The organism is Maribacter polysaccharolyticus, from assembly GCF_028882255.1.
In the GTDB taxonomy this organism is placed as follows: domain Bacteria; phylum Bacteroidota; class Bacteroidia; order Flavobacteriales; family Flavobacteriaceae; genus Maribacter_A; species Maribacter_A polysaccharolyticus.
Window position 1 is genome coordinate 527674 of record NZ_JARBUY010000001.1, and the last position, 115343, is coordinate 643016.

103 protein-coding genes and 1 riboswitch (2 of these 104 only partly in view) are annotated in these 115343 nt (G+C 42.4%); of the genes, 54 read left to right on the top strand and 49 right to left on the bottom strand.

All coding sequences use genetic code 11. From position 1 onward, the window contains the following. The 3 genes in view from ligA to PHU20_RS02365 are tightly spaced (at most 27 nt apart) and all read right to left on the bottom strand, a layout consistent with a single transcriptional unit that may run on beyond the window. On the bottom strand, positions 1 to 999 hold the 5' end (the start) of the coding sequence (gene ligA, locus PHU20_RS02355; RefSeq protein WP_274823735.1) for an NAD-dependent DNA ligase LigA. The gene continues 999 nt to the left of window position 1, outside the view; the window shows 999 of its 1998 coding nt (coding positions 1-999); the start codon lies at positions 997 to 999; its stop codon lies beyond the left edge, outside the window. A 27-nt stretch (positions 1000 to 1026) separates the two neighbouring features. Then, positions 1027 to 1893 carry a peptide chain release factor N(5)-glutamine methyltransferase gene (prmC, locus tag PHU20_RS02360; protein ID WP_274823736.1) on the bottom strand — a complete coding sequence of 289 codons (867 nt, stop codon included), beginning with the start codon at positions 1891 to 1893 and terminating at the stop codon, positions 1027 to 1029. Between the two features lie 3 nt (positions 1894 to 1896). After that, positions 1897 to 2382: a GNAT family N-acetyltransferase gene (locus PHU20_RS02365; RefSeq protein WP_274823737.1), complete on the bottom strand. Its 486-nt coding sequence runs from the start codon at positions 2380 to 2382 to the stop codon at positions 1897 to 1899. 74 nt (positions 2383 to 2456) lie between these two features. Between PHU20_RS02365 and PHU20_RS02370 the strand changes: the two genes are divergently transcribed. The 5 genes from PHU20_RS02370 to PHU20_RS02390 are packed head-to-tail and all read left to right on the top strand — an operon-like array spanning position 2457 to position 6044. Continuing rightward, positions 2457 to 2918 carry a hypothetical protein gene (locus tag PHU20_RS02370; protein WP_274823738.1) on the top strand — a complete coding sequence of 154 codons (462 nt, stop codon included), beginning with the start codon at positions 2457 to 2459 and terminating at the stop codon, positions 2916 to 2918. Beyond that, a complete protein-coding gene (gene ribD / locus PHU20_RS02375; protein ID WP_274823739.1) occupies positions 2919 to 3971 on the top strand; it encodes a bifunctional diaminohydroxyphosphoribosylaminopyrimidine deaminase/5-amino-6-(5-phosphoribosylamino)uracil reductase RibD in 1053 nt (350 codons plus the stop codon). Next, positions 3964 to 4566: an HAD family hydrolase gene (locus tag PHU20_RS02380; protein WP_274823740.1), complete on the top strand. Its 603-nt coding sequence runs from the start codon at positions 3964 to 3966 to the stop codon at positions 4564 to 4566. The genes ribD and PHU20_RS02380 overlap by 8 nt, the downstream gene beginning before the upstream one ends. After that, the gene (locus PHU20_RS02385) at positions 4567 to 5430 is read left to right on the top strand and encodes an EamA family transporter (RefSeq protein ID WP_274823741.1); all 864 of its coding nucleotides are present in this window, start codon (positions 4567 to 4569) and stop codon (positions 5428 to 5430) included. It abuts the gene before it with no gap. Further along, complete coding sequence (locus PHU20_RS02390; protein ID WP_274823742.1) at positions 5430 to 6044, top strand: IMPACT family protein; 615 nt, start codon at positions 5430 to 5432, stop codon at positions 6042 to 6044. Before PHU20_RS02385 ends, PHU20_RS02390 begins: the two co-directional genes overlap by 1 nt. Here the strand turns inward: PHU20_RS02390 and PHU20_RS02395 are convergent. Continuing rightward, a complete protein-coding gene (locus PHU20_RS02395; protein ID WP_274823743.1) occupies positions 6041 to 6439 on the bottom strand; it encodes an acyl-CoA thioesterase in 399 nt (132 codons plus the stop codon). The two genes, PHU20_RS02390 and PHU20_RS02395, sit on opposite strands and share 4 nt — an antisense overlap. A 205-nt stretch (positions 6440 to 6644) precedes the next feature. Between PHU20_RS02395 and dnaA the strand changes: the two genes are divergently transcribed. From dnaA to PHU20_RS02410, 3 genes are read left to right on the top strand one after another with little or no spacing between them, the layout of a single operon-like run. Further along, positions 6645 to 8069 carry a chromosomal replication initiator protein DnaA gene (gene dnaA / locus PHU20_RS02400; RefSeq protein ID WP_274823744.1) on the top strand — a complete coding sequence of 475 codons (1425 nt, stop codon included), beginning with the start codon at positions 6645 to 6647 and terminating at the stop codon, positions 8067 to 8069. A 17-nt stretch (positions 8070 to 8086) separates the two neighbouring features. Continuing rightward, positions 8087 to 8542, top strand: coding sequence for a low molecular weight protein-tyrosine-phosphatase (locus PHU20_RS02405; protein WP_274823745.1), 456 nt, complete (start codon positions 8087 to 8089; stop codon positions 8540 to 8542). A 5-nt stretch (positions 8543 to 8547) separates the two neighbouring features. Further along, on the top strand, positions 8548 to 9270 hold the full coding sequence (locus PHU20_RS02410; protein WP_274823746.1) for an SAM-dependent methyltransferase: 723 nt from the start codon (positions 8548 to 8550) through the stop codon (positions 9268 to 9270). A gap of 55 nt (positions 9271 to 9325) precedes the next feature. On the opposite strand, the gene PHU20_RS02415 is transcribed toward PHU20_RS02410, so the two are convergent. The 4 genes from PHU20_RS02415 to dapF all read right to left on the bottom strand — a co-directional run bounded on the left by PHU20_RS02415 (position 9326) and on the right by dapF (position 12450). Beyond that, positions 9326 to 9955 carry a hypothetical protein gene (locus PHU20_RS02415; protein WP_274823747.1) on the bottom strand — a complete coding sequence of 210 codons (630 nt, stop codon included), beginning with the start codon at positions 9953 to 9955 and terminating at the stop codon, positions 9326 to 9328. A gap of 148 nt (positions 9956 to 10103) precedes the next feature. Next, the gene (mltG, locus tag PHU20_RS02420) at positions 10104 to 11147 is read right to left on the bottom strand and encodes an endolytic transglycosylase MltG (protein ID WP_274823748.1); all 1044 of its coding nucleotides are present in this window, start codon (positions 11145 to 11147) and stop codon (positions 10104 to 10106) included. After that, positions 11147 to 11668 carry a GNAT family N-acetyltransferase gene (locus PHU20_RS02425; protein WP_274823749.1) on the bottom strand — a complete coding sequence of 174 codons (522 nt, stop codon included), beginning with the start codon at positions 11666 to 11668 and terminating at the stop codon, positions 11147 to 11149. Before PHU20_RS02425 ends, mltG begins: the two co-directional genes overlap by 1 nt. Beyond that, complete coding sequence (dapF, locus tag PHU20_RS02430) at positions 11662 to 12450, bottom strand: diaminopimelate epimerase (RefSeq protein WP_274823750.1); 789 nt, start codon at positions 12448 to 12450, stop codon at positions 11662 to 11664. The genes PHU20_RS02425 and dapF overlap by 7 nt, the downstream gene beginning before the upstream one ends. A gap of 131 nt (positions 12451 to 12581) precedes the next feature. Between dapF and PHU20_RS02435 the strand changes: the two genes are divergently transcribed. From PHU20_RS02435 to PHU20_RS02475, 9 genes are all read left to right on the top strand, one after another. Beyond that, the gene (locus PHU20_RS02435) at positions 12582 to 13976 is read left to right on the top strand and encodes a S1C family serine protease (protein WP_274823751.1); all 1395 of its coding nucleotides are present in this window, start codon (positions 12582 to 12584) and stop codon (positions 13974 to 13976) included. A gap of 127 nt (positions 13977 to 14103) precedes the next feature. Continuing rightward, complete coding sequence (locus PHU20_RS02440; protein ID WP_274823752.1) at positions 14104 to 15552, top strand: glyceraldehyde-3-phosphate dehydrogenase; 1449 nt, start codon at positions 14104 to 14106, stop codon at positions 15550 to 15552. Positions 15553 to 15699: 147 nt separating this feature from the next. Beyond that, entirely contained in the window at positions 15700 to 16326 is a 627-nt protein-coding gene (locus tag PHU20_RS02445; protein WP_274823753.1) for a tRNA (guanine-N1)-methyltransferase, read from the top strand. 222 nt (positions 16327 to 16548) lie between these two features. Then, a complete protein-coding gene (gene trmD, locus PHU20_RS02450; protein WP_274823754.1) occupies positions 16549 to 17232 on the top strand; it encodes a tRNA (guanosine(37)-N1)-methyltransferase TrmD in 684 nt (227 codons plus the stop codon). 320 nt (positions 17233 to 17552) lie between these two features. Then, a complete protein-coding gene (gene rplS, locus PHU20_RS02455) occupies positions 17553 to 17903 on the top strand; it encodes a 50S ribosomal protein L19 (protein WP_274823755.1) in 351 nt (116 codons plus the stop codon). Between the two features lie 691 nt (positions 17904 to 18594). Further along, positions 18595 to 20814 (top strand): NADP-dependent isocitrate dehydrogenase, encoded by a 2220-nt coding sequence (locus tag PHU20_RS02460; protein ID WP_274823756.1) that lies wholly within the window; start codon positions 18595 to 18597, stop codon positions 20812 to 20814. A gap of 117 nt (positions 20815 to 20931) precedes the next feature. Further along, complete coding sequence (locus PHU20_RS02465; protein ID WP_274824452.1) at positions 20932 to 23301, top strand: TonB-dependent receptor; 2370 nt, start codon at positions 20932 to 20934, stop codon at positions 23299 to 23301. Positions 23302 to 23304: 3 nt separating this feature from the next. Then, positions 23305 to 24111 (top strand): DUF4249 family protein, encoded by an 807-nt coding sequence (locus PHU20_RS02470; protein ID WP_274823757.1) that lies wholly within the window; start codon positions 23305 to 23307, stop codon positions 24109 to 24111. Between the two features lie 67 nt (positions 24112 to 24178). Further along, positions 24179 to 24415 carry a DUF6095 family protein gene (locus PHU20_RS02475; protein WP_274823758.1) on the top strand — a complete coding sequence of 79 codons (237 nt, stop codon included), beginning with the start codon at positions 24179 to 24181 and terminating at the stop codon, positions 24413 to 24415. Between the two features lie 24 nt (positions 24416 to 24439). Here the strand turns inward: PHU20_RS02475 and PHU20_RS02480 are convergent, their stop codons facing one another. Next, positions 24440 to 25126 carry a DUF4294 domain-containing protein gene (locus PHU20_RS02480; protein ID WP_274823759.1) on the bottom strand — a complete coding sequence of 229 codons (687 nt, stop codon included), beginning with the start codon at positions 25124 to 25126 and terminating at the stop codon, positions 24440 to 24442. A 103-nt stretch (positions 25127 to 25229) separates the two neighbouring features. On the opposite strand from PHU20_RS02480, the gene PHU20_RS02485 reads away from it, so the two are divergent. Beyond that, positions 25230 to 26318: a M42 family metallopeptidase gene (locus PHU20_RS02485; RefSeq protein WP_274823760.1), complete on the top strand. Its 1089-nt coding sequence runs from the start codon at positions 25230 to 25232 to the stop codon at positions 26316 to 26318. 54 nt (positions 26319 to 26372) lie between these two features. Further along, positions 26373 to 26921: an NUDIX hydrolase gene (locus PHU20_RS02490; protein ID WP_274823761.1), complete on the top strand. Its 549-nt coding sequence runs from the start codon at positions 26373 to 26375 to the stop codon at positions 26919 to 26921. Here the strand turns inward: PHU20_RS02490 and hisS are convergent. The 7 genes from hisS to rpsF all read right to left on the bottom strand — a co-directional run bounded on the left by hisS (position 26916) and on the right by rpsF (position 35786). After that, complete coding sequence (hisS, locus tag PHU20_RS02495) at positions 26916 to 28292, bottom strand: histidine--tRNA ligase (RefSeq protein ID WP_274823762.1); 1377 nt, start codon at positions 28290 to 28292, stop codon at positions 26916 to 26918. The genes PHU20_RS02490 and hisS overlap by 6 nt on opposite strands. 60 nt (positions 28293 to 28352) lie before the next feature. Further along, a complete protein-coding gene (locus tag PHU20_RS02500) occupies positions 28353 to 28829 on the bottom strand; it encodes a DUF6495 family protein (protein ID WP_274823763.1) in 477 nt (158 codons plus the stop codon). Positions 28830 to 29010: 181 nt separating this feature from the next. After that, on the bottom strand, positions 29011 to 31164 hold the full coding sequence (yccS, locus tag PHU20_RS02505) for a YccS family putative transporter (RefSeq protein ID WP_274823764.1): 2154 nt from the start codon (positions 31162 to 31164) through the stop codon (positions 29011 to 29013). 232 nt (positions 31165 to 31396) lie between these two features. Further along, the gene (locus PHU20_RS02510) at positions 31397 to 34591 is read right to left on the bottom strand and encodes a TonB-dependent receptor (RefSeq protein ID WP_274823765.1); all 3195 of its coding nucleotides are present in this window, start codon (positions 34589 to 34591) and stop codon (positions 31397 to 31399) included. A gap of 92 nt (positions 34592 to 34683) precedes the next feature. Further along, the gene (gene rplI, locus PHU20_RS02515; RefSeq protein ID WP_274823766.1) at positions 34684 to 35133 is read right to left on the bottom strand and encodes a 50S ribosomal protein L9; all 450 of its coding nucleotides are present in this window, start codon (positions 35131 to 35133) and stop codon (positions 34684 to 34686) included. A gap of 12 nt (positions 35134 to 35145) precedes the next feature. Then, complete coding sequence (rpsR, locus tag PHU20_RS02520) at positions 35146 to 35442, bottom strand: 30S ribosomal protein S18 (RefSeq protein WP_013307341.1); 297 nt, start codon at positions 35440 to 35442, stop codon at positions 35146 to 35148. A 5-nt stretch (positions 35443 to 35447) separates the two neighbouring features. Continuing rightward, a complete protein-coding gene (rpsF, locus tag PHU20_RS02525; RefSeq protein WP_274823767.1) occupies positions 35448 to 35786 on the bottom strand; it encodes a 30S ribosomal protein S6 in 339 nt (112 codons plus the stop codon). A gap of 232 nt (positions 35787 to 36018) precedes the next feature. Here rpsF and PHU20_RS02530 point away from each other — a divergent pair, with 232 nt between their 5' ends. After that, entirely contained in the window at positions 36019 to 36711 is a 693-nt protein-coding gene (locus PHU20_RS02530; RefSeq protein WP_274823768.1) for a LytR/AlgR family response regulator transcription factor, read from the top strand. An 18-nt stretch (positions 36712 to 36729) separates the two neighbouring features. Here the strand turns inward: PHU20_RS02530 and priA are convergent, their stop codons facing one another. From priA to nadC, 4 genes are read right to left on the bottom strand one after another with little or no spacing between them, the layout of a single operon-like run. Next, positions 36730 to 39186: a replication restart helicase PriA gene (priA, locus tag PHU20_RS02535; protein WP_274823769.1), complete on the bottom strand. Its 2457-nt coding sequence runs from the start codon at positions 39184 to 39186 to the stop codon at positions 36730 to 36732. A gap of 12 nt (positions 39187 to 39198) precedes the next feature. Then, positions 39199 to 39639 carry a DUF2147 domain-containing protein gene (locus tag PHU20_RS02540; RefSeq protein WP_274823770.1) on the bottom strand — a complete coding sequence of 147 codons (441 nt, stop codon included), beginning with the start codon at positions 39637 to 39639 and terminating at the stop codon, positions 39199 to 39201. Next, positions 39623 to 40603, bottom strand: coding sequence for a YihY/virulence factor BrkB family protein (locus tag PHU20_RS02545; protein ID WP_274823771.1), 981 nt, complete (start codon positions 40601 to 40603; stop codon positions 39623 to 39625). The genes PHU20_RS02540 and PHU20_RS02545 overlap by 17 nt, the downstream gene beginning before the upstream one ends. Continuing rightward, a complete protein-coding gene (gene nadC / locus PHU20_RS02550) occupies positions 40604 to 41461 on the bottom strand; it encodes a carboxylating nicotinate-nucleotide diphosphorylase (RefSeq protein ID WP_274823772.1) in 858 nt (285 codons plus the stop codon). A gap of 82 nt (positions 41462 to 41543) precedes the next feature. Here nadC and rlmH point away from each other — a divergent pair, with 82 nt between their 5' ends. Further along, positions 41544 to 42017, top strand: coding sequence for a 23S rRNA (pseudouridine(1915)-N(3))-methyltransferase RlmH (gene rlmH, locus PHU20_RS02555; RefSeq protein ID WP_274823773.1), 474 nt, complete (start codon positions 41544 to 41546; stop codon positions 42015 to 42017). Between the two features lie 54 nt (positions 42018 to 42071). Here the strand turns inward: rlmH and serA are convergent, their stop codons facing one another. From serA to PHU20_RS02575, 4 genes are all read right to left on the bottom strand, one after another. After that, positions 42072 to 43967, bottom strand: coding sequence for a phosphoglycerate dehydrogenase (gene serA, locus PHU20_RS02560; RefSeq protein ID WP_274823774.1), 1896 nt, complete (start codon positions 43965 to 43967; stop codon positions 42072 to 42074). A 392-nt stretch (positions 43968 to 44359) separates the two neighbouring features. Next, positions 44360 to 45061, bottom strand: coding sequence for a DUF3307 domain-containing protein (locus PHU20_RS02565; protein WP_274823775.1), 702 nt, complete (start codon positions 45059 to 45061; stop codon positions 44360 to 44362). Beyond that, positions 45061 to 45672 (bottom strand): SatD family protein, encoded by a 612-nt coding sequence (locus PHU20_RS02570; protein ID WP_274823776.1) that lies wholly within the window; start codon positions 45670 to 45672, stop codon positions 45061 to 45063. The genes PHU20_RS02565 and PHU20_RS02570 overlap by 1 nt, the downstream gene beginning before the upstream one ends. Before the next feature lie 88 nt (positions 45673 to 45760). Then, positions 45761 to 46375 (bottom strand): methyltransferase family protein, encoded by a 615-nt coding sequence (locus PHU20_RS02575; protein WP_338040868.1) that lies wholly within the window; start codon positions 46373 to 46375, stop codon positions 45761 to 45763. Between PHU20_RS02575 and PHU20_RS02580 the strand changes: the two genes are divergently transcribed. From PHU20_RS02580 to PHU20_RS02595, 4 genes are all read left to right on the top strand, one after another. Further along, positions 46374 to 46967 carry a non-canonical purine NTP diphosphatase gene (locus tag PHU20_RS02580; RefSeq protein WP_274823777.1) on the top strand — a complete coding sequence of 198 codons (594 nt, stop codon included), beginning with the start codon at positions 46374 to 46376 and terminating at the stop codon, positions 46965 to 46967. The two genes, PHU20_RS02575 and PHU20_RS02580, sit on opposite strands and share 2 nt — an antisense overlap. Before the next feature lie 279 nt (positions 46968 to 47246). Further along, on the top strand, positions 47247 to 49043 hold the full coding sequence (locus PHU20_RS02585; RefSeq protein ID WP_274823778.1) for a DEAD/DEAH box helicase: 1797 nt from the start codon (positions 47247 to 47249) through the stop codon (positions 49041 to 49043). Between the two features lie 75 nt (positions 49044 to 49118). Beyond that, positions 49119 to 49892 (top strand): carboxypeptidase-like regulatory domain-containing protein, encoded by a 774-nt coding sequence (locus PHU20_RS02590; protein WP_274823779.1) that lies wholly within the window; start codon positions 49119 to 49121, stop codon positions 49890 to 49892. Positions 49893 to 49941: 49 nt separating this feature from the next. Then, positions 49942 to 51636 carry an alpha-amylase family glycosyl hydrolase gene (locus PHU20_RS02595; protein WP_274823780.1) on the top strand — a complete coding sequence of 565 codons (1695 nt, stop codon included), beginning with the start codon at positions 49942 to 49944 and terminating at the stop codon, positions 51634 to 51636. A 118-nt stretch (positions 51637 to 51754) separates the two neighbouring features. On the opposite strand, the gene PHU20_RS02600 is transcribed toward PHU20_RS02595, so the two are convergent. The 3 genes from PHU20_RS02600 to PHU20_RS02610 are packed head-to-tail and all read right to left on the bottom strand — an operon-like array spanning position 51755 to position 53364. After that, positions 51755 to 52132, bottom strand: coding sequence for a VOC family protein (locus PHU20_RS02600; protein ID WP_274823781.1), 378 nt, complete (start codon positions 52130 to 52132; stop codon positions 51755 to 51757). Positions 52133 to 52134: 2 nt separating this feature from the next. Beyond that, positions 52135 to 52665 (bottom strand): SRPBCC family protein, encoded by a 531-nt coding sequence (locus tag PHU20_RS02605; protein WP_274823782.1) that lies wholly within the window; start codon positions 52663 to 52665, stop codon positions 52135 to 52137. A gap of 42 nt (positions 52666 to 52707) precedes the next feature. Continuing rightward, entirely contained in the window at positions 52708 to 53364 is a 657-nt protein-coding gene (locus PHU20_RS02610) for a TrmH family RNA methyltransferase (protein ID WP_274823783.1), read from the bottom strand. 34 nt (positions 53365 to 53398) lie between these two features. Between PHU20_RS02610 and PHU20_RS02615 the strand changes: the two genes are divergently transcribed. Further along, positions 53399 to 54091: an SIR2 family NAD-dependent protein deacylase gene (locus PHU20_RS02615; protein ID WP_274823784.1), complete on the top strand. Its 693-nt coding sequence runs from the start codon at positions 53399 to 53401 to the stop codon at positions 54089 to 54091. Here PHU20_RS02615 and PHU20_RS02620 read toward each other — a convergent pair. Then, the gene (locus PHU20_RS02620; protein ID WP_274823785.1) at positions 54054 to 54527 is read right to left on the bottom strand and encodes a heme-binding domain-containing protein; all 474 of its coding nucleotides are present in this window, start codon (positions 54525 to 54527) and stop codon (positions 54054 to 54056) included. The genes PHU20_RS02615 and PHU20_RS02620 overlap by 38 nt on opposite strands. A 32-nt stretch (positions 54528 to 54559) precedes the next feature. Between PHU20_RS02620 and PHU20_RS02625 the strand changes: the two genes are divergently transcribed. Together PHU20_RS02625 and purB are read left to right on the top strand one after the other, a co-directional pair. After that, the gene (locus tag PHU20_RS02625) at positions 54560 to 55129 is read left to right on the top strand and encodes an adenylosuccinate lyase (protein WP_274823786.1); all 570 of its coding nucleotides are present in this window, start codon (positions 54560 to 54562) and stop codon (positions 55127 to 55129) included. A gap of 97 nt (positions 55130 to 55226) precedes the next feature. Then, positions 55227 to 56570: an adenylosuccinate lyase gene (purB, locus tag PHU20_RS02630; RefSeq protein WP_274823787.1), complete on the top strand. Its 1344-nt coding sequence runs from the start codon at positions 55227 to 55229 to the stop codon at positions 56568 to 56570. An 82-nt stretch (positions 56571 to 56652) separates the two neighbouring features. Here purB and PHU20_RS02635 read toward each other — a convergent pair whose 3' ends face one another. The 6 genes from PHU20_RS02635 to PHU20_RS02660 form a co-directional block, all read right to left on the bottom strand. Continuing rightward, positions 56653 to 57468, bottom strand: coding sequence for a mechanosensitive ion channel family protein (locus PHU20_RS02635; protein ID WP_274823788.1), 816 nt, complete (start codon positions 57466 to 57468; stop codon positions 56653 to 56655). A gap of 286 nt (positions 57469 to 57754) precedes the next feature. Then, complete coding sequence (locus PHU20_RS02640; protein WP_274823789.1) at positions 57755 to 58294, bottom strand: DUF4252 domain-containing protein; 540 nt, start codon at positions 58292 to 58294, stop codon at positions 57755 to 57757. A 75-nt stretch (positions 58295 to 58369) separates the two neighbouring features. After that, positions 58370 to 58918: a DUF4252 domain-containing protein gene (locus PHU20_RS02645; RefSeq protein ID WP_274823790.1), complete on the bottom strand. Its 549-nt coding sequence runs from the start codon at positions 58916 to 58918 to the stop codon at positions 58370 to 58372. Between the two features lie 98 nt (positions 58919 to 59016). After that, a complete protein-coding gene (locus tag PHU20_RS02650) occupies positions 59017 to 59562 on the bottom strand; it encodes a DUF4252 domain-containing protein (protein ID WP_274824454.1) in 546 nt (181 codons plus the stop codon). 11 nt (positions 59563 to 59573) lie between these two features. Beyond that, on the bottom strand, positions 59574 to 59993 hold the full coding sequence (locus tag PHU20_RS02655) for a hypothetical protein (RefSeq protein WP_274823791.1): 420 nt from the start codon (positions 59991 to 59993) through the stop codon (positions 59574 to 59576). After that, complete coding sequence (locus PHU20_RS02660) at positions 59980 to 60489, bottom strand: RNA polymerase sigma factor (RefSeq protein ID WP_274823792.1); 510 nt, start codon at positions 60487 to 60489, stop codon at positions 59980 to 59982. Before PHU20_RS02660 ends, PHU20_RS02655 begins: the two co-directional genes overlap by 14 nt. A gap of 335 nt (positions 60490 to 60824) precedes the next feature. Here PHU20_RS02660 and PHU20_RS02665 point away from each other — a divergent pair, with 335 nt between their 5' ends. Continuing rightward, on the top strand, positions 60825 to 62315 hold the full coding sequence (locus tag PHU20_RS02665) for a S41 family peptidase (protein WP_274823793.1): 1491 nt from the start codon (positions 60825 to 60827) through the stop codon (positions 62313 to 62315). A 77-nt stretch (positions 62316 to 62392) separates the two neighbouring features. On the opposite strand, the gene PHU20_RS02670 is transcribed toward PHU20_RS02665, so the two are convergent. Then, positions 62393 to 63805: a Calx-beta domain-containing protein gene (locus PHU20_RS02670; protein WP_274823794.1), complete on the bottom strand. Its 1413-nt coding sequence runs from the start codon at positions 63803 to 63805 to the stop codon at positions 62393 to 62395. Positions 63806 to 63810: 5 nt separating this feature from the next. Beyond that, positions 63811 to 65637: a TonB-dependent receptor plug domain-containing protein gene (locus tag PHU20_RS02675; RefSeq protein WP_274823795.1), complete on the bottom strand. Its 1827-nt coding sequence runs from the start codon at positions 65635 to 65637 to the stop codon at positions 63811 to 63813. 34 nt (positions 65638 to 65671) lie between these two features. After that, a riboswitch (cobalamin riboswitch) is annotated at positions 65672 to 65895 on the bottom strand. Between the two features lie 233 nt (positions 65896 to 66128). Between PHU20_RS02675 and PHU20_RS02680 the strand changes: the two genes are divergently transcribed. The 7 genes from PHU20_RS02680 to gndA all read left to right on the top strand — a co-directional run bounded on the left by PHU20_RS02680 (position 66129) and on the right by gndA (position 72877). Next, on the top strand, positions 66129 to 67277 hold the full coding sequence (locus tag PHU20_RS02680; protein ID WP_274823796.1) for an ABC transporter substrate-binding protein: 1149 nt from the start codon (positions 66129 to 66131) through the stop codon (positions 67275 to 67277). Further along, positions 67278 to 68309, top strand: a complete 1032-nt coding sequence (locus PHU20_RS02685; RefSeq protein WP_274823797.1) for a FecCD family ABC transporter permease — start codon at positions 67278 to 67280, stop codon at positions 68307 to 68309. A 7-nt stretch (positions 68310 to 68316) separates the two neighbouring features. Continuing rightward, positions 68317 to 69114 (top strand): ABC transporter ATP-binding protein, encoded by a 798-nt coding sequence (locus tag PHU20_RS02690; protein ID WP_274823798.1) that lies wholly within the window; start codon positions 68317 to 68319, stop codon positions 69112 to 69114. Positions 69115 to 69178: 64 nt separating this feature from the next. After that, positions 69179 to 70525 (top strand): DNA recombination protein RmuC, encoded by a 1347-nt coding sequence (locus tag PHU20_RS02695; protein WP_274823799.1) that lies wholly within the window; start codon positions 69179 to 69181, stop codon positions 70523 to 70525. Continuing rightward, the gene (locus PHU20_RS02700; protein ID WP_274823800.1) at positions 70522 to 70887 is read left to right on the top strand and encodes a 6-phosphogluconate dehydrogenase; all 366 of its coding nucleotides are present in this window, start codon (positions 70522 to 70524) and stop codon (positions 70885 to 70887) included. The genes PHU20_RS02695 and PHU20_RS02700 overlap by 4 nt, the downstream gene beginning before the upstream one ends. Before the next feature lie 18 nt (positions 70888 to 70905). Then, positions 70906 to 71454 carry an acyl-CoA thioesterase gene (locus PHU20_RS02705; protein WP_274823801.1) on the top strand — a complete coding sequence of 183 codons (549 nt, stop codon included), beginning with the start codon at positions 70906 to 70908 and terminating at the stop codon, positions 71452 to 71454. 10 nt (positions 71455 to 71464) lie between these two features. Beyond that, positions 71465 to 72877, top strand: a complete 1413-nt coding sequence (gene gndA / locus PHU20_RS02710) for an NADP-dependent phosphogluconate dehydrogenase (RefSeq protein ID WP_274823802.1) — start codon at positions 71465 to 71467, stop codon at positions 72875 to 72877. A gap of 100 nt (positions 72878 to 72977) precedes the next feature. Here the strand turns inward: gndA and carB are convergent, their stop codons facing one another. Both carB and rpmH read right to left on the bottom strand, forming a co-directional pair. Continuing rightward, positions 72978 to 75830, bottom strand: a complete 2853-nt coding sequence (carB, locus tag PHU20_RS02715; RefSeq protein ID WP_274823803.1) for a carbamoyl-phosphate synthase large subunit — start codon at positions 75828 to 75830, stop codon at positions 72978 to 72980. Positions 75831 to 75922: 92 nt separating this feature from the next. After that, positions 75923 to 76081 carry a 50S ribosomal protein L34 gene (rpmH, locus tag PHU20_RS02720; RefSeq protein ID WP_089887732.1) on the bottom strand — a complete coding sequence of 53 codons (159 nt, stop codon included), beginning with the start codon at positions 76079 to 76081 and terminating at the stop codon, positions 75923 to 75925. 226 nt (positions 76082 to 76307) lie between these two features. On the opposite strand from rpmH, the gene PHU20_RS02725 reads away from it, so the two are divergent. Continuing rightward, positions 76308 to 76823 (top strand): DUF2892 domain-containing protein, encoded by a 516-nt coding sequence (locus PHU20_RS02725; protein ID WP_274823804.1) that lies wholly within the window; start codon positions 76308 to 76310, stop codon positions 76821 to 76823. A 1-nt stretch (position 76824) separates the two neighbouring features. On the opposite strand, the gene cls is transcribed toward PHU20_RS02725, so the two are convergent. The 3 genes from cls to PHU20_RS02740 all read right to left on the bottom strand — a co-directional run bounded on the left by cls (position 76825) and on the right by PHU20_RS02740 (position 80118). Then, positions 76825 to 78288, bottom strand: coding sequence for a cardiolipin synthase (cls, locus tag PHU20_RS02730; protein ID WP_274823805.1), 1464 nt, complete (start codon positions 78286 to 78288; stop codon positions 76825 to 76827). A gap of 2 nt (positions 78289 to 78290) precedes the next feature. Next, positions 78291 to 79250, bottom strand: a complete 960-nt coding sequence (locus tag PHU20_RS02735; RefSeq protein WP_274823806.1) for a lytic transglycosylase domain-containing protein — start codon at positions 79248 to 79250, stop codon at positions 78291 to 78293. Between the two features lie 205 nt (positions 79251 to 79455). Beyond that, complete coding sequence (locus PHU20_RS02740) at positions 79456 to 80118, bottom strand: alpha/beta hydrolase family protein (protein WP_274823807.1); 663 nt, start codon at positions 80116 to 80118, stop codon at positions 79456 to 79458. A 174-nt stretch (positions 80119 to 80292) separates the two neighbouring features. Between PHU20_RS02740 and PHU20_RS02745 the strand changes: the two genes are divergently transcribed. Then, positions 80293 to 80586 carry a GNAT family N-acetyltransferase gene (locus tag PHU20_RS02745; protein WP_274823808.1) on the top strand — a complete coding sequence of 98 codons (294 nt, stop codon included), beginning with the start codon at positions 80293 to 80295 and terminating at the stop codon, positions 80584 to 80586. 63 nt (positions 80587 to 80649) lie between these two features. On the opposite strand, the gene mtaB is transcribed toward PHU20_RS02745, so the two are convergent. The 3 genes from mtaB to PHU20_RS02760 all read right to left on the bottom strand — a co-directional run bounded on the left by mtaB (position 80650) and on the right by PHU20_RS02760 (position 83640). Beyond that, positions 80650 to 81975 (bottom strand): tRNA (N(6)-L-threonylcarbamoyladenosine(37)-C(2))-methylthiotransferase MtaB, encoded by a 1326-nt coding sequence (gene mtaB / locus PHU20_RS02750; protein ID WP_274823809.1) that lies wholly within the window; start codon positions 81973 to 81975, stop codon positions 80650 to 80652. 130 nt (positions 81976 to 82105) lie between these two features. Continuing rightward, positions 82106 to 83284, bottom strand: coding sequence for a GlmU family protein (locus PHU20_RS02755; protein ID WP_274823810.1), 1179 nt, complete (start codon positions 83282 to 83284; stop codon positions 82106 to 82108). A gap of 83 nt (positions 83285 to 83367) precedes the next feature. After that, a complete protein-coding gene (locus PHU20_RS02760; RefSeq protein ID WP_154369606.1) occupies positions 83368 to 83640 on the bottom strand; it encodes a type B 50S ribosomal protein L31 in 273 nt (90 codons plus the stop codon). Between the two features lie 183 nt (positions 83641 to 83823). On the opposite strand from PHU20_RS02760, the gene PHU20_RS02765 reads away from it, so the two are divergent. The 7 genes from PHU20_RS02765 (at position 83824) to PHU20_RS02795 (ending at position 90597) form a co-directional block, all read left to right on the top strand. Further along, the gene (locus PHU20_RS02765) at positions 83824 to 84345 is read left to right on the top strand and encodes a DUF4199 domain-containing protein (protein ID WP_274823811.1); all 522 of its coding nucleotides are present in this window, start codon (positions 83824 to 83826) and stop codon (positions 84343 to 84345) included. Between the two features lie 92 nt (positions 84346 to 84437). Continuing rightward, positions 84438 to 85412, top strand: a complete 975-nt coding sequence (locus PHU20_RS02770) for a glycosyltransferase family 2 protein (protein WP_274823812.1) — start codon at positions 84438 to 84440, stop codon at positions 85410 to 85412. 30 nt (positions 85413 to 85442) lie between these two features. Then, positions 85443 to 87152, top strand: a complete 1710-nt coding sequence (locus tag PHU20_RS02775) for a phospho-sugar mutase (protein WP_274823813.1) — start codon at positions 85443 to 85445, stop codon at positions 87150 to 87152. Then, positions 87152 to 88972, top strand: coding sequence for an ABC transporter ATP-binding protein (locus tag PHU20_RS02780; RefSeq protein WP_274823814.1), 1821 nt, complete (start codon positions 87152 to 87154; stop codon positions 88970 to 88972). Before PHU20_RS02775 ends, PHU20_RS02780 begins: the two co-directional genes overlap by 1 nt. A 70-nt stretch (positions 88973 to 89042) precedes the next feature. Then, entirely contained in the window at positions 89043 to 89585 is a 543-nt protein-coding gene (locus tag PHU20_RS02785) for an RNA polymerase sigma factor (RefSeq protein ID WP_274823815.1), read from the top strand. Between the two features lie 33 nt (positions 89586 to 89618). Then, positions 89619 to 90149, top strand: coding sequence for a hypothetical protein (locus PHU20_RS02790; RefSeq protein ID WP_274823816.1), 531 nt, complete (start codon positions 89619 to 89621; stop codon positions 90147 to 90149). Continuing rightward, positions 90139 to 90597: a hypothetical protein gene (locus PHU20_RS02795; RefSeq protein WP_274823817.1), complete on the top strand. Its 459-nt coding sequence runs from the start codon at positions 90139 to 90141 to the stop codon at positions 90595 to 90597. The genes PHU20_RS02790 and PHU20_RS02795 overlap by 11 nt, the downstream gene beginning before the upstream one ends. 53 nt (positions 90598 to 90650) lie before the next feature. On the opposite strand, the gene PHU20_RS02800 is transcribed toward PHU20_RS02795, so the two are convergent. Beyond that, complete coding sequence (locus tag PHU20_RS02800; RefSeq protein WP_274823818.1) at positions 90651 to 91679, bottom strand: WD40/YVTN/BNR-like repeat-containing protein; 1029 nt, start codon at positions 91677 to 91679, stop codon at positions 90651 to 90653. Positions 91680 to 91750: 71 nt separating this feature from the next. On the opposite strand from PHU20_RS02800, the gene PHU20_RS02805 reads away from it, so the two are divergent. Beyond that, positions 91751 to 92965, top strand: a complete 1215-nt coding sequence (locus tag PHU20_RS02805; protein ID WP_274823819.1) for an RsmB/NOP family class I SAM-dependent RNA methyltransferase — start codon at positions 91751 to 91753, stop codon at positions 92963 to 92965. A 104-nt stretch (positions 92966 to 93069) separates the two neighbouring features. On the opposite strand, the gene PHU20_RS02810 is transcribed toward PHU20_RS02805, so the two are convergent. After that, positions 93070 to 94662 carry a zinc-binding metallopeptidase family protein gene (locus PHU20_RS02810; RefSeq protein ID WP_274823820.1) on the bottom strand — a complete coding sequence of 531 codons (1593 nt, stop codon included), beginning with the start codon at positions 94660 to 94662 and terminating at the stop codon, positions 93070 to 93072. Between the two features lie 281 nt (positions 94663 to 94943). Here PHU20_RS02810 and purL point away from each other — a divergent pair, with 281 nt between their 5' ends. Then, the gene (purL, locus tag PHU20_RS02815) at positions 94944 to 98603 is read left to right on the top strand and encodes a phosphoribosylformylglycinamidine synthase (protein ID WP_274823821.1); all 3660 of its coding nucleotides are present in this window, start codon (positions 94944 to 94946) and stop codon (positions 98601 to 98603) included. A 100-nt stretch (positions 98604 to 98703) separates the two neighbouring features. Here purL and PHU20_RS02820 read toward each other — a convergent pair whose 3' ends face one another. Further along, complete coding sequence (locus tag PHU20_RS02820; protein ID WP_274823822.1) at positions 98704 to 99819, bottom strand: glycoside hydrolase family protein; 1116 nt, start codon at positions 99817 to 99819, stop codon at positions 98704 to 98706. Between the two features lie 277 nt (positions 99820 to 100096). Between PHU20_RS02820 and PHU20_RS02825 the strand changes: the two genes are divergently transcribed. The 6 genes from PHU20_RS02825 to PHU20_RS02850 all read left to right on the top strand — a co-directional run bounded on the left by PHU20_RS02825 (position 100097) and on the right by PHU20_RS02850 (position 109595). Then, positions 100097 to 101866 (top strand): AMP-dependent synthetase/ligase, encoded by a 1770-nt coding sequence (locus tag PHU20_RS02825; RefSeq protein WP_274823823.1) that lies wholly within the window; start codon positions 100097 to 100099, stop codon positions 101864 to 101866. Positions 101867 to 101994: 128 nt separating this feature from the next. Beyond that, entirely contained in the window at positions 101995 to 102435 is a 441-nt protein-coding gene (locus PHU20_RS02830) for a MarR family winged helix-turn-helix transcriptional regulator (protein ID WP_274823824.1), read from the top strand. 26 nt (positions 102436 to 102461) lie between these two features. Beyond that, positions 102462 to 104867, top strand: a complete 2406-nt coding sequence (locus tag PHU20_RS02835) for a 3-hydroxyacyl-CoA dehydrogenase/enoyl-CoA hydratase family protein (protein WP_274823825.1) — start codon at positions 102462 to 102464, stop codon at positions 104865 to 104867. A gap of 94 nt (positions 104868 to 104961) precedes the next feature. Beyond that, positions 104962 to 106152 (top strand): acetyl-CoA C-acyltransferase, encoded by a 1191-nt coding sequence (locus PHU20_RS02840; protein ID WP_274823826.1) that lies wholly within the window; start codon positions 104962 to 104964, stop codon positions 106150 to 106152. Positions 106153 to 106174: 22 nt separating this feature from the next. Continuing rightward, a complete protein-coding gene (locus PHU20_RS02845; protein ID WP_274823827.1) occupies positions 106175 to 107986 on the top strand; it encodes an acyl-CoA dehydrogenase family protein in 1812 nt (603 codons plus the stop codon). 208 nt (positions 107987 to 108194) lie between these two features. Then, a complete protein-coding gene (locus PHU20_RS02850) occupies positions 108195 to 109595 on the top strand; it encodes a S8 family serine peptidase (RefSeq protein WP_274823828.1) in 1401 nt (466 codons plus the stop codon). 84 nt (positions 109596 to 109679) lie between these two features. On the opposite strand, the gene PHU20_RS02855 is transcribed toward PHU20_RS02850, so the two are convergent. Further along, on the bottom strand, positions 109680 to 111698 hold the full coding sequence (locus tag PHU20_RS02855; protein WP_274823829.1) for a dipeptidyl-peptidase 3 family protein: 2019 nt from the start codon (positions 111696 to 111698) through the stop codon (positions 109680 to 109682). A 202-nt stretch (positions 111699 to 111900) separates the two neighbouring features. On the opposite strand from PHU20_RS02855, the gene PHU20_RS02860 reads away from it, so the two are divergent. Continuing rightward, positions 111901 to 114477: a glycoside hydrolase family 3 C-terminal domain-containing protein gene (locus PHU20_RS02860; protein ID WP_274823830.1), complete on the top strand. Its 2577-nt coding sequence runs from the start codon at positions 111901 to 111903 to the stop codon at positions 114475 to 114477. A gap of 155 nt (positions 114478 to 114632) precedes the next feature. Here PHU20_RS02860 and PHU20_RS02865 read toward each other — a convergent pair whose 3' ends face one another. Next, positions 114633 to 115343 carry the 3' end of a glycoside hydrolase family 15 protein gene (locus PHU20_RS02865; protein WP_274823831.1) on the bottom strand. Its footprint extends 1092 nt past the window's final position, so the window shows 711 of its 1803 coding nt (coding positions 1093-1803); its start codon lies beyond the right edge, outside the window; its stop codon occupies positions 114633 to 114635.

Below are 115343 nucleotides of genomic sequence, written 5' to 3' on the forward strand. Positions count from 1 at the left end.
GGTAATCGCCCCGGTTCGTCCTACCTGATAGGTAATCTCCCTTAAAATAGTCGATACCTGCTCTGCTTTGAATTTATAGGCCATGGCCCATCGCGGTGATTTGGCCGTATACCCCAACTCCTCCTGATGCTGGATACTATTTACCTTTACCACGACACCGTCGGTCTCATAGGGCAGACTATGCCTTTGAACATCCCAGAAATCGATAAAAGCCATAACCTCATCGGTGCTTTTGCACAATTTGGCCACTGAGGGCACTTTAAAACCCCATTCCCTCGCCTTTTCCAGCATTTGATACTGGGAAGATATTCCGGTGTCCGGCCCCACAATGCCATAGAGAAGACAATCCAAAGGACGTTGGGCCACCATGGCACTGTCCTGTAATTTTAAGCTGCCCGAGGCGGTATTCCTTGGGTTCATATATGGGTCTTCCCCTGCTGCAACGCGGTCTTCGTTCATTTTTGCAAAGCCATCCAATGGTAAGATGATTTCCCCTCGAATATCGAATTTCGGGGGGTAATCCCCTTTTAATTGCAAGGGAATGGAACGAATGGTCTTTATATTCGTGGTTACATCATCGCCCTGAAATCCATCTCCCCGGGTAACGGCCCTGACCAACCTCCCCGCTTCATAAGTCAGACTGATCGAAGCCCCGTCATATTTTAGCTCACAGGTAAATGCTACCTCGGCGTCCCCCAAAATGCGTTGAATACGTTTCTCCCAATCCTCCAAATCCTCTTTGGAATACGAGTTGTCCAAAGAATACATACGGTGTTCGTGAACAACGGTATTGAAACTCTTGGTTATGTCTCCCCCTACACGCAATGTTGGTGAGGTCGGGTCATAATACTCAGGATGCCCGGCCTCCAATTCCCTAAGCTCCTTCAGTTTCATATCGAACTCATAATCCGATATGACGGGATTATCCAACACATAATAATTATGGTTATGCTCCCTAAGCTCTTGGCGCAGTGCCTCTATTTTTTCCTTAATATCCATTTATTATCGATCTTTTTCAAACCATTTTCACCATACCGGTGATTCAACTTTCAGAATCCCTTTCAACATTCTATCATTGCCAAAGATATCTTTTCTGAGTTCCACTTCCTCAAAATCACCGTCCAAAAGCGCTTTGGTCTCCGAACCTAGGTATTGGTTTATTTCAAGATATAAAAATCCGCCTTTTTTCAGATTGCCTTTGGCAAATTCGATGATCCGCCTATAAAAAACCAAAGGGTCATCATCGGGTACGAACAGGGCCAGTCCGGGCTCATTATCCAATACGTTAGGCTTCATGCCATCCTTTTCCAACATCCTGACATAGGGCGGATTAGATACGATAATATCGAATGGTTCTTGAAGTGATTCCGTTTGGAAGATATCACCCTGGACAAATTTAACGTCAACCTCATTTTTCCTTGCATTCCATTGGGCGACCTCCAAAGCTTTTTCAGAAACATCCAACGCAAAAACATTGGCGATTTCCAGGGCTTTTGCCAAGAATATGGCAATACACCCACTTCCTGTACCGATATCCAGGATGTTGAATGCGGTTTGCCGGTTTTTATGTCCCTCGATGATCCAACGAACCAACTCCTCGGTTTCCGGCCTTGGAATCAGTACCGCTTCATTGACCCTGAAATCCAAATCCATAAAATGAACCGAACCCAAAATATACTGAATGGGTTTTTCCAATCGCAATTGGGCCAACACTTCAAAAAGGGGTTGCTCCTCCGCTTTGGTAACCCTTAGATCGGGCTGTAAGGCCAATACAAAACGTTCTAACCCCAGGTAATGACCGATCGTAAGATAAAAAAAGCTATCGACCTCCTCTTTCGGATATATGGCATCGAGCTCTTTATGATAAATAGTCTTGATTTCCTTTAACAACATAGATCAAAGTTGCTTCAACATCCAAACCGGACAGGAAAAATGACCGGTATCCCCCATTGGGGCATCAATATATTCAAATCCCGATTTTATATACAGCTTCTGGGCATCCTTCATATAGGGCATGGTCTCCAAATAACACTTTTCAAAACCGAACTGCCTTGCTCGGTCCAGACAGACCCCCATCATGGCCGAACCCAATCCCCGACCTCTGGCTTCCCCTAAAAAATACATTTTTTGAAGTTCACACACATTCCCCTCATAATTGGCCAATTGGGCCACCCCGGCACTTCCTATCAAACGCCCTTTGTCCTCCACCACGAAATAAGTAGCCTTGGGTCGGTCATAATTTTCGAACATCCGGTCCAAAGCCTTATCGGCGTAGGCCGTGCCAACCTTTGGCACCCCCATCTCCAACAGCACCTTTCGAATCATCAAAGCTATTTCTTCATTGTCTTTTGGTTCAATTTCCCGTATTATCGCTGTTTCCATGAATTATCGGTTCAATCTTTTTTATTGTTCTATTTTAGCGGAGTGAAGATACATGAAATATAAATTTATAGAGAATGAAAAAAGTATTTTTCATATTGATCCTTACCTTACTTACCCAACGCTGTACCTTTAACAAAAAACCGGAATTCACGGGGATAGCAAACGTATGGGTCGAGGAAGTGAGTTCAACTACCCTCACCCTAAAGGGCAATGCCCATTTTAAGAACGACAATGATCTGGGAGGCACTTTGCTTACGGATGAAATCAAGGTCTATATTGATGGGATATACTTGGCGACCGTATCTTCTGAGGCCTTTAAAGTACCGGTAAAGGACAATTTTGTTGTACCTTTGACAGTTCGTTTTCCACTATCGGAATTATTTAAGGAAAAAAAGGGCAATATATTCGGCGCCATTTTAAATCAAGTACTGAATAAGAAAGTAAATGTTGATTTTAAAGGGAAGATAACGTATAAGCTTGCCGGTTTCTCCTATGATTACGTGGTGGACCATAGTCAAGAAATAACGATTAAGTAAATGTCTATTGCCCCAATTTTCATGAAAAGGGCCATTCAATTGGCAAAAAACGGCCTTGGCGTTACCGCACCGAATCCCATGGTCGGTGCCGTGCTGGTAAAAGACAATATAATTATAGGTGAGGGCTACACCAGCCCATATGGGGGACCCCATGCCGAGGTCAACGCCATTAATTCGGTTTCAGACAAATCCCTTTTATCCAAATCAACCTTATATGTAACCTTGGAACCCTGTTCCCATTATGGAAAAACCCCTCCCTGTGCGGATTTAATCGTAAAACACAAGATTCCCAATGTGGTTATCGGCACGATGGACCCCCATGGGAAGGTTAAGGGCAATGGTATTTCACGGTTAAAAAAATCGGGTTGCAATGTCACTGTTGGGTTATTGGAGGAGGACTGCTTAGAACACCATAGGCGCTTTATGGCATTTCATCAAAAACAGCGCCCATACATCATCTTAAAATGGGCTGAGACAAAAAACGGATGCATTGCCCCGCTACCTCCTAAGCGTGATGAAGAACCCCAACCGTATTGGATTTCGAACAAGTACTCCAGACAATTGGTACATAAATGGCGTAGTGAGGAACAAGCCATATTAGTAGGTACCCATACCGTACTCGAAGACAACCCAAAACTAAATGTTCGCGATTGGTCCGGAAAGTCGCCTGTTCGGGTGGTTTTAGATCGGAATTTAAGCATCCCGCCAAGCTTTCACATATTCGACAAAAGTGTAAAGACCATTATCCTCACTGCGGTCAACGACACTTCAAAATGGATGGGACACATTGAATATGAACCTATCGATTTCGCGAAAAAGGTCCCCGAACAAATTTGCCGTGTTTTACACGACCGCAACATCATAAGTGTTTTGGTCGAAGGCGGGGCCCAAACACTAACAGGATTCATCAAAGCGGATTTATGGGATGAGGCAAGGGTATTCACCGGTCAAAGTACTTTTGAAAAAGGGCTTAAAGCCCCTGAATTCCATGGCAGAAGTACGGCCACCATTAATTTAGGTTCTGACCTTTTAAACATATATAGGAATGATTAAGAATATCATTTTCGATTTTGGGGATGTTTTTATAAACTTGGACAAGGAGATCGTATTTCGTGAAATGCAAAAATACGGAAGCCTCGAACTAACCCCTAAGCTACTGGAAACAAGCTATAACTATGAAATCGGGGCAATTACCTCCGAGACCTTTATCAAAGCGTTGAAAGAAACTTTTCCCAGTGCTTCAACAGAAGAGATCATTGCCGTATGGAATGGCATGATATTGGATTTTCCCGATTACAGACTGGAGTTCATAGAACAATTGGCGAAGGAAAATACACATCGGCTATTTTTATTGAGCAACACCAATTCCCTGCATATTTCAAAGGTCAAGGAAAACATGGGTGGGCAAAAGTACAATCGCTTTAAAAATTGTTTTGAGCAATTTTATCTTTCACATGAAATTGAGATGCGCAAACCCCACAACTCAATCTATGAGTTTGTGCTTAGGGAAAACAAACTGACCGCCCCCGAAACCCTTTTTATAGACGACACTGCTGAAAACACCGATGCCGCCAAAGCTCTGGGTATAGAAACGTGGAACCTAAAGGTCGGAAAAGAGGATATTACCCAATTAAAATCGAGAATTTAGATGTTAGATCTTGCCCTGAGTGTCCTTTGCTCCAGTTTGATCTTTGTGATCTTCAAACTTTATGAAATTTACAAGATCGAAACCATATATGCCATTATCGCCAATTATGTGGTCGCCTGCTCGGTAGGATTGTTCTTTTATTCGGGAGAGGTGAAACCGATGGAAATCGCAGAAAAACCTTGGTTTCTTGGAACCCTTCTCCTAGGTGTCCTTTTCATTGTCGTTTTCAATTTAATGGCAAAGACCTCCCAAGCGGTCGGAGTTTCCGTGGCATCCGTGGCCACTAAAATGTCGTTGGTGATCCCTGTTGTTTTTGGCGTACTTGTGTACAAGGAAAGCCTCGGCTTTTTAAAGATCCTCGGCATTGTTTTAGCCTTGGGGGCCGTATATTTTACGTCAATCAAAAAAAAGGAAATCGATATCAAAAGAGCTTCCTTGATTTTACCCTTATTGGTATTCTTGGGGTCTGGAATTATCGATACCAGTATCAAATACGTGCAGGAAACACAGATAAAGGAGGAAGAATTTCCGCTTTTTTCGGCCACCGTTTTTGCAGCTGCCGCATTTGCCGGGTTTTTCCTGATACTTTTCAAGGCGATCAAAAACCCTTTAAGGATGAACCTTAAAAATGTCTTGGGCGGAATTGCCTTAGGTGTCCCCAACTATTTTTCAATTTTTTATTTGTTACGGGCATTACAGAATCCCACTTTGAACAGTGCATCGGTCTTTACGATCAATAATGTGGCCATAGTCATGCTATCCACCCTTTTAGGGATCATCCTGTTCAAAGAACAAATCAGCATGAAAAACTGGGGTGGAATCGTATTGGCCATAATAAGTATCCTATTGGTAGCCGTATTCTAATGGAAAACACTGATCGTTATAAAACCTTATCCGGTCCTTCCGAGGAAATCCTCTTTAAAGAAAAAAAGAGCAAGTTTTTTGGCTATGCGTATCCGATTGAATCCGAGGATGAGGTTAAACCATTGATCGAAAGGCTAAAGAAACAACACCATACGGCCAACCATGTCTGTTATGCCTGGCAATTGGGCACCAGTGAACCCAGGTATCGGGCCAATGACGACGGCGAACCCAACAACTCGGCCGGTATGCCCATTTACGGACAAATACAGTCCTTCGAAGTAACAAACGTCTTGGTTGCCGTAGCCCGTATTTTCGGAGGCACCAAATTAGGGGTTGGGGGATTGATCACCGCCTATAGAACCGCTGCACAAATGGCCCTTGAGGAATCCCCTATTGTTGAACGGATCGAAAAGGCCCATTTTACGATCCATTTCGGTTACGAAACCATGGATAGGGTCATGCGTATCATCAAACAACACCATCTCGAAATCGTTGCCCAAAAACTTGAAATGGAATGTGATTTACATATTACCGCACCCAAAAGTCAAGCTGAAAAAACCATGCGATTATTCGAAGAATACCATACGGTATCGATCAGGCAAAAAAGGGGTTAATATCCAAACTTTCGAAGGATATCCTCAGGGCACCGCATCGGTTTGTTTTTTTTCGCATCCATAAAGGCAAGGACCGTATTCGCATCAGCCAAAAATTCGCCTTCCCCATTGTAAATTTCATAATCGAATTCGATACGTACCATCGGTTTTTTACTTAGGCGTGTACGCACTACCAAAAGATCATCATAATAAGCCGATTTTTTATAATTCACGGAAACGGAAACTACCGGAAGAATCACCCCACCATCTTCCATCGCTTTATAGGAAACCCCAAAGGAGCGTAACCACTCTATTCTCCCCATCTCCAAGTATTGTGGATAATTCCCGTGATGAACCACTCCCATTTGATCCGTTTCACAGTACCGAACCCTAAAAGAAATTTCATTATAATCCATAATAATCCAACTAAAAATTATATATTTATAAGCATGCATTTTGCGAACCTAACATGCGAAAAAAAAAGGGTAAATTCAATACCATTTCATTTTTTTTTTATAATTTTTGTTCACATATTTGCGGCATCTGATTCACACTTGCATTCCTAATAAAGCCAGTGCTGTTTATACTTAAAAACTAACCATTAACAAGAGAATTTTTACAATGAGTGTTACTGCTAATTCCGTATGGAACAATTGTTTGGCTTTTATCCAAGATAATATCCAACCGCAGGCATTCAAAACATGGTTTGAGCCCATTAAACCCGTCAAGCTTTCTGACAATGCCTTGAGCATTCAAGTACCCAGTAAATTTTTCTACGAATGGTTGGAAGAGCACTATGTGAAACTCTTAAAAGTTGCCTTAACGAAAGAGTTGGGGGAAACGGCCAAGTTGGTTTACATCATACGTATGGAAAACACCTACGGCAATCGTGAACCGTTTACCGAAAAAATACCGAGTTCAAACCGGGGAAATATGGGTCCCCAAGAAATGGACGTACCCATTAAATCGAAAAACCCTGAACTTCGGAACCCATTTGTCATTCCAGGTATTCGCAATATCAAAATAGAATCCCAATTAAATCCAAGTTACAATTTCGACAATTTCCTTGAAGGCGATTCCAATCGCTTGGCGCGATCTGCCGGTATGGCGGTAGCCAACAAACCTGGGGGCACCTCATTCAACCCTTTGTTGGTTTTCGGTGGGGTCGGACTGGGAAAAACCCACTTGGCCCATGCCATAGGGGTGGAAATCAAGGACAAATATCCCGATCGGACCGTATTGTATATCTCTGCGGAGAAATTCACCCAGCAGTACATCGAATCCGTAAAGAAAAATACCCGTAACGATTTTATACATTTTTATCAATTGATTGATGTGTTGATCATCGATGATGTTCAATTCCTATCCGGAAAGTCAGGTACACAAGACGTTTTTTTCCATATTTTCAACCATTTACACCAAAATGGCAAACAGGTGATCCTGACCTCTGACAAGGCTCCTGTAGATATGCAGGATATCGAACAACGCTTGTTGTCAAGATTCAAATGGGGCTTGTCGGCGGAATTACAAAGTCCCGATTACGAAACCAGGATTTCCATCTTAAAGAACAAACTGTATCGTGACGGGGTTGAAATGCCGGAAGATATCATAAACTACGTCGCCAAACATATCAAAACCAATATCCGAGAGTTGGAAGGTGCGATCATTTCATTGATTGCCCAATCTTCATTCAATAAGAAAGAAGTGACCATAGAGTTGGCCCAGCAAGTAGTCGAGAAGTTTGTCAAGAACACCAAACGGGAGGTTTCCATCGATTATATCCAAAAAGTAGTATCGGATTATTTTGAAATGGATGTGGCTACCCTACAATCCAAGACAAGAAAAAGACATATTGTACAAGCCAGGCAATTGGCCATGTTCTTTGCTAAAAAATTCACCAAGGCTTCATTGGCCAGCATTGGCTCCCAAATAGGAAAAAGAGACCATGCAACGGTATTGCACGCGTGTAAAACGGTGGACAATCTCGCCGAAACCGATAAGCAGTTCAGGAAGTATATTGAGGATTTAACGAAGAAACTTTCATAATTTCATAACATAATTTGATGGCAACAAAGGTTTTAATGGTCTGCCTTGGAAACATCTGTAGGTCCCCATTGGCCGAAGGAATCCTCCAAAGCAAGGTTACTAACGATACGATTTATGTAGATTCCGCCGGAACCGGGGGGTATCATATCGGAAGCAAACCCGACCGCCGTAGTATTGCAGTTGCCCAAAAACACAACATAGACATCACCCAGCAGCGTTGTCGCCAATTCACGGTCGATGATTTTGAGGAATTTGATATCATTTACGTCATGGACAAGAGCAATTATCAAAATGTCATAGCGCTTGCCCGAAACCAACAAGACAGGGATAAAGTCAGGCTGTTGCTCGATGAGATCGGCACCAGCCCCAATGAGGTTCCCGACCCCTATTATGATGACAATGGCTTTGAACACGTATTCAACCTTATCGATGCCGCCTGCACGATCATCGCGGACCAACTGAAAAATAAGTAACCCCCATGGAAAGCAACAACATCCAAAAAGGAAAACTTTATTTGATCCCTACCACCTTAGGCGAAAACGAGCCTTTGGAGGTATTGCCCATCTCAATAAAAAGGGTTATCGAAGCGGTAGACCATTATATTGTTGAAAACGAAAAATCGGCCAGACGTTTCATCAAAAAAATTTCACCTAGAAAATCACAGCCGGGATTGCACATTGAGGTCCTAAACAAATATACGGAAGCGGAAAGCATTCCTTCATTTTTAACCCCTTGCGAGGAAGGCCTGAATGTGGGGATACTATCCGAAGCCGGTTGTCCCGGCATTGCAGACCCCGGGGCCGATGTGGTGCGAATTGCCCATCAAAAGAACATACAAGTGGTTCCATTGGTTGGACCTTCATCCATTCTTTTGGCCCTGATGGCAAGTGGTTTTAACGGTCAGAATTTTGCCTTCAACGGCTATCTGCCCATTGACGCTTCGGAACGCAAAAAAGCCATAAAATCCTTAGAGCGAAAATCGATAGACCTACGGCAGTCACAGATTTTCATTGAAACCCCTTATCGCAACGATAAGTTGTTCAAGGAACTCACCAAGACCCTCGCCGACCATACCCAACTTTGTATCGCTTGCGATATCACCTTACCCACAGAATTCATACGCACACAAAGTGTTTCCGAATGGCAAAAAACCAGCATGGACCTCAATAAAAGACCTGCTATCTTTATTATTCAGGGATAAAAATAAACCCCGACGTTACCGTCAGGGCCTACCATTTTCATATGCATATAAAATCTTACACTTTTGGGTTACGTTTGGGCAATACCAAAGAAAGGTCGTACCCTGAGAACTTCTTCAAATAACCGACAATACATGACCCGTAAGCATCCTTAAAATTGATTTTCCCATAAGAACGCAAATATTTCATTACATTTCCGGGTCCTGCCAAATGAGCCGCAGCCAACATTCCGGATTCGGTAATCACAACGCCTTGGATTTTTTTACCAACGTATTTCTTGATATCCCGTCGCATAATCCATTTATTGCGGGCTAAATTGGTTTCAAATGCCTTTTCCTGCAATTTAGGATCGTTAAGGAATACTGCCGGGTTGTAAACACCCATTAATTCCAAGGTGCCCATACCGAACTGGTACTTACCCAAATACCCTAAAGTATTCGTTGCAAAATAATCGCCCGACGATTCTTTAAACGCCAGAGCTTCTTTAAAACCAAAGAACGTACTTCCTAAAAAAGGTGGAGTAGCCGAGGTGGGTGCCAAAACAGTTTCGTTTTTGGGAAACAAAACTTCAGTAGGTTTATCGACCTTTAAAGTTTTAGGAACTGTCGTCTCAAACGAGAAGTCACCAAAACTTACAAAAATCAACAGCATGATAAGAGAACTAAAAAAGACTATACATCTTCTCATATCTCTGTTTTCTTAAGACTTACAACCAAAAAATAGGTTTGCTTAAATTTCACTTCGCAAAGATATGGGGTTTAATACGATATGATCGGAAGGCTTTGTTAAAAATCCCGTTTATTAGTTAACAAGTCCTTAAAATTCGATTAACTACCTATCTATTAATGTTTTGACTTTCGATCCATCGGACATACTGGGCTTTATTTCGGTTATGTTGCGCCAGTGTTTTGGCAAATTTATGGTATCCGAAGTTCTCGACATTGGCAACAAAATAATAATAATCATGTTTCTCAGGGTTCAAAACAGCCTCTATTGCGGAAATATCGGGCATGGTAATCGGTCCCGGTGGAATACCTGGATATTTATAGGTATTATAAGGTGAATCGATTTCCAGATCTTTATATAAAACCCGTTTTATGACCGTATCGAAGTTTCCGGTATGTTTTTTTAATGCAAAGATGACCGTTGGGTCGGCCTGCAATTTTATATTCCTACGCAACCTGTTCAAATACACCCCTGCAACTCTTGGGCGCTCATCCACTTTAGCGGTCTCTTTATGTACGATCGAAGCCAAGGAAACGACTTCATTCACAGATAACCCCAAGGTTTTGGCCTTCGCTTTTCGTTCATCGCTCCAAAACCGGTTATATTCCTTCAACATCCTTTCCCTGAATTTTTCCGCAGAAGTATTCCAGAAAAACTCATAACTATTCGGAATGTACATGGCTATTTTGGTGTCGGGACTGAAACCATTGGCATCGTAAAACCCTTGATCATTCAATACCGACAATAAGGCTAGACTATCGGGCTCTATCTGGGACGAAATCCTTCCGGCCAAATCGGCCAATGTTTCCTGATTATTGAACGATACTTTTACAGGAATGTTCCTACTCCTCAATGAATTTACGATATCATTGTTGCTCATTCCTTTTTTGATCGCATATTTACCCCCCTTGATATTCGAGGTATACCCTTTGCGTTCGGCGATATGGACAAAAGACTTCGTATTGACCAACAAAGGATCAAGAAGCCCTAGTACATCTTCGATGGTAGCTCCAGTGGGGATGTACACATATGCCTCTTCATTGTTGAACTTTGTATTGGGGGAAAAAACCGCATCATACACCTTATAGGCAAAAACACCCCCTATAAGGAGCCCTAAGAGCACCACTAACAATAAAATTTTTCTAATATACATTAGGTATTGATCTTTTGTAACAATATTTCATTCTTAAATTCCCCATTGGATAAAATCCAATCCTTTTTTAAACCAACTTCAACAAACCCCATTTTTTTGAACAAGTGGAGACTCGCCAAATTCCCTTCCATCACATTGGCATACAATTGCCTTAGGCCTAAAATCCGAAAGACATAATCACATAAAAGCGAGATGGCCTCGGCCCCTATGCCCTTATTCCGTTCGTTATGCTCCAAAACCACGATCCCCACTCCTGCCCTTTTATTCTGGGGATCAAAATCGAATAGATCGATCAATCCTAAGACCTTATCCCCTTTTGCAATACACAACCGCAATTGCTTCACATCGTAAATATCCCTATGGGCATTCTCTAAATAAAGCTTTAGCACATGCCTGGAGTACGGGGTTGTCGTTCCACTGACTTCCCAGAGATCGCTATTGTTCTCCAATTCATATAGAAAATCAAGATCAGTGGGTTCCAAGGCCCTTAAATGAATATTTTCCCCTTGTAGGTTTACCATTGGATTTCCCCCTTAAAAACCTGTGTAGCCGGCCCCTTTAAATATACATTCGAATATCCTGTGGTATCCACCGTAAACCTTACTTGCAAATTCCCGCCTTGGGTTTCAATATCCACCACATTGGCAGACACTTTACCGGCTTTATGCATTGCGATGGCCGTGGCAGTCACCCCTGTCCCGCAGGAAAGGGTTTCATCCTCGACCCCCCTTTCGTAGGTTCTTACGGCAAATGCCCCATTTCCAATCGATTCGACAAAGTTGATATTACTTCCCTTTTCCCCATAGAGCCCATATCGCAATCTTGATCCTTCTTTAAAAACATCCAGGTTTTGAAGTTCGTTGACCAACTGAACATGATGGGGAGACCCGGTATCCAAAAAATAAGCATTTGGTTTTGTCTTTATTTCCGTAACATCACCCATTTTAAGCTCTACGATTCCCGCTTCGACGGTTGCGGAATGCTCCCCGTCGACGGCATTGAATTTCGCTTCAGAAGCAATTACCCCCAAAAAGTTCGCAAAAGCCACCAAACAGCGCCCTCCGTTGCCACACATCGAACCTTCATTACCATCGGCATTGTAATACACCATCTTAAAATCCAACGTAGGATCGTTCTCCAATAATATAAGTCCGTCAGCACCTATCCCAAACCTTCTATGGCATAAGTGGGCAACGAATTCGGTATCCGATTTGGGAAAGATATCATTACGGTTATCGACCATGACAAAATCATTTCCCGTTCCTTGGTACTTATAAAAAATAAGTGACTTTTTTGTTTCCATGCCCCAAATATAGGGTAATTTTAAGGGTTAATTAGCAGTTAAATTGTAGTTAAACTACAAAAAACGAATCTTTATTTCTTTTAATTTTACACTGATAATATAATTCTGGATCATTAAAAACAATGTTACGTATGAAGAAAATAGGGAGTTCTTTGGTTATTGCACTTTTTGCAGGAGCTGTTACACTCGGCGCTTACAAACTATTTTTTGAAAGGACAAATTATGCGGTTGTCGCCGATGACAATCCAGCATCCATAATCAATTCCAGCTATTCACCGACATCGGCAAAAGGCGCAGGCATCAATGAAGTTGATTTTACCTCGGCTGCCGAGACCACGGTAAACGCGGTAGTGCATGTCAAAAACGTTACCATCAGTAGAGGACCCTCGAACCTCATGGAATTCTTTTACGGGTATGAAGGCAACCAAAAAGCCCAAATCGGGACAGGTTCAGGTGTGATCATATCCCCTGACGGACATATAGTGACCAACAATCACGTTATCAAAGGGGCCAGTCAATTACAGGTTACATTGAACAACAATAAAACCTATGAGGCAGAATTGGTGGGTACCGACCCCAATTCCGACATTGCCCTATTGAAAATAGATGCCAAAAGACCATTGCCCTATCTTGCTTTTGGGGATTCTGACAATGTAAAGGTCGGGGAATGGGTATTGGCCGTAGGTAATCCTTTCAATCTAACCTCTACCGTTACTGCCGGTATCGTCAGTGCGAAGGCGCGTGCCCTTATGAGTAACGATCAATCGTTCATACAGACCGATGCTGCCGTAAATCCCGGAAACAGTGGCGGGGCGTTGGTCAATACCAATGGGGACCTCATAGGCATTAATACGGCGATTTCATCACAAACAGGGTCTTATGTGGGTTATTCATTCGCCGTGCCCAGCAATATTGCCAAAAAGGTAATAGACGATATTATGGAATTCGGAAGTGTCCAGAAAGGGGTTTTGGGCATTAAAACCGTCTCTGTCAACACCCCTTATGCCATTGAAAAAGGCATCAATGAGATTGACGGGGTATATATAGAAGGAATTGAGGAAGAATCAGGAGCCGATGAAGCCGACTTAAAAGCAGGGGACATCATCAAGGCCGTAGATGAAATAGAAGTGCACAAATTCGCCGATCTGACCGGCTATCTATCCACCAAAAGACCTGGTGACGTACTTGACGTTACCATTGATAGGGATGGGGAACAACTTGTGTTTCCGGTTACCGTTAAGGAGCGACAATCCTTATTTGTCCCTGTCATGGGCCTTGAAGTGAAAAACCTGACCGAAAAAGACCAGAAAACCTTCAAAACCAAAAAAGGAGTGAAAATCATAGGTGTACCCGAAACTTATCGCGGATATGGGTTAGACGGGAAGGTACTTCTCTCGGTAGATGATGAGGAAATCAACGATATTCAAGAGGCCAAGACCCTTTTCGGCCGTATTTCGAGATATGGAAAAACGAGTATTACCATGATCAACGAAAAAGGGGAAAGGGAACGGCTTATCTTCCAATAGCCTCAAGAAAACCTAAAAATGAAAACACCCTGACTTTAATCAGGGTGTTTTTTTACATACTAAGTACACCTACTATAACGTTTGAAATATATATTTTTGATATAACTAGAACTCAACTTATCAATTTATGTCACAGACAAAATCATACGAACAAGAATTGGCCTTCCAGGCCGATCGTAGAAAAGCCACCACCGAATTCATAAAGATCACCAGTGACTTATGGTACGACAAAGCCATTGAAGTGGTGTTGTTCAAAAATCAGATTATAGACCGGAGCGTAAGCGACATCATCCATTTGCACGAGTATGCCGGGGAATTTGTCCAAAAACCGATTTCCATTTTCGATTCGATCGAAATTCTTAGGGCCATCAAGGAAATAAAACTCCCTCCGGCAAAATTGGATATTGGAAAATTAACCTATGAATACCATTCCGAAGAAAATACCCATAACGATATCAAAACCTTTGTCTTCGACAAATTGAAAAGCGCCCAAAGTGCCAAAGAGATAGAACCCAAAGATGTCGTCCTTTATGGTTTTGGACGTATAGGGCGGTTATTGGCCCGTGAATTGATGGCGAAAACCGGTAAGGGCAACCAACTCCGATTAAGGGCCATTGTAACCCGCGGCAGTATTACCGAAGAAATACTGGAAAAGAGGGCGAATTTACTGCGAACCGATTCCGTTCACGGTCGGTTTTTGGGAACAGTGGATACCGATGTGGCAAACAGTGCCCTGATCATAAACGGTACCACGGTGCATGTGATCAGCGCCAATACTCCCGAGGATATAGATTATAGTGGATTGGGTATAAACAATGCACTTTTGATCGACAACTCCGGGGCATATCGAAACCAAGAGCAATTGTCACGTCATTTAAAATCGAAGGGCATTTCAAAAGTATTACTTACGGCTCCCGGAATCGGGTTGCCCAACATTGTGCATGGGGTAAACCATCTGGAATACGACCCCGACAGTACCGATATCTTTTCAGCCGCATCATGTACCACCAATGCCATCACACCCATCCTTAAGGTGGTCGAAGATTCGCTCGGCATCAAAAAAGGGCATTTGGAGACCATTCATGCTTATACGAACGACCAAAATCTTGTAGACAACATGCACAAGAAATACCGGAGAGGCAGGGCTGCAGCTTTGAATATGGTCATCACGGAAACAGGGGCAGGCAAAGCCGTGGCCAAAGCGCTACCCTCCTTGGAAGGGAAATTGACCTCCAACGCCATTCGTGTCCCCGTGCCCAATGGTTCATTGGCCATCTTGAATTTGGATATCAAGAACAGCACCTCTTTGGACGCCTTAAATACCATTTTAAAGAAATATGCCCTGGAAGGAGACCTTGTAGAACAGATCAAATATTCCCTAAGCAAGGAAATGGTTTCTACCGATATTATCGGCACATCGGCCCCTGCGATTTATGACAGCAAGGCGACCATTGTGTCCGATAATGGTAAAAATATCATCCTCTATATATGGTATGACAATGAATATGGATATTCGCATCAGGTAATTAGACTGGCCAAGTACATTGCCAAAGTGCGGAGGTTTACTTATTATTAAACCCATGGGCCGGTAAGACACAATCAATATTGAACTTAACCGTTCATTGGGTACGGGTAGGATGTGATCGATTTTTTTTCTTAATTGATAATATTGAAGTACTTTAGTCCCCTCTAAATCATTTACTATAACTAGAACCATTTAAAAATGAAAGGTTTACTAAAAACACTATTTATCGTATTTACTTTGTTCGCATTGAACCTACAAGATGCCCAAGGACAAACGACTACGACCGAGGAATTGTCATTGGACAAAGGTACCATTGACACCCAATTCGAATACATCTACCAGAAATCGGGTAATTACAGGGCCGATGGCAAGCGCTATGAGGTGGTACGCACTGTATCCCTTGATAAATTGCGCGAGAATGTGCTTGATTCGCTAATTGCCTCTAGTAAAAAGGCAGCGGAGTTAAATGCCACGATTTCCGGTCATGAAGCGACGATTTCCGCCTTGAACAAAAAACTGGAGGAAACGACCAATAACCTGGCTGCGGTAACCGAGGAGAAAGACAGCATGTCCTTTTTGGGCATCCTCGTTTCCAAAGGCACTTATAATGCCATACTTTGGACCATTATTGGAGGCTTGTTGTTGTTTTTCCTACTTTTTGTATACAAATTCAGAAGGAGCAACACCCTTACGCAAGAGGCCAAAACAGCACTTTCGGAACTGGAGACCGAATATGAGGACCACAGACGAAGGGCCTTGGAAAGGGAACAAAAAATTAGCAGGCAGCTGCAAGATGAGATAAACAAACACAAGAAATCAAAATAACAAAAGCTCCTCACGGAGCTTTTTTTTGCCCCTAATCGGGATGAAATCCAACCGGTCCTTCCAAACCTGCCCGTAAAATCCCATTTGACCCATAAAGCCCAAGAACTTTACCATGGAAAGGGCATTGATGGACCCTAACAAAAATATACGGAAAATCGAACGGCATGGGATTGATTGTTTTCATTACTTTTGGACCGTAAAAAAATAGAACCATCAGCTGCCATGCGCATAGACATCATAACCGTATTACCCGAACTATTGAAAAGTCCGTTTGAGGCTTCCATCTTAAAACGAGCAATAGAGAAGGGATTGGTAGAAGTACATTTCCATAATTTAAGGGACTATACCGATAAAAGTTACAACCAAGTCGATGATTATCAATTTGGCGGTGGGGCAGGAATGGTATTGATGATAGAACCTATAGACAAATGTATCTCCACCCTAAAAGCCGAACGGGCGTATGACGAGATCATTTATATGACGCCCGATGGGGAAACCTTAAATCAGAAAATGGCCAATTCACTATCGTTGGTAGAAAACATCATCATTCTATGCGGCCATTACAAAGGTGTTGACCAAAGGGTTCGGGATGCGTTTATCACCAAGGAAATATCAGTGGGGGATTATGTCCTTTCGGGTGGCGAATTGGCAGCGGCCATTGTATGTGATGCCGTTATTCGTTTAATCCCGGGCGTACTCAGCAATGAAACCTCTGCCTTGACCGATACCTTTCAAGATAATTTACTTGCCCCCCCTGTATATACCAGGCCTTCGGAATATAAGGGCCTGAAAGTACCTGATGTTCTTTTGAGCGGGAATTTCCCCAAAATAGAAGAATGGCGAGAGACCGAAGCCTACAAAAGGACCAAAGCACTGCGCCCCGACCTTTTAAAGGACCACGAATAACCGTATATCCACAAATTTACGATTCCTTATGCCCTACATAAGTTTCGGAATTGATATCCATAATGGCTAATGGTATGGGATAGGCATTAATAGACGGTTTTCAGATAGCCCCAAGATGTCTTTTAGAAACCCATGCTTTTAAAAAAGGATTTTGAAAAAAATCAACCTTGGATTTCAATACAGTGAAAATGATGGGGTTTATATGAAAAACAGAAATAATTTCTTGTAGGTTTTAATTAATAGCGTATTTTTGCACCCTGTTAAACTAACCTCTGACGAAAATCGTGCATGTTAGTGTAATGTAATTGTAAATTATAACAATGGAATCATTAATCAACTTCGTACAAAACGAGTTCATTTCTAAAAAAGAATTTCCTGAATTCTCTGCCGGGGATACCATCACCGTGTATTATGAGATCAAGGAAGGTGAAAAAACACGTACCCAGTTCTTTAAGGGGGTCGTAATCCAAAGAAGAGGTACTGGTGCAACAGAAACCTTTACCATACGTAAAATGTCCGGTACTATCGGTGTTGAGCGTATATTCCCAATCAATTTGCCAGCGTTGCAAAAAATTGAGGTAAACAAAAAAGGTAAAGTTCGTAGAGCTAGAATATACTACTTTAGAGGTCTTACCGGTAAGAAAGCAAGAATCAAGGAGATTCGTTCTTAAGACGGTATTACACCAAAATAAAAAGCACCCCAATCCATGGGGTGCTTTTTTTATGAACAATTGTTAACAACCCTAGTTAATAAGGTGTTGATTTTTAATCCTTTGAATACCCGAAATTTCTCCTTACATTTATTTCATGGTTTAAGAAAAACCCTAAAAAGGTAACGTATTGGACCATTATAAAGTTTACGTTCTTTATATCATTGTTCAACCTACTAAGGCTAATAAGAATAGAATCCGTTCTATAAATTCATACTTAGTCGGACGGACATTAACAAGTGGCTTAGGTCATGAAGTGATATGTTCGTGTTCTTATAGGAATATAAAACCAAGGTTTTGTGTTTGAAATGAGGATATCTGAACAATGGGAAGTAATACTTAGGGGTTAGTTGTTAATTGTAAAATTAGTGACGATCACGTATTACAAACGTTGAAATGGTTTGGGGGATGGCAATCAATGGTTGCGGTTCTGATGTGAATTCAGAATATATATCTCGCAAATTATTTCAAAAAAGCCATATCAATTGTACGTGTACAGTGATATGGCTTTTGTCTTTCATATACCCTATGGCGGTAAAACCCGTTTCCCTCACAAAAAGAAGATTATTCTTTACAAATATTCTCCGCTCCAAAAACTTGTGGCGACCATAAAATTGTATATTTACTGCACTAAAATTAAATCTTTCTTTAAATGCCAAAAATTTTTTATACCAAAACCGATGAGGCACCTGCCTTAGCTACACAATCTTTCTTACCCATAGTACAAGCCTTTACCAAGACCTCTGGCATAATTGTTGAAACAAAGGATATTTCCCTGGCCGCAAGAATACTTGCTTCATTTCCCGAATTTTTATCCGAGGCACAACAACAGAACGACGACTTGGAATCTCTGGGGGAACTGGCGAAAAATCCAGAAGCGAACATCATAAAATTACCGAATATTAGTGCTTCCATCCCTCAGTTGAACGAGGCCATCGAAGAACTTCAAAGTAAAGGCTATGCCTTACCCGATTATCCACACTCCCCAAAGGATGCTGCGGAAAAAGACATAAAACAGCGCTATGACAAAATCAAAGGTAGCGCCGTAAACCCGGTCCTCCGTGAAGGAAATTCCGATCGTAGGGCCCCCAAAGCGGTTAAGAATTACGCAAAACAAAACCCACATTCAATGGGTCCGTGGACCAAGGATTCCGCCACCCATGTGGCAACCATGGATCAGGGTGACTTTAAATCCAACGAAAAATCGGTAACCCTACCTACTGCCACCCACATAAAGGTTGAACTTAAGGCTAAAGACGGTACCACTACCCTACTCAAAGAAGATATGCCGCTTTTGGAGGGTGAAATCATCGATGCCACGGTAATGGACAAAAAGGCCTTGGTTGCCTTTTTGACCGAACAGGTCGAGGATGCCAAGAAGAAAGGCGTTTTATTCTCCATACACTTGAAGGCCACAATGATGAAAGTCTCTGACCCCATCATTTTCGGCCATGCCTTAAAGGTCTTTTTCAAGGATGTGTTTTCGAAACATGCCGCTACGTTCGCCGAAATTGGGGTAAATGCAAATAATGGATTGGAAAGCCTATTGGACAAACTGGATAAACTTCCTGCCGATAAAAAAGCCGAGATTGAAAAGGATATTAAAAATACCATAAACCAAGGTCCCGATTTGGCCATGGTCAATTCCGACAAAGGTATTACCAACCTTCATGTCCCCAGTGACGTCATCATTGATGCCTCAATGCCTGCAATGATCCGAAATTCCGGTCAAATGTGGAATGCCCAAGGCAATGCACAAGACACAAAAGCTGTAATCCCCGATAGTAGCTATGCGGGTATTTATTCAGCCACCATTGATTTTTGCAAGGAAAACGGAGCCTTTGACCCCACTACGATGGGTACCGTTCCCAACGTGGGACTTATGGCCCAAAAAGCGGAGGAATATGGTTCCCACGATAAAACCTTTGAAATCGAAAATGACGGAATAGTAAGTATCATAGACCTGCATACAGGGGAAACCTTGATAGCGCACTCCGTTGAAAAAGGTGATATTTGGAGAATGTGCCAAGTTAAGGACGCCCCGATCCAAGATTGGATCAAATTAGCGGTTTCCAGGGCACGTGCCTCTGAAATACCTGCTATTTTCTGGCTGGATAATGAAAGGGCCCATGATCGGGAATTGATGAAAAAGGTGGAGACCTATTTACCGAACCATGATACCACCGGTTTGGATATCAAGATCCTTTCCCCGATTGAAGCCACAAAATATACCCTTGAGCGTATCAAGGAAGGAAAAGATACCATTTCGGTAACCGGAAACGTATTGCGCGATTTCTTAACGGATCTTTTTCCAATCCTGGAAGTTGGAACAAGCGCAAAAATGCTTTCCATCGTTCCTTTAATGAATGGAGGTGGACTATTTGAAACTGGGGCCGGAGGTTCTGCACCTAAGCATGTTGAGCAATTCTTGGAAGAAGGACATTTACGTTGGGATTCCTTGGGTGAATTCTTGGCATTAGGGGTTTCATTGGATTTTTATGGCGAAAAGAACACCAATGCCGGCGCAAGGATTTTAGGGGATACCTTGGACAAAGCAACCGAAAAATTCCTTTTGAACGACAAATCCCCCTCACGAAAGGTAATGGAATTGGATACTCGGGGGAGTCATTTCTATTTGGCCATGTATTGGGCCGAAGCATTGGCTACCCAAGACAAGGATGCTGCTTTAAAAAGCACTTTTTCCAAGGTTTACGAGGAAATGAAGGATCAAGAACCCCAGATAGTCAAAGAATTACTAAATTGTCAAGGCAGTCCCCAGAACATCGGAGGCTATTATTTGCCCGATCCAGTGCTCGTTGCAAACGCCATGAGACCCAGTAATACATTGAATACCATCCTGGATCGTATTTGATCGAGTACCTCATCATAGCATAGAAAACCCTTGGTACCTACCAAGGGTTTTTTTGTTCCAACAACTGTCAATGCGTCTATATTCTTTTTATTTTTACTAAAATCCGCATCGATGAACATGAAGCTGTTTTGTTTCAACTCCTTATTCTTCCTTTATTCCTGTTTTCTTTTTTCCCAACAGAAGTATACACTTAGTGGAACCGTATCCGAAGCGGCAAGTAACGAAACGATGATCGGTGTCACTATCGCCATTCCCGAATTGAATACCGGGGTAACCACGAACGAATATGGCTTCTATTCGATTACCCTACCTGCTGGGACCTATGAAATACATGTGGGTTATCTGGGTTTTCAAGACCAAATCCAAAATATCGAATTAACCGAAAACAGCAAGTTGAACTTTTTAATGGAGGAAGAGGCCGAACAATTGGAGGAAGTCGTGGTAACCGATACCGGTGACAAAATGGATATTCGAAAACCACAGATGAGCGTGAATACCATGTCTGTAGCTACGATCAAGAAAATACCCGTAATCTTAGGGGAGGCCGACGTCATCAAATCCATCTTACTACTCCCTGGGGTCACCAATGCTGGTGAAGGTTCTTCCGGTTTTAATGTAAGAGGTGGGGCCGCTGACCAAAATCTCATCCTCCTCGATGAGGCGACAATTTTCAACTCTTCCCATCTCTTTGGGCTCTTCTCGGTATTCAATCCCGATGCCATAAAGGATATCAAATTATACAAGGGGGGCATTCCCGCCCGCTATGGAGGTCGCCTATCCTCGGTCCTCGACATCTTTCAGAAAGAGGGCAACAGTAAAACTTTCAAAGCAAATGGGGGCATCGGCCTTATTGCAAGCCGACTTCTTCTCGAGGGCCCTTTAAAAAAGGACAAATCGGCCTACCTTATCGGGGGAAGATCTTCTTATGCCCATCTTTTCCTACCCCTCTTCGATATAGACAATACAGCCTATTTTTATGACCTGAATACCAAAATAAACTTCAAACTAAACGAAAACAACAACATTTTTTTATCCGGTTATTTCGGAAGGGACGTTTTCAGTATCAGCGATAGCTTTATAAATACTTATGGCAACGCAGTCGGTAATTTTCGCTGGAACCATTTATTCTCGAATAAATTGTTTTCAAATCTTTCGTTGATCTATTCCGATTACTATTATGGCCTTAAATTGGATTTTGTGGGCTTTAATTGGAATTCCGGGATTCAAAATTTCAATGTGAAATACGACTTGAAACATTACATGAACGATCATCTCCGAATCAATTACGGACTTAACAATATCTATTACCGCTTTAACCCCGGTAAGATAGCACCGAGTAATTCCAATTCCGGTATCGTCGAGGACCAACTGATCCAAAAATACGCCAACGAATTTGCGGCCTATGTGGATATCGAACATCAAATAACCCCAAAGCTCAGTCTCGGTTATGGTTTACGGTTCAGTTACTTCAATCGCTTGGGGCAAGATGAGTTGAACGTATATGAAAACGACAATCCGGTCGTTTACAATACTACCCTTCAGATATACCAAGAAGCGGAACCCACAGCCGTTATATACCCTGAACGAAGTGAAAGCCTGGCCAAGTTCACCAACTTCGAACCCAGAATCGGTTTATCGTATCTAATAAACCAAAATAGCTCCATTAAGGCCAGTTATACCAGATTGGCGCAATATCTGCATCTCATATCCAATACCAGTTCGCCTACCCCCTTGGATGTATGGGCACCCAGTGGTCCATTTATAGAACCGCAGTTGTTGGACCAATACGCTGCGGGCTATTTCCAAAATATAAAAGACGGTGATTATTCCATGGAGACCGAATTTTTTTATAAGGACATTCAAAATCGTATCGATTATATTGACGGTGCCAACCTTATTGCCAACGATGCCATAGAACAGGTAATCCTCAACGGGGAGGCAAGGGCATACGGTTTGGAATTCCTTTTTCGCAAGAATTCGGGGGATTTTCAGGGTTGGTTCGCTTATACCCTTTCCAAATCGGAGCAAAGGACCCCAGGAAGAAACACATCGGAATCAGGAATCAATAACGGGAAGTGGTACAACACCCCTTATGATAAAACACATGATTTTTCAATATTCGGCAACTACGACCTTAATGATACTTGGAGCTTTAATGCCAATTTTGTTTTCCAAACCGGCCAACCCACCAATTACCCTATTGGACAGTATGAATTTCAAGGGTTGACCGTACCTTATTACGGACAAAGGAATCAAGAACGGCTCCCTAGTTATCATCGTCTCGACCTCTCGGCAAGTCTTACCCCAGCAAAAAACAAGAATAGAAAAATACAGGGCGAATGGGTGTTTAGTCTTTACAATGTATATAACAGACGTAATGCCGCTTCAATATCGTTCACTAGAAATCAAGATACCTATGTAAATGAGGCGGTACGCACTTCGATATTCGGAATCGTCCCCGCCGTAACCTATAATTTTAAATTTTAGGCCATGAAAAAATACCTGCTCATATTACCCCTTTTATTATTCTCCCTTGGTTGTGAGGATGTTATAGAGGTTGATGTGCCCGAAGACGCCCCCCGCTTGTCCATAGACGCATTGATACGCATTGACACCGACCTTATGGTAACCCGGATCGAAGTCAAGGCTACCGAGACCACTTCGTTTTTCGAGGAAATAGGACCGGTGGTATTGGATCGTATTCAACTTATGAACACCACCACCAATACCGCAACAGACTTAGAGGAACAATCGGTAAATTCGGGGATTTACGTCACTAACTGGCAAACAACGGATTTGACCCAAGGAGAACTACAATTGAATATCCTGTATAATGGCGAGCTGTACGAAGCGAATACCTCCTTTGTACCGACCGTTCCCTTCGACAATGTGGAACAGGGAGACGGTTCATTGTTCTCGGAGGATGAAACCGAAATAATCGTTACCTATACCGATGTGGCCGATCGTGATGATTATTATCTTTTCGATTTTGATTTTTATGAATACCTCGTTTCCGAAGACAGCTTCTACCAAGGACAATCGTTTCAATTTTCCTATTTCTATGAAGAAGGGCTGGAAGCCGGAAGGGAATTGAACATCAGTATTCTTGGTGTGGATGTGGAATTTTATAATTACATGAACCAATTGATCGTTCAAAGTGGCGGGGACCAAGGACCTTTTCAAACCCCGGCAGCTACGGTTAGGGGCAATATAATCAATCTATCAAATCCGGATAATTTGGCTTTCGGGTATTTTGCCTTATGTCAAGAATATCGGGAAACCGTGATCATCGAATAAACATTACCTTCCATATCCAAAATTATACGGGAGAATCGGTACTTTTACCGTTCAAGAATCAATCCTCATGAAAACCGATAAAGACCTATTAGTCAAAGGTGTCAAACACTTTATTTATACTGTCATTTTAATGTTCACCGCCCCCATTGTCTTATGGCAGGCTTTTAAAAACCAGGGACACTTCCTCTATATTCCGGTTTTGATATTTGGAATTTTACTGGCCATAGCAGCAATAGCCATGGGTTTTTACAGTATTCATCTTGTTATGGAAGCCTTGTTCAACAGACCCAAAAAAGACACTTGATTTTCGGTATTTTGAATCGAAAGGTTATTTATTTTTGGAATTCGCCTGTCCCCACTTGTTCTCAAGGGCCATAAAATCGAAATCCAAGGCCGACTTCTGCCGTTTCAATTTACCCGCCGCAAATGCCCGTTGCAAAATATCCTCGATCAGGTAATCCTCTTCGACCAGTTCGGGATCATACACTTCCTTTAAACTTATTTTGAACATATTCGCCGTGGTATTATACCAAAAGGCACGCCAACCACTTCTCAATTCCTTGACAAGTCCAAAGGCGGTCTCCCCGGTCTGCCTATGGATCAGTTTAACCAGGATCTGTCCTTCGGTACGGGTCAATTTCTTAAGTTCATCGGAAAACTCACCTTCAATATACTTTTGCACTTTCTTCGTATATTTCTTGCGTTTTCTCGTTTTTTCTATTTTCGCAAGCCTGTCATTCAGTTCCTGCAAGCGTTCCGAAGCCAATTGGGCATACGGAAATACCTTAAGGGTCTTTCGCCTTAGAATATAATACCTTAGTTTATCCTTATACGATTTGAATTTCAATTTACTGAACACATAGACCTCTTCAAGGGGAATGGAACCGTAGACGATGGAATCCCCTTCGATCATGATCATTTTTCCGGTAACCGAATCCAAAGGTTGCTCTTCCACCTGTCCGGAAACAAGCAGGGTAAAAAGACCAAAAACCAAAAACAACACTCTATTTACCATAATAACGATAAAAGCAAAAGCCTTGCCAAAATTAACGATTATTAACCATGGTTATTACTAATTCAGAGTGAATATTGTTAAGTTTGTATACAAAACTATTAATATGGCCACAAAGAAGATTCTCAATAAAAAATCGATGGATTTTTTAGAAAACTACCTGAATAACGCAGCTCCGACAGGCTACGAATGGGAAGGTCAAAAAATTTGGATGCAATATCTAAAACCTTACGTAGACACCTTTATAACCGACACCTATGGATCTGCCGTTGGGGTAATTAATCCGGATGCCGAATTCAAAGTAGTCATAGAAGGGCATTCTGACGAAATTTCATGGTATGTCAACTATATTACCGATAATGGACTTTTATATGTGATACGTAACGGTGGTAGTGATCACCAAATCGCCCCTTCCAAATGGGTCAATATCCACACAAAAAAAGGCATCGTAAAAGGCGTTTTTGGCTGGCCTGCGATCCACACCAGGGACAAAGCAAAGGAAGAACCCCCTAAATTGGACAATATCTTTATCGATATAGGGGCAAAGGACAAGAAAGAAGTCGAGAAAATGGGGGTCCATGTGGGATGTGTCATTACCTATCCCGATGAATTCCAAGTGCTCAACAAAAACAAGTTCGTATGCCGGGCCATTGACAATAGGGTCGGTGGATTTATGGTTGCCGAAGTGGCCCGTTTGCTACATGAAAACAAAAAGGAATTGCCGTTCGGCCTGTACATTACCAATTCCGTACAGGAGGAAATAGGGTTGCGGGGTGCCGAAATGATCACCCAAACCATTAAACCGAACGTAGCCATCATTACGGATGTATGTCACGATACGACCACACCCATGATCGAGAAAAAGACCGAAGGCCATACCGAGATAGGTGCGGGACCGGTGATATCCTACGCCCCTGCCGTACAGAATAAATTAAGGGAACGAATCATTGAAACCGCGGAGGCCCATAAAATACCCTTCCAACGTATGGCGGCTTCCAGATCCACGGGTACGGATACGGATGCCTTTGCCTATAGCAACGGCGGTGTTGCCTCTGCCTTGATTTCATTGCCCTTACGGTATATGCACACTACGGTTGAAACCGTGCACAAAGATGACGTAGAGAATGTTATACGTTTGATTTACGAAACCGTACTGAACATAAAGGACGGGGAGACGTTCAGTTATTTTGATTGATGATCCCTTCACAACGGATTTTTACACATGTATAATAGCAAACAATAATCAATTATGGATGAATTGGTCGACATCTTGGACGAAAAAGGAAATTTCACCGGAAAGACGGCCATGAAATCCGAAGCACATAAACATGGACTGTTCCACCCGACAGTCCATGTTTGGTTTTATACCCAAAACGCACAGGTATTACTGCAACAAAGAGGTAAGGACAAGGATACCCATCCCCTACTTTGGGATGTATCTGTGGCCGGACATGTGGGTGCAGGGGAAAATCTTGAAACTTCCGCTATACGTGAGGTTGCTGAGGAAATAGGTTTGACCATTACTAAAGACGACCTTCATCACATCGGGGTATTCAAATCGGTTCAAAAGCACCATGATGAATTGATCGATTGCGAGTTCCACCACGCCTATCTGTGCGAATTGAAAGTGCCTTTATCCCAGTTGCAAAAACAAGACTCCGAAGTCGAGGCATTGGAACTCACTTCCCTTATAAGATTTTCTGAGGAAACCTGGGGATTGGCCAATCCGGGTAAATATGTTCCGCATGGCACGGACTATTATAAAACAGTCATTAAAGCCATTAAAAAAAGCTTATAGCGTTTTTACAAAACCGTCTATATCGGACAATGCAAACGTTCGTTGCTCCCCACTTGCCATTTCCTTCACCACAAAAGTCTTGGTGTCCATTTCATTTTCACCGATCAATATCACGTAGGGCACCTTTCGGTTATTGGCATATTTCATCTGTTTCTGCATTTTGGCCTTACTTGGGTATACATCGGAAGACACCCCACGATTTCGCAATTGGGTCACTAAAGTTAAGGCTGTCATAGCTTCCTTATCCCCAAAATTGATACAAAGAACATCTAAAGATCTATCCAAGGTCTCAGGAAATAGGCCCAGTTCCTCAAGGACCAAATAAATACGGTCCAATCCGAATGAAATACCCACGCCACTCACATTTTTAAGCCCAAAGATACCCGTAAGGTCGTCATAACGTCCTCCGCCTCCTATAGAGCCCATTTTTACACCCTTTGGCGCCCCAACCTCAAAGATGGCCCCTGTATAGTAGTTAAGCCCTCTAGCCAGCGTTACATCGATTTTAAGGGCTGCGGATTTCAATTCCAAATTCGCAATGGCATCGATAATAAATTCAAGCTCTTCAACCCCCTTGCTACCCTCTTCCGAATCGGCCAGTAATTCCTTGAGCGAATTCAATTGTTCGGTATTATCCCCGGAAAGTTCGAAAAGTGGAGCGGCTTTAGCTATTGCCGTTTCAGAAATACCTTTGGCCAACATTTCTTTTTGTACCCCTTCTACCCCTATCTTATCCAATTTATCCAAGGCCACGGTAAAATCGACCAATAAATGACCCGCACCGATAACTTCGGCTATACCGGCAAGTATCTTGCGATTGTTCAGCTTTATGGTCACCCCTTCCATTTTCAAATCGGAAAAAACAGCATCGTACAACTGTATCAATTCAACTTCCTGCAACAGGGAATCCGAACCCACTACATCGGCATCGCACTGGTAAAACTCCCTGAAACGCCCCTTTTGAGGTCGGTCGGCACGCCAAACCGGCTGAATTTGATAGCGCTTAAAAGGAAAATCAATTTCATTTTGATGCATGACCACATAACGGGCGAATGGCACGGTCAAATCATAGCGCAAGGCTTTTTCCGATATTTTTTGCGTTAAGGTCTTCGAGTCTTTAGCACCGTAAGTGTCCTCATCCACCTTACTTAAAAAATCCCCTGAGTTTAAAATCTTAAAAATCAAACGATCCCCTTCATCCCCATATTTACCCATCAGGGTTTCCGAATTTTCGAAAGACGGGGTTTCAATAGGCTGAAAACCAAAAGTTTTGAAATGTTTTTTTATTACTCCGAAGATATAATCGCGTTTTGCGATTTCGGAAGGTGAAAAATCCCTGGTCCCTTTTGGTATATTTGGTTTTTGTGCCATGTAATCGGTTTGTATTGTAAATATATGTTATTGTGGATTGCCGCTCTTTTCGGTAAGACTTTAATTCACCTCGATCATGTTGTTGAACCATTGGTATAAATCCCCTTTGGTGATTACGGCCCCTTGTTGGATCAAGTTGAACTTATCGAGGTTCTTATCTTCCCCATAGGCTTTGGACGCTGTAAGGTATTCCACAAAATCGGATTGCCAATTTTTTTTGAACCAACCAAAACCTACTTTCGTAGTAAGATCGATATCCGGATTCATCACCTTCACGGAAATCAATTTCATTTCCTTATCCGTCAATTCGAACAAATGCATTTGCAAGGCCGAAACGTTCTCTAAATAGGTAACCTTATTTAGGACCCCTTCCCAGATCAAATCACTGAAAACATCCAATTCCTCCTCGGCCACTTCCGGTTTGTTCGCCTTTATATGTTCCCATTCCTCCGCAGTTATGGATTGTGTCGCCAAAAAATTTATGAATTCTTGATGCAGCTCTTCCAATTGCTGCTTTGTCAATCTAGTGTATTTCATGCTGCAAAAATAAAAAGCCCTGACGATTCTGTCAGGGCTTTTAAGATTATTTTCGGTATTCTTTGAAAAATGTATCCCAAACCGGATCGGACTGGCCTTATGGGAAGGATGACTCCCCTCAAAAACATTGGCTTTCCCAAATGCGGCTAGGTAATATTGCCCAATGGCCTTCAACGCATTGTCAACTTTTACCCATGGGCGACGTAAGCCGGAAAAGTCTCGCTTGTTCCAGTATTTGAAGGGTCACCAGGGTAATATTATACAATAGTACATATTGCATTTGTGTGGTATACTTATTCGTGCTTAGCAGTTGTGTGCTAATAGCATTCAGCTTTTTTTCAATAGGTTCCAAAACACTGTCATTTTGCGCTGTCAACCAGTTAAAGGCATCTTCCAATGTATTTAAAATATCATTTTCGTGAACTAGAATTTGTAAGGTTTCATCTTTGTTGTCCGTTCTGTGGGCCCCTAGGGCCGATAAATAGGACAACAATGCATGGTTCAGGTAGGTCAAGGTAAAGGCCGTTTTGTTGAGTTGTTGCTGTTTTTGGGGATCGAACTGCATATTTTGCCACACCTTTACCAAGGCATTATCGGCGCGATGTGCCTCCCTTCGGGCTATTCTATATTTTAGATCATCGGTCGTCGGGTTTTGATATTCATCTAAAATCACTTTAAAATAGGCCGTGTTTTTATTGATTACCTCACTCAATAACCCCGGTAATTTCTTGTATTGCCACTCTGGCCATAAAAACCGGACAACAATAAACGAAATAAATGCCCCTATGAGCGTGTCTATCAATCGAGGGGCCATTACCTCCACCCCTTTATTGGAAATAATATTAAAGGCACACAACACGAAAATAGTAATGAAAACCACCCCTACCGAGTAACGGCGCTTCATCCAAATCAAAAACAGGTAAGCAGAAGTGATCAACAATAGGATCTGCCCCGAAAAAGAGAACAACCGAATGATCGACACCCCGATTACCACCCCCATCAAGGTTCCTATTGTACGTTCCAACAAACGTTTCCTGGTTTCACTAAAACTGGGTTGCAATACGAATAATATGGTCAGGACGATCCATTCCCCTTTTTCGATATTGAAATACTCGTAGACCGCAAACCCGATCAAAAAGGAAACACTCAATCGCAGGGCATGGCGTAATCTAGGATGATTGATATGCAATTGAGATCTTAATCGTTCAAAATAGGTGCGCGAATCCTTTTCTAATTTAGGTAAGGATTCCATATCATGGATTTCATCAATATGCTCTAAGGTTTCATGACACTGGGTAATATTCGCAATCAATAACCGCAATGGAAGGGAGCCTTTTTGTTTATTGGCCTGTAAAAACCCGTTGATCGTATCAACCAACCAGCCCAATGCCATGGGATGTTTGTAAGGGTCACCCGTAAGTAGGCTTTCAGCAAAATTTTTGGTAGCAAAAGCCAACTCATGCAATAATTGCCGAATACCACCGATCAATTCACCGTTTGCCGGATTGGCGGTCAATAAATCGTACCGTTCATGACTGGATGTAGCACGTTCATGCAATCCCTGCAAAACCATGAAATAATGTAAATAGGGTTGTAGCTGCCTTTGATTCTTTTGGGCCTCGCCATAACTGTTCAATACTTCCTTACAGGTATCCAACGATTCAACGATTTGGATATTCAGCAAAGCAAGATCCGTTCGTATCTCATTTTCCGTTTGGGCATCACTAGGGAAAAGTCCGGCCTTTTTATCAAAATAATCCGAAAGGGCATAAAACCCTCTCGCCAATTGTTCATTTAAAAGACTATACGGCTTTAAAAGCAATACAACGTAGGAAAATGCACCGTATATGAACGCACCTAAAGTCAATAGTATAGGCTGTATATACCAATTGGGACTGATTTGTGCGCCGATCATCGTATAAACCCCTATGAGCAGGGCGCCAAAAGTCACCCCTCTATATCGTTCACCAATACCTCCCAATAAAATAAAAACAACGGTTGAAAACGACAGCCCCAGACCTAATAAAATCGGGTAGGGTTGTAATAATTCGACCGAAAAACTCGAAATGGCAAAACTAATGGTTTTTAAAGCCATCGACTTCAAACGTCCTTTAGGATGATCCTCCGTTTCGGAAAGAACCCCAGCAAGTGCCCCAAGCCCCAAGGTTACCCCATAAAAAGGCAATCCTAAAACCACCATGGAAATAACAAGGGTACCAATGACCAAAGTTCCTTTAAATGCCAATAGCCTGTTCGGATTCTTTAAAAACAGATCCCTATGGTATTTATACCAGGATATTCGTTTAAGGCGATGGTAAAGTTGCTTTATTGTCATGGCTAATCGTGCCTTTGGAATTAAAACTACAAAAGTAAACAATAGCAATGGCTTAGTCCGTATATTCGCTCCTTATCGACCCATTTACATAAAAGCACAGGCACTCCATATCGGACATAATTCAGTAAGCCTCCCAAAAATAACCTAACCGGGTCCAATTTTTTGGTACACCTTACCAAAAAACAAAGCCCTGACGAAATTGTCAGGGCTCTTAAATCCTTTTTGGTATGCCTTAAAAAATATAACGCAATCCTACCTGAGCTTGCCACCGCGACAAAAGACTGGCATCATAGCCAAAAGTATCGGTCAATTCAGAATTAAAGGTATAGGTAGGGACATTGGTATCCGAATCCACTGAAACACTCAGAGGGTTAAGGTTATTGGCTTCTTGGATGACCCCCCAATCGGAATTCAATAAATTCCCGAAATTCAAGATATCCAAACTTAACTGGATCGTATGGGTCTTACCTCCTGCAACCTTGAAATTATAATCTTGAAGAACCTTAATATCCCATTTTCCCCTCCAAGGGGCCAAAGCACCATAACGTTCCATATACTCCCCCCTATGGTCACTTAAATAATCATCTTGCTGAATATAGGCCTCAAAAGCAGCTGCTTGTCCATCGCCCGTAAATTGCATTTGCTGAACTTCCGAAGCGGTCGGGATATACAGAAGGTCATTATTCTGGAAAGAGCTATCGCTGTTTATGTTACCGGCATAGGTGTAGTTGAACCTACCCCCTTGAGCATACTCAAAGAAGGTAGAGATGGTAGTTGCCCATTTATTATCGGTACCATACGTGAATTGCTTTGAACCTACCCCGATAAAACGATGCGTATCCCCATATTTTGAGTAACCCAACACATCGGCATTGGCATCCCCTAAATTAGGGTTAAAATCGAAGGCATCCCCAGTGATTTCCGCCTCGATGGAGTTTACATCCTTGGCATTCAAATAACTATAGGCCAACATGGTGTAAATACCGTTATCAAATGTTTTTTGTCCTTTGAGGGACAGGTTCCAAATACGGCCTTTATCGGAATTGGTAAACACATAGGCACTAGTCGCCCCTCCAAAGGCATTGGTAGAGACATCGCTTGAAAGATACACCGGCCTGTTGTCACCAGGGGCATTCAAAGTACCTGATGGATCACTATAAGCCCAGTTTTGAACATGTGGGGCATTCAAATCCTTGGTATAGGAAATATCGGCTGTTAAAACAAGCCCGTTATCAAAGGCTTTATCTGCCCCAATGTTGGTACGCCATACCTGAGGCCATTTAAAATCGGGATCCACTGCCTGATAGTAAAAGAAGTCCACGCCTTGTACTTGGTTACCCAACCACACGAAAGGAAACCGTCCGGTGAACAACCCTGATCCACCTCGTAATTGCAGGGTATTATCACCATTTACATCCCAATTGAATCCCACTCTTGGGGAGACCAACCAATCATTACTTGGCAATTGCTCGGAATCGATGGTCGTACTCTCGCCCGTATTGGGGTTATAATATACGTTATCGGGTTGATACGTCCCCTTACGTTCTATATTCTCCCTTATTTTATCCTTGGTATCAAAATATAAGGGTTTATCAAAACGGACTCCATAAGTCAGTTTAAAGTCATCATTGGCACTCCATTCATCCTGAAGGTAAAAAGACAATTGCCCCACATTGGTTTCCGCCAAGGTCCAAGCTCCCGGAGTACCATCTTCATATTGGTTGTTATTCGCATAGATCGCTTCCGCATCCTGGATCATCCCATCGATCATACCTCCCGGCTGGGCAAATGACAGAAACTCAGCAACCGAAGCAAAATTTCTATCATCACTGGAATCATTAGGGGTACCATTTACGTCAAAACCAAAAGTTCCTCCATAATATCCGAGATTGAATGAATTATCGAACTGGAATTTTTCAAAGGCAAAACCAATCGTATAGGTGTGGTTTCCTTTGAATATATTCATGTTATTGGTAATCTGGAATACTTTTTGATCCAACCTGTTATGAATGGAAAATGGCTCATGGCCTGCAACAATATAGCTGGAACCGGCACCATCTTGGATAATGATACTAGGGGCCGGGGTCGAAAGGGGATCCCTAAAATCATCGAAATGGGAATATCCTACTTGTAATTTGTTGGTTACTTCGTCAGACAAGGTGGAATTCAATTCCAATTGAAAGGAATTTAATTTATTATTGATCTCGTAACCCGATTTTTCAAACTGCAACGTTGAAAAACTTGGCCCCCTAATCCCAATTGCGGTGGGGTGTGCCGGTTTTTCCTTGGCCGCGTTCAGGAAATTATAGATAACCGCCAATCTGTTTTTATCATTGATGTTCCAATCCAACTTAAAAATACCTTTGGTCGACTCCGACCCAAATGTAAATCCTTCGTACGCCCCGGTATCATAACCCAATGCGGCCAACGCCGATTGTACGGAAATCAAATCACTTTGCAACACCCTCGATTCATTGATGGCTCCTGAACCGGTGTTGGGAATCCACCCATCGGTACCCAGATCATCACGTTCTTCTTTCTCAAAGTTGGCAAAGAAGAACAATTTATCCTTTACGATTGGACCACCAATACTAAAACCATACTGACTTTGGTTTAAGTCGGGTTTTGTAACGTCCTCTCCTTTTATTTTACCACCGGTCAAACCTTCGTTTCTGGTAAACCCATAAACCGTACCATGAAACTCATTGGTACCGCTCTTCGTTACGGCATTTACGGATGCCCCGGTAAATCCCGATTGGGTAACATCATAGGGAGCCGTGGATACTTGGATTTGCTCAATGGCATCCAATGAAATAGGCTGTGAATCCGTTTGTCCACCTGGGGTTGGGGAATCCAAACCAAATGGATTATTGAAAATGGCCCCATCCAAAGAAAAGTTATTGAATTGATCGTTTCGACCTCCGAATGAATTACCACTTGCCGTCGGTTCCAAACGTGTAAAATCCTGTGCGGAACGGGAAATGGTAGGTAAACGGGTCAATTCCCTCCGTCCCACACTGGTCTCCGCGCCCGTACGACCATCACTAAAGGTCCCACTTTGGTCCGATACGACGATCACTTCTTCCAACGCTTGGCTATCGGTTACCATAGCTGCATCCAAATCGAATGTCTGTCCTAGGGTTAAATACACCCCATCTTGTTCTTGGGTCTTAAAACCGATATAGGATACCGTCACCGTATAAGGACCTCCAACCCTTAGGTTCAATAGATTGTAACGCCCATCTTCATTGGAAATGGCTCCATAAGTAGTACCCGTGGGGGTATGTACGGCGACTATATTAGCGCCCAATAATGGTAAGTTTTGATCATCGACCACTTTACCCCTGATATTCGAGGTTGTGACCTGTGCCATTGCCGCAAAGGTAGCGAACAACAACACCATACTGAGTTGTAGTTTTTTGAACATCTATTTTTGTTTGAGTTAGTTACCGCCAAAAATAGGACAAAAAAAAAGAGCTATGCAGGCATAGCTCTTAAAAGTTATTAACGTTGACCGTCTTACTTATCGGCAACAACTTCAAAAGGAAAATCGACTACAACGTCCCTATGAAGTCTGATAAAGGCATTGGCAGGACCTGTTCTTTTAACAGTACCACCTTGAATATTGATAAATTTCTTATCAATCTCATGACCTTCTTTTTCCAAAGCAGCAGCTAAATCGATAGAAGTTACCGATCCAAATAGTTTGTCACCTGCTCCCGCTTTTGCTTTTATCTTGAGTTCTAAAGATTTTAAAGCCTCTGCCACTTTGTTCGCAGCATCGACGACTTTCTTTTCTTTATGTGCTCTTTGTCTCAAATTTTCCGCCAATACCTTTTTAGCCGAAGGGGTAGCCAATGTAGCCAAACCTTGGGGTATTAGGAAATTTCTTCCGTAACCGTTCTTAACACTTACCAAATCGTCTTTAAAACCTAAGTTTTGTACGTCTTCCTTTAATATAAGTTCCATGGTTCGTTTCTTTTATTTTAATAAATCACCAACATAGGGCATAAGTGCCAAATGACGCGCTCTTTTTACGGCCTGGGCCACTTTTCTTTGATATTTCAATGAAGTACCGGTCAATCTTCTTGGAAGAAGTTTTCCTTGTTCATTGACCAATTTCATCAAGAAATCAGCATCTTTATAGTCAATGTATTTAATACCTGACTTTTTGAAACGACAATATTTCTTTTTTGTGTTGGTTTCAATATTCAATGGGGTCAAATACCTGATTTCCCCATCTTTCTTTCCTTTTGCCTGTTGTTCTATAGATGCCATAGTACTTACGCTTTAGATTTTAATCTTGTTCTTCTTTTCTCAGCCCATTCAATGGCATGCTTGTCCAACTTTACAGTCAAGAAGCGCATTACACGCTCGTCTCTTCTGAATTCCTGCTCATAAGGTGCAACCACCTCACCTGCAGCCGTGAATTCGAATAAATGGTAAAAACCACTTTTCTTGTTTTGGATTGGATAGGCCAATTTCTTAAGCCCCCAATTTTCTTTTGATACCATTTTGGCACCATTCTTAATTAAGAAATCCTCGAATTTCTTAACTGTTTCCTCTATCTGAACATCTGATAGAACGGGATTTAAAATGAAAACAGTTTCGTAATTGTTCATAAATATTTTGTTTTAAGGAGCGCAAAAATAAGAATATTTGGGAGTTATCACAAGAAAACGAAAAAATCTTCGTTATATAAAGGATAATCATAAAAATTGAACTAAACCAAATCTAATGGAATGATCATTGCAAATTACACAGTTTTCAATACAATGTTTACAACTTTAATTGCAGTTCAGCGTGTAATTTCAGTAATTTGTCGATGATTCAACCCCACAAATCAACCCATTTATGAAATTAAGAAGTATTATTGTTGATGATTCATCAATGCAGCGGATGGCGGTCGCAAAATTGGTCAACAACCATCCTAACCTCGCTATGGTTGCTGAATACAGCAATGCGATCGAGGCGAAGAACGGTATTAAGAACCATGAAATCGATTTGATCTTCCTTGATGTCGAGATGCCGATTATCAATGGATTCGACCTACTCGAATCCCTTGAAAACAGTCCACAAGTAATCCTGATTACCGGAAAACCGGATTATGCCCTTAAAGCATTTGACTACGACGTAACCGATTATTTGCACAAACCCATTACAATGGCCCGTTTCGATGCCTCTGTTAAAAGGGCGTTAGCGAAATACGAACAATTGAACAGGGTGCTCGAAGATGAAGAGCATATTTTCGTAAAAAGCAACCTGAAGAAAAGAAAAGTTATCCTTAATGATATTAAATGGATAGAAGCCTTAGGTGATTACATTAAATTGGTCACCGATGAAGCCAATATCGTGATTTTATCAACAATGAAATCTTTCGAAAAGCAACTGCCTGAAGATAAATTTCTTAGAATTCACAAATCCTACATTGTGAACCTTGAAAAGGTTGAGAAATTCAATAGTAAAAATGTTGAAGTAAGCGGAAGATCCATACCCTTAAGTAGAAACAAAAAGGCCGAATTGGCCGAAGCACTTAGTAACGTCTAAGCTTGTGCGCTGTAATTCCTAAATGTGGTCTACATTGTAGATTACACGCACACTTCTGAACTGCGAAACGGCATTAAAGGAATTTTCGATTCTTTTAATGCTGTTTTTCATTTGTGGCAATGACTGCCTTAACGGGATTTTTATGATCACATTCTTTATGTACTGATTGCGTATCCGCGCCACAGGAGGGTACTCCGGACCCAATATCCCTGTCACAAAAACATTGCGTAAAGCTTTCGCAAACCATTCGGCCGCATCGTTCAAAGTATTGTAATTTTTATGCTTAAACGTAATTTTGATTATCCTGTTCTTAGGTGGATATAAAAATTGTTCCCGTTCGTAAAGCTGTTCTTGGTACATTCCCACATAATCATTGGTTGAGACCTGCTTCAATATTTGGTGGTACGGATTATAGCTTTGAATGATGACCTTACCGCGTTTTTTGGTCCGCCCTGCCCTACCGGCCACCTGGGTCAACAATTGGAAACTACGCTCATGGGCCCTATAATCAGGAAAGTTCAACAAGGAATCCGCATTCATGATGCCTACCAAGTTCACATTCCTGAAATCCAATCCTTTGGTCAACATTTGGGTGCCCACAAGCACATCCAACTCTTGCTGCTCAAATGCGGTTATGATTTTCTCATACCCATATTTTCCCCTAGTGGTATCCAAATCCATTCTCCCCACCTTGGCCTTGGGAAAGAGGTTTTTAAGTTCTTGCTCAACTTGCTCGGTACCAAAACCTTTGGTATCCAAAGTAGGACTCCCACAGGCTTCACATTTCTCGGGCAAAGCAAGATGGTGACCACAGTAATGACACCGTAATTGTTTTCTATGTTGATGATACGTCAAACTTACATCGCAGTTGGGACATTGGGGCGAGTGCCCACACGTGGTACACTCCACAATAGGGGCAAAACCCCTACGGTTTTGAAAAAGGATCGCTTGTTCTCCATTTTCCAAGGTTTCGGCTATTTCTTCCAATAGTCGTTCTGAAAAATGGCCTTTCATTTTTCGCTTTCGAGTTTGCTCTTTTAAATCAACCAGTTCCATTTCGGGCATTAACACATTCCCGAAGCGACGATCGATACCCGCATACCCATATTTTCCGTTTTGGGCATTATAATAACTTTCAATGCTAGGGGTTGCGGAACCCAAAACGGTATTCGCCCTGTGTAATTTAGCCAAGACAATGGCCGCATCCCTGGCATGGTACCTTGGTGCCGGATCAAACTGCTTAAAAGAACCTTCATGCTCTTCGTCTATGATGATCAATCCTAGGTCTGAATACGGCAAGAACAGGGAGGAACGGGCACCAATGACAATTTGGGCCTTCGGCTTTTTAGCCAAAACATTGTTCCAAACCTCTACTCTTTCATGTATACTGTATTTGGAATGGTATACTGCGATCTTTTCCCCAAAATAATCCTGCAACCTTGAGATCAATTGTGTGGTCAGGGCTATTTCCGGCAATAAGTACAGCGCCTGTTTGCCCGAGTTTATACATTCTTCGATAAGCTTCACATAAACCTCGGTCTTTCCGGAAGAGGTGACCCCGTGCAACAGGGACACTTTATTGGCCGTAAAACTTTTTTGAATATCCGCCAACGCCTTTTCTTGATACGCATTCAAGGTTTTTAAATCAAAATTACCCCCGAGGCCATCATAAGTCACCCTGTCGATTTGAATGCGATATTCTTCTAGAATACCCTTATCGACCAAAGCTTTGATCACCGCTTTCGACCCCCCACTGTACTGCTCCAAGTCGGTGATTTTTACAGGCTTCCTATCCCGTGCCTCCAACTGGAAAAGTGACAAAACGACCTGGCTCTGTTTCGGGGCCCTGGTCAAGGACTCCAACAATTCCTCCAACTTCGCTTCGGACCGGTATGCCTCCCCTAATTTTACAAAGCGTACCAATTTCGGTTTATACTGCTCGTAGATCTCGTCTTTGAGAAGGATGACCTGTTTTTCTATCAGCCTATTCAAAATGGGAAGTACGTTCTTCCGATCAACGATGGCACCCACCTCATCTACCCGTAACATGGATTGATGCTGCAGCGCTTCATAAACCAAAAATTCATCGTCCTCTAGTTTATCCCCATCAATTTCCCCCTGCTCGTTCTTTAAGATCAAGGTTTCACTCTCCAATAAAAAAGCACTGGGCAAGGCACTTCGGAACACCTCTCCAAGCGTACACATATAATAATCGGCGATCCATCGCCAATGTTGCAATTGCAAAGTATTTACCACTGGGGCATCATCCAATATCCTATGTATTTCCTTGGCTTCATAAACCTCCGGAGCCGTAGTGTGGATTTCATAAACCAAGGCGGTGTATATTTTTGACTTCCCGAATGGGACCGCCACACGCATGCCAGGTTCTAAATGATTGGACTCAATTTCGGAAATACGGTAGGTAAATAGTTTTTCCAGCGGTATCGGCAATATTACATTGATAAAATGTTGCATAAACCCCGCCTTTTAACTTTCGACACGCAACCATGTTTGCGTTCTATAAATAAACGCCAAATACCCCCTGACCTTAAGTTCATCCTCATTGTCGGGATTCAGCCAAATTTTGCATCGAAACGTCATGGCCTGTTGTGGGTCGAATAGCTTTTTCCCTTTCCACTCCCCAGTATGCTGTTTTTTGGCGGCCTCTATGATCATCATGCCCAAAATAGGCTGGTCTTTGAGCTCCCCATCACATTTGGAACACACGGCGTCTTCCTTCCCCTCTTCCAAAATTTCGACCACGTGCCCATACATGAGTCCGTCTTTCTTATAAATATCAATAATCGCCTTAGGCTTTCCCGTACGGTCATCAATGGTCTTCCACTTCCCGAAAATACTTTGTGATTTTACGGTAATGGTGAACATGACCAATATTCCCAATAGCAACAGCCTACTTCTTTTTATCATCTATATTGATATTTTTACGCAATGAGTTTAGGGATGCGTTAAGTTCGAACCCGAGCAACAATATATTGGAATTTAACCAAATGAACACCATAAGGATCAATAATCCCCCCAATGCCCCGTACAATTCGTTATAACGTGCAAACTTTTCAACATAAACCCCAAAGAGATAGGAAGTCAACACGAAGAGTATGGTCGTCATTAACGCCCCGATAGAAAAGAATTTCGCGTGTTTCCCCTCCGCAGTGCCAAAATAGTACAAAATCGCCGTGGTGAAGTACGACAATATCATAAAAAAGAGGATTTTACCGATTTGGGCGCCAACAATGTCATTTTCACTGAGGTCGTAACCTCTTGTCTTTGCCGCCCACTCACTGAGGTAATCCAAAATATAGAATTCAAAATAAACATAAATGGCCGCCCCTAGGATCAAGAGTATGGAAAGTATCAGACCTACCATGAGCGCATAGGCATATTGCCGAATGAAAGTTCGTGTCAATTTCACATGATATGAATTTTCGAATCCCCCAAAAATCGCATTTACGCCATTTGCCATTAAAAATATGGATATAAAAAATGCCGAGGACAGGACCCCCCCACTCCTTTGGTCTTTTATCTGTTGGTATATTTCCCCAAAATACTCACTGGTCGCCGATGGCAGAAAGGACTCTAGGAACAATAGGAATTGGGCATCAAAATTTTCATTTCCCACACTCACATATGGAATGATAAAGGGCACTAGGGTCACTAGGAATATCAAAAGTGGAAAGAGCGCCATAAAGAGACTAAAGGCAATGGAACTCGCCCTGGAGGACAAAGCACCTTCCAAAATGCCCAGAACATACATTTCGATCAGATCATAGAGGGAAAGTCCTTCAAAGGCCGGTAGTTTCACCTTTTTCAAAAGCACTACGAACCAATTGATTATAGGTATGTTATTAAGTTTATCCTCTATCTCTGCCGACATTTACACCGCTTTAAGGCTTAGGTCCATATTATGTACAGAATGTGTCAAAGCCCCCGAGGAGATATAATCCACCCCACATTCGGCATATTCCCTGATGGTTTGCTCATTGATCCCTCCGGAAGATTCCGTTTGACATTGATTGCCGATCATGGCCACGGCCTTTCGGGTATCGGGATAATTGAAATTATCGATCAAGATGCGATGGACTCCTTTGGTTTTTAGGATTTCCGTTATCTCCTCCAAATTTCTTGCCTCCACGATAATTTTCAAGTCCCTCTGGGTTTCCTTTAGGTACTCTTGTGTTTTTTGGATCGCTTTGGTAACCCCTCCTGCAAAATCGATATGATTGTCCTTTAGCATGATCATATCGTAAAGGGCGAATCTATGGTTCTCACCCCCTCCTATTTTTACCGCCCATTTTTCAAGCGCCCTTATCCCTGGGGTCGTTTTTCTGGTATCCAGGATTTTCGTACCGGTACCCTTTAACAATTCTACATAGGTATTGGTTTTGGTTGCAATGGCACTCATACGCTGCATGGCATTCAAAACCAAACGCTCGGCCTTTAGGATACTTTGTGACCTCCCGGTAACATAAAAAGCAATATCCCCATGGGATACCTTGCTCCCATCCCCAATAAGGGTTTCCACTTCCATTTCATCGTCAATATAGGCAAATACCTGCTTCGCAAATTCAATTCCGGCAATAATCCCCTCGTCCTTCACCAGGAGTTTTGCCTTACCCATTGCGGAAGCGGGAATACATGCCAAAGAACTATGGTCCCCATCACCCACATCTTCCCGTATGGCATTGGAAATTATCAAATCTACCTCGTGTTGAAATTGTGCTTGTGAAATCATTGAAAAAAATGGTTTGTGCTAATTTACTAAAAACAATATCCAATATGGAAATCCTATAACTTGAAAGTTTTAAATTTGAGGCATGACCATAAAACTTATTGCCATTGGCAAAACAGACAGCGCACCATTAAAGCAGCTCATTGCGGATTATGAAAATAGGCTTGGCCATTATATCAAATTTGAGTTGGATATTATTCCCGACATCAAAAATGTAAAAAACCTTTCCGAAGTCCAACAAAAAGAAAAAGAAGGCGAACTGATCCTGAAAAAACTGATCGCTACGGATGTTCTTGTTCTTCTGGATGAAAATGGCAAACAATACGATTCCGTGGGATTCTCGAACTACCTACAGAAAAAAATGAATTCAGGAATGAAACAATTGGTTTTGGCCATCGGTGGCCCTTACGGCTTTAGCGATGCGGTATATGCGAAATCACAAGGAAAAATAAGTCTATCCAAAATGACTTTTTCCCACCAGATGGTACGTCTTTTTGTTGTTGAACAACTCTATAGGGCCTTTACCATATTAAGGAATGAGCCCTACCATCATAGATAAACCCTTGTTTCAACCAACGAACTTGATAACCGACGAAATCGAAATCGTTCGCTTTTAATAAAGCACCCTGAATTTGATCGTATTCTCTATTTTACGTAAAGCTTTTATAACTTCCTTATTGTATTCCTTGTCTAAATCAGTGATCACATAACCCAATTCGGAATCCGTTGACAGATACTGCCCATTAATGTTCAATTCGTACTCGGCCAGCACCTTATTGATCTTGGCCATGATACCGGGTACGTTTTTGTGTATGTGCAAGAAGCGATGTGCATTGGTCTGCTTGGGCAACCTGATATTCGGGAAGTTCACCGCATCTACCGTATTACCGGAATTGATATACTCCATGATCTTGTTGGGCACAAAATCGGCAATATTGCGTTGTGCTTCCTCGGTACTTCCCCCAACATGAGGGGTAAGTATTACATTGGGCAGGCCTTGAAGCTGGGTACTGAATTCCCCATTAGCCCTTGGTTCATGGGGATACACGTCTATGGCCGCCCCACCAAGTTTTCCACTTTCCAAAGCTTTGGACAAGGCTTCTATATCAACCACAAACCCCCTTGATAGGTTGACCAACATCGCCCCATCTTTCATTTGGTTCAGCTCCCGCTCGCCAATAAAGTTCTTATTAGCCTTGTTGTCATCAATATGCAGGGAAACCACATCCGAAATGTTCAACAAATTTTCCAGCGTATCACATTTTACCGCATTCCCAATGGCGAGTTTGTCGTCGACATCATAATAGTAAACGCGCATACCTATGGCCTCTGCCAATACCGATAATTGCTTTCCAATATTACCATAACCGACGATACCAAGGTTCTTGCCCCGGACTTCCTTTGAATTTTCGGCGGTCTTGTTCCACTGTCCGCCATGTATTTCCGTACTTCTTGGGAAAACATACCGCATTAGCATGATAATCTCCCCAATGGCCAATTCGACCACCGAACGGGTATTGCTATAAGGTGCGTTGAATACGACAACCCCTTTACGTTTACAATAATCCAAATCGATTTGTGTGGTTCCGATACAAAAAGCCCCAACAACCAACAACTTATTGGCTGCATCCAAGACTTTCTGGGTCACTTGTGTCTTTGAGCGTATGCCTAAAACATGAACCCCTTTAATGCGTTCTATAAGTTCTTCCTCGGACAAACTGGTCTTTACCAATTCAACCGAAAAACCATCTTCCGAAAGATTATGGAACGCTGCCGAGTGTACATTTTCCAAAAGAAGGATCTTAATCCTATTTTTTGGATAAGAGATATTACGGGGCAAATCGTTGACAAAAAGGAATTCGTCCAAATTCGGGGCCACATGATCCGCTTTTTCAGCCGCTTTTTGTCTATGTACATTTTCAGTATATGCGAAAAACTTATCGGCAATGCCCGCCTCACGCATGACATAATCACTATAACCGTCCCCGATCACCTGTACTTCACCTTCCAAATCGAGGTTTTTAAGGCATTCTATTTTCCCATTATGGGTGGCTAGGACATTTTCCTCGTCAAACCCTATGATCTTTCCTTCTTCATCGAATTCAAAAGTATTGGCAAAAACCCTTTCCGAAGGAATATTGTATTCTTTTACGATAGGATCGATGAATTCTTTGAACCCACAGGAAATGACATAAATATCATCTGAGAATTTTTCAAAAAATTCCTTGTTCGATTCGATGGACTTCGAAATCTTTTTCCGCAACTCCCTTACCAAACCATCCAGATCGTCTTTATGGGCCTCCAAGAGTTTAATACGTTGCTCCAGGGATTCGGTAAATGAGATATCCCCATCAATACCCAAATTGGTTATTCTTTGGATTTCACCGATTATCTCCTCGCGGTTCGATTTACCCTTAAGGGTCATCTCTGCCAAAACATCCAAGGCCTCAACCCTAGTCAAGGTACTATCAAAATCAAAAACGTATTTACGTGCCACTTCGGTTATCATATTTAGTTTATTGCATGCCTCTCTTAGAGCGCCTAATAATTGGGGTGTTCTACCCCTTCTTAAATCAAGCGATAAAATTAAAAATTTATTCTGTAGCCTTTATAGGAATTTGAAGGAATCTTATTAAAAGTTATCCCTATAACCAAATGCCGTTATTTTGATAAAAAAAACCTTACCATTTTCAAAATGAGGACACTTTTCCAAATCCGCTTATCAATTTCCAGGAAGTGGATCCATCTTTATGATAGCCTTTATTACAACCATTTAAGTATCTGCCCTGCCATGCCGCAATTCCGTGGAATGTAAATCGAAAAAATGTGTACCCTTACGGGAACAATGACAAATTAGGGGAAAATTCCATCCGTTTTTCCTGCTTCCGGAAAAATAGGCCGTTATGGTTTAAAAGCGATATAGACAATACCCGTAATAATCGCCAAGCCAAAACTCAGTAAGGTACCGATCAATATGTATTCTGTGAGCTTTCGATTGTTTCTTTCCTTGAGGTCATTGAACCTAAAAACGGATTTTGCGGTAATCAATAGACCGATTGCCTCCCATCGCCCCAATATTATGAAGACCAGCACGAAGAGCCTTTCGATAATACCGATATACTTCCCTGCATTGGGCAAGGATTTATGATCTATTTCTATTTTACGCGACATTCCTTCCAACAGCATCCCCATGATGATCGCAGCAGGATAACCCACGAAAATTACAGCCGTTACCAAAGGCCAATCCACCAGTTGCAATAACCCCATAGTATGCCCGTACAGGTTTTCGTGATATACACAAACATACAATACGATAACATGCAATACCTGATCGATAAAAAAAGGAACGGCCTTGTTTTTGAATAACGGATTTGCATATAACTTGGCCAAATCCACCATATAATGCGATACGGTGATGACCACAATGATCCTCCAATAGCTTAAATCCCACACTAACAATAACATGAGTACGGCATGAAGCAGTATGTGCAGATAGAGGTATCTTGATGTTATCCTATTCGATTCCTTATGAATCACCCAACGTTGGGGCTGTACTAAAAAATCACCTATTAAATGGGCCAATAAAAGTTTCGTGAACAGCATTATTCCTGAATGGTATTAATAGTGGTTGTATAATAGGCCAACAATTCCTGTACCAAATCCAATCGCGCCCTTTTCGCCCTTTGGCTTACCGCGGATTGTTTTATATGCAATTGTTCGGCCAAGTTCTGCTGTGATGCGTCGGGGTTGCCCAGTGCCAGATACACCATTTCCGCCGAAACCGTACTCCAATCATCCATAAAATCGGAAGCCAATTTCAACATAAGGTTCAGGGTTCTGTTATATGTGCTATCGGCCGTGGTGATCATTAAGTTCACCTTTTCCACTTTTAATGCCTCCAAGGTAATTCCCGATCGTTGGTATGCCGTACCGTTTGATTCACTGACACCGGCACCCACAAACGATTCGCTACCCACTCCCATACCCATGCGAATATCGAGTCCTTTGATTGTTTTCATCATGGCCTTGATCCGTATTGCGGCAAATAAGGCCACTGCCACCGGCAACCGTAGTTGAATCTCATCCCCTCGGTATATTTCCCATGTTTTTGGCGTATCTCCCCATTGGGATAAACAGGTCTTGAGCTTGGTCATCCATTCCGTTGGATCATATCCTTTGGAATTGATAATGTCCCCCGTAATTATTGCTATCATAGTTATGATCTAAAATGCTAATATCAATTAAATATAAGCTAAAATATTAATATTGTTCAATATAAGCCAATTAAATAATAAATAAACATTAAAACCACCGCCTTACTTGGGTACAATACTGGCGAAACTCCTTTCCGAAAATACGGGTCAGAGCCTCTTCTTCCGGTATGATCTGAAACTTGTTCATATATCCCACAAAACCCGCCACCAATAAGGTATTGAAGGCATTCCCCAGCCAAAGTCCCCAAGCCAACAAAAGCATTAAAAGTGCCAAATACATCGGGTTTCTAGAAAACCCATAGATGCCGTTGGTCACCAATTTGGTCGTCTTTGAAGGTGTTCTAGGGTCTATGGTTGTTTTTAAAATCAAAAACTGCACTACGGTAACTATGCCCACCAGTATACCTGACCCCACCAAAACCCAGATTAAAAACCCCTTTCCGAAAAACTCAAAATCGCCAAAAGGCAGAAATACGGACAACACATACATTAGTAATGAAAATACCATGAAAACAAGGACCGGAGGTAGTTTTAACTTCATATGGGATAATATAATGGATAATAAAATTACTATTTTTGGGCGAGCTGATCCCATATCGGGATTTTTTCCTTTCCATAAACCCATGTCGATAAAGATGGATTCCTGAAAATAAAACCTACTTTGGAGTACATCCAAATTCGAAAAAACAAACCGTACTATCATGAAATTGGTTTTTGCCACACACAATCAAAATAAAGTCAAAGAGGTACAAGCTTTACTTCCTCCGACCATATCACTATTATCCTTATCCGATATCGGATGCAACCAAGAAATACCGGAAACCGGCGAAACACTTGAAGAGAATGCCATTCTAAAGGCTGATTTTGTCACCCATAAGTTTGGCTATCCATGTTTTGCCGATGATACGGGCTTATTGGTCAATGCCTTGGACGGGGCCCCCGGGGTTTATTCCGCCCGCTATGCAGGGGAACAAAGAAATTCAGAGGACAACATGAACAAGCTACTGTCCGAATTAGCATCAAAAAAAGACAGGACCGCTCGATTCGAAACCGTTATCGCCCTCAACCTCAATAACCAACAACACATTTTCAAGGGTATTGTCGAGGGGGAGATCACGACCGAAAAGAAAGGAAAAAAAGGTTTTGGATATGACCCCATCTTTAAACCTGATGCCTATGTGGAAACCTTCGCAGAATTACCTTTGGAGGTTAAAAACAAAATCAGCCATCGTGGTAGGGCCATTCATCAGCTGTTAACATACTTGAAAAATTATGGGAACGACCTTGGGAACTAACGCTACAAGCGTTATTCGTTTCATGCACTGGATCGCCATCAATCTTCAAAAGGGCTTGGTTTCCCATGTGGGAGTCTTGATTCCACGAGGCTTTCACTGTCAATTTATTGTTAATTATCGGCCCAATCACCCCATAATGGATTGATATAAATAAATAACAGTACCTTTGCGCCTTTAATAATTGCCGCCGGTATGGCAGGTGTTGCGCTGAGTCTAATAGGTTACATACGATAATCGCTCTATACAACACACATATTTGCGATTAAGTAACATTATATTATGACAAAATTTGAAGCATTGGGACTACAACAGTCCCTATTGGATGCTGTCACCGATTTAGGGTTCGAAAGCCCTTCTGAAGTACAGGAAAAAGCAATTCCCATCTTATTGGAAAACGAAACCGATTTGGTTGCCTTGGCACAAACCGGTACGGGTAAAACCGCAGCTTTCGGTTTTCCACTTATCCAAAAAATCCAAAGTGAAAGCAGGACGACACAAGGTCTGATCCTTTCCCCAACCCGGGAACTTTGTTTACAGATTACAAACGAGTTGAAATTATACGCCAAGTATGAGAAAAACATCAATGTAGTCGCGATTTATGGCGGGGCCAGTATTACCGAACAGGCCAAACAGGTCAAAAGAGGGGCACAAATAGTGGTTGCCACTCCGGGAAGAATGAAAGACATGATCGGGCGTCGTTTGGTAGACATCTCAAAAATAGATTATTGTATTTTGGATGAAGCCGACGAAATGTTGAACATGGGCTTCTTTGAAGATATTAAGGATATCCTATCGAACACCCCAAAAGAAAAATCAACTTGGTTGTTTTCGGCCACTATGCCCAAGGAGGTCTCGGTCATTGCCAAGAAATTCATGCATAGTCCACAGGAAATTACCGTTGGTGATAAAAATTCGGGGGCTTCGACGGTACAACATGAATATTATATCGTTGGAGGAAGAGATCGTTACCCTGCCCTAAAAAGATTGGCAGACACGAATCCTGATATATTTTCCGTGATTTTCTGCAGAACCAAACGCGACACCCAAAAAGTTGCTGAAAAGCTGATCGAGGATGGCTATAATGCCGGGGCCCTGCACGGCGACCTTAGTCAAAACCAAAGGGATTTGGTCATGAATTCCTTCCGTAAAAAACAAATACAGATGTTGGTCGCCACCGATGTGGCTGCCCGTGGTATCGATGTGGATGACATTACCCATGTGATCAACTACCAATTGCCCGATGAAATAGAAACCTATACCCACCGAAGCGGACGAACCGGACGTGCAGGGAAATCAGGGATTTCAATGATCATCGTAACCCGTAGCGAGTTACGGAAAATCAAAGCGATAGAAAACAAGATAAAGCAAAAATTCATTCAAAAAACCATACCCACAGGCATGGAAATTTGTGAAATCCAGCTCTATCATTTAGCCAATAAGATCAAGGAAACCGAAATCAACGAGGAGGTCGAAAGTTATTTACCTGCCATCAATGATGTTTTGAAAGGGGTCGATCGCGAGGATCTTATAAGAAAAATAGTCTCTGTGGAATTTACCCGATTCTATAATTACTATAACAAAACCAAAGATTTGAACCTTGCCGATTCAGGTGATAGTGGCGATAGACGAAAAGACCGTGGCGGACAAGTACCTTCCAGTGGTTCTGTACGTTACTTTATAAATATAGGGGAAAAAGACGGGTATGACTGGATGTCGTTAAAAGACTTTATCCGGGATACGGTAGACCTGGACAAAGACGATGTTTTCAAAGTGGATGTAAAAGATAGTTTTTCATTCTTCAACACAGACGCTGAGGTCACTGAAAAAATATTGGCCACCTTTACCGAATTCAAAGTAGATGGTCGCTTTGTTAATGTTGAAGTTTCCAAAAATCCCGGTGGCGGCGGTGGCCGAGGCGGAAGGGACAGGAAAAAGAGCGGAGGTCGCGACCGTAGTCGCTCCGGAAATAGCCGAGATCGCAATTCCTCGGGCAAGGGAAGGGACAGAAAATCTTCCGGTGGCAACTCCACCTTTTCCGGTAAACGAAGAAGCAAACGCAAAAGCGATTTCTTTTAGTTAATTGTATATTAAAAAACAGGTTCTTGATCTTTTTTTCTTTGATTAGTACCCAATTATTCGGATTTTAGACCAATGATAAAATATATTGCCGTCACCTTTCTATTGATTGGTTTTATGGGCTTTGCCCAAGAAACGGAACCTGAGGCACAAACCTTCAATGCAATCATTGTTAATGCCCAGACGGACAAACCGTTGGAAAGTGTCCATGTCGTAAATTTGAACAAAGTATTGGGTACTATCACCAATCAGCAGGGGGAGTTTTCAATAACCGCCTCGGTGAACGATACCTTATACTTTTCCTATCTTGGTTTCAAATCACAGAAAATTCGGGTCACCAATGACATGTTCAAGTTCAAGGATACCAAAATATCACTTACCGAGTTGGCCTATGCCCTTGAAGAGGTTATCGTACGCCCCTATTCGCTTACGGGCTATCTGGAAATAGATGTTAAGAACATGCCCATAAACAATGCCTATCAATACAGTATTTCAGGATTGAATGTCGGGTATGAAGCAGGAAAGAAAAACCCCAATGCCGCCACGCGTGTGCTTGGGGCTATTTTGAATCCTGCCGATTTGTTGCGCAACTTGTTTGGAAAAAAACCTAATCAGATGCGAAAATTAAGACAGGTTAAAGAAGATGACGCCATTCGCGATCTTCTTGCCTCTAAATTTGATCGGGAAACCTTGACCGAGCTGTTACAAATTGAAAAAGTGGATATCGAGGATATCCTGAACAATTGCAGCTATTCCAAGTCCTTTATCTCCACGGCAAACGATTTGCAGATCCTTGATGCCATCAGTAGTTGTTATGAAGAATTTAAAGTTCTAAATAGAAAGAAATAAATTTTCTATTTCCCGTTGCATTTTATAGCTTTAACCAAAATAGACTACTATGCATCGACTGTTCGTATTGTTTTTGGTTTTGGCATTTGCAAACTCCTGTAAACCAGACAAAAAAGAAGCGACAATTCAACCTGAGGTTACTGCAATCCAAAGTCAACCCGAAATCAAGGAATCGGTTCCATTTGTGTGGGAAGGGGCCAATATTTATTTTTTACTTACCGATCGTTTCAATAACGGCAATCCTGAGAATGACATAAATTTCGAAAGAACAAATGAAACCGGGGTATTAAGGGGTTTCATGGGCGGAGATTTGGAAGGAATAACCCAAAAAATCGAGGCGGGTTACTTTTCCGATTTAGGAATCAATGCCATTTGGTTTACACCAGTAGTAGAGCAAATTCATGGCGACACCGACGAATCTACCGGAAACACTTACGGCTATCACGGCTATTGGACAAAGGATTGGACGGCTTTGGACCCTAATTTCGGTACCCGAAAAGCGTTGGAAAAACTGGTGAAAACAGCGCACAAAAACGGAATCCGTATCTTAATGGATGTGGTCTTGAACCATACCGGACCCGTTACGGCCGAAGATCATGTCTGGCCCGAAGAATGGGTACGTACCGAACCTACCTGCGAATTTACAACCTACACCAACACCACGACTTGTACTTTAGTAGACAACCTTCCGGATATTCGAACCGAATCGAATGAGGCGGTTGAATTGCCAGATTCCCTTTTGGCCAAATGGAAGGCTGAAGGTCGGATCAGTACCGAACTCGACGAGTTAAATCTTTTCTTTGAACGTACCGGGTATCCAAGGGCTCCCCGATTCTATATCATAAAATGGTTAACCGATTATGTCAATGATCTGGGCATCGATGGGTTTAGGGTAGATACGGTAAAGCATGTCAATGAAAATGCCTGGTCGGAACTTTACAAAGAGGCCTCGGCCGCTTTCGAATCCTGGAAAAAGAAACATCCCGATCTTGTTTTGGACGACAATCCTTTCTATATGGTAGGGGAAGTATACAATTATAACATTTCACATGGGAGGACCTTCGATTTTGGCGACAAGAAAGTGGATTATTATGCCAACGGATTCAAAAGCCTGATCAATTTTGAATTAAAGCAGGATGCCGATATGGATTACGAATCCATATTTAAAAAATACAGCACCATTTTAAACACGAAGCTCAAGGGTCAAAGCGTACTCAATTACCTTACATCACATGATGATGGGAGCCCTTATGACAAGGAACGCAAAAAGCCCATCCGAAGCGCCAATGTACTGTTACTTACCCCAGGGGCATCACAGGTCTATTATGGTGATGAATCTGCAAGGGACCTCACCATTGAGGATGCTGTCGGGGATGCTACCCTAAGGTCCTTTATGAACTGGGAAGACCAAGATAGCCTACCCGGAACCAAAAGTATTCTATCCCATTGGCAAAAATTAGGTAAATTCCGAAAAAACCATCCGGCCATTGGTGCCGGTAAGCACAAACGACTTACCAAAAAACCCTATGTTTTCAGCAGAACCTATATCGACGATGATTTTAAGGATAAAGTCGTGGTTGGCCTGGATCTACCGATCGGTAAAAAATCCCTTTGGGTGAAAGGATTTTTCGGTGACGGTACAAAACTCCATGATGCCTATTCCGACACTATTGGGGAAGTAAAAAACGGCAAGTTCATTTTTGAAAGCGAATACGATATTGCTTTGTTGGAGGTTGCCCAATAATCTTTCCGGTACTAGTCAAGGATTCAAGGAAAGGAACAGAAAGATCAAGAACCATAGCATAGCCCTACCTATTCGATTGGGTGCCCATACCGAAGTACCGAGCGTCTATTATTGACAATTATTGGCGTGAATGTAAGGCGATCCGGTTACCCTCGGTATCCTTTACCAAAGCCATAAACCCATGCCCGCCTCCGATCTCGGTTTTAGGTTGAAGTATTTCCCCCTGAGCCTCGATTACCCGGCCCAGCTCAACGGACAAATCAGGACATGTAAAGTATATCAATGGTCCATCGGTAGCACTTGGGGTATACATTCCGTGCTTGACCAACGACCCTGAAGCCCCTTTTTTATCAGGTGCACTGGGAAACCATCCCATTTGCAATTCTCCCAGGTCATGGACACTAATCGTAATACCAAAAACCTTTTCATAAAACGTCTTGGCACGCTCCATATCGGAAACGGGAATCTCAAACCAGCCCACCATGTTATACTCCATAATTACTGATTTTCCAATATTTCCTTTAAGGACCCAAGTCCGTCTTCAAAATCCTTCCCTACCATCTTGTCCATGTTCATGAACAGCATCATTATGCTCATCGGAAATTTATTCTTGCCCGAAAAACCCCAAGTCACCTTTGTGGAGCCCTTACCCTCTTCTGTAACACGGAGATAAGCATCCGACTGGGATTTCCATGGCTTAAAGAATCGTAATTGCGAAATTATTTCCTTGTTTTGGGTTATCCCGGTCAATTCCTGTTCACCCTCACCTACCTCTTTATTGCCATTCCAATAACTTACGGCACCGACTTCACCATCAATACCGGTGAGCTTATACTCCATATTCGGGTCTCTCTTTTCCCAAGGAGACCATTCGCGCTGTTTTCCAAGGTATTTCAAATACTCGAAAACTTCCGGAACAGGCTTGGAAATTATTATACTACGTGAAACATCATAGGTTTTGGGTGCGATAATCGCCAATATCAAAACTATGGCCACGATTCCCGATAAAATATAAAGTAGTATATACATAAGAAAATCAAGGGATTGGTTGAATTTAAATATAGTAAAAATTTACATTGCATCGCTGTACCGCTCCAAAATTTTATCGATGCTTTTAATCGACTTTTTGGTCCAATCCAATCGTTTTTCCAATTTTTCACGATCGCTTAATTGCCAAGGTACTTGCAGACCTTTCAATTTTACCGTCAGAAATTGTAACAAAATGGCAGCAGACACTGAGATATTAAGACTCTCGGTAAACCCTGCCATCGGTATTTTAACGAATCCGTCGGCTTCCCGGAGCACCTCCTGGCTTAGACCTTCCTTTTCCGTGCCGAAAAACAATGCTGTTTTGTCCTCGATTTCAAAATCCTCAAGAAAACACGAGTCATTGTGGGGGGTTGTGGCCACAATTCGATATCCTTGATCCCTAAGGCTTGCGATACAGTCGCCCGTACTCCCATACCTGTACACATCGACCCATTGTTGTGCCCCCATGGCAATATTCTTATCCAACCGTTTTCCAAAACGACCTTCGATAACATGGGCGGTCTGTATTCCGAATACCTCACAACTTCGGATTACGGCACTGGTATTGTGTAATTGAAAAACATCCTCAATGGCCACTGTTAGAAATTTGGTACGCTCCTCTAGGACTTGGATGAAACGTTCTTTCCTTTCCTCCGAAATAAATCTTTCGAGATACGTCAAAAGCTGCTGATCTTCCATATAACTAATATAAGAAAAAGTCTATTTTTATACTATGAAAAAGAATGTTGTCATACTTACCGGAGCCGGGATGAGTGCTGAGAGTGGACTTAAGACTTTCCGGGATGCCGATGGGCTTTGGGAAGGCCATGATGTTATGGAGGTTGCTTCTCCCCAAGGTTTTGAAAATAACCCGGAATTGGTCTTGGATTTTTACAACCAACGCAGGCGACAGTTGCTTGAAGTAACCCCCAATAAAGCCCATAAGGCCCTGGTAACGCTCGAAGAACATTTTAAGGTGACCATTATTACCCAAAATGTGGATGACCTCCATGAAAGGGCCGGAAGTTCCCATGTGGTCCATTTACATGGAGAACTCCTAAAGGTTCGCAGCACGATGGGCGGCCAGCCGATTCCGTGGCGTTCCAATTTGGTTTTGGGCGACACCTGTGAAAAAGGATACCAATTACGGCCACATATCGTATGGTTCGGCGAAGAAGTACCCATGATGGGAAGGGCCATGGAATTGACCGCCATGGCCGATTTTTTGTTGATCATAGGCACCTCGATGCAGGTGTACCCTGCGGCGGGTTTAATCGACTTTGTCCCTAAAGGAACCCCGATATATTTTGTTGACCCCAAACCTTCGATCAAGGGGAATCCTTTGAATAAATTATATGTGATTCCGGAAAAAGCTACCGAAGGTGTCCCTACTGTGGTTGCCGATTTAATTGATAAAGCACCTTAGATTGATTTGCCCATGCCATGACCGCCTCTTTTTGGGCTTTGGTCAATATGGCTTCAGAATGTACCCAAGTGTACGACTTCAAGGGCATTTCCCCGGCTTCGATAACCTCGACGACCTCTTCCAACTTATGACTTTTCCTTTTGTCGGAATAACTTTCCCAAGCTGAAAAATTAAGTTCCTCCTTACCTTCCTCCACATGATCAGCAAGCCAATAGGATACAGGGGCGATCATACTATACCAAGGGTAATCGGTATTGTTGCTATGGCAATCATAACAGGCATTTTGCAAAACCCCTTGCACCTCTTTCGAAGGGTTGGTTTCCGCAATGAATTGAGCGACGTGATTTTCTTGGGACGAATTTTTAACGGGACGATAAAACTGCATGGCCACCAACACCAAAAGTAGGATGACTGCGATTTTTTTTAGTATTTTCATTTCGATGATTATTTAATCAAAAATACGAACAAGTGATTAAAGAACAATTAATTGAATCATTGGATTATGTGGATGCAACAAGGAAAAAACGCACTGAAATGTCCCTTTGGGTCTTGAACAAGCCCGAATTATTGCCCCCCTTGTTGGAAATAGCTTTCGAAGGCCGTGACCCCATAGCAAATAAAGCCTGTTGGATCTTGGAATATGTGGCCAAACGGAATATAGATTCCATCTTGCCCCTTATCGATGATTTCACCGAAAACCTGCATACGTTGGCCCTTGATTCATCGGTTCGTCCAATGGCCAAAATCTGTGAACTATTGATTACGGCCTTTTTCAATAAAAAGCGGAATGAAACAAAACAGGTATTGACCCCAAAACACCTCGAACTTATCGCCAGCACTTGTTTCGATTGGCTCATCGGGGAATATAAAGTCGCTACAAAAGCCTACTCAATGACTTCTTTATGGCATATAGGCAAAGCCTTTGAATGGATACATCCTGAGTTAAAGATGGTATTAGAGCAAAACTATACCTCCGGAAGCCCTGCTTACCGAGCGAGGGCAAGAACCATCTTAGCGAAACTGAATGCCCTGAAATAGTGTTGAAAAGAAATGCAAACTATGCTTTTCAAACCTTTTAAACTCACCCATGAATAAGTATCTTTACAGCCTTTAACCAAAACCTATCACAATATCCATGTCACTATCCCAATTGAATGCCATTTCACCGATAGACGGTCGATATAGAAGTAAAACGGATTCTTTATCCCCCTATTTTTCCGAAGAAGGCCTAATAAAATACCGGGTACTTGTAGAAATAGAATATTTCATCGCCCTTTGCGAAATCCCCTTACCCCAACTCGAATCATTCGACTCCTCGAAATTCAATGCCCTAAGGGATATCTACAAAAACTTCGATACCGCAGATGCCCAGGAGATAAAGGATATAGAAAAGACCACCAACCACGATGTAAAGGCCGTAGAATATTTTATAAAAGGGGCCTTCGACAAATTAGGGTTAAGCGAACATAAAGAGTTCATACACTTTGGATTAACTTCCCAGGACATCAACAATACCGCAATACCGTTATCGATCAAAGAGGCCATGAACGATGTATATGTGCCCCTTTATTTTCAGGTAGTGGATAAATTGAAGGCATTGGTAAAGGAATGGGCAAACGTTCCCTTATTGGCCCGTACCCACGGACAACCAGCTTCCCCTACCCGTTTAGGTAAGGAAATAGAGGTGTACGTAGAACGCTTGAAAGAACAATTCAATTTATTGAACGACATTCCCAGCGCAGCAAAATTCGGTGGGGCGACCGGTAATTATAACGCCCATAAAATAGCGTATCCCAATCTGGATTGGATAGCCTTTGGAAAACAATTCGTACAAGAAAAATTGGGCTTACACCATTCTTTTCCGACTACACAGATTGAACACTATGATCATATGGCGGCCTTATTCGATACCTTAAAACGTATCAACACCATTATCCTGGATTTGGATAGGGATTTCTGGACGTATGTATCGATGGACTATTTTAAACAGAAAATAAAAAAGGGGGAAGTAGGTTCGTCGGCCATGCCCCATAAGGTGAACCCGATAGATTTTGAGAATTCGGAAGGAAATATTGGGATCGCCAATGCCATCTTTGAACATTTATCGGCCAAATTACCGGTTTCAAGATTGCAACGCGATTTAACCGATAGTACCGTCCTAAGAAATGTAGGCGTTCCTTTCGGGCATACGTTGATTGCTTTTCAGTCTACCCTAAAAGGACTGGACAAACTTTTGTTGAACCAAGAAAAAATCGAGCAAGATCTTGAGAACAATTGGGCCGTGGTTGCCGAAGCCATCCAAACCATTTTAAGGCGTGAGGGATATCCGAACCCCTATGAAGCCTTAAAAGGATTGACACGGACCAATGCGAAAATCAACCAGGAAACCATAGGGGATTTCATTGACACCCTGGAAGTTTCCGATAGCATCAAATCGGAGTTGAAAGCAATAACCCCTTCCAACTATACCGGGGTTTAAACCCAATTATTGGCATAAATAAAGCCCCAAGTACCATATCGTACTTTGGGGCTTTTTTTATATGTACGTTCAATACCCTAGGTTATCCTTGCTTATGGATCTCCACTGAATGTGGGTAAGGAATTTCAATACCGGCCTTATCCAAGGCCAACTTACAATTCTCCATCGTACCGAAATATACCTCCCAGTAATGTTCGGGATTGGTGTAAGGCCGTACGGCAAAGTTGACCGAACTGTCCGCCAATTCAGAGACATTGACCGAAGGTGCGGGATCCTGTAAGACCAATGGGTTTGAGCTCAATACCTTCAGCAATACCTCCTTGGTTTTTTTAATGTCCTCCCCGTAACCTACGCCAATGGTGATATCTACCCGTATCTTACCTTCCGCGGTGTAATTAATGATATTACCATTCGCCATGGCTCCATTGGGTATGATCGCCAGTTTATTCTGTGGTGTGGTCAATTTGGTGGTAAAGATCTCAATTCCTTTTACAACTCCCAATTCCCCTTGGGCCTCGATCAGGTCCCCGATCCTGTAAGGCTTGAACATCATGATCAATACCCCACCGGCGAAATTCGACAATGACCCCTGTAAGGCCAAGCCCACCGCCAAACCGGCAGCGGCAATGATCGCAGCGAACGTAGTTATGTCGACCCCTAATTGGGAAACTACCACAATGATCAAAAATATCTTCAATGCCCATGAGACCAAATTCAATAAGAACCCTTGTAGTGATTCATCATACTTACCTTTGGCCATCATTTTTCGGGACGCCCCAGTAATTTTCTTGATGACCCAAGAACCGACGATGTAAATGACGATGGCCGTCACTAATTTAGGCCCAAATTCCTTAGCCAATTCCAAGCCATAATTGAACCATTCCGTTGCTTTTTCCATTTTAATATAAAGTGTTATAGTTAATAGTACAGCGAAAATAGTGAATTGACTTGTAAAAATTAAAGCTTTAAATAGCCGAATAAGAAACGCATAACCATAAGATAACCTCTCTATTATATCGTGAAGCAACTTAGGTCAATAACGCGTTTACATCCTATAAGGTTTGGATTTCGACACATGGAAAGGTAAAAAAAAAAGAACGGCAAAAGCCCCAACCCCAAGGCCTTTACCGTAATTCTTTTGAATATGGATGTACTGTAATTTACGCTAATAACAAAGAAAGGATTTACCCTTTGAAAAAATCGACAATATCGGATAAGCCCTCTCCCTTATAATCCGATTTTTGAACAGCTTGCATGAATTTCGCCAGATTGGCCGGTTTCATATCCTTGCCTAAGACCCGGATCAACATAAAGCCCTTATCATCGTTATCCCCATAAACGATCACCTCATCGATGACCTCATCGGTCCCGATGTATTTAATGACCCCATTTCCGTAGCCGGACTTGAGTTTCATTAATTCGGTGAACTTTTCATGGGCCAAAATCGCCTTGACCTTTGCTTTTTCAGTTTCAAATTCATCGGAATTGGTATCGTTCTTTTTAAAGGCCAATACGTTCATTTTCTTCAGGGAATTCAAGGCCTCCCTTTCGCTCCCACTCAATTCCACTTTTTCCAGATTCAGAAGACTTGCGGGAAGGTCCAAGGATAGAAAATTGGGGTTTTCGGAATTTGCCACAAAATACTCCTGAAGGCTTTGCCTCGAAGAGCAGCTGCTTAAGACCAAGACCAGTAGGATCGTTAGTGCTTTACTTAAATTTTTCATTTCCATAGTTTAAAAAGGTGTTCCTAGTGACGACATTCCGGTTACCGCAAAGTTTACAGTAACCGGATCATATATTTATCTATTGCGTTTTCTGGCGCTGTTCAATTCGTCGGGCAGGTCCATATTCTTGGTCAATGTACCTATTTGGTTCAGATCTATATCACCGGTCATCGTAACCAATACCGTTTCGAATTTCCTATTATTTACATCTACCTCCATTTCCTTTAATCCGGAAACGAACATCAACAATTCGGTCACATGATCTCTTTTCTTTCCATTTTTGACATAGAACTTTACATTCACTCCCTTGTCCTTAACCCGCATCAACTCTTCCATATCGGAAGATCTCAGGTATTTATGAACGGTTGCCGACATATCGGCCGCGACGGTCTTGTTCTCGGTCATGAAAACTTTAATACCGTTAATACCTTTTGCCATTTCGACAAATTCCCTGGCTTCCCTATCGTTATCGAGACTCCCTATCGAGGTTAACAGATCGATCATCCCCTTATTCACGATAACCGAACCTACATCGTCCATATCTTCAAATTTATCAAATATAGACTGTGAGGTTGCTGCGAACGGTAATAGGGCAATTGCTAAAATTAATGTGATTTTTTTCATGACTGTTGTTTTTTGGCCTTTCGGCATTTTGATGATTAATGATTGATTGATGTATGTGTGGCTTTGACACTTTAACCGCCATACCACGTATTTCTATTTTAATTCTTTTTCCCGGCTTCGTTCAATTCTTCCGGAAGGTTCATTTTTTTGGTCAGTGACCCTATTTTTCTCAAATCGATATCCCCGGTAAGGGAAAGCAAGACCGTTTCGAATTTTCTTCCATTCACTTCCACATCGACCTTATCGATACCCGTGACGAACATCAACAGCTCACTCACATGGTTTTCGTCTTTCCCGCTTTTTATATAGAACTTAACGTTTGCATCTTTGTCTTTGACCCGCATCAATTCCTCCAACTTGGCACTTTTAAGGTATTGGTTCATGGTCTTCAACATATCGGCCGATATACTTTTGTCCTCGGTTATGAAAACCTTGAGGTTCTTTAGACTTTTGGCAATATCCATAAAGTCTTGTGCTTCGGGATCATCGACTTCCACGTCAATATTGGACAGTAACCGGAACATACTCTGGTTGACCACTACGGCGCTTACATGGTCTAAATCTTCGTATTTATCAAAGACGGACTGTGAAAAACCAAGTGTCGGTAAAACTGCCAATGCTAATGTTATAATAATTTTCTTCATCATGCTTCGTATTAATTTTTATTGTAAATTTTTTGTTTTGCGTTTTCAAATTCATTCAAATAAGCCACTTTTTCGGTACCCTTGTTAAAGTTATCGGCCAATAAGGTCAAAGCCTTTTTCGTCTCACTATAGGCATATTCGGCTTCTTTCTTCTCTTGGTATTGTTTACCGAAGTAGATACCGAACAACAAGACCGCCATTGCCGCTATCGAAAGCCATTTGTAATTGAACCTTCTGTTTTTCAAAGGTAGCTTCTTGGTATAGCGTTCTTCTTTGGCAACCGAGAAATACCGGAACATTGGGGCATATTGCTCTAGATGCTGAGGAAGACTTTCCTGTGAGAAATAAGCCCGAAGCTCTTTTTCCTCTGCTATGGAAGTTGTGGCTTCCAGGTATTTTTCCAATAATTTTTCTATTCTATCCAATTCCATAACTATGTTTTTGCATTAATTTTTCCCTAACGGTTTTACGCGCCCTTGATAATGTCACTCGAATTGCCGTTGGTTTCATATTCAACAACTCCCCGATTTCATCAAAATCGTACTCCTCAACATCTCTAAGCTGCAATATCATTCTTTGCTGCTCCGGAAGTTCCTCCATGATCTTCCCTACCCAATTTACACTGTCTTTCGCCTCTACCTGTTTTTGTAACGAGGCATCGTCGTTCCCATAATTACTGTGCACCAATTTTAGATTGCCTGCCTGTTTCGACTTTAACCGATCTAAACAGAAATTCTTGGTCATTGTCATGGCAAAAGCTTCAACACTCTTATATTTTTCAAAGTCTTCATTCTTCGACCACAACTTCATCAATATTTCCTGTGTAGCATCCTCCGCCTCTTCCCTAGAGACCAACAGGCGTTTGGCCAACCTATAGAGTTTATCCTTAAAAGGCATTACCACGTTTAGAAATTCCGATTGTTTCATGTGCTGGCTTTTATTGCTTTTTATGGGGCACATGTAATCTTCGGGAAAAGGATATATCCAAATGTAAAATGATGTAAATATATTTTTTCATGTCGATTTCATTTTTGTCGATCGGTTGTAAATAGCACTACTTTCGGGGCTACAAAAGGAAGACGAAGTACAACGAATTTTGTTACAAATAATTTTTATATTCTGTTATTGTCTTTAAATTGGACATCCAAATAATAAGAAGTTACGTAAATAGTATTCAAAAGTATGAAAGTCCCCCAAGTCTTTTTTTTAAGTTTTGGAATGATAATTGAGGTTCTTCCCTACTGGATTCAAAAGAAAAATCAATGAAAAAGTATGTATTGCTATTCCTTTCGCTAGGAGTATTACTGAACGCCTGCAAAAAAAGTGATGATGACCTTACCCCTTCAGAAGGTATAGACCCTGAAGAATCCGCCGATGTGGAGGTACAGGACTTTATGTGGAAAGCCATGAACTTTTGGTATTTCTGGCAGGCGGATGTCCCTAACTTGGCCGATGACAAATTTGCCAATACCGAAGAAGGAATCGCGGCTTATACTGAATTTTTATCCTCTGAATCCGATCCTGGGGACTTCTTTGACAATCAATTGTTGTATTCTGAGGATCGTTTTAGTTTTTACTCTGAAGATTATCAGGAACTGACCCAAGCTTTCGCTGGGATTTCAAAAAGTAACGGACTTGAATATGGTTTGGTCAAATACAGTGATAGTGATGATGTATTCGGCTATGTCATGTACATTGTCCCGGATTCGGATGCCGCTACAAAAGATATCTCCAGGGGCGATATTTTTACGGGGGTAGACGGTCAGACCTTGAACATTGACAATTATATCGACCTCTTATTTGGTGATAGCGACACCTATACCTTGAATATGGCCGATATTTCGGACAACGTCATCACCCCCAATGACAAGGAAGTTGAATTGACCAAACTGGAAGGCTTGGTTGAAAATCCCGTATTCCTCTCCAAAACCTTCGATATTAGCGGTGAAAAAATCGGGTATCTGGTCTATAACGGGTTTACCAATGAATTTGATGAAGATCTTAATGATGCCTTTGGAACCTTTAAGGCCGAAGGGGTCACCAATTTAATACTGGACCTTCGTTATAACCCCGGAGGTTCGGTGAATTCCGCACGCTTACTATCCAGTATGATTTATGGCACCAATGAGGATGAGGTATTCTTACGACAACGTTGGAACGATAAAATACAAGCACAACTGAGCGATTCGCAACTGGTCGATTATTTTGCAAAGGAAACGAGTGACGGTTCTGCGATCAACACCCTTAACCTTTCCAAAGTATATATCATCGCTACTTATAATTCCGCCTCGGCCAGTGAATTGGTCATTAACGGACTTGCCCCTTATGTAGATGTAGTGCATATCGGGGAAACCACACGGGGTAAAAATGAATTTTCAATTACGATGGTCGACGATTACGGATATAGCTACATCTATAACTCAGAACGCGAAAGTGAGATCAACCCGGACAACCAATGGGCCATACAACCCCTAGTGGGACGAAACGAGAATGCAGACGGTTTTTATGCCTATACAGACGGACTCGATCCCGACATTGAACTTGAGGAAGACCTCGAGAACCTGGGAACTTGGGGCGACCTTAACGAACCGCTATTGGCAAGGGCCATTCAGGAAATCACAGGTCAAAGTGCAAAACGAAGTTTTGAGGTGGGTATGCCTGCCAATGCAATGACAAATTCCAAAATGTTCTCCATACTCAAAGACAATATGGTATTGGATAAACCATTGGAATTAGAAGTCCCCGTGCAATAAAATGGTTAAAATATGACAAACAAAAAGGGCTCTAATTCTAGAGCCCTTTTTATTTAAATAAGATGAGTCAAAAGCGATTAACGCTCGGCAGTACCATTAAAATAAATTTTCCCCGGTATAATGGATACCTCTACGGAAGTCGTGAACGAATTATCGCTTAGGTCATATACTTCCAAGGAGCCATTGCTGGAATAATCCTTGACATCAACGCCATAAAGCACTCCATCATTAACGGCCATATCATAAAAACTGAGTCCGGTGATTTCAGCGGTTTCAGGAAGCGCTGAACTCGAAGCCTCCATTTTATAAACTGAATCGGTAATATAATAGTAGAAATTACTACCATCAACTACCAATGCCCCTGGGTGCTCAGACTCAGCAAACCCAAATGTTGTGGTAACCGTATTGTCGGTCGTATTGATGATATCCAATTGTGCCATGGTTTCATCCCCAGTCCAAGAAGGTTTACCCCCGGAAAGGACCCATAAATTACCGTCAGCATCCAATTGTAAGGAGTTCGGGACATCACCAACCGTAATGGTCGACAACACGGTATTTGTGGTTGCATCTATCACCGTAACGATATTGTTTTGGCTCCATCCCCCTTGCATGGCTACATAAACGGTAGTCCCGTTGACCAAAAGGCGTTCAGGACCTTCCTCAACCGAAATTGTAGACTCAACGACATTACTGTCAAGATCGATCACCGCGACATAATCATCATCGGGATCCGACCCATCACCCCAGTTGGTCACATATCCTTTTCCGTTGGCGAAAACCATATAACGGGGGTTCAATAAACCATCCTCAATAGTGGCGATAGACTCAAAAGTATACCGGTTTACCACTTCGATTTTTTGTGAATTGTTTACCACAATGTAACCGTAATCACCATTAAAAGCCATACTCTGGATAACATCGGCCCACGAATCGACCTCATTGACCGTTTTGTAAACATCGTTCTCCACCACTGAATAATCATCGGACACAAAAGAAATGGAAGCATTTCCTTGGTAAAAATTACCTTCATGGGTCACTATGATCCCATTTTCATAAGGATAGGAATCATTATCGGTAATTGTCAAGGTAACCGTATCATCAGTCCCTATCTCTAGATCGTCATTGCCCGAAATGCTTAAAATGGTCAATGTAATATCTTCCGAGGATTCTACCTCATCATCATCAATAAGGGTAAGGCTTAAAGTAACCGACAAATCTCCACTTGGTAAGATCACCGAACCTGATACCGCTTCGTAGTCCTCACCGGAAGTAGCCGTACCCGTTACCTCATAACCTATGGTTACGTCATTATCACTGGCGGTTGGGGTCGTAAAATTGAAGTCGATAGTCCCTGAACCCTCATCATAAGAGTCGGCAGCTGTCGAAACCGCTATCTCCCCAATCTCCGTTTGGTCGTCATCATCATTATCGCATCCCACGAATATGAAGGAAGCCAGTGCTGCTGTAATAAAAAAGTGCTTGATTTTCATTGATTTTAAAAATTTATGATTAATTGTGATTGAATATTTCTGTTTGGCATCGGGCGCAATGCTATGTTTTCGTAATACGTATCGTAGAGGTTGTTGATATTGACCCCAAGGGTATATTGAATTTTTTCAAGGGTCCCGGTATAAGTTATTCCTATGTTGGCCACATCGTAACCATCCAACTCGCCTCCTATGATCGAAACCGGACCATTGTAGAGGTGTTGGTAAAACACATTGAAATTCAACAAACTATAGGTTAAGGAAGCATTCGCTCTATGAAATGGGACATAGATCAACTGCTCATTGGTAGATTTATCTTCTGAAACCGTATAGGCATAATTGGACTTGAACCCTATCTTTTGGTTTTCAGAGATGCCATAATCCAGACCAAGCTCCGCTTCAACGCCATAAATTTGTACATCATCAATATTTATCGGGGACCAAATCCCGTCGCTACCGGGTAGCCATTTTATCATGTCCTCGGTAGCGATGTAATAACCATTCAGGTTAAAGGTTAATCCGCCAAACCGCAAACGATGGCCTAAATCGATTTGATAAGATGATTCTGCCAATAAATCGGTATTGCCCCCCGGTTCCCAATAAAGATCGTTGAATGTTGGGGTCCTAAAGTTTTTTGATGCGCTTAATTGAATGTCATATTCCTTAGTTAGGGCGTATTTCCCATCCAAAGAAAAAACCAAAGGACAGCTATAGTCCGAGGAGAAATCCTGTCGTAAACTAATATTATAGGCCAGTTTTGGGGAAACCTGATGCTTAAGCAAGGCCGTTGCGGAAAAATCATTCCGCTTGGGATTACCGAAACTGTCACCTGCCCCTTCATAATTGTCAAATTCCAAGAAAGAATGCAATCTAAAGCGCTTTGACAATGCCATATCCAGGGCATAACGTGCAAGGAACGTCGATACCTTACCATAGGAATAGGAATCGGAATTTTTATTCTCATAATACCTATATTCTTCCTGTAAATAGGCAAGTTTGGCTTTTGACGTTGCCTTTGCACCAAAACGCACCCATTCCAATTGTGTGCGATACTGGTTGTCTTTATACTTACTGCGTCCTTCTGACACTATGGTTCCCGATAAATTCCTATCCCCGATGAAACTCTGATGGTATAACCGCAGGACCTGACTCCCCGATAGCACATAACCGGCATTGAAATTGAAGTTCAATAGTCCATATTCCCCATTTACATTCTTATCACCGGTTTTCAAATAGGTATAGTCATTATCCGACTTTTTGAAATTGACACCAAAATTGGACGACCATTTTGAATCGCCGTAGCTTTGGGTATAATTGATGGTCTTGGTTTCATAACTACCGTATCCCAATAAGACACGGTGCTCAAAATGGTCGTCGAACCGAAGGTCGTTATTCAGGTGAACACTACCCCCGATAGCCCCTGAACCATATTGCACGCTACCTCCCCCACTCCGAATACCGATCGAACTGTAACTTAAAGGATCAACGGTATTGAAATCCGTTTGCCCATTGAGTTGGGAGTTGATATTGATCCCGTTCCAGATTACCGCTGTATGCGATGCATTGGTTCCCCTAAAAGCCGGGGACGAAACCATACCATAGCCATTTTCCTTAAAATATATATTCGAATTAAAGTTCAACAGGGAAGTAAATGACTTGTTCTGGCGTCTTATGGTACTGTCCTTTAATTCGGTGACCTTATGACCTTCGGAATACCTTTTCAACCGCATATCGGAAACCACGACTTCCTTTAGTTCGATGGTGGGATCCTCCTGTGCAAAAGTCCTATTGAGACCAACATTAATAAGCAAGAGAAGTAAAAGGGTTTTCTTCATACCAATGACTTTTTACCCGAAAGTCTATCGAAATTCATCGTTTTTGAAATTGGCAGGTCTCCTGACTTGCAATTTGCCATACAACCTTCCCGATAATCATCAGTGGTATGAAGTATATAGCAACTATCCTAATGCGAATAGGTACCGAACGATGTTCAGCACATGCTTACAGTTGCGGGAACAGTTCCAGATTTTCACTGGATTCCCTTTTAATTTGGTCACCGTGAAAGTGACAAAACCAAATTCGGGGCAAAATTAAACTAAAAAATTACTTCTCCCCCTTTTTTTTACTAAGTTTTAGAACCAACCAGATGAAACCCACCACGAAATGAAGTATTATAATCCCTGCGATTATATAAATGGTGGTATTGGAGCCATCGCGCATATTTAATTTTTCAACAAAAGTAAAATACAATCCATTCTAGAATTGTGACATTTGTTACCTTGCGGTCATTTTTAACAAACGAACAGAACTTATATCCGTAATAAAGATGAGACCCACCCTACTTCTTCCCTTTTTCTTCTGTCTGTTTCTTGGCTGTAAAGAGAAACCGAAAGAACCTATACCAACAACCTTGGCATCCAAAAGCACTATCATTGATCATGCCAAAGGATTTACCATCGAGAAAACAAGTTCAGGGGTTACCATCATTAACGTTTCCTCCCCATGGCCCAATGCCCAAACCGGTTATAAATATGCATTGGTGCCAAAACAAAAGCTAGCTTCCATCACTTTGGACAAAGACGAATTCGATGCCATAATAGGCGTACCGGTGGGTAACGTCATCTCAACCTCTACTACGCACATACCTACTTTGGAAGCCTTGGGGGTAATCGATGCATTGAAAGGTTTTCCCGATACCCAATATATTTCATCGGTTAAAACCAGGGAACTTATTGACGATGGTAAAATAAAGGAATTGGGCAACAACGAATCGATCAATACCGAAATGGTCATCGAATTAAATCCGGAAGTCGTATTCGGTTTCAGTATCAACAATCAAAACAAGGCCTACGAAACCTTACAGCGCTCGAATATTCCGGTGGTGTATAATGGCGACTGGACAGAGGAAACCCCATTGGGCAAAGCTGAATGGATCAAATTCATGGCTCCGTTTTTTCAAAAAGAACAACTTGCGGATAGTATTTTCAAAAATATCGCCGATTCTTACAACCATGTGAAGTCCCTGGCCAAAAAGGTCAAAAAGCAACCTACCGTCCTCAGCGGTGCCTTATATAAGGATGTCTGGTACCTACCAGGGGGAAACAGCTGGGCCGCAAAGTTCTTGAAAGATGCCAACGCTTCTTATGCTTGGTCAAACACCGAGCAGACCGGAAGCCTCAACCTTAGTATTGAAAGTGTCTTGGCAAAAGGGATCGAAACCGATTTTTGGATTTCCCCTTCGCAGTTCACATCGTACCGGGAAATGGAAGAGGCCAATCCGCATTACCTCAAATTTAAGGCCTTCCAAAATAAGAAGGTTTATACCTTTGCCTATACCAAAGGGGAGACCGGCGGCCTGCTATATTTTGAGCTGGGACCCAATAGACCCGATTTGATTTTAAAAGACCTAATACATATTTTCCATCCTGAGGTATTGCCCAAACATGAATTATTTTTCTTTAAGCCATTGAACTAATTGGAAAACACCGCTAAATATAAAACCTCTCTTCTCCTATTGTTGTTGGGACTGATCGTATGTTTTGTCGCGAACATAAGCCTAGGCTCGGTAACCATTCCTTTCAAGGGGACGCTGAACGCAATATTCGGGGGCGAATTGGCCAATGATTCTTGGAGGTACATTGTTTGGAACTATCGAATCCCCAAAGCCTGTACCGCCATACTCGTAGGTTGTGGACTTGCCCTTAGTGGACTTTTGATGCAGACCCTATTTAAAAATCCCTTGGCGGGTCCGTTTGTATTGGGCATAAGTTCAGGGGCCAGTTTGGGTGCCGCCCTATTGATCATGGGTACCACCCTATTTTCAAGCGTGTTTGCCATCGGTCTGGTCAACGATGTTTCTTTGGCCATTGCGGCAAGTCTGGGAAGTTTCTTGGTGCTATTGGTCGTGGTAGTGGTTTCGTATCGCATAAAGGATACCATGGCCCTTTTGATTATCGGACTTATGTTCGGGAGTATAACAGCTGCCATTGTAAGTGTACTTTCCTACTTTACCGATGCCGAAAAATTACAACAATATATCTATTGGTCCTTTGGTAGTGTCGGCAACCTATCTTGGTCCCAGTTATTGCTACTTTTAACCATTATCGTACTTGGGGTTGTTCTAAGTATTTTATCGATAAAATCGTTAAACGCATTGCTTTTAGGCGAGAATTACGCTCGAAGCCTAGGTATCAATATGAAAAGATCGCGCTATAAGATTATCATAGCTACCGGTTTACTGGCAGGCGGCATTACCGCTTTTGCGGGCCCTATAGCCTTCATTGGACTTGCCGTACCCCATTTGACAAGACAAATTTTCAATACGACCGACCATCGGGTTTTGGTTCCTGCAGTATTGGTTTATGGGGCTATTTTAATGCTGATTTGCGACACTATAGCCCAATTGCCCAGTTCTGCCAATGTATTACCCATAAATGCGATAACATCCATAGTAGGGGCGCCGGTGGTTATTTGGTTACTGGTAAGAAAAAAGAAAATGATTTTTTAGTCCTGATATGAACGAAAGTACAAAAACACATATCGCCCTGGAAGTCATTGATTTGAGTATAGGATACCATAGCAACAAGGAAACGACCGTAATTGCCGAAGGATTGGATTTTCAGCTGCAACAAGGTGAATTGGCTGCAATTGTGGGCGTAAACGGCATTGGCAAGTCTACCCTTTTAAGAACCCTGGGGAATGTACAGTCCAAAATATCAGGCACCATAAAATTGGATGGCAAGGCGTTGAAAAAATATTCGCCTATTGAAATGGCTTCGACCATCAGTCTCGTCCTGACCGAACCCTTGGCTTCGAAGAACCTAACGGTTATGGAACTTATCGCCTTAGGAAGACAACCCTATACCAATTGGATCGGCAGCTTATCGAACAAGGATAAATCCAAGATCCAAGAAGCCATTTCCATGGTCGGCTTGCAAGCCCTGAAAAACAAAAAATGTTACGAATTGAGTGATGGGCAATTACAGCGGGTAATGATCGCCAGGGCCTTATCCCAAGATACTTCGATAATCTTATTGGATGAACCTACCTCACATCTGGATCTGCATCACAAAGTGCAATTAATGCAGTTATTAAAACAAATTGCACACGAAACCCAAAAAACCATATTGCTCACCAGTCACGAGATTGAAATGGCCATTCAACTCTGCGACAAGATCTTGATCATGAACAAGGAGAGCCATGATTTTGGCGAGCCCTGTGAATTGATCCAAAAACAAGCCTTTGAACGAATATTTCCTTCAGATACGGTTATATTCGATGCAAAAACGGGATCTTTCAAAATAAAAAAGTAACCTAAGGTGACTTATTTTTTTAAAGTCAAACCTTTATCTTTACTCCAAAGAAGCCGAAATACCAATGAATCCGTATCCCATCTATCTACTTATTGGAGTACTATGCCTTGCCGCTGGCTATTTTATAGGTAATTACATCCAAAGTCTAAAAACAAAATCGAGCCGAAGTACCCTAGAGGAGGAAAATAGGCAACTTGAACTTTTTAAAACCAAGTTGGAGGACCGGATCCTTGGTTTGGAAAAAGAAAAAGAAGGATTACGCACGGAAAAAGAACATTTAGGCAATGAAATCGTACGATACCGATCCGATCTGGAGCATTTGGAATTGAAAAACAAGGAGCAAAAGGCCGAAGTGGAAAAATTGCAGGAAAAATTCACCATTGAATTCGAGAATCTTGCGAATAAAATCCTTGATGAAAAAAGCAATAAGTTCACCGAACAGAACCAAAAGAACATCAAAACCCTACTATCTCCCTTACAAGAGCGGATAAAAACCTTTGAAGAACGGGTAGAGACTTCCCAAAAGGAGAGTATAAGCATGCACTCGGCACTCAAAGAACAGTTGTTGAACCTCCAAAGTCAAAACCTAAAGATCACCCAAGAGGCCGAAAATTTGACCAAAGCCTTAAAAGGGGATAGTAAGATGCAGGGAAATTGGGGCGAATTGGTTCTAGAGCGCGTACTCGAGAAATCCGGTCTGGAAAAAGACCGTGAATATTCCGTACAACAGAGTTTTACACGGGAAGATGGATCGCGAGTGCTCCCCGATGTCATCATCAACCTACCTGACGGTAAAAAAATGGTGGTCGATTCCAAGGTGTCCCTTACCGATTATGAACGGTATATCAACGCGGAAGATGATCTACGCGAGAAATACCTAAAAGACCATATCAACTCCATAAGAAAACACGTGGATCAATTATCCTCCAAAAAATATGAAGACCTGTACGAAATGGAGAGCCCGGATTTTGTTTTGATGTTCATCCCAATAGAACCGGCATTCGCCATTGCCATCAACCATGACAACACCCTGTATAACAAAGCGTTTGAACAGAATATCGTAATCGTCACCCCGTCTACCCTATTGGCCACATTGCGTACCATTGACAGTATGTGGAACAATGAGAAACACCAAAGAAATGCTATCGAAATTGCCCGGCAGGCAGGGGCCTTATATGATAAATTCGAGGGCTTTGTGACCGACCTGACAAAAGTGGGCAAAAAAATGGACGATGCCAAGGATGAATATAAAAGCGCCATGAACAAATTGGTACAAGGACGTGGGAATTTGGTGATCAGTATCGAAAAATTGAAAAAAATGGGGGCCAAAGCAAAAAAATCGCTTCCCGAACCTATTCTAAAACGCGCACAGGAAGATGACTTCGAAGAAGAACCTAAATTAGAATTATGAAGAAAATCCTAGCATTGACCCTAATGGCCATCGTTGCCGTTTTTCTTTTGATATACACCTTTATTTACTTTGTCCCCTATAGCGAGGGAGTCCGTTCGGGCGAGTTGATCAAGATAAGTCGCAAAGGGGTCATTGCAAAAACGTGGGAAGGAGAGATAAGCCAAGGAATTTCAGGGGCACAGATATTTGCATTCTCCGTATTGGACAAAGACCAGGAGACCATCGGGAAATTAAAAGAATACCAGGGGGAATATGTGAAACTGGAGTATGTTGAACGTTATGCCACTTTCTTTTGGTTGGGAGATTCCAAATACTTCGTCACCAAGGTGGAAAAAGAACAATCACCGCATTTTAGACCGTGAACATATTAATCGCAACAAATGAAAAAATATAAATCAGCAAAGGAATCACTTGTCTCCATTACGGAACTAATGCTCCCTTCCCATTCCAATTTCAGTGGAAAAGTGCATGGTGGCCATATTCTTAACCTTATGGATCAGATAGCCTTTGCTTGTGCCTCAAAACATTCCCAGCATTATTGCGTAACCGCATCGGTAAACAAGGTCGATTTCCTGAATCCGATCGAAGTTGGGGAATTGGTTACCCTAAGGGCCTCCATCAATTACACGGGCCGAACATCGATGGTGGTCGGGGTTCGGGTCGATTCGGAAAATATAACGTCGGGGGAAACAAAGCATTGTAACTCCTCCTATTTCACCATGGTCGCCAAAGATGAAGATGGAAAAAACGTACCCGTACCCGGTTTGATCATAGAAGACCACCAAGGGGTAAGGCGTTTTAGCCGTAGCATGAGACGAAAAGAACAAGCCCAGAAAAGGGGCTCTAAATTCAACGCCGATACCTTTAAGGCCGATGACCACTTGGAAAATTTATACGGCGAGAACGTGAAAATCGATTTAAAAAATTGAAGATGTATCATTGAGACAAGCAAAGTATGACATCGGATTAATCGGACTTGGGGTCATGGGACGCAATCTCATTTTGAATATTGCGGAAAGTGGCTTCTCTGCCTATGGTCTCGATTTGGATGGAAATAAGGTTGCATCACTCTTGGAAGAAGTGCAAAATACAGCTATCATCAATGCTTCTGCGGATACCAAGACCTTTGTGGAAGCCTTATCACGGCCACGTAAACTTATACTTTTGGTGCCTGCAGGTCCACCCGTTGACACGGTCATTGAAGGCCTTTTACCCTATTTGGAGAAGGGGGATATTATCATTGATGGGGGAAACTCCCATTATAAGGATACCGACAGAAGGGAGTCTTCCTTAAGATCAAAAGGAATTTATTTTATGGGGACCGGGATTTCCGGTGGAGCCCAAGGGGCCAGACAGGGGCCCTGTATCATGCCGGGAGGCCCCAAAATAGCCTATGCAAGTATCAAACCCATTCTTGAAGCTGTCGCAGCAGATTTTAAAGGAGAGCCCTGTGTAGCCTATTTAGGACCAAAATCAGCAGGCAACTACGTTAAAATGGTGCATAATGGCATTGAATACGGCTTGATGCAATTGACTTCGGAAATCTATGATCTTTTAAAAAAATCCGGTAATTTTTCCCAACTTGAACTCCACAAACTCTTTGATTCCTATAACAAAGGACGTTTGAGATCGTTCTTGATTGAAATTACGGCTAACATCCTAAAGCAAAAAGACGATAAGACCACAGGGTATTTGGTAGATATGATCTTGGATAAAGCCAAACAAAAAGGCACCGGTAAATGGACCTCCCAAAATGCCATGGATTTGGGTATTCCCGTACCCACGATAGATATTGCGGTGAGCATGCGCCAACTGTCCGCCCTTAGGTCTGAAACCATGAAGTCGAACAATCCGCACCCAAAGCAAACCACGAAACACTTAGATAAGGAGGCTTTGAAAAAAGGGGCCGAAGCGGCCTTATATTTCGGTTTTATGCTCACCTATGCCCAAGGGTTTCATCTAATGACAGCTGCATCCAAAGCATATGGTTATGACCTCAATATGAAAACCATAGCCAAAATATGGCGTGCCGGATGCATTATCAAGGGTGCCCTTTTGGAAGATTTGGCCAAAGCCTTTGATGAAACAAGTAATCTTCCACATTTATTGATGGATAAAGCGTTTGCCGCTAAAATAATGGCTACGGTCCCTGCTACCCGTGATATGGTGATTCTGGGCATTGAAAATGGCATTCCTTTGCCGGGACTGGGTAGTGCCCTAACCTATTTTGACGGCTTCTCCGCAGATCGTTTACCCCTGAACCTAATTCAGGCACAACGTGACTATTTTGGTTCACATACCTATGAGCGAACCGATAGGGATGGTATTTTCCATACGGATTGGGATAACTGATCGATGGTCTCGAAAATATTTTGCCATAAAAAAAAGTGCTGTCAAAACAGCACTTTTACACTTTCAGGATACACCGGACATTCCGATGTTGGACCTTCCTTTATTTAGAGAGGTACATTTTTCGCCTGGAATACAGGTTGTAAAACTCATCATCCTTTAAACTGTCGATAAATAGGATGCTCTCTCCCGTACTTTTCATCTCCGGACCTAGGTTTTTGTTGACGTTCGGGAATTTATTGAATGAAAATACCGGCTGTTTTATGGCAAAACCTTTCAATTGTGGATTAAATTTGAAATCCTTGATCTTCTTCTCCCCTAACATTACTTTCGTCGCGTAGTTCACATAAGGTTCTTTATAGGCTTTGGCGATGAACGGCACGGTTCTCGAAGCCCTTGGGTTCGCCTCGATAATGTATACCATATCGTCTTTTACGGCGAATTGAATATTGATCAACCCAACCGTATTCAAGGCCAATGCGATCTTTTTGGTATGATCCTTTATTTGCTGTAACACGAACTCCCCTAAATTGAATGGCGGCAGCGTAGCATTCGAATCCCCGGAATGTATCCCACATGGCTCAATATGCTCCATTATACCGATGATATAAACATCCTTACCATCGCAAATTGCATCTGCCTCAGCTTCTATAGCCCCGTCCAAATAGTGGTCTAAAAGTAATTTGTTGTTAGGTATCTTCCGGAGTAAATCGACCACATGGGATTCAAGTTCCTCCTTATTGATCACGATTTTCATTCCTTGTCCCCCTAAAACATATGAGGGTCGTACCAATAATGGAAAATCCAATTTATCGGCCAATGCCAAGGCTTCATCCGCGGATTCAGCCACCCCGAACTGCGGGAAAGGAATATTGTTTTCTTCCAACAACTTGGAGAAACTTCCCCTATCCTCGGCCAAATCCAAGGCCTTAAAGCTGGTTCCTATGATCTTTATCCCGTATTTATCCAACTTTTCGGCCAGTTTCAAGGCAGTTTGCCCTCCTAACTGTACGATAACCCCTTCTGGATTTTCATGTCGGATAATGTCATAAATATGTTCCCAAAAAACGGGTTCGAAGTACAGTTTGTCCGCGGTATCAAAATCGGTGGATACGGTTTCCGGGTTACAATTGATCATTATGGTTTCGTAACCGCATTCAGCAGCAGCCAAAACCCCATGCACACAACAATAATCGAACTCAATGCCCTGACCGATCCGGTTGGGCCCCGACCCGAGTACGACGATTTTTTTCTTATCGGTGACAATACTATCGTTTTCTACCTTTTTAACACCATCGGCAGTTTCATATTCTGCCTCAAAAGTGGAATAATAATAAGGCGTCATGGCCTTGAATTCCGCCGCACAGGTATCTACCAATTTATAGACCCTATTAACACCGAGTTCCTCCCTTTTCTTATAGACCTCACTCTCATAACAATCGAGCATATGGGCAATCTGTCTATCGGCAAAACCTTTTTGCTTAGCTTCCAACAATAAACTTTTAGGTAAGCTGGCAATGGTATATTGGGAAATTTCCTTTTCAAGGTAATTCAATTCCTCATATTGCTTTAAGAACCACATATCTATTTTCGTGATATCATGGATCCTGCTCAAGGGGATGCCAAGCTGAATTGCATCATAGATGACAAAGACCCTATCCCAGCCGGGGATGGTAAGTTTTTTAATGATTTGATCATAATCCTTATACCCTTTACCATCGGCCCCAAGTCCGTTTCTCTTGATTTCGAGTGATTGGGTGGCCTTATGCAATGCTTCTTGGAAGGAACGTCCGATTCCCATTACTTCACCCACCGATTTCATTTGAAGTCCCAAGGTCCTATCGGACCCCTCGAACTTATCAAAGTTCCATCGCGGTATTTTTACGATCACATAATCCAAAGTAGGCTCAAAGAGAGCGGATGTCGATTTGGTGATTTGATTGTCCAACTCATCCAAATGATATCCTATGGCCAATTTTGAAGCGATCTTTGCAATGGGATAACCTGTTGCCTTTGAAGCCAAAGCCGAAGAACGCGATACCCTAGGGTTGATCTCAATGGCGATAATATCCTCTTTTTCATCAGGACTGACAGCGAACTGCACATTACAACCCCCTGCAAAATCCCCGATGCTACGCATCATTTTAATGGCCATGTCCCGCATTCTTTGATAGGTACGGTCAGAGAGGGTCATGGCAGGGGCTACGGTAATCGAATCCCCGGTATGGATACCCATGGGATCCATATTTTCTATGGTACAGATGATTACTACGTTATCGTTCTTATCACGTAACAACTCCAATTCGTATTCTTTCCACCCCATTAGGGCCTTATCGATCATCACCTCGTGAATAGGGGAGATTTCAAGCCCCCTACTCAACATTTCGTCAAAATCCTCAGGTTTATACACAATGGATGCCCCCGCACCCCCTAAGGTATAAGATGCCCGGATGACCAAAGGAAATCCGAATTCCTGGGCGATCTCCTTTCCCTTTAAGAACGAAGTCGCCGTGGCTTGGGGAGCCATCCCTACCCCGATTTTAAGCATCAATTCCCTAAACTTTTCCCGATCTTCCGTTATATTGATCGCATCGATATCAACCCCGATGATCTCCACATTATGGTCTTCCCAAATTCCTTTTTCATCGGCCTCTATACACAAGTTCAAGGCGGTCTGCCCTCCCATTGTCGGTAAAACCGCATCGATTTGTGGATGCTCTTTAAGTATTTCAAGAATAGATTTTGTCGTCAATGGCTTTAAATAAACATGATCCGCCATTGTGGGATCTGTCATAATGGTCGCTGGGTTACTGTTGATCAGAACGGTCTCAATATTATCTTCCCTTAGGCTACGAAGTGCCTGTGAACCGGAATAATCGAATTCACAAGCTTGTCCGATGACAATTGGTCCTGACCCTATAATTAAAATTGACTTTAAATCTTTTCTTTTTGGCATGCTCTCAGTTTTGATTTTAAATATACAAGGATAAAAAAAAGGTGCTACTTAGAAAAAAGTAACACCTTAATATTATAAAGAAATTCTCAACATTATTTTTTATGTCTCGGCTCAGAGGATACAGATAACTTTTTTCTTCCTTTTGCTCTTCTTCTTGAAAGAACTTTTCTACCATTAACGGTTGCCATGCGCTCTCTAAAGCCATGCTTGTTCTTTCTTTTTCTTTTTGATGGCTGATATGTTCTTTTCATCCTCTGGCTAATTTTATACTTTAATTGACTATTAAATTTTACAAACCCCTCTGTAAAATCCGGCTGCAAATATACAAAGAGTTTTCTCATTGACAAACCTAATTAAAAAAATATTTTTTTATGTCGGGTTACTAGCCACTTAATGGTTTTTAGTACTTTTGCCAACCAAGGGATTCATTGTCCGTTTTTAGTACAATTCACCACAAACAAACAATTGTAAGATACCATGTTCAACAAGAATATTAAACTCGTTATTGCCGGATTGATCATTGCCTATGCTGTTTATCAATTTGTTGAAGGAAACATTGGGAATGGCATATTCTTGCTCCTTTTTTCGTTAATATTCATCTTTCTTTATTTTAGGAACGAACTTATTTTACTTGCTTTTCTCAGAATGCGCAAGCAAGATTTGGAAGGGACCCGGAAATGGTTGGACAAAATCAAAAACCCTGAAGCGGCCTTGATCAAAAAACAACAGGGGTATTACAATTATCTTCACGGAATCATCCTGTCCCAAAAAAACCTCACCCAAGCCGAAAAATATTTTAAAAAAGCTTTGAAATTGGGACTTACCATGGATTATGACACGGCCATGGCCAAATTGAGCCTAGCAGGTATTGCCATGCAGAAAAGACGCAAAAGGGAAGCTACCACGCTTTTGAAGGAGGCGAAAAAATTGGATAAGAACAATATGCTCACCGAACAGATAAAAATGATGCAACAGCAGATGAAGAAGATTTAACCTAGAGTAAAGGAGCCCAAAGCCTGCTGAAAGATTCCTGTAATTTACGGGGATACCCCCGCTTTGACCACCTTTCATAATCCACTTCTTCGCATTCCAGAAGATCCTTCTCAAAAATCATACACATTTCCCGGTTAATGCCTTTGTTGTAGATCAAAGCGTTGATTTCAAAGTTCAAAGAAAAACTTCGATAATCCAAATTCGCGGTACCTATACTCGAAAGGTAATCATCGATGATCATTGTTTTGGCATGTACGAAGCCTTTGCGGTACATAAATATGCGCACTCCGGAACGTACCAATTGTTCAATATAGGAATCCGTTGCATACTGTGCCGCCCATGAATCGGATTTCTTGGGGATTATAATGCTGACCGCGACCCCACTCCTAGCGGCTGTGGTCAGGGCCGTGAGTATTTGACTGTTCGGAATTAAATACGGGGTGGTAATACAAATCCTTTCCCGTGCCGTATTTATAGCCGTGAACATGGCTTCCATAATGTTTTCCCAATCGGTATCCGGACCGCTGGAAACGATCTGGACCGCTACTCCATTGCGCGGTTCCGCCATTGATCTAGGCAAATGCCTTTCTTCCAATTCAATACCCTCCTTGGCCGCAAAATTCCAACTGAGAAAAAAAGAAGCTTGTAAGGCCCCAACAGCAGCGCCCTTTATTCGTAAGTGGGTATCCCTCCAATAGCGGATATTCGGATAATCATTATTGTATTTTTTTTCGATATTAATACCCCCTAAATAACCGATATTACCATCGATAACCACAATTTTACGATGGTTCCTATAGTTTATCTTACTGGTGGAATTGGAAAACAGTACCGGTAAAAAAGCATGGTGCCGTACCCCGCTCTTGGTCATACGTTTTTTTGATTTTGATGAAATAGTACTGCCCACATCGTCATAGATCAATCTTACCTGTACCCCTTCTTCTGCCTTTTTACACAGGATATCAATGATTTCGATGCCTTGCCCATCATCGACGAACACAAAATATTCCATATGAATATGGTCTACGGCATGTTCGAGGTCTAGTTTTAATTGCTCGAATTTTTTTTCCCCATTGACCAGGATATCCACTTCATTTTCAAAGGTGAGTAGCGCTTTTTCATTATGACGCAATAAATTATGGATTTTAAACGCGCCTTCACCGAAATCATCCCTGAAATCCGCACGTTCCTCCCTATCCAGGGCGAACTTCTTTCGCCATTTCCTTAGGGAGGCATTGTCCAAGATATATTTCTTCTCGAAAATTTTATGCTTCCGGTAGTCCTGTCCAAAAAAGTAATAAATGAAAATGCCGAAAAATGGCAGGATTGCCAATATAAACAGGAAAGAAAGTGTTTTTACCGGATTTTTGTTCTTCAGTAGGATCAGTATCGATAAAACAACGACCAAGGCATAGTTTATCCCTAAAAGTAATTGCCAAATGTTTTCTTTAAAGAAAGAAAACATGCCTATTCCGTTATCTTATAGTAGCCTTTATTCGGAATTTCTATGGTGTACTTCTTTTTTGAGGCATTGTTCAAATGCGGCTCCCTAAGCCATGGGTTATGCCGTTTTAGGATTTTGTAATTGATCCCATATTTTTGGGCAAAGTCGGCAAAACTCGAAATGGGCTCATCAACCTCCACTTTAAAAGTCGGTACGGCATTGTACATATCTTCCTCTTTGATTTCAAAGCCATATTTTTCGGGGTTGGAAAGAATCTCCTTTATCGCCATGATACGAAACACATACCTCCCGGTTTCCTGTCCGAGCAACAGATCATAGTATGCATCGACTTTTTGGATCCCCATGTATTTATTAATAGCGCCCGGACCTGCGTTATAGGCTGCGGCAGTAAGGGTCCAACTTCCAAATTTTTCTTTCCATTTATTTAAATAGTCACAGGCTACTTGAGTCGATTTTTCTAGATGATAACGCTCATCCACGTTCGAATTGATCTCCAGTCCGTACTCCTTTCCCGTTCCTTTCATTATTTGCCAAAAACCGGTGGCACCGGCATGTGACACCACATTGGTCAATGCACTTTCCGCTACTGCCAAGTATTTAAAATCGTCCGGAATTCCGTTTTTGGCCAATATGGGCTCTATGACCGGAAAATATTTATTCGCCCTTTTCATCAACAATAGGGCGTTGGATTGCCAATAAGTGTTTACCAAAAACTCCCTATCTATCCGCTCCATGATCTCCGGATCATCTTGGGGCACCAATTCCCCCGCAAAATTCAAATCCTCCGGAATCCCAATCGCTGAAATCCTATAGGTATCGGAGACCCTTTTATCGGTATCATTGTCAGCTACATCCAGTACCGAAGGGTTTTCGGTATCTTGCGTACCCTGTACAGCAAAAATCAAGGTCGTAATCACGAAGAAAACACCCAACAACATCAATATATTCTTTAAAATCCTCATATTTCTTGTTTCTTGATTAAGATCAACCCAAAGGTAATAAAGAAACCACAAATAATGTATTTCTTTAACGTATGCGGTTAATACCGAAAGAAATCATCCCTATGGATATCGTTAAAACCTTGACTCCCCTTTAAGGTAAGCTTTTTGATTTGAATTCCCGACCTATTTCCACGAATTCAAGGTAGGGGCTGATATACTAACTCGATTATTCCTGAATAATTGTGGGCAAATGTTCATTAAACCAACGGGCACGATGAATGATCATGGTATGCGTACCGTTTTTAACCGATATGTAATCCTTGATATAACTAATGGGAAAAACAGCATCTTTGTCCCCATGGATATGCACCAGATTCTGGGGATATTCGGTCTGTTCCCAATTTACGATTTGATCAATAGACCAATCAATGTAATATTTATCGCGAATCGAAAGATACCGTTCATAGAGATCAAGTCGTTTATGTACCGCTTCCCCAAACGCATATTTTGCCAACAATTCAACATTGTTCACCAGTCCGGTGGGCAATAACTTATGGACCTTTGTGTATTTGGCGAAAATCATTTTCCTTGGCAACTCCTCCTTTTTTTTAATACTGGAAACCAAGATTATTCGCTTTGTATCCATGAATTTGGCCATTTCCTGGACCAGCATACCCCCAAAAGATACCCCGACCAATACCGGATCATGATGGATTATGTTTTTGGCCATTTTTTCGGCGTAGGAACCCAAAGACATATTTTTGTCAGGGATAAACCAATCGAGCTTATGCATTTCAAAATCACGGGTCGGCAAATGGATGTTTTCAAATATTGACGAATTGGCCGCCATGCCCGGCATAAGGTAAACATGTGTTTTTTCTTGACTCATTATGGATAAACCTTACGGATTTCTTAGGAAAATCGTATTTTTATTAGTATTTTTGTACACTGTTCAGGAATGGCCCCTAATATAATTCAACAACCACGTAAAAATATGAAAATACGATAATATTTTTCCTTATCGTGGTGTATTCTGACTATACGAATCTTAAAAACAAACTATATGAACGAAGTAGTAATTAAAGACAATAGTTTCTTGCGCCAGTTTGAAACTACTGTCGAAGGTCACCTTGCCAAGATCGAATATTCTTCACAAGAGCGTAAAGTGTTTTTGACCAAATTAGTAGTCCCCGAAGAAATCACAAAAGATGGTTTCAAAGAGGATTTCATCAAAGCTGTTTTAAATCACATTCAAGATCAGAATCTAAGAGTTGTTCCTACCAGTCCTCAAATTGCTGGCTTCTTGAGAAAAAACAGGCAGTACAAGGAAATGTTACCCGTAGGAATCCGCATTTAATAGGATTAAGACAACATATCAAACCTGTTCGGCACTGTATTAAGCGGTACGTAACAGGTTTTTTTATGCCTTGATGCCACTTTCGACAAATTGAACACGTACACATCCATCCACATCGATCCCAGTGAGTTCCACCTCATGTAGGGTATTGACCAAATCCGGGTTCCACGGACTTTTTACCTTTACATAATTCTCGGTAAATCCGTGTATGTATCCTTCCTTGTTTTCCCCTTCAAACAATACTGTTCTTGTGGTGCCCAATTGACTTTCATAAAAAGCCCTGCGTTTTTTTACCGATAGCCCTCGAAGCATTTTACTTCTTTTGCCCCTCACTTTCAACGGCACAGGATCCTCCATACTCGCGGCAGGGGTATTATCCCGTTCCGAATAGGTAAAAACATGCAGGTAGGAAATATCCAATTCATTCAAAAAATGATAGGTCTCCAAAAAATGTTCATCGGTTTCCCCTGGGAATCCAACAATAACATCCACCCCTATACAGGCATGGGGCATGGTCTGCCTTATCCTATTGACCCGATCCACATATAGCGAACTTAAATAGCGACGTTTCATTTGCTTTAAAATGACATCGCTCCCACTCTGCAGTGGAATATGGAAATGGGGTACGAACGACTTACTCTTGGCCACAAAATCAATGGTTTCGTTTTTCAGCAGGTTGGGCTCTATGGAAGAAATACGCAAACGATGAATACCTTCTACCCGATCCAAGGCCTGCACTAAATCCAAAAAAGTATGTTCATGCTTTTTATTACCGAATTCCCCTTTTCCGAAATCCCCGATATTCACGCCCGTAAGCACGATTTCCTTGATTCCCTTTTCTGAAATTTCCTTGGCATTCCGAAGTACATTTTCCAAGGTATCACTTCGGGAAATGCCACGTGCCAGCGGAATGGTACAAAACGTACATTTATAGTCGCAACCGTCCTGCACCTTTAAAAAGGCCCGTGTACGGTCCCCTATGGCATAACTTCCTACATAAAAATCGGCTTCCTCAATCTCACAGGCATGAACCTGCCCATAATCGTTCTTGGTAAGATCGTTTATGTAATCGGCGATTTTGAATTTTTCGGTGGCCCCCAAAACCAGGTCGACCCCATCGACCGCTGCCAGCTGTTCGGGTTTTAATTGTGCATAGCAACCAATGGCAGCTACAAAAGCCTCTGGATTGATTTTCATGGCTTGCCGAACAATGGATTTAAATCGCTTGTCGGCGTTTTCAGTAACCGAACAGGTATTGATCACATACATATCGGCTTTTTCTGTAAAGTCTACCCGCTGGTATCCATCGTTTTTGAAATCTCTTGCGATGGTCGAGGTTTCTGAGAAATTGAGTTTACATCCCAGTGTATAAAATGCTACTTTCTTCATGCGGAAATCAATTGTACGCCCCTAGCGATTTTTTATGGCTTGCAAATATACCAAATTTAGAAGATGTGCCTTTATCTTTAAAGGGGACCCTGCCATAGCTTTATGCACCATTGGTTGCAAATCCACCCCTTTAGGCATCATAGTTACGCCACTTTTTGGTCAATTCGAAGACATGGTTGAGAATATCGGCATCTTGTTGACAAAATTCAACCCCTCTTCGGGCCATCATTACTTTTGCGGTCTCAAAGGCCTTTTCTGGCAAATAAGTGGTAAAACCGGTGGCCCCTCCCCAGCTAAAGCTAGGTACAAAATTCTTGGGGAACCCAGGTACGTAAATATTGGTATTCACCCCAATGACCGTGCCCGTATTGAGCATGGTGTTAATGGCGGTCTTACTATGGTCCCCCATCATCAAGCCACAGAATTGCAGCCCCGTTTGTTCAAATTTTTCGGTAGCATAGTTCCATAAACGCACTTTGGCGTAATTGTTCTTAAGGTTGGAATTGTTGGAATCGGCCCCAATATTGCACCATTCCCCCAGAACCGAATTTCCCAAATACCCTTCATGACCTTTACTTGAATACCCGAAAATAACCGAGTTGCTTATTTCCCCACAGACCTTGCCATGAGGACCCACGGTCGTGGCCCCATAGATCTTACCTCCCATTTTAACAACGGCATTATGACATAACGCAAAGCCCCCTCGAATTAGGCTACCTTCCCAGACCTCGGCATCCTTACCGATATAAATAGGTCCGTCGGTGGCATTCAAAATACTGTATTCAACGCTGGCACCTTCCTCCAAAAATATATTTTCAGGATGGATCAAACTGTTGGTTTCTGATATTGGGGCCGAAGTCCTTCCCTCGGTGATAAGATCATAATCCGCCTGAAGTGCCTCCCCGTTTTTGGAAAATATATCCCAGGTATTTTCAATAATCATGACATCTTCTTCGAATTCAATGATATCAAAGGTTGAAAAATCCACTTCTTGGCCTTCCTTGGCAAAAAAGGCAATCACGTCTTCCCCTTTAAAAATGGCCTGGTTTTCTTGTAGTGATAGGATATGGTCTACCAAGGATCCATTGGGTAAAAAGGAAGAATTAAGCAGGACATTCTCTTCCAGTTCAACCATGGGATACCGCTCCGAAAGATAGTCCTCGGTAATTGTGGTAATAGTGGTATTCAGGTATTTTTCCCATTTTTCACGAATGGTAAGGATACCTACCCGTATTTCGGCAACGGGCCTGGTAAAGGTAAATGGCAACAACGCATCCCTGACCGGACCGTCAAAAAGAATATAATTCATAATCCGAATATTACTGTAAACAAATAACGCCCTCGATATTAACTATCGAGGGCGTCTGTTTATTGTTGAATAATAGCTTTATTCTATTTTTCTTCCTTTTTTTCCTCTTTTTGGAATTTCTTGTACTTGTTCTTGAATTTGTCAATTCGACCAGCTGTATCCAAGAATTTAGCCTTACCAGTATAGAAAGGATGTGATGTTCTTGAAATTTCCAATTTCACCAAAGGGTATTCAACACCATCTACCTCTAAAGTTTCTTTGGTGTTTGCAGTTGACTTTGTTAAAAAGACTTCTTCATTCGACATGTCTTTAAACGCAACTAATCTATAATTTTCAGGGTGTATTCCTTTTTTCATTTTTAAAATCTTTAAAACGCCCATTCCGACAGGCATTCATTTTAAGGCTGCAAATTTACGCTTTTTTATCAAAAACACAATTATTTGTTCAAAAAAGAAAAAATAAATATTCGTACCTTTAAGTGTAACATTAATCATGATTAAACCACTAATATAGCAAACCAATTAAATCTTAGATAAAAAATGGAACCAAACGAACCAAAAACAGGGAAATTCGCATTAAATTTTGGGGTACTACTAGGCGTAGTCAGTGTAATATTCGGACTCATGCTTTTTTCAATGGATTTGCATTATGAACAAGGCTTGGCGATCCGGTTAGTCAGTTTGGCTTTGACCATAGCCGCTATATTTTTAGGGGTATCACAATTCAAAAAAGCCAATGAAGGTTTCTTGACAATTTCCCAGGCCTTAAAAATCGGAACCGGGATAGCCTTGATCGCCGGAATCATCGGATTACTGTATTTCTTTGTGCTCTCCAATGTCATAGAACCCGATTATATGGATAAAATGTATGAAATCGGAAAGGTCAAGGCGATGGCCGACAATCCCAATTTAACCGAAGAACAAATTGACCAAGGCATTGAAATGCAAAAAGGTTTCGCATGGCTTACCTACCCTATCATCCTTATAATTAACATTATAATAGGTTTGGTAATTGGCCTGATTACCGGATTGATCCTAAAAAAACAAAAACCGGCCTATTGAATCCGATTTCCAACTTTTCCGCTGTTGGTCAAAAAGTTTCATCACGTTAATCGGCAAAATCGTACTTTTGAAAAGAATTTCAGAAGTTTTCAATGAACCTATCCATAGTAATACCCTTACTAAACGAGGAAGAATCTTTAAAAGAACTACACGATTGGATTGTAGCGGTTATGCAATCCAATCGTTTTTCGTATGAAATACTGTTCATTGACGACGGGAGTACCGATTCTTCCTGGGACATCATTACCCAACTTTCGGCCAAGAACCAAAACGTAAAGGGCATACGCTTTTCAAAGAATTTCGGAAAATCCCAAGCCCTACACGCCGGTTTTAAAGCTGCCCAGGGCGATGTGGTCATTACCATGGATGCCGATCTTCAGGATAATCCTGAGGAAATTCCCGAATTATACGACCTTATAATCAACCAAGGGTACGACCTGGTTTCGGGTTGGAAGAAAAAAAGGTACGATTCCATTATCACCAAAAACATTCCCTCGAAGTTGTTCAATTGGGCTGCCCGAAAAACTTCCGGTGTACATCTGAATGATTTCAATTGTGGCTTAAAGGCATACAAGAAGCTGGTCATAAAGAATATTGAGGTACGGGGCGAAATGCACCGTTATATCCCCGTGCTTGCCAAAAGTGCCGGTTTCGTCAAAATCGGAGAGAAAATTGTACAACATCAGGCCCGGAAATACGGGAAAACCAAATTTGGAATGGAACGGTTTATCAACGGTTTTTTGGATTTGATCACGATTTGGTTCGTATCCACATTCGGAAAAAGGCCCATGCATCTCTTTGGGGCCCTTGGGGTTTTGATGTTCATCATAGGCTTCGGATTTGCCATATTCCTTGGGGTCGACAAATTATTCATCAACCCTACGGCCCGTTTGATTACCGAGCGACCTGAGTTCTATATTTCACTGACTTCCATGATCATAGGTACCCAACTGTTCCTTGCCGGTTTCTTAGGGGAAATCATGGTGCGATCCAGAAAAGACGAAAATCGATATAATATATTGGAGGAATTGAATCTTGCCCAAGGGGAAAAACAATTTTCTTCGTAAATTAACCTTTAAAAATAAATTATAAAGTATATGGATTCTATTTTACACACTGCCAAAAGCTGGCTTTCAGATTTTTTCGATACCGATGTCAAAAACGAAATACAAAACCTTATCGATAAGGATCCCGAAGGATTAAAGGATCGGTTTTACAGGAACATGGAATTCGGTACTGGCGGAATGCGTGGGGTCATGGGTGTTGGCACCAATAGAATCAATAAATACACTTTGGGAAAAAGTACCCAAGGACTAAGTAATTACCTTAAAAAGGTATACGCCGAGGAAGAGCTAAAGGTCGTCATTGCTTATGATTGCCGTCATAATAGCGATACATTGGCCAAGACCGTTGCCGAAGTGCTCTCGGCCAATGGCATCAAAGTCTTTCTTTTTTCAGAATTGAGGACCACACCCGAATTGTCATTTGCCGTAAGACACCTCAATTGCCATGCAGGAATCGTTTTGACCGCCTCCCATAATCCGCCAGAATATAACGGATATAAAGTATATTGGACCGATGGCGGACAGATCGTACCTCCACAAGATGGCGAAATCATCGGGGAAATCGACAAATTGGCCTACGAGGATATCAATTTCAAAGCCAATGACGATTTGATCGAATATATCGACAAGGAAGTCGATGAGGCCTTTATATCCGCTTCCATTGCCAACGGCAGCTTCAACGCCAAAGGGAAAGATGATTTCAAGATTGTCTTTACCTCATTGCACGGCACCTCCATTACGGCGATTCCGGAAGTCTTGAAAAGAGCAGGATACAACAATGTAACCATCATTGAAGAACAGGCAAAACCCGATGGGAACTTCCCAACGGTAAAATCGCCCAACCCCGAAGAACCCGAAGCCCTTTCCCTGGCCATTAAAAAAGCCGAGGAAATAGGAGCCGATATGGTTATCGGTACAGATCCCGATAGTGACCGCTTGGGAATTGCAGTCCGAAACCTCGATGGGGAAATGGAATTGCTCAACGGAAACCAGACCATGGTGATGATGACCAAATTCTTGTTGCAAAAACGTAAGGAAAAAGGTATGGAAGGCAATGAATTCATTGCTTCGACCATTGTTTCCACCCCCATGATGAGCCCATTGGCCAAGGCCTATGGCGTAGATTATAAAATTGTATTGACCGGTTTTAAATGGATCGCCAAAATGATCAAGGATTTCCCGGAACAATATTTTGTAGGTGGTGGGGAAGAAAGTTTCGGCTTTATGGTCGGTGATTTCGTTCGTGACAAAGATGCCGTTACCGCTACCCTATTGGCCTGTGAAATCGCCGCTGATGCCAAGGCAAAAGGAAGTTCTTTCTATAAGGAATTGATCCAATGCTATGTTGATTATGGGTTCTATAAGGAAAAATTGATTTCAATGACCAAAAAAGGAATCAGTGGGGCCGAGGAAATAAAACAAATGATGGTCGATTACAGGGAAAATCCCGTTAAGGAAATCGATGGCTCAAAGGTTGAATGGATCCATGACTACAACACCTCTGTAGCAACCAATACCATTACGGGCAAAACAGAGCCCATAGAAATACCGAAATCGAATGTATTGATCTATACCACGGAAGATGGTACCCGTATGGCCGCAAGACCAAGTGGGACCGAGCCAAAGATCAAATTCTATTTCAGTATAAACGCTGCACTAGACAATGCAAAGGATTTTGAAAAAGTACGTAAGGAATTGGATGCAAAGCTTGATCGCATTGTAAAAGAACTGAAACTCGGTTAATGGAGTATTTTAAAAAAATCCTTCGCTTTGCGAAGCCTTATAAAAAATACGGATTTCTCAATATATTCTTTAATATCCTTTATGCGCTCTTCAGTGCCCTATCTTTTGCGGCACTGATACCCATGTTGGATGTGCTCTTTAAACCAGAGCATAAGGTTCTTAAGAAACCTATATACACGGGATTTGGGCATTTAAAGGATTACCTGCAGGACTATATCAATTACAGGGTGACCGACTATTCCGGGGATGACCAAATGAAAGGATTGATATTGGTCATTGGGCTCGTTTTAGTGTTGTTCTTGTTGAAGAACTTCTTTAACTATGCTGCCATGTACTTTATTACATTCCTGCGTAACGGGGTTTTGAAGGATATTCGAAACCGGATGTACCATAAGATCACCGAGCTTCCCATTTCCTATTATTCGGAAAAAAGAAAAGGGGATGTCATTGCCCGGATTACCTCGGATGTATTGGAAATACAGCACTCTTTTCTTTCCATATTGGAATTGATCGTGCGTGAACCGTTGACCATTGTATTCACCATTTTGATCATGTTCGGGATAAGTTCCAAACTCACGATTTTCGTGTTCATCTTCATTCCGGTTGCAGGGGCCATCATTTCAAGGATCGGCAAATCATTGAAAAAGAAATCGGACCGGGTACAAAAGGAACAAGGTGAGTTTTTGTCCATTGTGGAAGAAACCTTGGGCGGATTAAGGGTCATAAAGGCCTTTAATGCGGAATCACGGTTTTATAAAACCTTCAGTACCTCTACCGAACGGTTTTTCCAATTCTCGAACAAATTATTGAACCGTCAGAATTTAGCTTCCCCAACGGGGGAATTTCTAGGTATTTTGGTCATCGGCGTACTCTTATGGTTCGGGGGTAAAATGGTATTGGTAGACAAAACCCTTGATGCTTCTTCATTTATCGCCTATATGGGGCTCGCCTATAACATACTTACTCCGGCAAAAGCCATAAGCAAAGCCTCTTTTGGGGTTAAAAAAGGAAATGCCGCCGCAGAACGCGTACTTCAGGTTTTGGAAACCGAAAACCCCATAGTGGACAAAGTGGATGCAAAAGTAAAGGACACTTTTGAAAATGCCATTGAGCTCCAGCAAATCAGCTTTAAGTATGAAGATGAATATGTACTCGAGAATTTCAACTTAAAAGTCCCTAAAGGGGATACCATCGCCCTAGTGGGACAATCGGGAAGTGGCAAGAGTACCATTGCCAATTTGGTGACCCGCTTTTATGATGTGAATGAAGGGGCCATTACCATTGATGGTACGAACATTAAGGATATCACCAAGAAATCGCTTCGCAACCTGATGGGATTGGTCACCCAAGATTCCATTTTGTTCAATGACACCGTTGGCAATAACATCGGCATGGGTAAAGAAAATGCTACTGAGGAAGAAATCGTCGAAGCGGCAAAAATCGCCAATGCCCATGATTTCATATCCGAATTGCCCGATGGTTACAATACCAATATCGGGGATAGCGGCAATAAATTAAGTGGCGGGCAAAAACAACGTATCTCCATCGCCAGGGCCGTTCTTAAGAACCCCCCGATCATGATACTCGACGAAGCGACCTCTGCCTTGGATACCGAAAGTGAACGTTTGGTGCAGGATGCGCTTGAAAAAATGATGTTGCACAGAACATCGATCGTCATTGCACATCGCTTATCGACCATTCAAAAAGCCAGTTCGATCGTCGTGTTGCAAAAAGGGAAGATCGTTGAACAGGGATCCCATGCCCAACTTATGGCAAAAAACGGGGTATATAAGAAATTGGTCGAAATGCAGACCCTTTAAATCCCATTACAACAGGGATCGATTAAACCTTTTATCTTTATTTTAGTCCTATAACAAATAACGTTGAAATTTGATTGCCGAAGATACCTTAGTCGATGATTTGAGACGGCCAGAGACACAGGCCAAAGCCTTTGAAGTGTTGGTGAACACTTACAAAGAAAGGCTTTATTGGCACATACGTAGGATAGTTCTAAACCATGATGATGCGGACGATGTGCTACAAAACACCTTTATAAAAATTTATAAAAACATCGATGGATTCAACGGGGAAAGCCAATTATATTCATGGATGTACCGTATAGCGACCAATGAAGCCCTGACTCTTTTAAAAAAGAAATCAAAAAACATGGGAATCTCCGATGCCGAACTCCAAGAACGAATGGTTTCCAATTTGGAAGCCGACGTCTATTTTAACGGGGATGAAATAGAACTGAAATTACAAAGGGCCTTGGCCACCCTCCCCAAAAAGCAAAAATTGGTCTTTAACATGAAGTATTACCAAGACATGAAATACGAGGAAATATCGGAGGCCCTGCAAACATCGGTCGGGGCATTAAAAGCATCCTACCATTTGGCCGTTAAAAAATTGGAAGCTTTTTTAAAAGAAGATTAAACCTTTTAAGCTATTGATAGTCAAAGAATAGAAATGAAAAAGGCAGACAACCATAAAAACTTTAAAACCCCCGAAGGGTACTTCGAAGGGTTTACGGATAGGCTTCTTGATCGGATAGCGACCAATGAAAGTCCTGAAAAGGGTTCCGTATTGCCCAAATCGGATGGTTTTGGCGTACCTGACAACTATTTTGAGGAATTGAACGCAAAGATCAAGGCCAAGTTGGATCAGGATGAAACCAAAGTCATCAAATTGAACCCTAGGCGCAATTATTTGTATTATGCGGCTGCATCCATTGCCGTCTTGGTTCTTTTGACCATAGGCATTCGTATCTCCCGAACTACCGAGCCCACGTTCGAAAGTTTGGCCAAGTCCGATATCGAAGACTATTTTGAAAGTTCCGATTTCGGTTTTTCCACCTATGAAATCGCAGAAGTTCTCCCAATCGATGATTTAGAGGTCTCCGATATTTTGGAAAATCAGTTTGCCGATGAGTATATCATTGATTATTTGGATGAAAACCTTGAAAATTTTGAAGAATTAAACCTGTTGAATGATGATTAATTATAAAAACATCGCCATCGTAATATTCTTGCTGTTTTCGACGACCCTTATTTTTGGGCAGCGCAAACCGGACAGGAGTAAAATAAGGACATTAAAAATCGCTTATATCTCTGAACAATTGGATTTCACGAGCAAGGAAGCCGAGGCTTTTTGGCCGATCTATAATTCCTATCAGGATAAAATGGACACTTTTAGGGATAGGGAACGCAACCAGATCTACGCCAAGGTAAAGGATATGGATTCCCGGACGGAAAAGGAAGTGAATGCTTTATTGGACGATTTGATTGCCCTTGAAGATGAAAAGAATATGGTAAGCAACCAATTTTTAAAAGACATACGAAAAGTGATTTCCGCTAAAAAAACCTTTTTGTTATTAAAGTCCGAGAACGGTTTTAAACGGCACTTGCTACAACAATATCGCCAGAAAAAACGGGATGGGCCGCAATAAATTATATTATCACTAATTTGGATAAATTCCGGAAAAGGGGCCAAAGGCCCCTTTTACTTTTTAAAAGACAGTTTGGAAATTCTATTTTTACCCGCTGCATACGCTATGGAATCGTTTAAAAAACGAATAGTGTAAAAAGATTCATCCGATAATTTCGACCAACTTACCCCCTTATCACTACTATAAGCTATCCCTGTAAAGCCCACCGCAACGATCTGATCACCATCTGATTTAGGGACAAACTGCACACAACTCTTATAATTCGGTTCTTGACCATCGGCCAACAACCTCCATGTTTTGCCCCCGTCGACGGTCATTGCCTTATTCGCGCTATTCCCCTCAGGCTGGGTATAATCGCCCCCTATGGCTATCCCTAAATTTTCATTGTAAAAATCGATGGAGTAAATGCCTTGGGTAGCCTCTTCACCGGCAATCGGTGTTGTTTGTAGCTCCCAAGTCCTTCCCTTATCCCCGGAAAAATAAACAGTCCCACTGGTGGTAGCGACCCATGTTTTATCCCCAATGGTCTTGATATTCGTATTACTTGCTGCGAACGCCCCTTCCCCTTCCTTGGCCTTCGGTAGATCCGAACAAGGAAGCTTCACCCATGAAAGTCCGCCATTCCTTGTGACGATTATCGATAGACAACCCTCTTGGGAATCACCTATGGCAATCCCCTCAAGATCGTTCCAAAAGGTCATTGCATCATAAAAGACATTTTCCCCGTCTTCCCGATATACCAGTTCCATTCCGGAATCCCCGGTTTTGTACAAAAGGGCAGGACTAGAAACGGAAAGCATGAAAAAATCGGCCGTTGTATGTGCCACAGCCCTAAATTCAGGCAGAATCGAATCTTGCTTTAGTCTATTGGTCCGTACTTGATCGGTATTCAAATCGATACTGCCAAAAACACCATTGTTGGCCGCAAAGGCCAAACTGTTGTCCAAAAGCTCTATCGCCCTTATACTCAAGGAATCCGAATAAAGGGTTTTTACATGGACTTGGGTAAAGGGTTTGGTTTCTTTTTGTTGGTTACATCCAACGGCTATCACAAGGATAAATAGACAGAGAATTTTTCGCATTAGAATATTTTTTTCAAAAATAGACAGAATAGCAGCCAAAACGATACCTTTGCAGCCTTATTTTTTAAGATATGAAACTTCATAGGAACTTAGTTTTTGCAGTTGTCGATGCCCTTGGAAACATTTTCAACGATGGGGAATATGCCGATAAGGTTGTTGAAAAAACATTGAAAAGGGATAAACGTTGGGGATCTCGCGACAGGGGATTCATTGCCGAAACAACCTATGATATTGTGCGATGGAAACGCCTTTACGCAGAAATTGCCGAGGTTAAGGCCCCATATAGTCGTGCCAATCTCTTTAGGTTGTTCGTGGTATGGGCCGTATTAAGAGGAATTGAATTGCCCGATTGGAAACAATTGGAATCCGTACCGAACAGAAGGATCAAAGGGAAATTCGATGAACTTTCAAAAATCAGAAAATACAGGGAATCCATTCCCGATTGGTTGGATGAATTGGGCGAAAAAGCGTTAGGCGAAAAACTATGGACGAAAGAAATCGCGGCCTTAAACCAACAGGCCAAAGTAATCCTAAGGGTCAACACCCTAAAAACCACCAAAGAAAAACTTCGAAAGACCTTATTGGATGAAGGAATCGTGGCCGAGGCCATAAAAGGCCATTCCTCTGCCCTACAACTAGTCGAGCGGGCCAACGTATTTACGACAAATGCGTTTAAAGATGGATTGTTCGAGGTACAGGATGCCTCTTCCCAGCTGGTATCCGAGTTTTTAGAGGTAAAACCAGGACAACGTGTTATCGATACCTGTGCTGGTGCAGGGGGCAAAACCTTACACCTTGCGGCCTTAATGGAAAACAAAGGGCAATTGATCGCCTTGGATATCTACGGCAATAAACTCAAGGAGTTAAAACGAAGAGCACGTAGAAATGGCGCCCATAATATAGAGCCGAGAACGATAGATTCGACCAAGGTCATCAAAAAATTATACAACAGTGCGGATCGCGTGCTTATTGATGCCCCTTGTACTGGGCTAGGTGTCCTAAAAAGAAATCCGGATGCCAAATGGAAATTACAGCCCGATTTCTTGGACAAGATCACCAAAACCCAACAAGAAATCCTGAGAAGCTACAGTAAAATGGTGAAATCAGGCGGAAAAATGGTTTATGCCACCTGCTCTATTCTCCCCCAGGAAAATTCCGAACAGGTAATGGCCTTCCTAGCGTCTGAAGAAGGACAGGAATTTAAGCTGGCCAAGGAAAATAAGGTCTATGCCTCGAAAACGGGGTTTGACGGCTTTTATATGGCACTGCTCGAAAAAAAGTCCTAAAACTCTTATTTTCACCAATAAAACACGTGTAATACAAGTCAAAGGAAGTACTATTGGCAACGACCCTAACTACGGGATATAAATAAACATAAACCCGTAAAACCTTATTGCTTCAAGGTAGGGTATGAAATGCCCAACTGTTCCAAATATGTATCGTATTTGGTTTCATCATAGTAAAATGACTCCAACTGGGCCCTAAACTTTTCTTGTTTATCCGTATTTAAATAGATAGGCGGCATATCGTCCTCAGAAATCATCGGTTCATATTTGGTCTCTTTTGATTGTACATTGTCAAAATAGTCCCAAGCACCCTCCAACAACCCGGGTTTTACCAAAAAATCGAGTATGGTCATGGCCTCCACTTTGGCACCTGCGACCACGCCTTTATGGGCAATGGGTGTTGCCATGGCAATGGCATTGCTCCAATGGTGGCCCTGCAAGCCCGGAATATTGGATGGAAAACGCATGGTAACGGTCGGCACCTTCCATGAAATATCCCCAATATCGTCCGACCCTCCACTGATTGGTTCCTCTACGGGCAATCCCAAGGGGGCCAATTCGGTGGGCAATCCTTCGATTTTTTTGGATTCAACCTCTTTTTGGACGGCCATGGCCAAGGTTTGATCGGCCTCGGACCATGTTGGCAGGCCTACCGCTTTTATGTTTTCGTACATGGTTTCGGCGATGACCTTATTGTAGTGCCTGGGCCAAGCCGTACCCAACACTTTGGAGGTCATTGTCGTTCCTGTCATCAAGGCAGCACCTTTGGCCATATCGTTTGCCATTGCATACATTTCCATAATCCCCTCATACTCCACATCCCTAAAATAAAACCAAATAGCAGCTTTTGAGGGCACCACGTTGGGTTGATCCCCGGAATCGGTAAATATGGAATGGGAACGTTTCAACGGATGTAAATGCTCTCGCTTGTAGTTCCAGCCGATATTCATCAACTCAGCCGCATCCAAAGCGCTTCTTCCGCGCCAGGGGGAACCCGCAGAGTGTGCCGCTTCCCCTTCAAAAGCGTATTCTACCGATATTAAACCCGTACCTCGGGTGGGTCCGTACGACACACTAAGATTATTACCTACATGGGTAAAGATACACATGTCTATATGATCGAAAAGTCCATCCCTTACATACCACGCCTTTGCGGCCACCAATTCTTCCGCTATACCGGGCCATATGACCAATGTACCCCCAATATGTTCTTTTTCCATAATCTGCTTTACAGCCAAGGCCGATAAAATATTAAGTGGTATGCCTGAATTGTGGCCTTCCCCGTGTCCAGGGGCACCTTCCACAATAGGCTTATGGTACGCCACTCCAGGATATTGTGATGCCTTGGGAATGCAATCCACATCACTTCCGAGAGCGATTACCGGTCCGTCGCCATTGCTCCATTTAGCGATCCATGCTGTTGGTATACCAGAAATCGAATGCTCAATTTCAAATCCGTTCTGCTCCAAAATCCCCGTGAGGTATTTAGACGATTCCACCTCTTGAAAACCAAGCTCGGAAAAACTAAAAACCTTATCCACCATCACCTGGGCCTGTTTTTCATTATTTTCAATGATAGAGGTCAACGTTGTTTTAATTTTGGCAATCTGCTTTTTAGAATATTTTTTTTGGGCATTTAGTAGGAACATTCCATTTAAACATAACACGATTACGGGAAGAAGGTACTTTTTGGTCATTTAGGTACAAGGGTTTGATTAGTGCTTAAAAAGGTACATAATTACACCATTAAAAGGGGTGCGGCCATATATTTTTACCAATTTGGGAAAATGGGGCCCCGGAATTAATAAAAACAAATTTTTTTTCGTCATGCTCCGTATTATCATCAATCGGCCCGTACTTCCTTAACCAAATGGAAACTATCAACAATATTCGTTGAAAAGTGTTAGGGCACAACGGTTGATTTCATACTTAAAATCGTAAATTTGCATTTTTCCATTTTGTAAAGAACAACACCGATATGATCCATTTCTTTGGGGACATGGCAAGAAAGGTTTTTGCCGTCCAAACAACTCAGGAAATTACCAACACAGACGAATCGAAGTTATCGTGGCTGTTTGGTAACCAACCCAAGATAAACATGGCGTCACTTGACGCCTTTTTTGTTGGCCCCAGGGCCGCCATGATCACACCTTGGAGTACCAATGCGACCGAGATCACCCAGAATATGGGTATAAAAGGGATTGTCCGTATTGAGGAATTCCAGGTTGTTGATGCGGACTTCACGGATTACGACCCCATGCTTTCGCAAAAATTCAATACATTATCCCAAGACATCTTTAAAATCGATGTGGTACCGGAACCCATTTTGGAAATCGATGATATCGCCGCCTATAATGTACAGGAAGGTTTATCTTTGAGTGAAGAAGAGGTGGCCTATTTAAACGAACTCTCTAAAAAAATAGGGCGCAAATTGACCGATTCCGAAGTCTTTGGTTTCAGTCAGGTGAATTCAGAACATTGCCGCCACAAAATATTCAACGGAACCTTTGTGATCGATGGAGAGGAAAAACCAACTTCCCTGTTCAAACTCATTAAAAAAACTTCCCAAGAACACCCGAACGATATCGTTTCGGCCTACAAAGACAATGTAGCTTTCGTAAAGGGCCCAAAGGTGGTACAATTCGCCCCCAAAAGTGCCGATAAACCCGATTATTATGAAGAAAAGGAGTTTGAATCGGTTATTTCCCTAAAAGCTGAAACCCACAATTTCCCGACCACTGTGGAACCTTTCAATGGTGCGGCAACCGGTTCTGGTGGGGAGATCCGCGATCGTTTGGCCGGTGGTAAAGGTTCATTGCCTTTGGCCGGTACAGCGGTTTATATGACCTCTTACTCCCGTTTGGAAGAAAATCGCCCTTGGGAAAACGCCATGCCAGAACGGGAATGGTTGTACCAGACCCCAATGGATATCTTGATAAAGGCATCGAACGGTGCATCCGATTTCGGAAATAAATTCGGCCAGCCCCTGATCGTAGGGTCTGTACTTACATTCGAACATACAGAGGATGCCCGTAGATTGGGCTTTGATAAAGTGATAATGCAAGCTGGGGGTATCGGTTACGGCAAAGCCGATCAAGCCCTAAAAGACAGTCCGAATACCGGGGACAAGATCATAATCCTGGGTGGCGACAACTACCGAATTGGTATGGGGGGCGCAGCCGTCTCAAGTGCCGATACCGGAGCGTTCAGTTCCGCCATCGAATTAAATGCCGTTCAGCGTTCGAACCCGGAGATGCAGAAAAGAGCGGCCAATGCTATACGTGGTATGGTGGAAAGTGATGAAAATCCCATTGTCTCCATCCATGACCATGGCGCAGGCGGACATCTCAATTGTTTATCCGAACTGGTGGAAGATACGGGAGGTAAGATAGATTTGGATGCCTTGCCGATCGGGGATCCTACCCTATCGGCAAAAGAGATTATAGGAAATGAATCCCAAGAACGTATGGGACTTGTCATCGGTGAAAAAGACGTAGACCTATTACATCGTATTGCAGACCGGGAACGCTCACCCATGTACGAGGTGGGGGATGTGACCGGGGACCATAAATTCACCTTCGAATCGGCCAAAACAGGTGCCAAACCCATGGATTTGGATTTGGAGGACATGTTCGGCAGCTCTCCCAAAACGATCATGAGCGATGTTTCCGTCGAAAGGAAATATGGCAATCCGGAATACTCCTTGGAGCATTTCCATGAGTATTTGGAAGAAGTGCTACAACTGGAGGCCGTAGCCTGTAAAGACTGGTTAACGAATAAGGTGGATCGCTGTGTAGGTGGCCGCGTTGCCAAACAACAATGTGCGGGCCCCTTACAACTTCCTTTGAACAATTGTGGGGTAATGGCCCTCGATTTTAAAGGCAAGGAGGGCATTGCGACTTCAATAGGCCACTCCCCTATTTCCGGATTGATCGATCCCGTTGCCGGGAGCAGGAACAGTATTGCGGAAGCTTTGACCAATATAGTTTGGGCCCCCTTGAAAGAGGGTCTAAAATCGGTATCCCTTTCGGCCAATTGGATGTGGCCCTGTAAGAATGAAGGTGAAGATGCCCGTTTGTATGAAGCCGTACAGGCCGTATCGGAATTTGCCATCGATTTGGGCATCAACGTACCTACCGGAAAGGATTCCCTTTCCATGAAACAGAAGTACAAAGATGGGGATGTCATCTCGCCAGGTACCGTGATTATTTCCGCAGCAGGGAATTGTGATGACATCACCAAAGTCGTTGAGCCTGTTTTCAGGAAAAGCGGTGGCGCAATTTATTATATCAACCTTTCTAAAGACACCTATAAACTCGGTGGTTCTTCATTTGCACAAATCCGGAATAAAATCGGGAATGAAACACCCACGATCAAAGAGGCCGGTTATGTGAAAACCGTTTTCAATACCCTTCAAAAAGCCATTCGTAACGGACAGATCCTGGCAGGTCATGATGTTGCCTCGGGCGGTTTGATAACCACTTTGCTGGAAATGTGTTTCGCCAACACCAATCTGGGAGCGGATTTGGATGTATCAAACCTGAAGGAAGACGACACCATAAAACTTTTGTTCTCTGAAAATGCAGGTCTGGTGTTTCAAGCCAAGGACGATGCCATCGTTGACCTCTTTAAAGAAGCACAAATCGAGATCCACAAAATTGGTGAAGTCACCAAAAAACCAAGATTCAACATAAAACACAATACGGTTGAAATAGGCCTGAACGTACACTCATTAAGGGATACGTGGTACAAAACATCCTATTTACTGGATCAAAAGCAAACTGCCGATAATCTTGCCAAGGAACGGTTTGATAATTTCAAGAACCAAAAATTAAGCTATACCTTTCCTAAGGGTTTTGAAGGGAAACTACCCAAAGCACCCCAGTCAAGACCAAAAGCGGCCATACTTCGCGAAAAAGGAAGTAATTCGGAACGGGAAATGGCCCATGCCATGTATTTGGCCGGTTTTGATGTAAAGGATGTCCATATGACCGATTTGATTTCGGGCCGGGAGACCCTTGAGGACATACGGTTTATAGGTGCTGTCGGAGGCTTTTCGAATTCCGATGTTCTTGGTAGTGCCAAAGGATGGGCAGGAGCCTTTAAATACAATGAAAAGGCGAATACGGCGTTACGGAATTTCTTTGCCCGACCCGATACCCTATCGGTAGGTATTTGTAATGGTTGTCAATTGTTCATGGAATTGGATCTAATCAATCCAGACCATGCGGAACACGGCAGGATGTTGCATAACGATTCCCATAAACACGAAAGCAGTTTCACTTCGGTAAAGATCCAAAAAAACAACTCGGTAATGCTCTCCGAATTGGAAGGTACCACCTTAGGTGTTTGGATATCCCATGGTGAAGGAAAATTCCATCTCCCCCAAGCAGAGGAAAACTATGGAATCGTTGCCAAATATGGCTACGAAGGCTATCCTGCGAACCCCAATGGGAGCAAATACAATACCGCTATGTTATGCGATGGTACGGGAAGGCATTTGGTCACCATGCCACACATTGAGCGATCAATATTCCCTTGGAACTGGGCCCATTACCCAAAAAATAAGGCGCATGAGGTTTCCCCATGGATCAAAGCTTTTGTCAATGCACGTAAATGGATCGAGAAACATCATTAATGGTGATTTTGAAATATGTCAAGCATTAAAAAAGGAGCCTCTAAATGGGCTCCTTTTTTTCAACTCAAGTCAACTCTACTTAACTCAAACAACGTATCTTCTATTTTTTATCCGAATAATCGGTATAAATGGCTTTTTCAAAGGCCTCCCAATGTTCTGGTGTCATTCTTCCCGGGGTAAACAAACAAATTCCGCTCGCCCCATTTTCCATAGAACCCCGTATTGCCGTTCCTATCTCGGAAGGCAATAAACCATGATTTTCAGGGTCTTTTTCATTCGATTTGTTTTTGGGCTTTGGGCAAATAAAAAGACCACTATAGATAGGCTTTTTCCCATTTACCGCAGCAACTTCCTCCTTGGTCATTGTGGCCACCCACGCTGGCCCCTCTAAATAGAAATCATTGTAATTCATGGGGTAAATGGCATCCAGGTCCCATTGGTCCCACTCCTGCCGCACTAATTTTTTTGCAATTGATGGGCCAGGGAATACCGCAGCATTAATGACTTTTCCCTTATCGTGGACCACCTTGGATAATCTATTGACCAAGTTGGTAATCAAATCGTATCTAAACTGCTTCCATTCCTGGACTTGTGATGGGTCTTCGACCTCTTTTATAGCTATCCCCGTCTGCTCCTTAAAGTCCGAGGTGCATTTATCACAATAACAATAATCATACTCCGGATATTCACGATCCATGACCAATCCGTATTTATCCCATAGCCCCCTAGCCAATATAACATCGGGGAAACGGATAAAATCGAGATGGATTCCGTCTACTTCCTTTACGTCGGCCACACTACCATACAAATCAGCTAAAAACGTATAGGTACCTTCTTTATTGGGACAAAGGAATTTATAATGGTCTACATAAGCAGGTTTATCCAATGCCGACTCCCCTTGGCCATTGATCGCATATAGACTTTGATCTATTTTTGGGTTTTCCCCTTGTACCATTGTAGGTATCCAGGTGTGGAATTCCATACCTGCCTCCTTCACCAAAGCCCCAACCCTTTTATAGGTCTCGGGGTCATGACCACCGCTGTACATTAAACCGTCGACGCCTTTATCTTTTAAATCATTGAATTTAGCCAACAACTCCTGGTCCGAAGCATCACCAGGACCACCTGTCCATGCATAAACGGGCACCTTCGGTCCTTTTTGGTTACACGAAACCAAGGTTAAAACCATCAAACAGAACGTTAATAATCTACTCATCGACCTTTTTTTTTATTGAATTCGTGATGAAATTATCCAAATTTAATTTTCACTGATAAAAACTTAGCCGAATAACATCTTTGAAGATCTAAACAACAATAAATTAAGGAGTTCGACCTTTTGTAACTTCTGAAAAAGAATGCTAAATCGACAAATCACAAAGATTTATTTGGGCAAATAATGAAGTATTCGCATATTATGCATGCAAATTTTATTAATCTTATTTTAAAATACCAACTGCTTTTCCTAATTTGCAATATTGTTTTAGAATTTAAATATGCAAGAGATTACTAGGTTATTTGATTTTCCATATTACCAACTTGAAAAATTCAACTTAGAAAAAGCCTTGGTCACCAAGTATGATGGTGATTGGGTAGCCACTTCCACCCAAGAATACGTCGATAAGGCGAATGCCATAAGTAGGGCCTTGTTGCGAATGGGTGTCAAGCCCAACGATAAGATCGCCATAATATCGATGACCAATAGAACGGAATGGAACATCATGGATATCGGCGTCTTACAGATCGGGGCACAGAACGTTCCCATTTACCCAACAATCTCCGAAGAGGATTATCAATACATACTTAATCATTCCGAAGCTAAATATTGCTTTGTTTCCTGCAACGAAGTCCATAAAAAAATCATAGCGGTACAATCCGAATTGGAAACCGTAAAAGAAATCTATTCCTTTGACCAACTCACCAATTGTAAAAATTGGAATGAAGTCTTGGAGAAAGGGGCTGACACCAGCAATATGGATGACGTTGAAAAATTGAAGGATGCCGTTAAGCCGAATGATTTGGCAACCTTGATTTATACCTCGGGAACGACCGGAAAACCAAAAGGGGTAATGCTCTCCCACCACAATATAGTTAGTAACACCTTCCAAAGTTCAGAACGAGTCCCCCTTAATGATGGGGTTTCGGTGGCCATGAGTTTTCTTCCGGTATGCCATATCTATGAACGAATGCTCATGTACCTTTACCAATATAAAGGGGTCAGTATTTATTTCGCTCCTATTGATAAGATCAGTGAATACCTTAAAGAGGTGAAACCGGAAATCATGACGGCCGTTCCGAGACTTTTGGAAAAGGTGTATGACAAGATAATCGCCAGAGGAGCGGACTTGACCGGAATTAAAAGGGCAATATTTTTCTGGGCCGTGAATGTCGGATTGCAATATGAGCCCTATGGCCAGAATGGCTGGTTGTATGAACGCAAATTGGCATTGGCCCGTAAGCTTATATTCAGCAAATGGAAAGAGGCTTTGGGAGGCAATCTTAAATTAATAGCTTCAGGGAGCGCTGCCTTACAACCAAGATTGGCCCGAATATTCAATGCGGCGGAAATGGGGGTCATGGAAGGGTACGGACTTACCGAAACCTCCCCCGTTGTTTCGGTGAACGATATGCGCAACCATGGTTTTAGAATAGGCTCCGTGGGGAAACCCCTTAAGGATACCGAAGTCAAAATAGCCGAAGATGGCGAAATATGCATTAAAGGCCCACAGGTAATGATGGGCTACTATAAAGATCCGGAGCGTACTGCCCAAGTTTTAATAGAAGGATACTTCCATACAGGGGATATCGGGGAATTGGATAACGATGGGTTTCTAAAAATCACCGATAGGAAAAAGGAAATGTTCAAAACCTCGGGAGGTAAATATGTAGCCCCACAACTTTTAGAGAACAGATTCAAGCAATCGCTCTTTATCGAACAGATCATGGTCGTAGGTGAAGGCGAAAAAATGCCGGCTGCCATTATCCAGCCGAATTTTGAATTCTTGCACGATTGGGCCTCACGTCATTATAGAAAATTCACCGATAACCAGGATTTGGTAAAAGACCGCAAGGTCATTGCCCGTTTTCAAGAAGAAATAGACAAAGCGAACGAAGACTTCGCAAAATGGGAAAAAGTAAAACAATTCAGGATGACCCCGGATGTATGGAGCGTTGAAGAGGGCCATTTGACACCCACCCTAAAGCTTCGCCGTAAAATAATAAAGAGTAAATACCTAGATCTCTACAACGATATTTATGGTCATTGAGACTTTCTAAACCCAAGATCCAACCATCATAAACGAAAGAATAAAAATGTTAAGGATGCCCAGTTTTACAAAATTTTATTATGCATGCATAGTATTTTTTTATATATTTGATAGCCAATCAGTCCTTTATGAGAGATGCAACGATAGATTATGCTTTAAGAGCCACCTGGCAAGCTGTTGCTAGAATGTATAATGAACAGGCTAAAACTTTTGATTCGACCATGGCAGTTGGTTTTACTTTATTGAGTATCGACCCAAAGACGGGAACACCGTCTACTGCCTTGGGGCCTAAGATGGGGATGGAGGCCACTAGCCTTTCAAGAATTCTGAAAAGCATGGAGGATAAAGGGTTGATCAAACGAAAACCCAACCCAAAAGACGGAAGAGGGGTTTTGATCCACCTGACTGATTTCGGCCTCGAAAAAAGAAAGGATTCCAAAGATGTGGTACTGCGTTTTAATGAAGTGGTACGCAACCATGTCTCCGAAGAAAAACTGGATGCCTTTTTTGAGGTAATGGAAATGATCAACAAACTTATCGCCGAGAAAAATATTTACAACATAGATTAAATTAAAATTAATTCACCTTAAACTACATGAACAAGCATATTCAAAAAGTAGCGGTAATAGGTTCTGGTATAATGGGAAGTGGCATTGCGTGCCATTTTGCCAATATCGGCGTAGAGGTCTTACTGTTAGACATCGTCCCTAGGGAACTTGATGACAAAGAAAAGGTAAAAGGACTTACCTTGAAAGACAAGGTGGTTCGTAACCGATTGGTGAACAATTCACTCACGGCTGCCTTAAAATCGAAACCCTCCCCTATCTACCATCAAAAATTCGCTTCTAGGATCACCACGGGCAATCTTGAGGATGATATCGCCAAGGTAGCCGAAGTTGATTGGATCATTGAGGTTGTTGTAGAACGATTGGACATTAAGCAAAAAGTATTTGAAAACCTTGAAAAGTATAGGAAACCGGGCACATTGATCACCTCAAACACCTCTGGGATCCCCATCAAGTTCATGTCCGAAGGGCGTAGCGACGATTTTCAAAAACATTTTTGTGGCACCCACTTTTTCAATCCGGCCCGCTATTTAAAATTGTTCGAGATCATCCCAGGTCCTAAAACGGCACCTGAAGTATTGGAATTCCTGGACGGTTATGGTGGGAAATTCTTGGGAAAAACCTCCGTTTTGGCCAAGGACACGCCTGCTTTCATTGGCAATCGCATCGGTATCTTCAGTATCCAAAGCCTTTTCCATATGGTAAAGGAAATGGGTATGACCGTTGAGGAGGTCGACAAATTGACCGGTCCCGTCATCGGCAGGCCAAAATCGGCCACTTTCCGTACGGTGGATGTTGTTGGTTTGGATACCTTGGTCCATGTGGCCAACGGTCTTTATGAAAATTGTCCCAAGGACGAAAAGCATGGGCTTTTTAAATTACCCGATTTCATCAAAACCATGATGGAAAACAAATGGTTGGGCAGTAAAACCGGCCAAGGGTTTTATAAAAAAGTTAAAGGAAAGGAGGGTAAAAGTGAAATTTTGACCTTGGATTTGGACACCATGGACTACCGATCCAAGAAAAGTGCAAAATTCGCCACCCTCGAATTGACAAAAACCATTGACACGGTCGTAGACCGCTTTAAGGTACTCGTAGCAGGTAAAGACAAAGCCGGTGAGTTTTATAGAAAAAGCTTTGCCGCCCTTTTCGCGTATGTATCCCATAGGATTCCTGAAATTTCCGATGACCTATATAAAATAGATGACGCCATGAAAGCCGGTTTCGGTTGGGAACACGGACCTTTCCAGATTTGGGATGCCATTGGGTTGAAAAAAGGCTTGGAAATAATGAAAGCGGAAGGTGAAGAACCTGCCACATGGGTGTCCGAGATGGTAGCCGCGGGTACGGACTCCTTCTATACCGTAAAGGAAGGAGCCACCTATTTCTATCACATCCCTTCAAAATCGATGGAGAAAGTTCCCGGTCAGGATGCCTTTATCATTTTGGACAATATTCGGAAATCGAAGGAAGTTTTCAAAAATAGCGGAGTCGTGGTCGAAGATCTGGGCGACGGTATATTGAACGTAGAGTTCCAATCGAAAATGAATACCATAGGAGGTGATGTTTTGGCCGGTTTGAACAAAGCAATCGATTTGGCCGAAAAAGATTTCCAAGGCTTGGTAGTCGGTAACCAAGGTGCGAACTTCTCAGTAGGCGCCAATATCGGAATGATCTTCATGATGGCCGTGGAGCAAGAATACGATGAGCTCAATATGGCCATTAAAATGTTCCAAGATACCATGATGCGCATGCGTTATTCATCAATACCGACCATATCGGCCCCCCATGGCATGACCTTGGGCGGGGGGTGTGAACTATCCATGCATGCTGACAAGGTAGTCGCTGCAGCCGAAACCTATATCGGCTTGGTGGAATTCGGCGTTGGTGTGATTCCCGGAGGTGGTGGATCTAAGGAATTTGCCCTACGGGCCTCAGATACCTTCAAGAAAAATGATGTAGAGCTTAATGTGCTTCAAGAATATTTCTTGACCATAGGAATGGCAAAAGTTTCAACTTCGGCCTACGAAGCATATGACCTTGGCATCCTTCAAAAAGGAAAGGATATCGTGGTCGTGAACAAAGACCGTCAGATAGCCACCGCTAAAGCCTATGCAAAATTAATGGCAGAAACAGGGTATACCAAACCCATTAAACGTAAAGACATAAAAGTACTGGGCAAACAGGCATTGGGAATGTTCCTTGTAGGAACAGATGCCATGGAAGCCAGTCATTATATCAGTGAACACGATCAAAAAATCGCCAACAAATTGGCCTATGTAATGGCAGGTGGGGATCTGTCCGAGCCCACCTTGGTCAATGAGCAATACTTATTGGATCTTGAGCGGGAAGCCTTCCTGAGTTTATGTACGGAACGCAAGACCTTGGAACGTATACAACATATGTTAAAAACGGGTAAACCACTTCGCAACTAAACGCAAAGTTTAAGCCTTTAACCATTAGCTATTGACACTTTTAATCAAAACGTAAATGCTAGGAGCCGAAAGCGAATAGCCAAAAGCATGAACAATGAAAACAGCATATATAGTAAAAGCATATAGAACGGCAGTCGGAAAGGCTCCTAAAGGGGTATTTCGCTTTAAACGGACCGATGAGTTGGCCGCGGAAACGATAGAATATATGATGAAGGAATTGCCTGATTTCGATAAGAAACGGATAGACGACGTCATTGTCGGAAATGCCATGCCGGAAGGTTCACAAGGCCTTAATATGGCCCGCCTCATTTCATTGATGGGCTTGGACATCGTGGATGTTCCCGGGGTTACCGTAAACCGTTTCTGTTCATCGGGCATTGAGACCATTGGTATAGCTACAGCAAAAATACAGGCCGGTATGGCCGATTGCATTATCGCGGGTGGGGCCGAAAGCATGAGTGCTGTACCGATGACCGGGTATAAAACCGAATTGAACTACGATTTAGTGAATTCAGGGCATGAAGACTATTATTGGGGTATGGGCAATACGGCCGAGGCGGTTGCCAATGAATTCAACGTATCCCGGAAAGACCAGGATGAATTTGCCTACAACTCCCATATGAAGGCTTTAAAGGCCCAAGCTGAAAATCGCTTTCAGGATCAAATCGTTCCCATTGAAGTTGAACAGACCTATTTGGATGAAAACGGAAAAAAAGCCATAAAAAAATATACGGTAACCAAGGATGAAGGCCCAAGGGCCGGTACGAATATGGAAGCATTATCAAATCTTCGCCCGGTATTCGCCGCAGGTGGAAGCGTCACAGCGGGTAATTCTTCCCAAATGAGTGATGGTGCTGCCTTTGTTCTGGTCATGAGCGAGGAAATGGTCAAAGAATTGAACCTGGAGCCCATTGCCCGATTGGTAAATTATGCCGCCGCCGGGGTTGAACCAAGGATCATGGGTATCGGTCCGGTCAAAGCCATTCCAAAAGCATTGAAACAAGCGGGATTGAAACAAAACGATGTCGAATTGATAGAACTGAACGAAGCATTTGCTTCCCAATCCTTGGCGGTAATCCGGGAACTTGACCTTAACCAAGACATCGTGAATGTGAATGGTGGGGCCATTGCCTTGGGACACCCTTTAGGTTGTACGGGGGCCAAACTATCCGTGCAATTGTTCGATGAAATGCGGAAAAGGAACATGCAAGGTAAATACGGCATGGTAACCATGTGCGTAGGTACCGGACAAGGTGCCGCTGGCATTTATGAATTTTTATCTTAACGGACTTAAAAATCAAAAAACTATGAGCACGAATACACCTGAAACAGCTATTTTACGGGGAGGTCAATTCCTTGTAAAGGAAACCCAATGTGAGGACATTTTTACATTGGAAGACTTAACGGAAGAGCAACGCATGATGCGTGATAGCACCAAAGAATTCGTTGATCGTGAACTTTGGGCCCATTGGGAACGTTTTGAAAAGAAAGACTACGCCTATACCGAAGAATGTATGCGTAAGGCCGGGGAACTGGGGCTTTTGTCCGTAGCCGTGCCCGAAGCTTATGGCGGAATGGGGATGGGATTCGTTTCCACCATGTTGGTCTGTGATTATATATCGGGGGCAACCGGATCGTTCAGTACGGCATTCGGTGCCCATACGGGAATCGGGACCCTACCGATAACCTTATACGGAACCGAGGAACAAAAACAGAAATACGTACCCAAATTGGCCACAGGGGAATGGTTCGGGGCATACGCCTTGACCGAACCCGGCGCTGGATCGGATGCAAACTCCGGGAAAACCAAAGCCGTACTATCCGAAGACGGCAAATACTATTCCATTTCAGGACAAAAGATGTGGATTTCCAATGCAGGTTTCTGTAATTTATTCATTGTTTTTGCCCGAATCGAAAATGACAAATACATCACCGGATTCATCGTGGAGAATGACCCTGAAAATGGCATCTCCTTAGGCGATGAGGAAAAGAAATTAGGCATCCATTCTTCCTCTACCCGCCAAGTTTTCTTTAACGAGACGAAGGTACCTATTGAAAATATGCTGTCTGAACGGGGCAATGGTTTTAAAATTGCCATGAACGCCTTGAATGTAGGTCGTATCAAATTAGCGGCAGCATGTTTGGAAGCACAAAGGCGGGTCATAGGGGAATCGGTCAAGTATGCCAATGAACGCAAGCAATTTAATACCGCGATCATAAATTTTGGGGCCATAAAGGGTAAAATCGCCGAAATGGTAACCAATACCTATGCCAGTGAATCGGCATGCTACCGTGCCGCCAAGAATATCGAGGACAGGATCGCAATGCGGGAAGCCGATGGAAACACACATCAAGAGGCCGAATTAAAAGCCGTTGAGGAATACGCTATCGAATGTTCCATATTAAAAGTCGCGGTTTCAGAACACGTTCAAAGTACGACCGATGAAGGTATCCAGATTTTCGGCGGAATGGGATTCAGTGCCGATGCGCCCATGGAAAAAGCTTGGAGGGATGCCCGTATAGCACGTATTTATGAAGGCACCAACGAAATAAACCGAATGTTGACCGTAGGCATGTTGGTCAAAAAAGCCATGAAAGGCCATGTAGACCTGCTTGGTCCGGCAACGAAAGTCGGGGAAGAACTAATGGCAATACCATCATTTGATGTGCCAGACTACTCCCCTCTTTTTGCGGAAGAAAAAGAGATGATCGCTAAAATGAAAAAGCTATTTCTTATGATCGCCGGCAGCGCCGTACAAAAATACGGGCCCGAACTCGAAAACCATCAACAATTGATGATGTCCGCCGCCGATATCCTAATCCAGATCTATATGGCCGAATCAACGATCCTTAGAACCGAAAAGAATGCCAAACGTTTTGGGGAAGATGCCCAGTCGACCCAAATAGCAATGTCAAAACTTTATCTGTACAACGCCGTTGAAAAATCCATATCCAAAGGCAAGGAAGCCGTTATTTCCTTTGCCGAAGGCGACGAGCAGCGTATGATGCTCATGGGACTTAAACGTTTCACAAAATATACCAATAACCCGAATGTAGTGGCCTTAAGAACCCAAATTGCGGACAAGGTCGCTGCTGATAACGGTTACACCTTTGACTAATTCAGATTTCATTTCCACGCTGTAATGAAAACCGCCAAGATGACCTCATCATGGCGGTTTTTTCTTTTATCGCTATGGACTTCCTTTATAAACCGAATATCGGTACCCTGATGGACTTTTATTTTCTTTATTATACATGCATAATAAATTGGTTTTTTGTTAATTTTTTTAATACTTTCAGTATCATTAACTTAAACCAAATATCAAAATGAAAAAAAGTCTTAAAGATTTAAAGAAAATCTATTTTCCAGTTTGTATGGCCTTATTGTTCTTCAGTTCCTGTTCTACGGAAAATGAGGTTATAAATGACACCGAACTCAATGCGGTGTACGCAAAAACATCTTCCAAATCGGATTATATGGTTATTTTAAATGGCGAAAGCATCCCGGATGGCTTCGAAGCTGAACTGGAAAGCCTAGGTGCCACCGTAAAATCCGTTATTCCAGAAATCGGTATTGCCATTATTTCCTCCACCGAAACAATCAGTAATTCCGTTGGGTCCAATGCAAAAGTAAGATCCGTAGTTCCCGACTATGACGTTCAATGGATCGATCCGGATCTTTATCCTGAAGCCTCCCCTTTAAGTATCGGTAGTGATGAGCCCTACTTTGGTTATTTATGGGGAATGGATGCCATCGATGCACCGGAAGCTTGGAATACCGGTCAGACCGGCGCCGGGGTCCGAGTGGCCGTATTGGATTCGGGAATAGATGCCGAACATCCGGATCTATCCCCTAACGTAAACACGGATCTTTGTGCTTCATTTGTTGATGGTGAGGATTGGCAGGTACAACCCGGCTTCTACTTTAATCACGGGACCCATGTGGCCGGAACAATCGCAGCCGCCGACAATGGCCTTGGTGTAATCGGAGTGGCCCCAAATGCTGAAATTGTTGCCGTAAAGGTACTTTCGGAATATACCGGATCGGGACCATTCAGTAGTATCAACGCCGGTATTGTGTATGCGGCACTGATCGGTGCCGATGTCATCAATATGAGTCTTGGTGCCACCTTCAATAAAAACGGCTTTATTACCCTTGATGACGGTTCGGTCGTTAAAGTTCCCGGAAAGTATATTTCTGAAATCAGACATGCCCAACAACGGGCCATTGATTTTGCCTATAAAAACGGATCTACAATTGTCGTTTCTGCCGGTAATGGAGGTTCTAATTTTGATGGGAACGGATCTACCACCAAGTTGCCGGCAAGTTTAAATAACGTAATCTCCGTTTCGGCAACCGCACCCTACAGTTGGGTGGAAAACCCAACCACTGACTTGGATGTACCTGCCAGTTATACGGATTATGGAAAAAGCCATGTAACCGTGTCGGCTCCAGGAGGTGATTTTGATAGCCCTAGCGCTTATTGGTATTATGACATGGTCCTAAGTACAATTCCAGGAGGATACAGCTGGAGTGCCGGAACCAGCATGGCGTCCCCACACGTAACTGGAATAGCCGCATTGATCATTGGTAAAAATGGGGCCCCGATGTCTCCCCATGAGGTTACCAAGCAAATTACGGGAACCGCCGATAAAATTGATGGCAATGGTGTAAGTGCCTATCATGGTAAAGGAAGGGTAAATGCCTATAGGGCGGTTACAGAATAAAAATCAACCTTATTGAAATAAAAATCCGTCATGACCAAATGGTCATGACGGATTTTTTATTGCCTTATGGTTTACCCAAGGTAACTAATCCAAAAAACTGTACTTTTCGGAATAATCCAACATCTGTTCCTCGAAAGTATCGGGTTGTACCACTTTTATATCGGTTATTTCCCCGGCTTCATTGGTCTGGGGAACCAATACGGGATTAACGAATCCGCTATAAGGGGCCGATTTGAACTGCCGGTTACGATCTAAAACCTGTGCATGTAAGGCCTGATCCACCTTTACACCATACCCTTCAACCAAATCTTGGGCCGCTTTAAAATCGCCCTCGGATTTTATACGTTGTGTTTCACGTAGCAGTTGCCCGAACAACCCACGAAGTTTTTCATAATCATTGATGTTATAGTAGGTCTTACCGTCTTTTTCTATCCTTTCGATGACATTATCGGCTTTTCCTTTTTCATAGACCCAAGCAGAAACCCACTGCCTATTGACCATATGATCTTCCTCGATATCGTTCCCTAATTCAATACGAACCAATTGGGTAATCAATCCATTTCGGATATAACCGTCATAGGCGGCTTTACCAACGGTTTCCCAATCGTCTACCAAACCTAATTCCTGTAATTTAGGGTCCATCAAATAATAGAGTCCGACCAAATCAGCCCTTCCCTCCTCCATGGTAGAAGCGTAATTTTTCAATGTTTCCTTTGGTTGGCCGACCCCTGGGTTAATCAATCCGGATGCATGCCCAATAACCTCATGCAAAGCCGTATGCAATTTATCGGCCAACATTCCGTACTTTTCTTCCAAGGCTATTTCTTCCTCATCATAGGCAAATTCCTTTAATCGCCCGCTTCCTCCTGCATTATTATAGGCATCGATAATATTTCCTAAGGACACCGATTTGCTGCCATGTTCCTGCCTGATCCAGTTGTTATTGGGTAAATTAACCCCGATGGGCGTACTCGGAGAAGCATCGCCTGCCTCCCCGGCAACATTGATGGTTTTGTAGGATACCCCAACAACATCGCTTTTTTTATGGGCTTCCATTAATGGGGCGTTATCTTCGAACCATTGGGCATTCTCGGAAAGCACGGCCATTTGCTTAGACATTTCAAAATCCTTTACCTGTATAATACTTTCATAAGAACCCCTATAACCCTTCGGATCATTGTACACCTCAATAAAACCGTTGATCCAATCGATATTGCCATCGGTTGAAGTTGCCCATGAGATACAATACTCATCCCACGTATTCAAATCACCGGTCTTATAATAGTCGATTAGCAATCCCAAAGTTTTCGCCTGTTTTTCATTTTCGGCTACCCCTTTGGCTTTTTCCAACCATTTTATGACCTCATCGATCGCACTGCCATAAAGGCCGCCCGATTTCCATACCTTTTCAACCACCTTACCGTTTTCACGAACTAAGGTAGAGTTCAATCCGGCTTCAATAGGCCTGTCTTTAGGACCTTTGTATGCCGTTTTGTAAAAAGCATCCACATCGGCATCGGTTATGGTAGGTCCGTAAAAATTGATGGCCGAGGAAGCTACATTATCCACTCCCTTTTTCTTGTTGACCTTTTTTGCATCCTTATCATTGAAGATTACCTCAAAGGCCTCACCTTCCAATTCCGTATCGGTCTCTTTCAGTAGATAGGTTAAAAAATCAGCCTTAAAGCCCGGCATTATCTTATCATTGGAATAGTGATGGTGGATCCCATTGGAAAACCACACTCGTTTCAAATACTCTTCAAAAGCCAACCAGTCGCTTGTGGTCTTATCCCCTTCATAGGTTGTATAAATATTTTCCAGGGCATCCCTGATTTCAAGATTATGCCGATAATTCTGGTCCCACATGATATCTCGACCGGCCAGACCGGCTTGCGTCATATAGTACACCAATTCTTTTTCCTTTAAGGTGAGTTCATCGAATCCCGGAATTTGGTAACGCAACACTTTGATATCCGCGAACTGATCGACGACGTATTCAAATTTTTCAGATACCTTTTCTACAGGTTTTTGGTCTATTTTTTCTTGGCAAGACCAAAGAAACCCAACGAAGAGAAGACCGATTAGGCTATTTTTTAATTTCATCTTTTTGATATTTAAAGTACGATGCAAATTTAACAAAACCTAAACCAATTGTTTCATTTATCAATATATAAATACCATTAAAAAGCGGTTCCGTAATGTAATCCCGGGAATCATGGATTAAAGAACAAAACCATTCCATAGTTTGCGATTAATACTTAAATTCACCGGTCGAACCTTATTATACACCCTATATTTCATACCAATGAAAAACACGCTAATATTCGTTGTGTTACTTTTTACATTTCCCAGTTCCTTTTCCCAAAAAGGCCGGTATCCCTTCCAAGATGCCTCGTTAGACCCGGACTTACGTGCACAGGATGTGGTGGACAGGTTGACTTTGGATGAGAAAATAGGCCAAATGCAAGATGTTGCGCCTGCTATAGAGCGATTGGGTATACCCGAATATAATTGGTGGAACGAGTGTTTGCACGGTGTGGCCAGAGCCGGTACCGCGACATCGTTTCCACAGGCTATAGGAATGGCCGCTACTTGGAACCCCGAATTGATCCATGAGGTTGCCGATGCCATAAGTGACGAGGCACGGGCAAAATTCAATCAAAGTGTGGCCCTTGGGCAACGCAATAGATACCAAGGACTTACCATGTGGTCTCCAAATATCAATATTTTCAGAGACCCACGTTGGGGACGCGGACAGGAAACCTATGGGGAAGACCCTTATTTAACCTCCAGACTTGGGGTAGCCTTTATAAAAGGCCTTCAAGGTTCGGACCCAAACTACTTCAAGGTCATTGCGACCGCCAAACATTTTGCAGTGCATAGTGGACCGGAATACAACAGACATCGTTTCAATGCCTATTCCAATGCGAAAGACCTCTGGGAAACGTACTTACCAGCTTTCAAAGCGGCTGTGCAAGAAGGTCAATCATACTCCATCATGTCTGCATACAATAGATACTTGGGCGAATCTGCAACGGCAAGCAAACTGCTTTTAAACGACATCTTACGCAATAAATGGGGATTCAATGGGTATGTGGTATCGGATTGCGGGGCGGTAGAGGATATCTACCTACGCCATAAAATCGTGGAAACAGCCGAAGAAGCCTCGGCACTGGCCGTACAATCGGGTTGCGACCTTAATTGCGGTTCTACCTATGCCCATCTTAAAGAGGCGGTAAATGCCGGTCTAATAACCGAAAAGGAAATTGATATTTCGGTCAAAAGACTATTTCTTGCCAGAATAAAATTAGGGCTATTGAATACTACGGACAACATGCCTTTTACCGATATCCCGGTGTCTACGATCGAATCGGAAGCCAACCGAAAATTGGCTCTGCAAACAGCAAGGGAATCGGTGGTTCTCTTAAAAAACGAAAATAAGACCCTTCCCATTTCCAAGGCTGTCAAAACCATTACGGTCATCGGGCCCAATGCGAACGACAAACAGTTTTTATTAGGTAATTATTTTGGGACCCCTACAAACCGAAAAACCATACTGAAGGGCATTCAGGAGAAAGTTTCAAGACAAACTACCGTCCATTATTTTAAAGGTACCAACCTTGCGGATGAAAACCCGATAACGGACATTATCGGAGAGACCTATTTCAAGGGAAAAGTTAAAATAGAATATTATGACAATCCTAATTTGGAAGGAAAAGCCGTTGCCAACGCATTCGACAACCAAATCGATTTTGATTGGGGAGGTGCCGCGCCGATCGGCCTATTGACTCCAGGTGAATATTCCATTCGATATACGGGGGAGCTAAAACCCGATTTCAGTGGCAATGTTTCATTTGACATCAATGGAAGCGGTGGTTCATATCGCTTTTCCATCGCTGGAAAAGAAATGGTTTCCACCCCGGGCGAAAATGGGGAACCCCAAACAGCCATGGCCTTTGAAATTGAAAAAAACAAAAAATATCCCTTCGTACTTGAATACAAATGCACCAATCCTTGGATTTCGACCCTGCAATTAATGTGGGACAAAGAGCATCTTCAAGGGAAGGACGAAATGCTATCGCGTGTAAAGGAAAGTGATATTGTCATTTATGTGGGCGGTATTACCGCAAGATTGGAAGGAGAGGAAATGCCCGTGGATATCCAAGGTTTTTCCAAGGGCGATAGAACGAATCTACAAATGCCTTCTGCCCAGCAAAAGTTGATCAAGGAACTTTATGATTTAGGAAAACCCCTTGTTTTCGTACTTACAAGCGGCAGCGCCATGGCCATAAATTGGGAGCAGGAACACCTCCCTGCGATTATCAATGCATGGTACCCCGGACAAGCTGGCGGAAGTGCGGTAGCCGATATACTTTTCGGGGATTACAACCCCTCGGGAAAATTACCGATTACCTTCTACAGATCTATTAAAGACCTTCCTCCTTTCGAGGATTACCATATGAACGGACGTACATACCGCTATTTTGATGGTGAAGTACTTTATCCTTTTGGCTATGGGTTAAGTTATACCCATTTTGATTTTTCGAAACCGGTCTTGGAAAAATCGGCCATTGAAAAAAACGAAAAAAACCAAGTGAGCGTTACCGTTACCAATAATGGGGAACTCGATGGAAGTACCGTAATACAACTTTACGTCAGGGACAAGGAAGCCAGCGTAAGTACGCCCTTTAAATCTTTACGTAAATTCAAAAAAGTATATGTAAGGAAAGGAGAATCCAAAACGATCGGATTTGTAATAACCCCTGAAGATCTTGCCCTGTTCGATACCAAAGGATCCACTTATGTGGAATCAGGGGAGTTCGATATTTTCGTTGGGGAAGATTCCGCAACACAGAACAAAACCACATTAACGGTTAAATGACCCTCAGGAAGACCGGGATTACCATTCGCCTTTTCACAAAGCCTTCGATAAACATTGAAAACCAATGGAAAACCATCGACCCTGAGCAATATCAAAAGAGTCCGGTTCCCCAAAATTACTTCGGGGAACTTTTCTTTTTGGTAAGGACCTTGGGATCAATCCCGCATAAATTCCAAAATACCCTCTTCTGCAGCCTTATTCGAAAAGTTGATTGCACACTCGATCAACGCCAGGTGCGAATAGGCTTGTGGAAAATTACCCAATAACCTTTTCGTTTTAAAATCGATATCCTCACTAAACAATCCCAAATGGTTACTATAACTTAAAAGTCGATCAAAATATTCCTTGGACTTTTCAACTTCCCCAATTTTGAACAGACTATCGATAAACCAAAAAGTACAGATTGTAAATGATGAGGAGGGTAATCCAAAATCATCCTCGTTCTTGTACCGATAAAGCAACCCTTCGTTACTAAGGTCCTTTTCTATGGCTTTTACCGTACTAACGAATTTAGGGTCCTTGGCTTCTATAAACCCATAGGGCTCCATCAGCAACACCGAGGCATCCAAATGGGAAGTCCCATAGGATTGGGTAAACGCCTGTACCTCTTCATTCCAGGCATTTTCATAAATATCAGCTTTGATTTCCTTTTCCAACTTGAGCCACTTCTCCACTTTTCGGGTCTTATTCAAGATTTTAGCAACTTTCACGGCGCGATCTATGGCGACCCAACACAAGACCTTTGAAAAGGTAAAATGCCTATCCTCGGTACGGAATTCCCAAATCCCTTTATCGGCCTCTTTCCAGTGACGGGAAACAATCCAAACGATGCCCTTGGTAATGCCCCATAATTCTTCCCCATTCTC

What these genes read in the sequence shown, in the direction of transcription:
- prmC (WP_274823736.1), bottom strand. Translation starts at nt 1,893, where the DNA reads ATGTTGTTAAAGGAAATCAAGACTATTTATCATAAAGAGCTCGATGCC.
- PHU20_RS02365 (WP_274823737.1), bottom strand. Translation starts at nt 2,382, where the DNA reads ATGGAAACAGCGATAATACGGGAAATTGAACCAAAAGACAATGAAGAA.
- PHU20_RS02370 (WP_274823738.1), top strand. Translation starts at nt 2,457, where the DNA reads ATGAAAAAAGTATTTTTCATATTGATCCTTACCTTACTTACCCAACGC.
- ribD (WP_274823739.1), top strand. Translation starts at nt 2,919, where the DNA reads ATGTCTATTGCCCCAATTTTCATGAAAAGGGCCATTCAATTGGCAAAA.
- PHU20_RS02380 (WP_274823740.1), top strand. Translation starts at nt 3,964, where the DNA reads ATGATTAAGAATATCATTTTCGATTTTGGGGATGTTTTTATAAACTTG.
- PHU20_RS02385 (WP_274823741.1), top strand. Translation starts at nt 4,567, where the DNA reads ATGTTAGATCTTGCCCTGAGTGTCCTTTGCTCCAGTTTGATCTTTGTG.
- PHU20_RS02390 (WP_274823742.1), top strand. Translation starts at nt 5,430, where the DNA reads ATGGAAAACACTGATCGTTATAAAACCTTATCCGGTCCTTCCGAGGAA.
- PHU20_RS02395 (WP_274823743.1), bottom strand. Translation starts at nt 6,439, where the DNA reads ATGGATTATAATGAAATTTCTTTTAGGGTTCGGTACTGTGAAACGGAT.
- dnaA (WP_274823744.1), top strand. Translation starts at nt 6,645, where the DNA reads ATGAGTGTTACTGCTAATTCCGTATGGAACAATTGTTTGGCTTTTATC.
- PHU20_RS02405 (WP_274823745.1), top strand. Translation starts at nt 8,087, where the DNA reads ATGGCAACAAAGGTTTTAATGGTCTGCCTTGGAAACATCTGTAGGTCC.
- PHU20_RS02410 (WP_274823746.1), top strand. Translation starts at nt 8,548, where the DNA reads ATGGAAAGCAACAACATCCAAAAAGGAAAACTTTATTTGATCCCTACC.
- PHU20_RS02415 (WP_274823747.1), bottom strand. Translation starts at nt 9,955, where the DNA reads ATGAGAAGATGTATAGTCTTTTTTAGTTCTCTTATCATGCTGTTGATT.
- mltG (WP_274823748.1), bottom strand. Translation starts at nt 11,147, where the DNA reads ATGTATATTAGAAAAATTTTATTGTTAGTGGTGCTCTTAGGGCTCCTT.
- PHU20_RS02425 (WP_274823749.1), bottom strand. Translation starts at nt 11,668, where the DNA reads ATGGTAAACCTACAAGGGGAAAATATTCATTTAAGGGCCTTGGAACCC.
- dapF (WP_274823750.1), bottom strand. Translation starts at nt 12,450, where the DNA reads ATGGAAACAAAAAAGTCACTTATTTTTTATAAGTACCAAGGAACGGGA.
- PHU20_RS02435 (WP_274823751.1), top strand. Translation starts at nt 12,582, where the DNA reads ATGAAGAAAATAGGGAGTTCTTTGGTTATTGCACTTTTTGCAGGAGCT.
- PHU20_RS02440 (WP_274823752.1), top strand. Translation starts at nt 14,104, where the DNA reads ATGTCACAGACAAAATCATACGAACAAGAATTGGCCTTCCAGGCCGAT.
- PHU20_RS02445 (WP_274823753.1), top strand. Translation starts at nt 15,700, where the DNA reads ATGAAAGGTTTACTAAAAACACTATTTATCGTATTTACTTTGTTCGCA.
- trmD (WP_274823754.1), top strand. Translation starts at nt 16,549, where the DNA reads ATGCGCATAGACATCATAACCGTATTACCCGAACTATTGAAAAGTCCG.
- rplS (WP_274823755.1), top strand. Translation starts at nt 17,553, where the DNA reads ATGGAATCATTAATCAACTTCGTACAAAACGAGTTCATTTCTAAAAAA.
- PHU20_RS02460 (WP_274823756.1), top strand. Translation starts at nt 18,595, where the DNA reads ATGCCAAAAATTTTTTATACCAAAACCGATGAGGCACCTGCCTTAGCT.
- PHU20_RS02465 (WP_274824452.1), top strand. Translation starts at nt 20,932, where the DNA reads ATGAAGCTGTTTTGTTTCAACTCCTTATTCTTCCTTTATTCCTGTTTT.
- PHU20_RS02470 (WP_274823757.1), top strand. Translation starts at nt 23,305, where the DNA reads ATGAAAAAATACCTGCTCATATTACCCCTTTTATTATTCTCCCTTGGT.
- PHU20_RS02475 (WP_274823758.1), top strand. Translation starts at nt 24,179, where the DNA reads ATGAAAACCGATAAAGACCTATTAGTCAAAGGTGTCAAACACTTTATT.
- PHU20_RS02480 (WP_274823759.1), bottom strand. Translation starts at nt 25,126, where the DNA reads ATGGTAAATAGAGTGTTGTTTTTGGTTTTTGGTCTTTTTACCCTGCTT.
- PHU20_RS02485 (WP_274823760.1), top strand. Translation starts at nt 25,230, where the DNA reads ATGGCCACAAAGAAGATTCTCAATAAAAAATCGATGGATTTTTTAGAA.
- PHU20_RS02490 (WP_274823761.1), top strand. Translation starts at nt 26,373, where the DNA reads ATGGATGAATTGGTCGACATCTTGGACGAAAAAGGAAATTTCACCGGA.
- hisS (WP_274823762.1), bottom strand. Translation starts at nt 28,292, where the DNA reads ATGGCACAAAAACCAAATATACCAAAAGGGACCAGGGATTTTTCACCT.
- PHU20_RS02500 (WP_274823763.1), bottom strand. Translation starts at nt 28,829, where the DNA reads ATGAAATACACTAGATTGACAAAGCAGCAATTGGAAGAGCTGCATCAA.
- yccS (WP_274823764.1), bottom strand. Translation starts at nt 31,164, where the DNA reads ATGACAATAAAGCAACTTTACCATCGCCTTAAACGAATATCCTGGTAT.
- PHU20_RS02510 (WP_274823765.1), bottom strand. Translation starts at nt 34,591, where the DNA reads ATGTTCAAAAAACTACAACTCAGTATGGTGTTGTTGTTCGCTACCTTT.
- rplI (WP_274823766.1), bottom strand. Translation starts at nt 35,133, where the DNA reads ATGGAACTTATATTAAAGGAAGACGTACAAAACTTAGGTTTTAAAGAC.
- rpsR (WP_013307341.1), bottom strand. Translation starts at nt 35,442, where the DNA reads ATGGCATCTATAGAACAACAGGCAAAAGGAAAGAAAGATGGGGAAATC.
- rpsF (WP_274823767.1), bottom strand. Translation starts at nt 35,786, where the DNA reads ATGAACAATTACGAAACTGTTTTCATTTTAAATCCCGTTCTATCAGAT.
- PHU20_RS02530 (WP_274823768.1), top strand. Translation starts at nt 36,019, where the DNA reads ATGAAATTAAGAAGTATTATTGTTGATGATTCATCAATGCAGCGGATG.
- priA (WP_274823769.1), bottom strand. Translation starts at nt 39,186, where the DNA reads ATGCAACATTTTATCAATGTAATATTGCCGATACCGCTGGAAAAACTA.
- PHU20_RS02540 (WP_274823770.1), bottom strand. Translation starts at nt 39,639, where the DNA reads ATGATAAAAAGAAGTAGGCTGTTGCTATTGGGAATATTGGTCATGTTC.
- PHU20_RS02545 (WP_274823771.1), bottom strand. Translation starts at nt 40,603, where the DNA reads ATGTCGGCAGAGATAGAGGATAAACTTAATAACATACCTATAATCAAT.
- nadC (WP_274823772.1), bottom strand. Translation starts at nt 41,461, where the DNA reads ATGATTTCACAAGCACAATTTCAACACGAGGTAGATTTGATAATTTCC.
- rlmH (WP_274823773.1), top strand. Translation starts at nt 41,544, where the DNA reads ATGACCATAAAACTTATTGCCATTGGCAAAACAGACAGCGCACCATTA.
- serA (WP_274823774.1), bottom strand. Translation starts at nt 43,967, where the DNA reads ATGATAACCGAAGTGGCACGTAAATACGTTTTTGATTTTGATAGTACC.
- PHU20_RS02565 (WP_274823775.1), bottom strand. Translation starts at nt 45,061, where the DNA reads ATGCTGTTCACGAAACTTTTATTGGCCCATTTAATAGGTGATTTTTTA.
- PHU20_RS02570 (WP_274823776.1), bottom strand. Translation starts at nt 45,672, where the DNA reads ATGATAGCAATAATTACGGGGGACATTATCAATTCCAAAGGATATGAT.
- PHU20_RS02580 (WP_274823777.1), top strand. Translation starts at nt 46,374, where the DNA reads ATGAAATTGGTTTTTGCCACACACAATCAAAATAAAGTCAAAGAGGTA.
- PHU20_RS02575 (WP_338040868.1), bottom strand. Translation starts at nt 46,375, where the DNA reads ATGATAGTACGGTTTGTTTTTTCGAATTTGGATGTACTCCAAAGTAGG.
- PHU20_RS02585 (WP_274823778.1), top strand. Translation starts at nt 47,247, where the DNA reads ATGACAAAATTTGAAGCATTGGGACTACAACAGTCCCTATTGGATGCT.
- PHU20_RS02590 (WP_274823779.1), top strand. Translation starts at nt 49,119, where the DNA reads ATGATAAAATATATTGCCGTCACCTTTCTATTGATTGGTTTTATGGGC.
- PHU20_RS02595 (WP_274823780.1), top strand. Translation starts at nt 49,942, where the DNA reads ATGCATCGACTGTTCGTATTGTTTTTGGTTTTGGCATTTGCAAACTCC.
- PHU20_RS02600 (WP_274823781.1), bottom strand. Translation starts at nt 52,132, where the DNA reads ATGGAGTATAACATGGTGGGCTGGTTTGAGATTCCCGTTTCCGATATG.
- PHU20_RS02605 (WP_274823782.1), bottom strand. Translation starts at nt 52,665, where the DNA reads ATGTATATACTACTTTATATTTTATCGGGAATCGTGGCCATAGTTTTG.
- PHU20_RS02610 (WP_274823783.1), bottom strand. Translation starts at nt 53,364, where the DNA reads ATGGAAGATCAGCAGCTTTTGACGTATCTCGAAAGATTTATTTCGGAG.
- PHU20_RS02615 (WP_274823784.1), top strand. Translation starts at nt 53,399, where the DNA reads ATGAAAAAGAATGTTGTCATACTTACCGGAGCCGGGATGAGTGCTGAG.
- PHU20_RS02620 (WP_274823785.1), bottom strand. Translation starts at nt 54,527, where the DNA reads ATGAAAATACTAAAAAAAATCGCAGTCATCCTACTTTTGGTGTTGGTG.
- purB (WP_274823787.1), top strand. Translation starts at nt 55,227, where the DNA reads ATGTCACTATCCCAATTGAATGCCATTTCACCGATAGACGGTCGATAT.
- PHU20_RS02635 (WP_274823788.1), bottom strand. Translation starts at nt 57,468, where the DNA reads ATGGAAAAAGCAACGGAATGGTTCAATTATGGCTTGGAATTGGCTAAG.
- PHU20_RS02640 (WP_274823789.1), bottom strand. Translation starts at nt 58,294, where the DNA reads ATGAAAAATTTAAGTAAAGCACTAACGATCCTACTGGTCTTGGTCTTA.
- PHU20_RS02645 (WP_274823790.1), bottom strand. Translation starts at nt 58,918, where the DNA reads ATGAAAAAAATCACATTAATTTTAGCAATTGCCCTATTACCGTTCGCA.
- PHU20_RS02650 (WP_274824454.1), bottom strand. Translation starts at nt 59,562, where the DNA reads ATGAAGAAAATTATTATAACATTAGCATTGGCAGTTTTACCGACACTT.
- PHU20_RS02655 (WP_274823791.1), bottom strand. Translation starts at nt 59,993, where the DNA reads ATGGAATTGGATAGAATAGAAAAATTATTGGAAAAATACCTGGAAGCC.
- PHU20_RS02660 (WP_274823792.1), bottom strand. Translation starts at nt 60,489, where the DNA reads ATGAAACAATCGGAATTTCTAAACGTGGTAATGCCTTTTAAGGATAAA.
- PHU20_RS02665 (WP_274823793.1), top strand. Translation starts at nt 60,825, where the DNA reads ATGAAAAAGTATGTATTGCTATTCCTTTCGCTAGGAGTATTACTGAAC.
- PHU20_RS02670 (WP_274823794.1), bottom strand. Translation starts at nt 63,805, where the DNA reads ATGAAAATCAAGCACTTTTTTATTACAGCAGCACTGGCTTCCTTCATA.
- PHU20_RS02675 (WP_274823795.1), bottom strand. Translation starts at nt 65,637, where the DNA reads ATGAAGAAAACCCTTTTACTTCTCTTGCTTATTAATGTTGGTCTCAAT.
- PHU20_RS02680 (WP_274823796.1), top strand. Translation starts at nt 66,129, where the DNA reads ATGAGACCCACCCTACTTCTTCCCTTTTTCTTCTGTCTGTTTCTTGGC.
- PHU20_RS02690 (WP_274823798.1), top strand. Translation starts at nt 68,317, where the DNA reads ATGAACGAAAGTACAAAAACACATATCGCCCTGGAAGTCATTGATTTG.
- PHU20_RS02695 (WP_274823799.1), top strand. Translation starts at nt 69,179, where the DNA reads ATGAATCCGTATCCCATCTATCTACTTATTGGAGTACTATGCCTTGCC.
- PHU20_RS02700 (WP_274823800.1), top strand. Translation starts at nt 70,522, where the DNA reads ATGAAGAAAATCCTAGCATTGACCCTAATGGCCATCGTTGCCGTTTTT.
- PHU20_RS02705 (WP_274823801.1), top strand. Translation starts at nt 70,906, where the DNA reads ATGAAAAAATATAAATCAGCAAAGGAATCACTTGTCTCCATTACGGAA.
- carB (WP_274823803.1), bottom strand. Translation starts at nt 75,830, where the DNA reads ATGCCAAAAAGAAAAGATTTAAAGTCAATTTTAATTATAGGGTCAGGA.
- rpmH (WP_089887732.1), bottom strand. Translation starts at nt 76,081, where the DNA reads ATGAAAAGAACATATCAGCCATCAAAAAGAAAAAGAAAGAACAAGCAT.
- PHU20_RS02725 (WP_274823804.1), top strand. Translation starts at nt 76,308, where the DNA reads ATGTTCAACAAGAATATTAAACTCGTTATTGCCGGATTGATCATTGCC.
- cls (WP_274823805.1), bottom strand. Translation starts at nt 78,288, where the DNA reads ATGTTTTCTTTCTTTAAAGAAAACATTTGGCAATTACTTTTAGGGATA.
- PHU20_RS02735 (WP_274823806.1), bottom strand. Translation starts at nt 79,250, where the DNA reads ATGAGGATTTTAAAGAATATATTGATGTTGTTGGGTGTTTTCTTCGTG.
- PHU20_RS02740 (WP_274823807.1), bottom strand. Translation starts at nt 80,118, where the DNA reads ATGAGTCAAGAAAAAACACATGTTTACCTTATGCCGGGCATGGCGGCC.
- PHU20_RS02745 (WP_274823808.1), top strand. Translation starts at nt 80,293, where the DNA reads ATGAACGAAGTAGTAATTAAAGACAATAGTTTCTTGCGCCAGTTTGAA.
- mtaB (WP_274823809.1), bottom strand. Translation starts at nt 81,975, where the DNA reads ATGAAGAAAGTAGCATTTTATACACTGGGATGTAAACTCAATTTCTCA.
- PHU20_RS02755 (WP_274823810.1), bottom strand. Translation starts at nt 83,284, where the DNA reads ATGAATTATATTCTTTTTGACGGTCCGGTCAGGGATGCGTTGTTGCCA.
- PHU20_RS02760 (WP_154369606.1), bottom strand. Translation starts at nt 83,640, where the DNA reads ATGAAAAAAGGAATACACCCTGAAAATTATAGATTAGTTGCGTTTAAA.
- PHU20_RS02765 (WP_274823811.1), top strand. Translation starts at nt 83,824, where the DNA reads ATGGAACCAAACGAACCAAAAACAGGGAAATTCGCATTAAATTTTGGG.
- PHU20_RS02770 (WP_274823812.1), top strand. Translation starts at nt 84,438, where the DNA reads ATGAACCTATCCATAGTAATACCCTTACTAAACGAGGAAGAATCTTTA.
- PHU20_RS02775 (WP_274823813.1), top strand. Translation starts at nt 85,443, where the DNA reads ATGGATTCTATTTTACACACTGCCAAAAGCTGGCTTTCAGATTTTTTC.
- PHU20_RS02780 (WP_274823814.1), top strand. Translation starts at nt 87,152, where the DNA reads ATGGAGTATTTTAAAAAAATCCTTCGCTTTGCGAAGCCTTATAAAAAA.
- PHU20_RS02790 (WP_274823816.1), top strand. Translation starts at nt 89,619, where the DNA reads ATGAAAAAGGCAGACAACCATAAAAACTTTAAAACCCCCGAAGGGTAC.
- PHU20_RS02795 (WP_274823817.1), top strand. Translation starts at nt 90,139, where the DNA reads ATGATGATTAATTATAAAAACATCGCCATCGTAATATTCTTGCTGTTT.
- PHU20_RS02800 (WP_274823818.1), bottom strand. Translation starts at nt 91,679, where the DNA reads ATGCGAAAAATTCTCTGTCTATTTATCCTTGTGATAGCCGTTGGATGT.
- PHU20_RS02805 (WP_274823819.1), top strand. Translation starts at nt 91,751, where the DNA reads ATGAAACTTCATAGGAACTTAGTTTTTGCAGTTGTCGATGCCCTTGGA.
- PHU20_RS02810 (WP_274823820.1), bottom strand. Translation starts at nt 94,662, where the DNA reads ATGACCAAAAAGTACCTTCTTCCCGTAATCGTGTTATGTTTAAATGGA.
- purL (WP_274823821.1), top strand. Translation starts at nt 94,944, where the DNA reads ATGATCCATTTCTTTGGGGACATGGCAAGAAAGGTTTTTGCCGTCCAA.
- PHU20_RS02820 (WP_274823822.1), bottom strand. Translation starts at nt 99,819, where the DNA reads ATGAGTAGATTATTAACGTTCTGTTTGATGGTTTTAACCTTGGTTTCG.
- PHU20_RS02825 (WP_274823823.1), top strand. Translation starts at nt 100,097, where the DNA reads ATGCAAGAGATTACTAGGTTATTTGATTTTCCATATTACCAACTTGAA.
- PHU20_RS02830 (WP_274823824.1), top strand. Translation starts at nt 101,995, where the DNA reads ATGAGAGATGCAACGATAGATTATGCTTTAAGAGCCACCTGGCAAGCT.
- PHU20_RS02835 (WP_274823825.1), top strand. Translation starts at nt 102,462, where the DNA reads ATGAACAAGCATATTCAAAAAGTAGCGGTAATAGGTTCTGGTATAATG.
- PHU20_RS02840 (WP_274823826.1), top strand. Translation starts at nt 104,962, where the DNA reads ATGAAAACAGCATATATAGTAAAAGCATATAGAACGGCAGTCGGAAAG.
- PHU20_RS02845 (WP_274823827.1), top strand. Translation starts at nt 106,175, where the DNA reads ATGAGCACGAATACACCTGAAACAGCTATTTTACGGGGAGGTCAATTC.
- PHU20_RS02850 (WP_274823828.1), top strand. Translation starts at nt 108,195, where the DNA reads ATGAAAAAAAGTCTTAAAGATTTAAAGAAAATCTATTTTCCAGTTTGT.
- PHU20_RS02855 (WP_274823829.1), bottom strand. Translation starts at nt 111,698, where the DNA reads ATGAAATTAAAAAATAGCCTAATCGGTCTTCTCTTCGTTGGGTTTCTT.
- PHU20_RS02860 (WP_274823830.1), top strand. Translation starts at nt 111,901, where the DNA reads ATGAAAAACACGCTAATATTCGTTGTGTTACTTTTTACATTTCCCAGT.